Annotated in this window: 79 protein-coding genes, 3 tRNA genes, 1 rRNA gene, 1 other RNA gene, 1 pseudogene and 1 other annotated feature (1 of these 86 cut by a window edge); of the genes and pseudogenes, 64 read left to right on the forward strand and 21 right to left on the reverse strand. The window is 49.5% G+C overall.

Translation table 11 applies throughout. The annotated features are described in order from the left end of the window. Together I8U18_RS08575 and noc are read right to left on the reverse strand one after the other, a co-directional pair. A protein-coding gene (locus I8U18_RS08575) for a ParA family protein (protein WP_198064687.1) crosses the window boundary here: on the reverse strand, nt 1–737 show its 5' portion. The gene continues 28 nt to the left of window position 1, outside the view; only the first 737 of its 765 coding nucleotides appear in the window; its start codon is at nt 735–737; its stop codon lies off the left edge, out of view. A 436-nt stretch (nt 738–1,173) separates the two neighbouring features. After that, the gene (gene noc / locus I8U18_RS08580; protein WP_033100482.1) at nt 1,174–1,998 is read right to left on the reverse strand and encodes a nucleoid occlusion protein; all 825 of its coding nucleotides are present in this window, start codon (nt 1,996–1,998) and stop codon (nt 1,174–1,176) included. A gap of 571 nt (nt 1,999–2,569) precedes the next feature. On the opposite strand from noc, the gene I8U18_RS08585 reads away from it, so the two are divergent. Next, nucleotides 2,570–3,751, forward strand: a complete 1,182-nt coding sequence (locus tag I8U18_RS08585; RefSeq protein WP_033100483.1) for a ParM/StbA family protein — start codon at nt 2,570–2,572, stop codon at nt 3,749–3,751. A 143-nt stretch (nt 3,752–3,894) separates the two neighbouring features. After that, nucleotides 3,895–5,340, forward strand: a complete 1,446-nt coding sequence (locus I8U18_RS08590) for a hypothetical protein (protein WP_198064688.1) — start codon at nt 3,895–3,897, stop codon at nt 5,338–5,340. Between the two features lie 65 nt (nt 5,341–5,405). Here the strand turns inward: I8U18_RS08590 and rsmG are convergent, their stop codons facing one another. The 8 genes from rsmG to rpmH all read right to left on the reverse strand — a co-directional run bounded on the left by rsmG (nt 5,406) and on the right by rpmH (nt 11,874). Beyond that, nucleotides 5,406–6,128 (reverse strand): 16S rRNA (guanine(527)-N(7))-methyltransferase RsmG, encoded by a 723-nt coding sequence (rsmG, locus tag I8U18_RS08595; protein WP_181735396.1) that lies wholly within the window; start codon nt 6,126–6,128, stop codon nt 5,406–5,408. 17 nt (nt 6,129–6,145) lie between these two features. After that, complete coding sequence (mnmG, locus tag I8U18_RS08600; protein WP_033100485.1) at nt 6,146–8,029, reverse strand: tRNA uridine-5-carboxymethylaminomethyl(34) synthesis enzyme MnmG; 1,884 nt, start codon at nt 8,027–8,029, stop codon at nt 6,146–6,148. A gap of 15 nt (nt 8,030–8,044) precedes the next feature. Beyond that, nucleotides 8,045–9,421: a tRNA uridine-5-carboxymethylaminomethyl(34) synthesis GTPase MnmE gene (mnmE, locus tag I8U18_RS08605; protein WP_033100486.1), complete on the reverse strand. Its 1,377-nt coding sequence runs from the start codon at nt 9,419–9,421 to the stop codon at nt 8,045–8,047. A gap of 160 nt (nt 9,422–9,581) precedes the next feature. After that, on the reverse strand, nt 9,582–10,208 hold the full coding sequence (gene jag / locus I8U18_RS08610) for an RNA-binding cell elongation regulator Jag/EloR (RefSeq protein WP_033100487.1): 627 nt from the start codon (nt 10,206–10,208) through the stop codon (nt 9,582–9,584). Further along, on the reverse strand, nt 10,205–10,909 hold the full coding sequence (locus I8U18_RS08615) for a YidC/Oxa1 family membrane protein insertase (RefSeq protein WP_052154118.1): 705 nt from the start codon (nt 10,907–10,909) through the stop codon (nt 10,205–10,207). The genes jag and I8U18_RS08615 overlap by 4 nt, the downstream gene beginning before the upstream one ends. Before the next feature lie 70 nt (nt 10,910–10,979). Further along, on the reverse strand, nt 10,980–11,240 hold the full coding sequence (gene yidD / locus I8U18_RS08620; protein WP_181735397.1) for a membrane protein insertion efficiency factor YidD: 261 nt from the start codon (nt 11,238–11,240) through the stop codon (nt 10,980–10,982). 22 nt (nt 11,241–11,262) lie between these two features. After that, nucleotides 11,263–11,616 carry a ribonuclease P protein component gene (gene rnpA, locus I8U18_RS08625; RefSeq protein ID WP_033100489.1) on the reverse strand — a complete coding sequence of 118 codons (354 nt, stop codon included), beginning with the start codon at nt 11,614–11,616 and terminating at the stop codon, nt 11,263–11,265. A gap of 123 nt (nt 11,617–11,739) precedes the next feature. Then, nucleotides 11,740–11,874: a 50S ribosomal protein L34 gene (rpmH, locus tag I8U18_RS08630; RefSeq protein WP_081943776.1), complete on the reverse strand. Its 135-nt coding sequence runs from the start codon at nt 11,872–11,874 to the stop codon at nt 11,740–11,742. A gap of 576 nt (nt 11,875–12,450) precedes the next feature. On the opposite strand from rpmH, the gene dnaA reads away from it, so the two are divergent. From dnaA to gyrA, 7 genes are all read left to right on the forward strand, one after another. Then, nucleotides 12,451–13,800: a chromosomal replication initiator protein DnaA gene (gene dnaA, locus I8U18_RS08635; RefSeq protein ID WP_198055585.1), complete on the forward strand. Its 1,350-nt coding sequence runs from the start codon at nt 12,451–12,453 to the stop codon at nt 13,798–13,800. Nucleotides 13,801–14,027: 227 nt separating this feature from the next. Then, nucleotides 14,028–15,161 (forward strand): DNA polymerase III subunit beta, encoded by a 1,134-nt coding sequence (gene dnaN, locus I8U18_RS08640; RefSeq protein WP_033100491.1) that lies wholly within the window; start codon nt 14,028–14,030, stop codon nt 15,159–15,161. Nucleotides 15,162–15,181: 20 nt separating this feature from the next. Continuing rightward, nucleotides 15,182–15,397: a S4 domain-containing protein YaaA gene (gene yaaA / locus I8U18_RS08645; RefSeq protein WP_033100492.1), complete on the forward strand. Its 216-nt coding sequence runs from the start codon at nt 15,182–15,184 to the stop codon at nt 15,395–15,397. Between the two features lie 22 nt (nt 15,398–15,419). Next, nucleotides 15,420–16,532 carry a DNA replication/repair protein RecF gene (gene recF, locus I8U18_RS08650; protein WP_309485161.1) on the forward strand — a complete coding sequence of 371 codons (1,113 nt, stop codon included), beginning with the start codon at nt 15,420–15,422 and terminating at the stop codon, nt 16,530–16,532. Between the two features lie 4 nt (nt 16,533–16,536). After that, complete coding sequence (remB, locus tag I8U18_RS08655; RefSeq protein ID WP_033100494.1) at nt 16,537–16,788, forward strand: extracellular matrix regulator RemB; 252 nt, start codon at nt 16,537–16,539, stop codon at nt 16,786–16,788. Nucleotides 16,789–16,873: 85 nt separating this feature from the next. Continuing rightward, complete coding sequence (gene gyrB, locus I8U18_RS08660) at nt 16,874–18,784, forward strand: DNA topoisomerase (ATP-hydrolyzing) subunit B (protein WP_081943785.1); 1,911 nt, start codon at nt 16,874–16,876, stop codon at nt 18,782–18,784. A gap of 33 nt (nt 18,785–18,817) precedes the next feature. After that, nucleotides 18,818–21,265 carry a DNA gyrase subunit A gene (gene gyrA / locus I8U18_RS08665; RefSeq protein ID WP_033100496.1) on the forward strand — a complete coding sequence of 816 codons (2,448 nt, stop codon included), beginning with the start codon at nt 18,818–18,820 and terminating at the stop codon, nt 21,263–21,265. Here the strand turns inward: gyrA and I8U18_RS08670 are convergent. After that, nucleotides 21,259–22,326: a YaaC family protein gene (locus I8U18_RS08670; RefSeq protein ID WP_198064689.1), complete on the reverse strand. Its 1,068-nt coding sequence runs from the start codon at nt 22,324–22,326 to the stop codon at nt 21,259–21,261. The two genes, gyrA and I8U18_RS08670, sit on opposite strands and share 7 nt — an antisense overlap. A 97-nt stretch (nt 22,327–22,423) precedes the next feature. Here I8U18_RS08670 and I8U18_RS08675 point away from each other — a divergent pair, with 97 nt between their 5' ends. The 10 genes from I8U18_RS08675 to I8U18_RS08720 all read left to right on the forward strand — a co-directional run bounded on the left by I8U18_RS08675 (nt 22,424) and on the right by I8U18_RS08720 (nt 31,916). Continuing rightward, on the forward strand, nt 22,424–23,275 hold the full coding sequence (locus tag I8U18_RS08675; RefSeq protein ID WP_198064690.1) for an alpha/beta fold hydrolase: 852 nt from the start codon (nt 22,424–22,426) through the stop codon (nt 23,273–23,275). 162 nt (nt 23,276–23,437) lie between these two features. After that, a complete protein-coding gene (gene guaB / locus I8U18_RS08680; protein ID WP_033100499.1) occupies nt 23,438–24,895 on the forward strand; it encodes an IMP dehydrogenase in 1,458 nt (485 codons plus the stop codon). Between the two features lie 195 nt (nt 24,896–25,090). After that, the gene (locus I8U18_RS08685) at nt 25,091–26,326 is read left to right on the forward strand and encodes a D-alanyl-D-alanine carboxypeptidase family protein (RefSeq protein ID WP_198059300.1); all 1,236 of its coding nucleotides are present in this window, start codon (nt 25,091–25,093) and stop codon (nt 26,324–26,326) included. 109 nt (nt 26,327–26,435) lie between these two features. Then, nucleotides 26,436–27,329 carry a pyridoxal 5'-phosphate synthase lyase subunit PdxS gene (gene pdxS, locus I8U18_RS08690; protein ID WP_033100500.1) on the forward strand — a complete coding sequence of 298 codons (894 nt, stop codon included), beginning with the start codon at nt 26,436–26,438 and terminating at the stop codon, nt 27,327–27,329. A gap of 12 nt (nt 27,330–27,341) precedes the next feature. Next, nucleotides 27,342–27,932 (forward strand): pyridoxal 5'-phosphate synthase glutaminase subunit PdxT, encoded by a 591-nt coding sequence (pdxT, locus tag I8U18_RS08695; RefSeq protein ID WP_198064691.1) that lies wholly within the window; start codon nt 27,342–27,344, stop codon nt 27,930–27,932. Between the two features lie 26 nt (nt 27,933–27,958). Further along, nucleotides 27,959–28,185, forward strand: a binding site (T-box leader). Between the two features lie 41 nt (nt 28,186–28,226). Continuing rightward, nucleotides 28,227–29,513 (forward strand): serine--tRNA ligase, encoded by a 1,287-nt coding sequence (gene serS / locus I8U18_RS08700; RefSeq protein ID WP_198055590.1) that lies wholly within the window; start codon nt 28,227–28,229, stop codon nt 29,511–29,513. Between the two features lie 100 nt (nt 29,514–29,613). Beyond that, a tRNA-Ser gene (locus tag I8U18_RS08705) sits at nt 29,614–29,703 on the forward strand. 185 nt (nt 29,704–29,888) lie between these two features. Beyond that, nucleotides 29,889–30,266, forward strand: a complete 378-nt coding sequence (locus I8U18_RS08710) for a hypothetical protein (protein WP_198064692.1) — start codon at nt 29,889–29,891, stop codon at nt 30,264–30,266. Nucleotides 30,267–30,284: 18 nt separating this feature from the next. Continuing rightward, nucleotides 30,285–30,935 carry an ATP-binding cassette domain-containing protein gene (locus tag I8U18_RS08715; protein WP_198055591.1) on the forward strand — a complete coding sequence of 217 codons (651 nt, stop codon included), beginning with the start codon at nt 30,285–30,287 and terminating at the stop codon, nt 30,933–30,935. Between the two features lie 318 nt (nt 30,936–31,253). Further along, nucleotides 31,254–31,916: a class I SAM-dependent methyltransferase gene (locus tag I8U18_RS08720; protein WP_033101615.1), complete on the forward strand. Its 663-nt coding sequence runs from the start codon at nt 31,254–31,256 to the stop codon at nt 31,914–31,916. Between the two features lie 546 nt (nt 31,917–32,462). On the opposite strand, the gene I8U18_RS08725 is transcribed toward I8U18_RS08720, so the two are convergent. After that, the gene (locus tag I8U18_RS08725; protein ID WP_033101613.1) at nt 32,463–33,140 is read right to left on the reverse strand and encodes a Crp/Fnr family transcriptional regulator; all 678 of its coding nucleotides are present in this window, start codon (nt 33,138–33,140) and stop codon (nt 32,463–32,465) included. Nucleotides 33,141–33,336: 196 nt separating this feature from the next. Between I8U18_RS08725 and I8U18_RS08730 the strand changes: the two genes are divergently transcribed. The 12 genes from I8U18_RS08730 (at nt 33,337) to I8U18_RS08785 (ending at nt 43,236) form a co-directional block, all read left to right on the forward strand. Continuing rightward, nucleotides 33,337–33,750, forward strand: coding sequence for a hypothetical protein (locus I8U18_RS08730; RefSeq protein ID WP_052154318.1), 414 nt, complete (start codon nt 33,337–33,339; stop codon nt 33,748–33,750). A gap of 613 nt (nt 33,751–34,363) precedes the next feature. After that, on the forward strand, nt 34,364–34,891 hold the full coding sequence (locus I8U18_RS08735) for an Hsp20/alpha crystallin family protein (RefSeq protein WP_198055592.1): 528 nt from the start codon (nt 34,364–34,366) through the stop codon (nt 34,889–34,891). A gap of 173 nt (nt 34,892–35,064) precedes the next feature. After that, nucleotides 35,065–35,355, forward strand: a complete 291-nt coding sequence (locus I8U18_RS08740; protein ID WP_033101610.1) for an MTH1187 family thiamine-binding protein — start codon at nt 35,065–35,067, stop codon at nt 35,353–35,355. Nucleotides 35,356–35,566: 211 nt separating this feature from the next. Continuing rightward, on the forward strand, nt 35,567–36,001 hold the full coding sequence (locus I8U18_RS08745; RefSeq protein WP_198055593.1) for a hypothetical protein: 435 nt from the start codon (nt 35,567–35,569) through the stop codon (nt 35,999–36,001). Between the two features lie 15 nt (nt 36,002–36,016). Beyond that, entirely contained in the window at nt 36,017–36,700 is a 684-nt protein-coding gene (locus tag I8U18_RS08750; RefSeq protein ID WP_198055594.1) for a PspA/IM30 family protein, read from the forward strand. Nucleotides 36,701–36,788: 88 nt separating this feature from the next. Next, nucleotides 36,789–37,082 (forward strand): protein liaI, encoded by a 294-nt coding sequence (locus I8U18_RS08755; protein WP_198064693.1) that lies wholly within the window; start codon nt 36,789–36,791, stop codon nt 37,080–37,082. 228 nt (nt 37,083–37,310) lie between these two features. Beyond that, nucleotides 37,311–38,198: a DUF4097 family beta strand repeat-containing protein gene (locus I8U18_RS08760; RefSeq protein ID WP_198055596.1), complete on the forward strand. Its 888-nt coding sequence runs from the start codon at nt 37,311–37,313 to the stop codon at nt 38,196–38,198. Between the two features lie 34 nt (nt 38,199–38,232). After that, entirely contained in the window at nt 38,233–38,964 is a 732-nt protein-coding gene (liaF, locus tag I8U18_RS08765; protein ID WP_198055597.1) for a cell wall-active antibiotics response protein LiaF, read from the forward strand. Further along, a complete protein-coding gene (locus tag I8U18_RS08770) occupies nt 38,961–40,025 on the forward strand; it encodes a sensor histidine kinase (protein ID WP_198055598.1) in 1,065 nt (354 codons plus the stop codon). The genes liaF and I8U18_RS08770 overlap by 4 nt, the downstream gene beginning before the upstream one ends. Continuing rightward, nucleotides 40,022–40,654: a response regulator transcription factor gene (locus tag I8U18_RS08775; protein ID WP_198055599.1), complete on the forward strand. Its 633-nt coding sequence runs from the start codon at nt 40,022–40,024 to the stop codon at nt 40,652–40,654. The genes I8U18_RS08770 and I8U18_RS08775 overlap by 4 nt, the downstream gene beginning before the upstream one ends. A gap of 225 nt (nt 40,655–40,879) precedes the next feature. After that, the gene (locus I8U18_RS08780) at nt 40,880–41,752 is read left to right on the forward strand and encodes a YitT family protein (RefSeq protein ID WP_198055600.1); all 873 of its coding nucleotides are present in this window, start codon (nt 40,880–40,882) and stop codon (nt 41,750–41,752) included. A 164-nt stretch (nt 41,753–41,916) separates the two neighbouring features. Beyond that, a complete protein-coding gene (locus I8U18_RS08785) occupies nt 41,917–43,236 on the forward strand; it encodes a hemolysin family protein (RefSeq protein ID WP_033101608.1) in 1,320 nt (439 codons plus the stop codon). A gap of 31 nt (nt 43,237–43,267) precedes the next feature. On the opposite strand, the gene I8U18_RS08790 is transcribed toward I8U18_RS08785, so the two are convergent. Further along, the gene (locus I8U18_RS08790; RefSeq protein ID WP_198055601.1) at nt 43,268–44,011 is read right to left on the reverse strand and encodes a sporulation protein; all 744 of its coding nucleotides are present in this window, start codon (nt 44,009–44,011) and stop codon (nt 43,268–43,270) included. Between the two features lie 254 nt (nt 44,012–44,265). Here I8U18_RS08790 and asnB point away from each other — a divergent pair, with 254 nt between their 5' ends. The 20 genes from asnB (at nt 44,266) to I8U18_RS08885 (ending at nt 62,341) form a co-directional block, all read left to right on the forward strand. Continuing rightward, nucleotides 44,266–46,110, forward strand: coding sequence for an asparagine synthase (glutamine-hydrolyzing) (asnB, locus tag I8U18_RS08795; protein ID WP_198055602.1), 1,845 nt, complete (start codon nt 44,266–44,268; stop codon nt 46,108–46,110). 121 nt (nt 46,111–46,231) lie between these two features. Further along, nucleotides 46,232–46,308: transfer RNA gene (locus tag I8U18_RS08800), tRNA-Arg, on the forward strand. 353 nt (nt 46,309–46,661) lie between these two features. Further along, nucleotides 46,662–46,793, forward strand: coding sequence for a hypothetical protein (locus I8U18_RS17990; protein WP_255517819.1), 132 nt, complete (start codon nt 46,662–46,664; stop codon nt 46,791–46,793). A gap of 104 nt (nt 46,794–46,897) precedes the next feature. Next, nucleotides 46,898–47,476, forward strand: a complete 579-nt coding sequence (locus I8U18_RS08805) for a hypothetical protein (protein ID WP_033101606.1) — start codon at nt 46,898–46,900, stop codon at nt 47,474–47,476. A 436-nt stretch (nt 47,477–47,912) separates the two neighbouring features. Next, on the forward strand, nt 47,913–48,515 hold the full coding sequence (locus I8U18_RS08810; RefSeq protein WP_033101605.1) for a TetR/AcrR family transcriptional regulator: 603 nt from the start codon (nt 47,913–47,915) through the stop codon (nt 48,513–48,515). An 89-nt stretch (nt 48,516–48,604) separates the two neighbouring features. Further along, nucleotides 48,605–50,668 carry a YhgE/Pip family protein gene (locus I8U18_RS08815; RefSeq protein ID WP_052154315.1) on the forward strand — a complete coding sequence of 688 codons (2,064 nt, stop codon included), beginning with the start codon at nt 48,605–48,607 and terminating at the stop codon, nt 50,666–50,668. Between the two features lie 425 nt (nt 50,669–51,093). Continuing rightward, nucleotides 51,094–52,035 carry a metal ABC transporter substrate-binding protein gene (locus tag I8U18_RS08820; RefSeq protein ID WP_033101626.1) on the forward strand — a complete coding sequence of 314 codons (942 nt, stop codon included), beginning with the start codon at nt 51,094–51,096 and terminating at the stop codon, nt 52,033–52,035. Continuing rightward, on the forward strand, nt 52,032–52,787 hold the full coding sequence (locus tag I8U18_RS08825; RefSeq protein ID WP_198055603.1) for a metal ABC transporter ATP-binding protein: 756 nt from the start codon (nt 52,032–52,034) through the stop codon (nt 52,785–52,787). The genes I8U18_RS08820 and I8U18_RS08825 overlap by 4 nt, the downstream gene beginning before the upstream one ends. A gap of 59 nt (nt 52,788–52,846) precedes the next feature. Beyond that, nucleotides 52,847–53,701, forward strand: a complete 855-nt coding sequence (locus I8U18_RS08830) for a metal ABC transporter permease (protein ID WP_198055604.1) — start codon at nt 52,847–52,849, stop codon at nt 53,699–53,701. 46 nt (nt 53,702–53,747) lie between these two features. Next, complete coding sequence (locus I8U18_RS08835; RefSeq protein WP_033101602.1) at nt 53,748–54,182, forward strand: Fur family transcriptional regulator; 435 nt, start codon at nt 53,748–53,750, stop codon at nt 54,180–54,182. 63 nt (nt 54,183–54,245) lie between these two features. Then, nucleotides 54,246–54,740, forward strand: a complete 495-nt coding sequence (gene tadA, locus I8U18_RS08840; protein ID WP_052154313.1) for a tRNA adenosine(34) deaminase TadA — start codon at nt 54,246–54,248, stop codon at nt 54,738–54,740. A 40-nt stretch (nt 54,741–54,780) separates the two neighbouring features. Next, the gene (locus I8U18_RS08845) at nt 54,781–56,073 is read left to right on the forward strand and encodes an ATP-binding protein (protein WP_198055605.1); all 1,293 of its coding nucleotides are present in this window, start codon (nt 54,781–54,783) and stop codon (nt 56,071–56,073) included. 4 nt (nt 56,074–56,077) lie between these two features. Continuing rightward, nucleotides 56,078–57,004 (forward strand): DNA-binding domain-containing protein, encoded by a 927-nt coding sequence (locus I8U18_RS08850; protein WP_198055606.1) that lies wholly within the window; start codon nt 56,078–56,080, stop codon nt 57,002–57,004. A 147-nt stretch (nt 57,005–57,151) separates the two neighbouring features. Then, nucleotides 57,152–57,349 carry a hypothetical protein gene (locus I8U18_RS08855; protein ID WP_198055607.1) on the forward strand — a complete coding sequence of 66 codons (198 nt, stop codon included), beginning with the start codon at nt 57,152–57,154 and terminating at the stop codon, nt 57,347–57,349. Between the two features lie 43 nt (nt 57,350–57,392). Next, on the forward strand, nt 57,393–58,661 hold the full coding sequence (locus tag I8U18_RS08860; protein WP_198055608.1) for a cation:dicarboxylate symporter family transporter: 1,269 nt from the start codon (nt 57,393–57,395) through the stop codon (nt 58,659–58,661). Nucleotides 58,662–58,800: 139 nt separating this feature from the next. After that, nucleotides 58,801–58,892 (forward strand) — tRNA-Ser (locus tag I8U18_RS08865). Between the two features lie 582 nt (nt 58,893–59,474). Continuing rightward, a complete protein-coding gene (locus I8U18_RS08870; RefSeq protein ID WP_198055609.1) occupies nt 59,475–59,903 on the forward strand; it encodes an NUDIX domain-containing protein in 429 nt (142 codons plus the stop codon). Between the two features lie 132 nt (nt 59,904–60,035). Continuing rightward, on the forward strand, nt 60,036–60,497 hold the full coding sequence (locus I8U18_RS08875) for a MarR family transcriptional regulator (protein WP_033102202.1): 462 nt from the start codon (nt 60,036–60,038) through the stop codon (nt 60,495–60,497). Between the two features lie 173 nt (nt 60,498–60,670). Then, nucleotides 60,671–62,140: an MDR family MFS transporter gene (locus tag I8U18_RS08880; protein WP_052154425.1), complete on the forward strand. Its 1,470-nt coding sequence runs from the start codon at nt 60,671–60,673 to the stop codon at nt 62,138–62,140. Between the two features lie 39 nt (nt 62,141–62,179). Then, a complete protein-coding gene (locus tag I8U18_RS08885; RefSeq protein WP_198064694.1) occupies nt 62,180–62,341 on the forward strand; it encodes a hypothetical protein in 162 nt (53 codons plus the stop codon). Nucleotides 62,342–62,381: 40 nt separating this feature from the next. Here I8U18_RS08885 and I8U18_RS08890 read toward each other — a convergent pair whose 3' ends face one another. Together I8U18_RS08890 and I8U18_RS08895 are read right to left on the reverse strand one after the other, a co-directional pair. Then, complete coding sequence (locus tag I8U18_RS08890) at nt 62,382–62,843, reverse strand: DinB family protein (RefSeq protein WP_052154424.1); 462 nt, start codon at nt 62,841–62,843, stop codon at nt 62,382–62,384. Between the two features lie 227 nt (nt 62,844–63,070). Further along, complete coding sequence (locus I8U18_RS08895; RefSeq protein WP_052154423.1) at nt 63,071–63,763, reverse strand: lytic polysaccharide monooxygenase; 693 nt, start codon at nt 63,761–63,763, stop codon at nt 63,071–63,073. Between the two features lie 345 nt (nt 63,764–64,108). On the opposite strand from I8U18_RS08895, the gene I8U18_RS08900 reads away from it, so the two are divergent. Further along, nucleotides 64,109–65,215, forward strand: coding sequence for a chitinase (locus tag I8U18_RS08900; RefSeq protein WP_198064700.1), 1,107 nt, complete (start codon nt 64,109–64,111; stop codon nt 65,213–65,215). Between the two features lie 251 nt (nt 65,216–65,466). Further along, nucleotides 65,467–66,255 carry a GNAT family N-acetyltransferase gene (locus tag I8U18_RS08905; RefSeq protein WP_033102199.1) on the forward strand — a complete coding sequence of 263 codons (789 nt, stop codon included), beginning with the start codon at nt 65,467–65,469 and terminating at the stop codon, nt 66,253–66,255. 61 nt (nt 66,256–66,316) lie between these two features. Here I8U18_RS08905 and I8U18_RS08910 read toward each other — a convergent pair whose 3' ends face one another. Together I8U18_RS08910 and ald are read right to left on the reverse strand one after the other, a co-directional pair. Next, entirely contained in the window at nt 66,317–67,621 is a 1,305-nt protein-coding gene (locus tag I8U18_RS08910; RefSeq protein WP_033102210.1) for an ArsB/NhaD family transporter, read from the reverse strand. Between the two features lie 195 nt (nt 67,622–67,816). Next, nucleotides 67,817–68,950, reverse strand: coding sequence for an alanine dehydrogenase (gene ald, locus I8U18_RS08915; RefSeq protein ID WP_033102198.1), 1,134 nt, complete (start codon nt 68,948–68,950; stop codon nt 67,817–67,819). Between the two features lie 135 nt (nt 68,951–69,085). Between ald and I8U18_RS08920 the strand changes: the two genes are divergently transcribed. Beyond that, a complete protein-coding gene (locus I8U18_RS08920) occupies nt 69,086–70,777 on the forward strand; it encodes a PucR family transcriptional regulator (protein WP_232330999.1) in 1,692 nt (563 codons plus the stop codon). Nucleotides 70,778–71,020: 243 nt separating this feature from the next. Here the strand turns inward: I8U18_RS08920 and I8U18_RS08925 are convergent. Then, nucleotides 71,021–71,524, reverse strand: a pseudogene (locus tag I8U18_RS08925) (PadR family transcriptional regulator); the annotation flags it as partial. Nucleotides 71,525–71,627: 103 nt separating this feature from the next. Between I8U18_RS08925 and I8U18_RS08930 the strand changes: the two are divergent. Then, on the forward strand, nt 71,628–72,848 hold the full coding sequence (locus tag I8U18_RS08930) for a cytochrome P450 (RefSeq protein ID WP_033102195.1): 1,221 nt from the start codon (nt 71,628–71,630) through the stop codon (nt 72,846–72,848). A gap of 685 nt (nt 72,849–73,533) precedes the next feature. After that, nucleotides 73,534–74,076, forward strand: coding sequence for an undecaprenyl-diphosphatase (locus I8U18_RS08935; protein WP_052154422.1), 543 nt, complete (start codon nt 73,534–73,536; stop codon nt 74,074–74,076). A 501-nt stretch (nt 74,077–74,577) separates the two neighbouring features. Here the strand turns inward: I8U18_RS08935 and I8U18_RS08940 are convergent. Continuing rightward, nucleotides 74,578–74,979, reverse strand: a complete 402-nt coding sequence (locus I8U18_RS08940) for a hypothetical protein (RefSeq protein WP_198064695.1) — start codon at nt 74,977–74,979, stop codon at nt 74,578–74,580. Nucleotides 74,980–75,327: 348 nt separating this feature from the next. Continuing rightward, entirely contained in the window at nt 75,328–76,347 is a 1,020-nt protein-coding gene (gene holB / locus I8U18_RS08945; protein WP_198064696.1) for a DNA polymerase III subunit delta', read from the reverse strand. A 131-nt stretch (nt 76,348–76,478) separates the two neighbouring features. On the opposite strand from holB, the gene ffs reads away from it, so the two are divergent. Both ffs and I8U18_RS08955 read left to right on the forward strand, forming a co-directional pair. Continuing rightward, nucleotides 76,479–76,745: signal recognition particle sRNA large type (gene ffs / locus I8U18_RS08950), an RNA gene on the forward strand. Nucleotides 76,746–77,147: 402 nt separating this feature from the next. After that, nucleotides 77,148–78,311 (forward strand): two-component system sensor histidine kinase NtrB, encoded by a 1,164-nt coding sequence (locus I8U18_RS08955; RefSeq protein ID WP_198055616.1) that lies wholly within the window; start codon nt 77,148–77,150, stop codon nt 78,309–78,311. Nucleotides 78,312–78,527: 216 nt separating this feature from the next. Here the strand turns inward: I8U18_RS08955 and I8U18_RS08960 are convergent, their stop codons facing one another. Continuing rightward, nucleotides 78,528–79,133, reverse strand: a complete 606-nt coding sequence (locus I8U18_RS08960; protein WP_198055617.1) for a YczE/YyaS/YitT family protein — start codon at nt 79,131–79,133, stop codon at nt 78,528–78,530. Nucleotides 79,134–79,439: 306 nt separating this feature from the next. Here I8U18_RS08960 and dnaX point away from each other — a divergent pair, with 306 nt between their 5' ends. The 6 genes from dnaX to I8U18_RS08990 all read left to right on the forward strand — a co-directional run. Further along, on the forward strand, nt 79,440–81,125 hold the full coding sequence (gene dnaX / locus I8U18_RS08965) for a DNA polymerase III subunit gamma/tau (RefSeq protein WP_198064697.1): 1,686 nt from the start codon (nt 79,440–79,442) through the stop codon (nt 81,123–81,125). 24 nt (nt 81,126–81,149) lie between these two features. Continuing rightward, entirely contained in the window at nt 81,150–81,461 is a 312-nt protein-coding gene (locus I8U18_RS08970) for a YbaB/EbfC family nucleoid-associated protein (RefSeq protein WP_033102205.1), read from the forward strand. A gap of 24 nt (nt 81,462–81,485) precedes the next feature. Continuing rightward, on the forward strand, nt 81,486–82,082 hold the full coding sequence (recR, locus tag I8U18_RS08975; protein WP_198055619.1) for a recombination mediator RecR: 597 nt from the start codon (nt 81,486–81,488) through the stop codon (nt 82,080–82,082). A 156-nt stretch (nt 82,083–82,238) separates the two neighbouring features. After that, nucleotides 82,239–83,129 (forward strand): CPBP family intramembrane glutamic endopeptidase, encoded by an 891-nt coding sequence (locus I8U18_RS08980; RefSeq protein ID WP_198055620.1) that lies wholly within the window; start codon nt 82,239–82,241, stop codon nt 83,127–83,129. Nucleotides 83,130–83,200: 71 nt separating this feature from the next. Then, entirely contained in the window at nt 83,201–83,470 is a 270-nt protein-coding gene (locus tag I8U18_RS08985) for a pro-sigmaK processing inhibitor BofA family protein (protein WP_198055621.1), read from the forward strand. 152 nt (nt 83,471–83,622) lie between these two features. Beyond that, a 16S ribosomal RNA gene (locus tag I8U18_RS08990) occupies nt 83,623–83,813 on the forward strand; the annotation flags it as partial.

The raw sequence follows: 83,813 nt of genomic DNA on the forward strand, positions 1-83,813 counted from the left end.
GCCAGTTCGTTATAGCATAAAGCACCACGCGATTTCGGATCATATGTGATGATCGGCTTCCCGTGGCTTGGTGCCTCACTGAGCCGAACGTTTCGCGGGATCACTGTCCGGTAAACCTTTTGCTGAAAGTACTTTTTCACTTCGTCCATCACCTGAACGGACAAATTGGTTCTGCTATCGAACATGGTCAGCACAACGCCTTCCACTCCCAGGTTTTTGTTTAAGTGTTTTTGCACAATGCGAATCGTATTCAACAGCTGTCCCAATCCTTCCAGAGCATAAAACTCACACTGAATCGGAATGAGGACAGATTCGGCTGCGGTTAACGCATTTAATGTAATAATCCCCAGTGATGGAGGACAATCGATAAAAATATAATCAAAATCCTGTTTCACTGATTGCAATGCCCGTTTCAGCCGCAGTTCCCGTGAGATGGCCTGCGATAATTCAATTTCAACCCCCGCCAGTTGAATAGTCGCCGGAATCACATAGAGATTTTCGACGATCGATGGAATCAGCACTTCCTCGACCGGTGCCTCGTTCATCAAAACATCATAGACACAGCGTTCGACATCGCCCTTATTGATGCCAAGTCCACTGGTCGTATTTCCCTGCGGATCAATATCAACAATTAAAACCCGTTTTCCGAGAGAGGCGATGCCGGCAGACAAATTGATCGACGTCGTCGTTTTTCCGACGCCCCCTTTCTGATTCGCAATCGCAATCACTTTTCCCATTTTTCCACCTCTTTTCCTTTAACCAGACCCCAAACCGCTCTTGCATTCCATCTCCGAGGCGACATCGGAACTGCGGCCTCTTCCTTTTCTGAAAGTTTTTGCAGTCGAGGGCGCAGGGTTCCCCCCCTGACCTTCCCGCGTTTCAAATGGTCATCAGCGAAGCACCAATCCCCTCCTGGTTTTGTCCCATCCAAATCCCGGGGGTGGTGTTTGACAAATGATGCCCTTTTCCCGAACGGATTCATTCAGACACCTGACTCAACAAGAAGAAAAAGATCCGCTGAACGGCTCCTCCCCTTCTCCCGAAACAAGCAGGGAGCAGCGCAAAAATAAAGAAAAAGAGGCGTTTTTGCCTCAATATTACATTTCGATCCTTTCTTTATTTTAATGAACGTTTTTCTCCAACGGAAGGAAAAAATCAGACAAGTGAACCAAATTATTTGGGAATACGGATGACAAGTTCCACATAATCCTGATGATCCTTCTCATCAGTCAACACATCCATCCCCGTCTGCTTTACCATATCGATCGATTGGCGAATGGTATTGATGGCAATCCGGAAATCGCGAGAGACGGACTTTCGTTTCCCTTTCTTTTTCGGTGCGGCCGGCTCCTTCTCCAGCAACCGCCGAACCCGTTCCTCGGTCTGTTTCACATTTAAGTCCCGTTCCAAAATCTCTTTCAGCACTTCCAATTGCCGGCTCGGTTCTTTCAAGGCCAACAGGGAGCGGGCATGCCGTTCGGTTATGGTCCGTTTCAGCAATTCCTCCTGAACGGCTTGGGGAAGTTGCAACAAGCGCAACTTGTTCGCAATCGTGGACTGTCCTTTGCCGAGGCGTTGCGCCAGGCTCTCCTGCGTCAATTGGTGCAGCTCAATCAGTTTTTGATAGGCATGAGCCTCTTCAATCGCAGTCAACCCTTCCCGCTGAAGATTTTCAATCAGTGCGGCAGAAGCCGCCTGGCTGTCGGACATATCCCGGATCACTGCGGGCACGGTCGTCATCCCCAACTTTTTAACCGCCCGCAGCCGCCTTTCTCCCGCAATCAATTCATATCCCTGACCCTTGCGGCGAACGACAATCGGCTGAATCACACCATGGACACGAATCGTTTGACAGAGCTCATCTATCCGTTCTTCGTGAAACAATGTGCGAGGCTGATAAGGGCTAGGGACAATTGCCTCCACAGAAATTTGTTTAATCTGGTCGGTTTCCTTCTCAACCAGACCAAACAGTCGCGAAAACGACTCTTTCATCAACACAGCCACCACCTTAGTCTGGAAACCTATTTCAAAACGGGCGTAAATGGATGGCGTAAAACGATGGACGCACGTATTTTCCAGGATTCAAAGACCCAACCTTACCGCCGATGATTTGAATTCCGCACCTTTCTGACGCCGGGCCACTTATTATTACCATTTCGCTGCCGATTACCATCTACCTCCTAATCTCCTGATCAAGATCGAAAATCAAGATATGAACTGTCATCGTTTTGTAAGAATATGCCCATCCGGCTCCCGTTCCTGCATTTGGACTGATCCGCACAACAGAGTTCTTTGTTCCACGTGGAACATTAACCATTCATCTGCGTTCCCCGGCTGAAACGCGTCAAATTTTCGAGGATTGTCACAGACCGGAAACTCGGCAGTTTAAGGGGGATCGCGCCCGGTCTGCAAATACTTTCACAGCCCAAACTCCTTCTCTGATCCGAAAATCGACGATATTTGAAGAACTTTGTCGTTATTGGTCATTCTATGTTGACCCTTGGGCTTCACAATTGATAGAATCGTGGGAAGAAGGGGATTTCATTCACTTGAGGAGGATATCTGAAAAATGAGTGCACCTGTATACATAGGGAATGACCAGGGTTATTACGGAACAAAAGTGGTTACCCGTGCCAACGGAAAGTTTTATAAAATGTTTATCCGTAACATGGTCGTACCAAACCGTGTCGGTGAAATCACTTATAATAATGACCCTCACAATATTATGTACCGCGAGCGCGAAGGGGATCGCGAATGGTTCTGCGGCAAGCTGGCCATCGAGCAAGCCGGCGATGACGAATTGTTCGACTCCCACAAGCGTCGTCTGTTCAGCCCAACCTGGTTCCGTGAACAAGAATATCTGATCATGTTCCGCGTCAGCACCGGCCTCATGCTGCAAGGAAGCACCGAACCGGTTGTATCCGTCGCATTGCCAACCGACAGCTACATCGACTACAAAGATGAGTTGAAACGCCGTCTGGTGGGCAAACACAGTTTTGAAGTGAAACAAGGAAACCTCCCCTGGCGCAAAATCGAATTTGAAATTAAGCGGGAAAATCTCTTCGTAATCAGCCAGCCGATGGCCACCTTGTTCCATATCGCCCTCGACCGTGAAGGCAAACTGTTAAACGAAGATTTGTTCATTCAAAAAGTAAGCATCAACGACCTTGGCTTTGGCACATCCGATATCGAAACATTGCACGGAGAAACGATCATTAAACGCCAAAGCTTCACGTCGCGTCACGCGATGCTGAATGTTTATCACACCCTGGCAAAACGCCTGCTCGATTTTACACGCAATGCAGACCCGGACGGTCACGGGAAGGAATATCCGATCTGGAGCCTGCCGCGCATTGTTCGTTCAGGTGAAATCAGCTTCAAAGGAAAAACGCACGACGTCAGCCCCATCGTCCAGGAATGCATCAGGGAAGTCGGGGAAGCTTTGGTGGAAGAAGTTTGGAACCGGCTCGACTACGGCGATGACATTACCTATATCATCCTGACCGGCGGTGCTTCGATTCCGTTTAAACCTTTCTACCGCGAACGCTTCGGCGACAAGCTCATCTTTGCTGAAGATTATGGCATTGAAGCACAATTTGCCAATGGTTTCGGACTTTGCAAGTTCGCCCAATCCAAAGCGCGAACCGTTCCGACTAAAGAAATGCTTGAAGCAGCTGCTTCGATTCAACAAGAATTCTCCGTCCCAGATGCCCTGGGTGAAAGCAAAAAAGAGGCGAAAGCGAAAAAGTAATCCCTGTTCCCCCCATGGGTGACCCTGGGGGGCTCACTTCTTATCAACCATTTGGGAAAAATTTTGACAAATGAGTGCTGTGCCCCTTCCAATGCAAATGGAACAACAGGCACAGCCGGAGTCAGCAAAAGGAGGGGGAGTGTATGTCACAGTTTGAATCCCGGTATGATTGTATTGTGATCGGTACGGGAAAATCAGGCCAGGCATCAGTCGAAGCCTTGAAGGAAAAGGGGTTGAACCCCCTTTATATTCATTTGACAGCAGAGATGCTGACGACGATGGTCAGCCAGCAAATAGGCCAGCAAACCAGTCCGGACGGCGATTCCTCCTCACAGACCGGCAGCTTTATGCACGCGAATGCGGACGGATGCATTTATTCCCAAAAGCAGACTTTGCAAACGCCTTTTGGTGAAACGACCACTTATACGTTCCAAGTGCAGCAACCCGCCTTAGGAGAATCGGTACAGGAGAGCAAAACCTCCACCCCTGAACCTTTCTCCCCGATCGGTTCACTGTCCGACGGAGAAGATCCGGAAGTGCTGGAAGCACAACAGGTGGAGTATGTATCCCCTTACCCGTTTCTTAATGAACGATCCCGGAGAAAAAAAGCATTCAGACGCCACAAAAACAGATTCTCTTTTCAAGAGCAACCGGAGATGGAAGAAGAATATCCCATCTATCATCTTGAGCGAATCAAGTTAGAGGATGAGGAGAGCAAGGATGAACCCGTTTCCGGTTGGCAAGAAACCCCTTATTACGACGGGAGAAATGGCCTCCAGGAAGATTTTGAACAAAAAGACGAAGTGGTTGATTCAGAGACTCCCCCGGTTTATCGGGAACGGGAATTGAAATTGCGCAAACGGTTGACTGAAAACCATCGCATGCAAGGAGTCAGTGAATCCGACCACGAGGAAGAAGAAGCGGAAGACTCCATTTCCAAAAGCTTCGACAATGATTTCTTCCAAGACTCCGGCTTTTTTCAGGACCCGATGTTCAAGCCGTTTGCCTATCCGGGCGAAAGAAACCAGCCAAACCAAACGGGGCAGCAACCATTTGAATCGCAGCAATATGAACAAAATGGTTATGATCCATCCTTTGAGCCACGCCCGTTTTCAAGCCGGACATCCTTTGATTCCGACTCATACGAATCGGACAAAAATGAACAAGCCAACCAGGAACAAGATGTTTTCCCGCTGGAACCGTTCTCTCCCAGACGGCGTTCCCGCAACCAAAAAAAAGCGCGTCTGCAATCTTTGACTGAGCAAAGGGAAAAAAAAGAACTTAACCGTCCCGCCAGCATTTTTTGGGAAGAGACACCCCAGGAAGAAGATCACAGCCTGTTCCCCAACGGACAGCCTACGATTCAGCCGTTTGGCCGCGAGCCCGAAGATGAACCCGAGAAAGAGGGGGATTCCAGTTTAAAAAGGGACGATATTGAATTCGAGGATGCTTATGGCGGCTATAATTCCTGGGAGGAATTCATGACCCCTTTCTCGCAAAACAGCCGCAAACGGCAGGAGATCGACAAGGTCGAAAAAAGGAAAATCGCTTTGCGCGGACTGCACAATCTGATCAATAACCTCGGATAAAAAAGGAAGCCGTCGTCTCTGAACAAAGGGAGATCCGGCTTCCTTTTTTAAAAGCGAATGTGAACTTAAACCAGCGGTTGCTTTGCGGGCGTTCCTGCTTTACGCGGATACGCCTTGGGCGTCTGATCCCGCTTTTTCATGATCAGAATATTCCTCGTTCCCATTCCCTCCGGCAACTGAAACTCTTCTCTCTCCACCGTTGTCTTGCCCAAGATAAACAGCGCCCGTTTGGCCTCCGTTATCTCCTCGCCCACGGAAGGCCCTTTCATCGATACGAAATATCCTCCGACTTTGACAAATGGCAAACAGTACTCCGCCAGGACATTTAATCTGGCCACGGCCCTCGCCGTCACCAAATCAAAAGACTGGCGATACCCCTTCTGTTTTGCCAGGTCTTCCGCACGGCCATGAACGCATTCCACTTCTTTCAGGCCGAGTGCGTCGGCCGTTTCCCGCAAAAACTGAACGCGCTTTTTGAGCGAATCCAACAGCACCAGCCGGAGATGGGGAAATGCGATTTTCAGCGGAATCCCCGGAAAGCCTGCACCGGTCCCCACATCGATCAGCGAATCAACCTCTTTTATATCCAAACTCTTCGCCAACAGCAAAGAATCATAAAAATGCTTGACATAAACCTCCCGCGGTTCAGTGATCGCCGTCAGATTCATCACTTTGTTGGTCTCCACGAGTCGCTCGAAATACTGCGCAAACTGCCTGAGCTGTTGATCCGAAAGGATAAGCCCCCATTCCGAGACCGCCTGCTGCAACCACTCTCCATGTTCCTGCACCGTGTTCCCTCCAAGTTTCACTTCGCATAAGCCTTTCCATTTTGCTCGATATGCACCATCAAAATGGAGATATCCGCAGGGTTGACTCCGGAAATGCGCGACGCTTGCCCCAGCGAGATCGGACGCACTTGTTCCAGCTTTTCCCGCGCCTCAGAGGAAATGCCGGCAATTTTCCCGTAATCCACCCAATCCGGAATCCGCTTTTCCTCCATGCGGCGCATTTTCTCTACCTGTTGCAACGCCTTTTTGATGTAACCTTCGTATTTCAGCTGGATTTCCACCTGTTCCGCCACATCCGGCGCAACCGGTTCCGGTGGCGGAGACATCCGGGCGATTTCCTTGTAGCCGAGCTCCGGCCGTTTGATCAGCATGGCCAGCGGCACGGCATTGTTGATTCTCGAGGTTCCCATCTCTTCCAAAATCGATTGAACCTCTTCGGTCGGACGTACCTTCGTTTCGCGTAAACGGGCAATTTCTTTTTCGATCGCTTCACATTTGGCGGTAAAGCGGCGATACCGTTCCTCAGAAATCAAACCGAGCTCATAGCCGAGATCGGTGAGGCGAAGATCAGCGTTATCATGCCTCAAGAGCAGACGGTACTCCGCCCTTGATGTCAAAAGGCGATAAGGCTCATTGGTCCCTTTGGTGACCAGGTCATCGATCAGGACGCCGATATAGGCCTGGGACCGGTCGAGAATCACCGGATCTTTCCCCTGAACTTTTCTGGCTGCATTGATTCCAGCCATAATGCCTTGCGCAGCTGCCTCTTCATATCCGGACGTGCCGTTGAGCTGCCCGGCGGTAAACAGTCCTTCCACCCGCTTGGTTTCCAGCGATGGCCAAAGCTGCGTGGGAACGATGGCGTCATATTCAATCGCATAACCGGTACGCATCATTTCCGCTTTTTCCAATCCCTTGATGGTGTGGAGCATCTTCAGCTGGACATCTTCCGGCAGACTGGTGGATAAGCCCTGCACATACATCTCTTCGGTCTCCCGGCCCTCCGGTTCGATAAAGATCTGATGGCGGCCCTTGTCGGCGAAGCGCACGATTTTGTCCTCAATCGAAGGGCAGTAGCGGGGGCCGCGACCCTCGATCGTTCCGGAGTACATCGGGGCACGATGGAGATTCTCCTGGATGAGACGATGGGTTTTTTCATTGGTATAGGTCAGCCAACAAGGCAGTTGGTCTGTGATAAACCGGGTCGTCTCATAAGAGAAAGCACGCGGCTCTTCATCGCCGGGCTGAATTTCCATCTGGCTGGTGTCAATCGATTTCCGGTTTACCCGGGGCGGTGTTCCCGTTTTAAACCGCACCATTTCAAATCCCAGCTCTATGAGATGATGGGCCAGATTAACCGACGGCTGCTGGTTATTGGGCCCGCTCTCATACGAGAGATCCCCGATAATCACCTTTCCGCGCAGATAGGTTCCGGTTGTGAGCACCACTGCCTTGGAGGTATAATGGGCGCCGGTGCGCGTCACCACCCCTTTGCAGACCCCGTTTTCCACGATCAGCCTCTCCACCATGCCCTGGATCAGCTCAAGATTTGGCGTGGTTTCCAGCGTTTTTTTCATCTCCCGCTGGTACAAAACTTTATCTGCCTGCGCCCGCAGTGCATAAACGGCCGGTCCTTTTCCCGTATTCAACATGCGCATTTGAATATGGGTTTTATCGATATTTTTCCCCATTTCACCGCCCAGCGCATCGATTTCCCTGACGACATGCCCCTTGGCCGGGCCGCCGATCGACGGATTGCATGGCATATAGGCGATCATGTCGAGGCTGATCGTCAACAGCAAGGTGGAGCACCCCATTCGCGCGGCTGCCAATGCCGCTTCACATCCCGCATGTCCGGCTCCGACCACAATCACATCATAACTCCCCGCATGGTAGGACATCCTTGATTCACCTCTTTATTTACCCAAGCAAAACTGGGAGAAAATCTGATCAATCAAATCTTCGGCCACCGCATCGCCAATCACTTCACCCAGAAACTGCCAGGCGTTTTTCAAGTCTATTTCCACCATATCCAACGGCATGCCGGCATCAATTCCATTCAAAACTTCCCGCACGCTCTCCAGCGCTTTTTTGAGGAGATGGATATGGCGGGCATTGCTGACATAAGTTCCATCCGCCATGTCGACTTTTCCCAACTTAAACAGCCGTGAAATCGCTTCTTCCAAATCTTCGATTCCGCGTTCTTCCTTTAATGAGGTCGTAATGATCGGCAGATCCCCGGACAGCTCCCTTACCTGATCAAGATCCAATTTCCGCGGCAGGTCCGTTTTATTGACAATAACCAGTGCCGTATGATTCCGCACCCATTGGAGCAGCCGGCGATCCTCTTCGTTCAACGGTTCCGCGTAATTGAGAACCAACAGGATCAGGTCGGCCTGTTCCAGCGCCTGCCGGGAACGCTCCACACCGATCCGTTCAACCACATCCTCGGTTTCGCGAATTCCGGCAGTATCCAATAAACGCAGCGGAATTCCCCTGACATTGACATATTCTTCGATCACGTCCCGGGTGGTCCCGGGGATATCGGTTACAATCGCCTTGTTCTCCTGCGTCAGGGCGTTCATGAGCGAAGATTTGCCGACATTGGGTCTGCCCACGATCGCAGTGTGGATTCCTTCACGAATGATTTTGCCCTGGCGCGCGGTACTCAACAGGCGCTCGATCTCCCGTTCGATCTCTTGCGCCCGTTCGCGCAACAGCTTCGCCGTCATTTCCTCGGCATCATATTCGGGATAATCCACATTGACCGCCAGATGAGCCAGCACTTCCAAAATTTCGTTGCGCAGCCGGTTGATCATCCGCGACAGCCTGCCTTCATGCTGGCCCAACGCCATTTTGGCAGCGCGATCCGTTTTGGCCCGAATCAGATCCATCACTGCTTCTGCCTGTGAAAGATCGATTCTCCCGTTTAAAAAGGCCCTTTTTGTAAATTCGCCCGGTTCGGCCAGGCGGGCCCCTGTCGCCAGCAGCGCCTCAAGAGTCCGCTCGACGGGAATCATTCCGCCATGGCAGCTGATTTCCACCACATCTTCCCGGGTAAATGTACGCGGGGCTCTCATCACGGTTACCAAAACCTCATCAATTCTCTCTTTCGATTCCGGGTCAATGATAAAACCGTAATTTACCGTATGGCTCGGCACACTGGCCAAACTCTTCTTTCCCTTATATATTTTATCCGCGATCGACACCGCCTCCGGTCCGCTGACACGGATGACCGCGATGCCCCCTTCGCCCATCGGGGTTGAGATCGCAGCAATCGTATCGGTATCCATAGTGTCACCTCGAATCTAATCTTAGCACACCGCCAACTGCCAGGCAAAAACAGGGTATGAAAAAACTCCCCTGAAACAGGGGAGATACCGGGCCGGATTTACCCGACGTTTGTATCCTGAAGTAAGTGGCAGTCCAGAGACAACCAATTCCTTCATCAGGTTAGTCCTGCCAATAGATCACCACCGAGCGGTTGGGTTCTTCTCCACGGCTCACCGTTTTCAGATTCGGTTCTTTCTTGATCGTCTGGTGAACCCACTTCCGTTCATTGGCCGGCATCGGGGATAACCGGACCTCCTGGCGTGTCTGCCTTGCCTTGGCCGCCATCTTCATCACATACTCAGCCAACGCTTTGCGTCTCCGCTCCCGATAGCCGTCGATATCCAATTCAAATCGCACCGGCTTCTCCTCACGGCGATTGGCTGCGAGGTTGACGAGGAGTTCCATTGCTTCCAGTGTCTGTCCATGCCGGCCGATGAGCGCACCTGTCTGCTCCTCCCGAGCCGTGATGGTGACAAACCCCTTTTTCGCTGAAGTCGTGATTTCCACCGTTGCGTCCGCCCCCATCCGTTGCAGCAACCCCTGCAAAAAGGCACGGGCTTTTTCCGCCGGATCTTCCATCACTTCCACTTCAACTTTAGCCGGGCGACGGCCAAACAACCCCAAAAAACCCCTGCTCGCCTCTTCCACCACCCGAACGCGAAGACGCTCACGAGAAACGCCTAACTGTTTGAGCGCCTGGGCGACGGCTTCTTCAACCGTTCCCGCCTCGACGATCAGTTTGTTCAACGGACGGTTCCTTCCTGGGTCACGTTGCTTTTCTTCATCTTATTGAAAAACAGCAGGTACGTCAGAATCGTAAAGATGTTTCCGCCCACCCAGTACAGGGAAAGCGCTGCAGGGAACTGATAAGCGAGGAAGAAAATCATTACCGGCATCACCCAGACCATTACTTTCATCTGCGGATTGGCACCGGCGCCGGTCGAAATAAATTGCAAATATGTCGTCACGGCGGCGAGCAGCGGCAAAATATAAAAAGGATCCGCTTTGCCCAGCTGCAGATACAAAAAGCTGGAATGGGCGATATGTGCGTTTCCGATGATGGCACGATAAAAAGCCAGCAATACGGGAATCTGGATCAGCAACGGCAAACAACCGGCCATCGGATTCACATTGTGCTTCTGGAACAGCTTCATCGTCTCTTCTTGCAGTTTCTGCTGGTTGTTTTTATATTTCTCCCGCAGTTTGGTCAGCTGCGGCTGCAATTCCTGCATGGCCTTGGCGCTTTTCTGCTGCTTCCACGTCAGCGGGAGAATCACCAGGCGAACCAGAAAGGTTACAACCAGAATGGATAATCCGTAGTTCCCGAGCCAGTCTTTAAACAAATCTAACAAGTCGGATAACGGAATGACCAAGATCTGTTCAAACCAAGATGGATGCGCGCGGTCAATTTTGTATTGTCCCGGGTTCGTCGAACACCCCGACAGCATCACCACAGAAAGCACGAGCAGCAGTACTGCGGCGATCCAACGCCTGCGTTTTAACAAGGGAATTCCCTCCTCATTTTGAGCTTCGATCACTGTGGAATCTATCTGGCCGTTTCTGTCGTTTTTCCGGCACATAATCAAATCCCCCCGGGTGAAAGGGATGACATTTGAGAAGCCGCCTCAGCGTCAACCAACCTCCGTAAACAAAACCATGCCTTTGAATGGCGATCAGCGCATACTCCGAACAAGTGGGCACAAACCGGCATACGGGCGGTTTCAGCGGTGAAAGAAAGCGTCGGTAAAAATGGATGAGACCGAGGGCAATCCATTTCATTGCCATTCCCCCTTGATGCGGTTTACTTCGGGGGTTTCGTGACAAAGCACTTCCCCTTCTGGAAAACGTGAAGGAGGCTCGCTTTCACTTGCTTATAATCCATTTGCGCCGCCGGAATGCGGGCGATAATCACATAATCCGTTTTCGGATGGAGATAAGGGATAAAATGCCGGGTTACTTCCTTGACCAAACGCTTAATGCGATTGCGCACAACCGCTTTCCCCACTTTTTTGCTGACAGAGATCCCGATCCGCGGCGGCCCCTCCGCCTTGCGGCCGAGCATCACAACGACAAACTGCCGATTGGCGACGGATTGCCCCGCTTGAAATACCTTTCTGAAATCGTTTCGTCTTTTCAGACGATATTCCTTTTGCAAAGATCGGCTCCTTCCCTACTAAAAAATACAAGTCCATCAACAATTATAGAGCAAAACCCGGGAGAATAAACTACCAAAATTGCGTATAGGAAAAAAGGCCACATCAAAAGTGGCCTCGACAAATTAAGCGGATAATACTTTTCTTCCTTTTCTTCTGCGTCTAGCCAGCACTTTACGGCCATTCTTGCTGCTCATGCGAGCGCGGAAACCGTGAACATTTTTGCGTCTGCGGTTGCTGGGTTGATAAGTTCTCTTCATATCGCCACCTGGCCGCCAAATCACCCTGAGAACCATCTGACTCTTCCGGTCCTTTGCAAAGCCGGTCGAACACAGGGGAACGCGTCCAGGAGAAACCTCCCTTCTTGCGTTGAATTTCCGTACGTAAACCCCGACGGACAATCTCTATCATTATATCCGGGATGTTTCCATCATGTCAAGAAAGAGGAAATCCACAGACCTGTTTATCCACATGTGGATATTTTTTTCGTTATCCACCGGTTATCCCGACATTATCCTCCGTTTTTCCACAATATCCACACCTGTGGATAACTGTTTTTCATCTTCCTGTGGATTGTGGATAACTAACTATTTTTCATTGTAAATACTGGTTTGTTTTGATATTCTATTGGTGTTTTCTTGTGGATAAATTTTACGGTTTCATCCGGTTATCCACAGATTGTGGATAACTCCCTCATAAAGAATCCACAGGCTGTGAATAAAAGATATCCACAGGCTGTGGAAATTGTAGATATATGCCTTCATCTGTCAAAGGGCAAGGGAATTCCCTGTGGATAACAATGTTCAAGAATTAGTCAAGGGAAAGGAGGTTCTTTGATGATCCACATCCAAGAATTATGGGCGAAAACGCTGGATTCCATTCAGGACAAAATCAGCAAACCCAGCTTCGAGACATGGCTGAAAACGACGGAAGCCATCCAACTTCGCGAGGACATTCTCGTCGTTTCCACCCCCAACGATTTTGCCCGCGACTGGCTGGAATCGCGTTACGCCGATCTCGTTCGCGATGCCTTGAAGGAAATAACCGGTTCCCCTCTCGGCGTGAAATTTGTCAGCCAAAGTTCTGAAAAAAACCAGGTGGATTCCGAAAAGAAAGCAGACACCGCGGAGGCTGAAGAGGAAACGGAGGAGGAGCCGCCGCGCACACAGCTCAATCCGCGTTACACCTTTGATACATTTGTGATCGGCTCCGGCAACCGCTTTGCCCACGCCGCATCGCTCGCAGTGGCGGAAGCACCGGCCAAAGCCTATAATCCGCTGTTTATCTATGGCGGCGTCGGACTGGGCAAAACGCACCTGATGCATGCGATCGGGCATTATGTCCTCGATCACACGCCCTCCAGCCGCGTGGTCTACATCTCATCGGAAAAATTCACGAATGAATTTATCAATTCGATCCGCGACAACAAGACGATCCAGTTTCGGAACAAGTACCGGTCCGTGGATATCCTGTTAATTGACGATATTCAGTTTCTGGCGGGAAAAGAACAAACCCAGGAAGAATTCTTCCATACATTTAATGCCCTTCATGAGGCCAATAAGCAAATCATCATCTCCAGCGATCGTCCGCCCAAGGAAATCCCGACGCTGGAAGACCGGTTGCGTTCACGATTTGAATGGGGACTGATCACCGATGTGCAACCCCCCGATTTGGAGACGAGGATCGCTATCTTGCGCAAGAAATCAATCGCTGATAACTTAGATGTTCCGAGTGAAGTATTGGCTTTCATCGCCGATCGTGTCGATACCAACATTCGCGAACTGGAAGGGGCGCTGATCCGCGTGGTCGCCTTTTCGGCTCTGATGAATCAGCCCGTCACGCCGGAACTGGCCGCAGAAGCGCTAAAGGACATCATGCCGCAATCGCGCCCCCGGGTGATCAGCATCCATGATATCCAGCAGGCTGTCGCCAATTACTATCGCTTGCGGGTGGAAGATTTAAAAAGCAAGAAACGGACGAAGTCTGTCGCCTTTCCCCGTCAAATCGCCATGTACCTTTGCCGGGAACTCACAGATTTCTCCCTTCCGAAAATCGGGGAAGACTTCGGCGGAAGAGACCACACCACTGTCATCCACGCTCACGAGAAAATCAGCCGCAATCTGAAGCAAGATCCTCAGCTGGAACAAGCAATCAGCCAATTGAAGCAGAGAATCAACCGCGGCTGATTTCATGTTCCTGTGGGTATTGTGGATAACCGGATACAGTTTATGCACATCTTTTCCACAGGCCGGATTGCCCGGCTTGTCCGGGCTCGGACCACTTTTCCACATTATCCACAGCCCTTACTACTACTACTGCTGTCTTCTTTAAAAAAATATATATATATGCAAAGCCGTTCCGGTTTATGTCTACTTTTTCATTTGTTTTTTGACTCATACTAAGGAGGATGAATATGAAGTTTCGCGTGATCAAATCAGCGCTGGTGGATGCCGTTTCCCAAGTGTCCAAAGCAGTTTCCTCCAAGACGACCATTCCGATTCTGACCGGAATCAAAGTGACGGCGGATGAAAACGGACTTTTGCTCACCGGCAGCAATTCCGACATCACGATTCAGGTGCGGGTTCCGAAACGGAAAGACGACTTGGAGCAGGTATTTGTGGAAAAGCTGGGAAGTGTCGTTCTCCCCGGACGCATCTTCGGCGATCTGGTAAGAAAACTCCCAGGAAAAGAAGTGGAATGGTTTGCCAATGAGAAGTTTCAAACCACGATCCGCTCGGAAACATCCGAATTTCATCTGAACGGATTTGACCCTGTGGAATATCCGCGTTTGCCGATGTTATCCACAGAACAGCTCTTCAGCGTGTCAGCCGATACCCTGAAAACTTTGATTCGGCAAACCGGATTTGCCGTTGCCACCAATGAGGCGCGCGGCGTTCTGACGGGTGTCCTGATGCAGCTGGAAGGCGGTGTGCTCACATGCGTGGCGACGGACAGCCATCGTCTGTCCAGGCAACAGGCCCATGTGGAAGGATCGGAAGAACTCACTTTGAAAAACGTGATCATTCCCGGCAAAAGTTTGACCGAACTCGCCAAAACGCTGGCAGATTATACGGGAATTGTGGATATTATCGTGGCGGAAAACCAAATACTGGTAAAAACGGATGAGTGGGAATTTTATTCCCGCCTGCTCGAAGGAACGTATCCCGACACCAACCGGGTTATTCCGGACGGCGGGGAAACGGAACTCATCTCTTCGACCAAGGAATTGTTACAATCCGTTGATCGTGCATCACTCATCAGTCGGGATGGACGGGATAATGTGATAAAATGGACTTTGAAAGACGGGAAGGTAGAGGTGAATTCTGCCGCACAGGATATCGGAAGCGTGACGGAGGAAGTCATCGCGAAGGTAAATGGGCCGGAACTCGGCATTTCCTTTAATGCCCGGTATATGATGGAAGCCCTCCGCTCCATTGAAAGCGATGAGATTCGCATTCAATTTACCGGTCCGATGCGGCCTTTTTTGATTCAACCGACCGATCGAGAGGATTCCCTGCACTTAATCGTCCCGATCCGCACCCGCTAATCCCGAAGGAGGGAGCTTTGTTGCAGCAGGTTAAAATCGACGGCCCGTACATCACGCTCGGGCAGTTGCTGAAAAAACTCGATCTCGCTCACAGCGGGGGCTTTGTGAAAATCTTTTTGCAGGAAGTGGAAGTAAGGGTAAATCGGGAGCCGGAATCGAGAAGGGGACGAAAGCTTTATCCACAGGATATTGTGGATATCGCCGGATACGGTTCGGTACAAGTGATCGGGGAGTAAGGGAGGGCCCTCAATCTTGAGAGTGGAAAATTTAAACCTGAAGCAATTCCGCAATATTGCGGAACTCGACCTCCATTGCCCCGAGGAACTCCATCTGTTTGTCGGACCGAATGCCCAGGGAAAAACCAATATTCTCGAATCCCTCTATCTCCTGGCGCTGGGGAAATCCCATCGCACGCGAACGCACAGGGAATTGATCCGCTTCGGCGAGAAAAGGGCTGTTGCCAAAGCCAGCGTCAGAAAAGGGGAACAAAAGCTCCGGCTGGAAGTGCAAATGACGGAAAAAGGGAAAAAGGTGAGTCGAAACGGAATTGAGCAGCCACGGCTCAGCCAGTATATCGGCTCCCTTCCCGCCGTTTTATTCGCTCCGGAAGACCTGGCGCTCGTCAAAGGAAGTCCGCAGATTCGCAGGCGCTTTTTGGATATGGAGATCGGACAGGTCAGCCCCGCTTATGTTCATCATCTTACGCAATTGAACAAGTTATTGACGCAGCGCAACAGTTTGCTAAAACAGTTAGGCCAGAAAGGGACATTCCAGTCCGCACTCTTAAATGTGCTGGATGAGCAGTTCATCCAGTTTTCCATAGATCTGTGGAAGAAACGGCTCGCTTTTCTTTCTTCTCTCAAGAAATGGGCAAGAGGGATTCACCAGGCAATCACGCGCGGCCTGGAAGAGCTGGAGATCGAATACCTCCCGTCTCTGCCGTCGCTGCTCGACACGGATCCGGGGGAATGGCCCCTGCTTTTGCAGAGGGAATTGGAAAAAAAACGCGAAAAAGAGATTAGACGCGGAACCACCCTGATTGGCCCGCAGCGGGACGACTTGCGTTTGACAGCCAACGGACTTGATCTGCACCTGTACGGTTCACAGGGGCAGCAGCGAACGGCCGCTTTATCTCTGAAATTGGCTGAAATTGAACTGATTTATCAGGAGACCGGCTATTATCCTGTTCTATTATTGGATGATGTTTTATCTGAACTTGATGATTCCCGAAAAACGCACCTACTGGAGGCGATTCGCGGCCGTGTGCAAACCTTTGTCACCACGACCAATCTGGAGGGGATTGATCAGGAAACACTGGCGAAGGCGCGGATTTACCAGGTGCGGCAAGGGCGTATAACGGAACTGGGGTGATCAGGTGTTTATTCACCTAGGGGGAAGCCGCACGCTCCGCATTCGCGAGGTGATCGCCATCCTGGATGCGGATGTGCTGGAAGAATCCGGAGACTGCACTTTCCTCGAAATGGCCAGACGAAAGGGGAAGGTGGAACGGATTTCGCCTGAAGCAGTAAAATCTTACGTGATCACAAAGAATGGCGTGTTCGCTTCGCCGATCTCGTCAACCACATTAAAAAAAAGGGCGGATGACAGCCAGATTCCGGGGAAATAAGCGGTTGACCAACCCTGATTGGCCTTGAAGTCAATCGGTTGTTTTTGTTTTACGTTAGTTTTGGATAAGGAAGCAGGTGACCGAATTGTCCGTACAAAATACCAATTACGATGAAACTCAGATTCAGGTACTGGAAGGATTAGAGGCTGTTCGTAAACGCCCGGGAATGTATATCGGGTCCACATCGAGCCGCGGTTTGCACCACCTCGTATGGGAAGTGGTGGATAACAGCATCGATGAAGCATTGGCCGGGCGGTGTGACACGATTGAGGTGATCGTCAACCCGGATAACAGCGTAACGGTCACTGACAACGGAAGCGGGATTCCGGTCGGAATTCATCCGAAAATGGGGCGGCCGGCCGTTGAAGTCGTGATGACGGTTCTCCATGCCGGCGGAAAATTCGGCGGTGATGGCTACAAATTTTCCGGCGGCTTGCACGGAGTGGGCGTGTCGGTGGTGAATGCCCTGTCGGAATGGCTGGAAGTGGAAGTGAGACGGGAAGGAAAAATTCACCGCCAACGTTACACCCGGGGCGTGCCCGATTATGACCTGCAAGTGATCGGGGAAACGGATGAAACAGGAACGAAGGTTACGTTCAAACCCGACCCGGAAATCTTTACCGAAACGACGGAATACGATTATGACATTTTGCAAAACCGCCTGCGTGAGCTCGCTTTCCTGAACAAGGGGATCAAAATCATATTGGAGGATCGGCGCGAAAAAGAGAGAAAGGCGGAATTCCAATATGACGGCGGCATTCGATCCTTTGTGGAATATCTGAACCGCAACCGCGAAGTGCTGCATGAGCCCCCGATCTATATCGAAGGCGAACGGGATTCCATCCCGATTGAAATTTCGCTTCAGTATAATGATTCTTTCTCATCGAACATTTATTCGTATGCCAACAATATTCACACGCATGAGGGCGGAACGCATGAAGCCGGCTTCAAATCGGCGCTTACCCGGGTGATCAACGATTATGCCCGGCGGAACAACCTGTTGAAAGAAAACCAAAGCAACCTGACCGGCGATGATGTGCGGGAAGGGTTGACGGCCATTATCAGTGTGAAAATCGGTGATCCGCAGTTTGAAGGGCAAACGAAAACCAAGCTGGGAAACAGTGAAGCCCGCTCGGCCACGGAACAATTATTTGCCGAGGAGTTCCAGATCTTTCTGGAGGAAAACCCGGCGGTGGCCAAAAAGATCATCGGAAAAGCGGTAATGGCTGCACGCGCAAGGGAGGCTGCCCGCAAAGCCCGGGAATTGACGCGTCGGAAAAATGCACTGGAAGTCAGTTCATTGCCCGGGAAATTGGCGGATTGCACCTCCAAAAACGCTGCCGACAGCGAACTGTTCATCGTTGAAGGGGATTCCGCGGGCGGTACTGCCAAGCAGGGGCGTGACCGCATGTTCCAGGCGATCCTCCCCCTCAAGGGAAAAATTATCAACGTAGAGAAAGCGCGGTTGGACAAGGCACTTTCCAACGATGAAATCCGGACGATCATCACTGCGCTCGGCACGGGGATCGGCGGTGACTTCAATCTCGACAAGGCGCGGTACCACAAGATCATCATCATGACCGATGCCGATGTGGACGGCGCGCATATCCGCACGTTATTGCTGACCTTCTTCTACCGCTATATGCGGCCGCTGATTGAAAACGGCTATGTTTATATCGCGCAGCCTCCGCTTTATAAAGTGACGCAAGGGAAAACGGTTCGCTATGCCTACAATGACCGCATGAAAGAGGAAATTCTCAAGGAACTGGAAGGAAAGGGCAAAGTGGAGATCCAGCGGTACAAAGGGCTGGGAGAAATGAACGCGACCCAGCTCTGGGAAACGACGATGGACCCTGAAAGCCGCACATTGCTGCAAGTTTCCCTTGCCGATGCGATGGATGCTGACGAGGTATTTGAGATGCTGATGGGCGACCGGGTTGAGCCGCGGCGCGTATTCATCCAGGAATATGCGAACCAGGCTACCTTGGATGTGTAACCGGCAGGCAGTAGGAAGCAGGGAGATGAAACGATGCCAGATATGCAAAGAATTCAAGAAGTGAATATCAGTAAGGAAATGAAGTCTTCGTTTCTGGACTATGCGATGAGCGTAATTGTCAGCCGCGCCCTCCCGGACGTGCGCGACGGCCTGAAACCCGTTCATCGCCGGATTTTGTACACTTTGTATGAACTGGGGATGACTCCGGACAAACCGTACAAAAAATCGTCCCGCGTCGTCGGAAACGTTACGGCGAACTATCATCCGCACGGGGATGTGGCGGTATACGATGCGATGGTTCGGATGGCGCAGGATTTCTCTTATCGGTATCCGCTGGTGGACGGACACGGAAACTTCGGGTCAATCGACGGCGATTCGCCCGCGGCCATGCGGTATACCGAAGCGCGGATGGCTCCGATCACGATGGAGTTGTTGCGCGATATCCAGAAGGATACGATCGACTTTGGCCCCAACTATGACGGACAGCAGGAAGAGCCGTTGGTGCTGCCTTCCCGCTTTCCCAATCTGATCGTTAACGGGGCATCCGGGATTGCCGTCGGCATGGCGACCAATATCCCGCCGCATAACCTGTCTGAAGTGATCGACGGAATCCTTCTCCTCCTGGATAATCCAGAGGCGACGATTGAAGATTTGATGCGGATCATCAAGGGTCCTGATTTTCCCACGGGGGGAATCATCCTCGGGCATGACGGGATTCGCAAATCGTACCGCACCGGGCGGGGCAGCATCCGGATCCGGGCGAAAACGCGGATCGAAGAAGCGGGCAGCGGAAAGATGCGCATCGTCGTGGAAGAATTGCCGTACCAAGTGAACAAAGCCAAGCTGGTGGAAAAGATCGCCGAGCTCGTACGCGACAAAAAAATCGACGGAATCACCGACCTGCGCGACGAATCAGACCGGAACGGAATGCGTGTGGTCATTGAACTGCGTCGGGATGTAAACCCAAGGGTCATCCTTAACAATTTGTACAAGCATACCAGCCTGCAATCGAGCTTTGGCGTTAACATGCTGGCGTTGGTTGACGGCCAGCCGCAGGTACTCAACATTAAATCCATTCTTTCCCACTATATCGACCACCAGGTGGAAGTGATCCGCCGGCGCACCCAGTATGATTTGAACAAAGCGGAAGAACGGGCTCACATCCTGGAAGGCTTGCGCATTGCCCTTGACCAGATCGACGAAGTGATCGCCCTCATCCGCGCTTCCGCCACCACTGCCGAAGCTCGTACCGGTTTGATGGAAAAGTTCGGTCTCAGTGAAAAACAAGCCCAGGCGATTCTCGATATGCGTTTGCATCGCCTGACCGGACTGGAACGCGAAAAAATCGAGGCGGAATACGGAGAACTTCAGAAATTGATCGCCAAATTGAAAGACATTCTCGCCGATGAGGCCAAAATCCGCGGCGTCGTGCGGGATGAGCTGAAGGAGATCAAAGAACGGTATGGCGATGAACGCCGCACGATGATTAAAGCCGATGAGGACGAAATTGAGGACGAGGATTTGATCCCCGAAGATGAGGTCGCCATTTTGTTGACCCAGCGTGGATATATCAAGCGGATGCCTTTGTCCACCTACCGGGCGCAACGAAGAGGCGGCAAGGGAATCACGGGGATGGGAACCCGGGAAGACGACTTGGTGCAGCATATGTTTGTCACCCATTCCCATAATCATTTGCTCTTCTTCTCAAACAAGGGGAAAGTGTACCGCCTGAAGGCGTACGAAGTGCCGGAGCTCGGCAGAACCGCGCGCGGGACTCCCGTGATCAACCTGATTCAGATCGACCAGGGCGAGCGCATCGAGGCGGTTATCCCGGTGAAAGAATTCCTGGATAATCAGTTCCTTTTCTTTGCCACGGCTGAAGGCATTGTGAAGAAGACCGCACTCAGCGAATTTGAAAACATTCGCCGCAACGGCCTGTTTGCCATCAATCTTCGTGACGGGGATGAACTGGTTGGCGTCCGCCTGACCGATGGAAATCAGGAAGTCCTGATGGGAACGCGCCAGGGAATGTCGATTCGCTTCCACGAAATGGACGTCAGAGAAATGGGACGTTCGGCCACAGGCGTGAAAGGCATCACGTTAGGTGAAGATGACCGCGTAATCGATATGGATATCGTGATCCCGGACAAATATGTCCTGATCGTCACTCGCAACGGATATGGCAAACGGACGCCGATGGAGGAATACCGCATTCAATCACGCGGCGGTAAAGGGATCAAGACCTTAAGCCTCACAGAGAAAAAAGGAGATGTGGTCGCCCACAAAGTGGTGTCCGAAGATGAAGATCTGATGATCGTGACTCAATCCGGCATAGTCATTCGCCTGAAGATCGCCGAGATTTCCGTGATGGGCCGGTATGCGCAAGGAGTGAAACTGATTTCGCTCGACGAGGACGAAGTATCGGCCGTCGCCCGCGTCCACCGCGAAGAGGAGGAAGACGGAGAAGACGGTAATCAATAAAGGCGAATGATCGATTTTTGACCGTGGAGAAGGTTTAAGACCAGATGGGGGACCTTTCGCGGGATGAGACGGAGCAGTCCGCATACCAGGATTTGCTCTTCTCCGGTGTGATCCAGCATTATCTCCCCCCATAGCGGTGGTTCATAGCGACACAGCATACTCAGCGCAAACAGCAACATGAAATGAACCAGCAATTCATCAACAGGGGTTCCAAGGCAATCATTACCGAACCACAGGTAATGGTTGCCTTTTTTATCTTCATAAAACCAAGGATGGTGAAATCCTTTCTCCCAGTCATTCACATGCCGGACATCGGGATGGCTCCAACGAAGTTGCAGGAGACCGGACCGGATCACCGGAGTGCCAAGGGAGAAGAGTGCCCCTTTGCTGTAATGATTCAGACGGGAAACAAAAGCTTCGGGGGTGAGATGGATCCGGTCGAGAACAGTTTCGGCGATTTCCAGCGGCATCGCCTCGTCTGCATAAAGCGAGGTCTGCCGGCCAACCGTAACCGGAATCAGCGGCGTTTCACCCAAAAAGCGCTCATAACTGGCGGACAAGTCAGATAGGAAGGAAAACAATGTCTTGAGCCGATATGAGTCTCCCGCATCGGGAGGATTCCCCAATAACCCGGCGACCAGTGGATAAAGCCCTTCTTTTTGTATCCGGACTTCATCCTCGAGCAAACGATAGGATTCACGCTTTCGTTTTCGGGTGGATAACCCATGGCGCAAGACTGAAGTATTTTGCGGATAGTCCGGCACCCGGGTCAGAATCCATGCTTTAATCAAGCTCATCATTCCATAGTAGTCGAGGACAGGCTGCATCCAGATATTTTCTTCCCGTCCCGGCCGGAAAATGGAAAGAGCCTGCCGGATGTAGGCGGAAAACGCTGCCGCATTACGAAAGGCCATCTTTTCCGGTTGCGGGGTTCCGCTTTTTTGGTAAGCGTTCAACAGAAATCTTTGTGCCGACTTTTCGTTGGCAAGCAGGAAATATTGGTCACGGATCCATTCCTCCGGCGATTCGCAATAGATGATGTTTACCGGTTTTGCTTCCAACCCGTTCCCTCCCGTTTTAATCTTCTGCCCTTTATTGTGCTGAAAAGGCGGGAATGATATAACAGAGGTGATTTTTCAGGAGGATCGTAAGGCAGATATGAAAAAGAGATGGATTTGGTGTTTATGCATTCTCCTGTTGTTCGTCTGGGGGACGATTCCTCCGAAGAAGCAAGCACTTCCCGAGAAAAACTCGGATTTGGTTCTGATCCATGGTTTTAACAACCGCCATCAGTGGGGAGAAGCATTTTTAAACACATTGGTCGCTCATTGGAAGTCCGGGCATATTTATGTCCTGTATACCAATCGGTCAGACCGGGTCTGGACGATGCGGATCAATGGAAAGATCGTGACGTTTGCGGGAGAAAATGATCATCAAGCCGGAAACGGCTCAATCGACGCCCAGGCGAAAATTGCCGCGCATAAAATTGATCTCCTGCAAGAAAAATATGGACTTGATCCCCGTTTTGCGGTGATCGCTCACAGCATGGGCGGTCTGGTTGCCCGGGAATTGGTCTACTTGCGGCCGGGACGGGTGGCGGACCTGGTGACGATTGCTTCACCGCACCATGGAACTCCGCTTGCCAGGGAATACAGTTGGCTGGGGATGTTTGTGCATGGACAAGCGGCTATGGCAGATCTTACTCCTGAGGCGATGGCGCGGTTTAACCAAAAATATCCCGTACAGGGAAGTCCGTTTGCAAAAGGCGGACACCTTTATACCATAGCCGGGGATGCGGATGGATGGGGAAACCGCGGATGGCATGGGGAATTGGCGGTCGGATGGACGCTTCTGGCCCTGAAGTACGGTTCGGACAGCGATGGTGTTGTACGTGACGGAGAAGCGACGATCAAAGGGGCCATTCATGTTAAAACGTTCCCGGATGATGACCATCTGCAGCTGATTCAGAAACCAGAGGTAGCGGAAACCATTAGCAGCATCCTTCCCTAAACCGTTGGTTATCCACAGAAAAGTTTAGTTATGCACAAGATCCTGTGGATAACTTGTGAATGATTGTGGACAACTTTTTGGCAAAAAATGAAAAATCTTGACGACTTGGCAAGGATACTGTTACACTTGCTAGAAAAAATTTGGGCCAAAGGGGAAAGCGATATGTGGGATCAGAAGTTTGCCAAGGAAGGTTTTACCTTTGACGATGTTTTATTGGTCCCGGCGAAATCGGAAATTTTGCCGCGAGACGTCGAGACCGGCACCACGCTGACGGATCGGGTGAAACTCAATATTCCGCTGATCAGTGCGGGGATGGATACCGTGACCGAATCAGCCTTGGCCATTGCGATTGCCCGGCAGGGAGGCATCGGTGTCATTCACAAAAACATGAAAGTGGAAGAGCAGGCTGAAGAAGTAGACCGGGTCAAGCGCTCTGAGAGCGGAGTCATCACCAATCCGTTTTACTTGACACCTGAGCACAAAGTTCATGATGCGGAAGAACTGATGGCGAAATACCGGATTTCCGGTGTGCCGATTGTCGATGAAAACCGCCGCCTGATGGGGATTATCACCAACCGTGACCTGCGTTTTGTCCGTGATTATTCCACCCCGATCGCCGAAGTGATGACCAAGGAAAAATTGGTGACGGCACCGGTGGGAACGACCCTGAAAGAGGCGGAAGCGATTCTGCAACAACATAAGATCGAGAAACTGCCTTTGGTCGACGAAGAAGGCATTTTAAAAGGACTCATTACCATCAAGGATATTGAAAAAGCGGAGCTGTTCCCGCAAGCGGCCAAAGATGCCCACGGAAGGTTACTCGTCGGGGCGGCTGTCGGGGTGACCAAGGATACGATGCGCCGGGTGGCGGCATTGGTGGAAGCAGAAGCGGATATGATCGTCGTTGATACTGCTCACGGCCACTCCCAGGGTGTGTTGGACATGGTGCGGGAGATCAGAAGACAGTATCCCGACCTGGTGATCGTTGCCGGTAACGTCGCCACGGGAGAAGGCACCCGCGATTTGATTGAAGCCGGGGCCAGTGTGGTCAAAGTGGGAATCGGTCCGGGCTCAATTTGTACAACCCGTGTCGTTGCAGGAATCGGTGTGCCGCAGATTACAGCCATCTACGACTGTGCCACCGTTGCGCGCCAATATGGCGTTCCGATTATCGCCGATGGCGGCATCCGTTTCTCCGGGGATATTGTCAAAGCGATCGCGGCCGGGGCAGATGCAGTCATGCTGGGCAGCCTTTTCGCCGGAACGGAAGAAGCTCCGGGAGAATCGGAGATTTATCAGGGCCGCCGCTTCAAGGTGTACCGCGGGATGGGATCAATCGGTGCGATGCAGGCAGGCAGCAAGGACCGCTATTTCCAAGAAAATGTGCAAAAGTTGGTTCCGGAAGGCATTGAGGGACGCGTTCCGTACAAAGGGCCGCTTGCCGATACCATTTACCAATTGATCGGAGGCCTGCGCGCAGGCATGGGCTATTGCGGAACCAGAACATTGGCCGAATTAAAAGAGAAATCCCGTTTTATTCGCATTTCCAGCGCTTCGCTCAGGGAAAGCCATCCTCATGATGTTCAGATTACCAAAGAAGCTCCAAACTACCATATGTGACCAATTTCTTTCACCGAACAAGCAGAAAAACGCTTCTGCTTGTTCATTTCTTTTTTCCCGTTCCTCTTCTATACTGGATTAAGGGGGCGGGAAATTTCCGACATTTGGCCGGCCGTGGCCCGAACCGGATTTACATAAATATGTCAGTCTTGTGCAATGTTTTGCGGCAAATGAGGGAGAATGGAGAATGACCTGATGAAAAACAAAATAAACATCTGCTGTTGTCTTTGTTTGCTTGTCTTCATGAGTTGGATTACGAATCCGGCAATGGCAGCTGCCGCGGGGATGAAACCGGATGTTCAGGCAAAGTCCTATATCCTGATCGATTTTCAGTCCGGGGAGATTCTTGATGAGAAAAATGCCGAAGTGCCGTACCCGCCTGCCAGCATGACCAAAATGATGACCGTGTTCGTTGTGCTGGACCAGATTAAAAGCGGGAAGATTCACTGGGATGATCTCGTCACCATAAGCCCGCGGGTGGCTGCGATCAATGAAGCGCAGATCAACCTTACACCCGGAGAAAAAATCACTGTGCGTGAGCTGTTTATCGCCGCTCTGGTCGAATCGGCCAATGATGCGGCTGTGGCCTTGGCAGAATATGTGGGGGGGACGGAAGAAAACTTTGTCGCCATGATGAATCAAAAGGCGAAGGAACTGGGAATGAACCATACACATTTCAATTGCGCGTCCGGCCTTGATTTCCGCCTTTATCCCGACCCGCCGAAAGTTTCCGGGCCAAACGTGATGTCCGCTCATGATACGGCCATCCTGGCGACCAAGCTGATTCAAACGTATCCCGAAATCCTGAAAACGACGTCCATCCCTTACTATACATTTTTTATAGGAACGAAGAAGCAACTGAAGGTGACCAACTGGGATTTGATGCTGCCCGGGCTCAAGTATTCCTACCCGGGAGTGGATGGACTGAAAACGGGGCATACCAACACGGCGGGTTATTGTTTTACGGGGACCGCCCAGCGTGGTGATCTTCGTCTGATTTCCGTTGTCATGGGAACCCGTTCCGACGATCACCGGTTTTTGGAGACGAAAAAGTTGTTTGACTACGGTTTTCAGGAATTCGTCCCGCAAGTGCTGGTGAAAAAGGGAGGTCAGATCCCGGGAACAAAAGAGCTGGCCTTGCCTGACGGAGTGGAACGCACCGTTCCGGTAACCGTGGACAAGGCGATTAAACTTCCCGTGCATAAAGGGGAGAGTGCCCGTTACCAGGTGAAGGTAACATTCAAGCCCCGATTGAATGCTCCGCTCAAGCAAGGGGAAGTGGTCGGCACAGCTCAAGTGCTCTATAACGGAAAACCGGTCCAAGGGGTGGAACCGACTCCGGTCGTGACGGCCAAAGCGGTGGAAAAAGCGAGCTGGATTCGCCTGTTTTTCCGGGAAATAGGGGATACCGTAAAGAATTGGTTTAATTAAATTTATTTTTCAAATGGATTTTTTCAACTATAATAAAATGGGGAGGAGAGCAAGGAAATTCCGATTGCTCTCCCGGTTTTTAGCTGGTACATCAAGGGGGTTATCCGAAATGAGTGAAGTGCGTAAAGTCGGAACAGATCGCGTCAAACGCGGGATGGCCGAAATGCAAAAAGGCGGCGTCATCATGGACGTTGTCAATGCTGAACAAGCGAAAATTGCGGAACAAGCCGGAGCAGTGGCCGTTATGGCACTGGAACGCGTTCCGTCCGATATTCGTGCAGCCGGCGGTGTCGCCCGCATGGCAGACCCGCGTGTGATCGAGGAAGTGATGGGAGCCGTATCGATTCCGGTTATGGCCAAAGCACGGATCGGTCATTTTGTGGAAGCGCGCCTGCTTGAAGCGATGGGCGTCGATTACATCGATGAAAGTGAAGTTTTGACACCGGCAGATGATCTGTACCATATCGATAAATCGCAATTTACCGTTCCGTTTGTTTGCGGTGCGCGTGACCTCGGGGAAGCATTGCGCCGGATCGGGGAAGGGGCGTCCATGATCCGCACCAAAGGGGAACCGGGCACCGGAAACATCGTTGAAGCGGTTCGCCATATGCGCATGATGCAAAGCCAGATTCGCAAGGTGCAAAGCATGTCCCGCGATGAGCTGATGGCTGAGGCGAAAAAACTGGGGGCTCCGTACGACTTGCTCTTGCAAGTGCATGAAACGGGCAAACTGCCTGTGGTCAACTTTGCCGCCGGCGGTGTGGCAACGCCTGCCGACGCTGCTCTGATGATGCATCTTGGTGCAGACGGTGTCTTTGTCGGCTCCGGGATCTTCAAATCGGAAAATCCGGAGAAATATGCACGCGCCATCGTTCAGGCCACCACGCACTATGAAGATTTCGGCCTGATTGCCGAAGTGTCCAAAGATCTTGGCACACCGATGACCGGAATTGAAATTTCCAAACTGCGTGCGGAAGAACGGATGCAGGAGCGCGGCTGGTAGGAGGTTGGAGCGATGAAAATTGGCGTACTGGCTTTACAAGGAGCGGTGCGCGAACATGTGCGCTTGCTGGAACAGGCTGGAGCCGAGGCAGTAGCGGTGAAACGGGTCGAGCAGCTGAGCGATTTGGATGGCCTGGTGATTCCGGGCGGCGAGTCGACCACCATCAGCAAATTGATGAATGAGTATCAGATGACTGAGCCGATCCGCCAGATGTACCAGAGCGGCAAACCGATCTTTGGCACTTGCGCCGGAATGATCCTGATTGCCTGCCGCATAGAAGGCCGGGACGAGCCACATCTCGGCCTGATGGATATCACGGTGAAGCGAAACGCCTTTGGCCGGCAACGGGAGAGCTTTGAGGCGAGCCTTGATGTCAAAGGGATCGGCGATCAGTTTCAAGCGGTTTTTATCCGTGCACCATACATTGAAGAAGTGGGGCCGGGTGTGGAAATCCTGGCCGAAGTGGATGGGAAAATTGTCGCTGCCCGGCAAGGTCATCTTCTGGCGGCCGCTTTCCATCCTGAACTGACAGATGATGTGCGTTTCCATGCCTATTTTATCGAAATGGTTCGCGAATCGATGGTTACAAATGCAGAAGTTTAGGATATAATATGTAGTAAACTTTTGATATCGACGCGAAGAAGAGGCTAGTAGCTGCCGGCAGTTCGGTTCAGAGAGGCGATGGCTGGTGCGAATCGCTCCGGACGGGCGGCGAATCCACCTCGGAGCGAGGCGTGAAGGGAACAAACCCGAAGCGCATTCGGTTACGAGCCGTTATTTCGGAAGAGCGGGTTTATCCTGTCACAGCGACAGGCAGACCAATAAGGGTGGCAACGCGGAACCTTCCGTCCCTTTGGGGAGTGGGAGGTTTTTATTATGGTTAGGAGGTGCAGACCCGTGTTGGACAACAAGTTGTTGCGCAGCAATATGGATGAGGTGAAACAACGGCTTTCCACCAGACAGGGAGAATGGCCGGGGCTCGATACCTTCCTGCAGCTGGATGAGCGCCGCCGCGAAGGGATCAGGAGGGCGGAACAGCTCAAGAATAAGCGCAATGTCGTTTCCAAAGAAATTGCCCAAAAGAAAAAGAACAAAGAAGATGCCGAAGCGGATATACTGGAAATGCGCCGGGTCGGGGATGAGATCAAGCAATTGGATGAGGAATTGAGACAATTGGATGCACAGTTGGAAGAAATATTGCTCAGCCTTCCCAATTTGCCGCATGAGAGCGTGCCCGTCGGGGCTTCCGAAGAGGAAAATGTCCCTGTGCGCAAATGGGGCGAGCCGCCGCAACCCGATTTTGTCATCAAACCGCACTGGGAGATTGCCGAAGAACTCGACATCCTCGATTTTGAACGGGCGGCGAAAGTGACCGGCTCCCGTTTCGTCTTTTACAAAGGTTTGGGAGCGCGTCTCGAACGGGCCTTGATCAACTTCATGCTCGACCTGCATATCCAGGAACACGGCTATACGGAAATGATGCCCCCTTACATCGTCAACCGGCAGGCCATGACCGGAACCGGACAACTGCCCAAGTTTGAAGAAGACGCTTTCAAGCTGGCGGATAATGAGGATTACTTCCTCATCCCGACCGCGGAAGTGCCTGTAACCAATTATCATGCGGGTGAGATTCTGGCAGCTGAGGAACTCCCCAAATATTACACCGCCTTCAGCAGTTGTTTCCGTTCCGAAGCCGGTTCGGCCGGACGGGATACACGCGGACTGATTCGTGTGCATCAATTTAACAAAGTCGAAATGATCAAATTGGTGAGACCGGAAGATTCTTATGACGAGCTCGAACTGATGGTGCAAAATGCCGAAGAAGTGTTGAAGCGCCTTGAACTTCCCTATCGCGTCGTCGCTCTCTGTACAGGAGACCTCGGTTTCAGTGCGGCCAAAACATACGATCTTGAGGTTTGGATGCCGAGCTACAATACTTACCGGGAAATCTCGTCCTGCAGCAACTGCGAGGATTTCCAAGCCCGCCGCGCCAACATCCGCTTTCGCCGCGATGCCAAGGCAAAACCGGAGTTTGTGCACACGCTCAACGGGTCCGGCCTTGCCGTCGGCCGCACCGTCGCCGCCATCCTGGAAAACGGCCAGGAAGCCGACGGGAGCGTCCGCATTCCCAAAGCTCTGCAACCTTACATGGGCGGACTTGAACGGATCAGCAAACAGGGATGAGAAGCAGTTGCGGGTTCCGGGTAATTGCCGGACCCGCTCTCTCCTCATTGACAAAAGGAAAAAAATCAGTATAATTAGATTCTGTAACGAAATAGATCGTGGAGAGGTGGTCGAGTGGTTTAAGGCAGCGGTCTTGAAAACCGCCGAGGGTTCACGCCCTCCGTGGGTTCGAATCCCACCCTCTCCGCCAGAAACAGGAAGTCGCCGGGTTGATCGGCGGCTTTTTTCATATGGAGCATAACATAGGGGACAGATAGGTTATCGTTGAATCCAGGGTAACGGGCTTTGTTACCAGACGGAGGACAAAATGAAGAAAGAAGAAGTCAGTACATATATAATAGTGGATCATATTCACAATTATGATGATTTACCGGGTTGAAAGGGATTGAGCCGTTCCCGGCAATGTTATGGCTTTTGCTGCTCAATTGGAGCACAAGCTTTTCAATGTCTGTCTTGGTACTGGGGCTGGCCGTCAAGTGGGAGCGTGTTTTCAAACCATATGTTCTTGTGGTTTTTCTGTATGTCGTTTCTTGTTTCAGCAGTCTCATGCCTGAAAGTCTGGTCAGGTGGTTTCCCGGCAATCAGGGGATTTATCTGAGACATTCTGAAGTGGATGGGCACATCCATCATTTTTCGGTTTGGTGGTCTTTGATATATAACGCGATGATCATCGTTTGTGTTTTTTTATGGGGGATGCATTATATCAAAAAGGCCGATGTTTCGGGGCAGAAAAATTCAAATGAATTACAGTGAAAGACAGGAGGATTTATCATGGCACATCCGGCGCCGGCGGTAAAACTGGAAAATGTCTCAAAAGTGATTGACGGAAAGCCGATCCTGAACAAGATTGATCTTGAAGTTCCGGCGGGTCAAATATATGGGTTGATCGGGCGCAATGGATCAGGAAAAACGATGCTTTTGCGTTTGATCAGCGGATTTGTATTTCCGACGGAAGGGCGTGTCTTGGTTTTCAATCAGGAAGTTGGAAAAAACGGAACCTTTCCGCAGGATGTCGGGATTATTATTGAGACGCCCGGTTTTTTGGGGGAATACAGCGGGTTCAAAAACCTGAAGCTGCTGGCTTCAATGAGAGGAATAATCAATGATGATGAAATCCGGCAAACGCTGAAAGAAGTCAGCCTTGATCCGGCGGATAAAAAACCGGTGCGGAAATATTCCCTTGGAATGAGACAATGCTTGGGGATCGCTCAGTCAATCATGGAAAGGCCGAAACTCCTGTTGCTGGATGAACCGATAAACGGGTTGGATACGGAAGGAGTTGAAATGCTTCATCGTTTATTGTCCGATCTGCGGGAAAATGGAGTGGTCATTCTGTTAGCCAGTCATTATATGGAAGAAATAGCGAAATTGTGCGACAGAGTATTCAGAGTCGAGAAAGGACAGTTGACAGAGGTTGGATAAATGTCATCTTCCGCTTAACCCCTCGTTGCGGTGAAGGAACAGGGAAACCGGATGACAATCATACGCCGGGATCTGACGGAGACGCTTCAGCCGGTTTTAAAGAAGAACCAGCCCGGCGTTTTTTTGTCTTTGCTTCAGGTGTTCATCAACAATATGAAAATAACCTCTTGGCACTGAAATGGAATTGTTAGTATAATAGTATAAATTAAAAATACATTTTAATAATTGTGATTAATCGGTATTTTTCATTTGTTTTTCGTCTGACCCTTACGGTCGACCAATTTCACAAAATAAATTGGGAGAAGGAGTGGATTTGTCATGTCTGAAAATCCCACCAAGGGTCCGGAAATGAGCGGTTTTATTGCAACCTGGTATGCCAAAAATACCGAAAAGCAAATCGAAAAATACAGAAATGATGCCAAGAAGGTGTTTTCATCCGTATCAGAGGGGGATGCTGTTCTTGAACTTGCTCCCGGTCCGGGGTATTTATCCATTGAACTTGCCAAGATGGGCCGTTTTCATATTACCGGATTGGATATCAGCAAGAAGTTTGTGCAAATGGCACAAGCAAATGCAACAAGAGCAGGAGTGGATATCGACTTTCGTCACGGAGATGCAGCACAGATGCCCTTTGATGATCATGCATTCGATTTTATCATCTGTCGGGCGGCCTTCAAGAATTTTTCCAAACCGGTCGCGGCACTCGATGAGATGAATCGCGTATTGAAACCCGGGGGCAAGGCATTGATCATCGATTTTAAAAAGGATGTTTCCAAAGATAAACTGGATCAATTTGTTTCCGGTGATCTGGGTTTTACCGGCATTAATTCTCTTGTTACCAAATGGATGTTTCGATTCGTGGTGATCAAGCAAGCCTACACTAAAGATGAAGTCAAGGAAATGATAGCGAAGAGCAAATTTCAAACAGGCAGGATTCACGAGGGGTTGATCGGATTGGAAGTATGGCTGGAGAAGAAATAACAGATGGCTCGGACGATAGTTTGAATTTTTGTGATACAATGGACTGGTTATGGATTTTCGGAGAGGTAGGGGGCTCCATAACCCGATGGCAAAACATTTTCACGGAAAACAGTGATAAGGATCACACTGAGATGGAGAAAAATAATGTATAATAAAAATGTTACGCAAAAACGGACTCAGAAGACGATGTTTTGGGAGAGAACAGTCGCGTCCATCCCTTAATTTGAAGGATTGGGAAAAATCCCTGAAATCCGTTGACTTTTCATCTTCCTGGTATGAATACCCGCAAAGGAGTTTGCCGTGATGCTGTATAAAGGTGCGTTTTTATTTTGCATTCTGCTGTGCCTTTTTGCCTTCTTCATAACTTTTCGCCTGGGTTCAACTCAATCCCAAACTTCGAATGAACATTACGAAAAAAGTCGAAAGAAAACTGTTATCCTTCTTTCCCTGATTTATGTCCTTGTCACGGTCTGTGGTCTCTTGTTTGTCTGTTTGCTTTAGGAAAATCGGACAGGACAGGCGTCCGGGCTTTTGCCAATGGGAATCTTACTTCCAGCCTCTCAGTGCATCCTTGTCCAGGATGATGATCTGCGAGCGTTGTTTGTCAATGATTTGTTCCTTTTTTAATTGATTCAACAGGCGGCTGACGGTTTCTCTGGATGTACCGACCACATTGGCCAGTTCCTGATTGGTTATGGGCAAATCGATGTAAATCCGGGAGCCTTTTGTCTCCCCTTGCTTGTCTGCCAGGTCGAGCAAAAAGGAGAGAATGCGCCGGTTCACGTCGGTTCCGGTAAACTGCTGGAGTTTTTGCTGAAGATCCCGGATCTTGGAGCTGAGCACATCAATCACTTTGCAGGCAATCGTCGGCATGGCCAGGATCAGTTGCTCAAAGGCGCGAACGGGAATCGCCAACAGGTCGGTATCGACAAGCGTTTCCGTGGTGGCTGGATAAGGAGCATGTTTAAAAAAACCGGTATGCGGAAACATGTCACCGGTTTGCAGAAGCGAGACAATCTGTTCATGGCCTGTCTCGTCTGTCTTGTAGGCTTTGACAAGGCCGTTCTGTATAAAAAAGACCGCTTCTTTTTCACTTCCTTCCGTGAAGATGACCGTTTTTTTCGTGAATGTACGATGAATGACGATTTCTCCGATTCGTGCCAGTTCTTGTTCGTTGAGATCTTGGAATAACGGAACCTGTTGCAGTACACTCTGTTTTTCCATTGAAAAAAATTCCTTTCGTGTATTTATGTTTATTATATCAGATGGCGTGCAGACTTATTAGGCGGATCAAGCCGTTGTGATCGTTCACGGCTGTTTTTGTCATGAGAAGGCTTTTGCCCGTTTCAAATCGTTTGTACCTTTTATGGACACAGTGAAAATCGAAGAAGAGATCAATCTGTTTTGAGAAGGGGAAACGATGTTGCTGAAGATCATGTTATTTTTTCATGTTCTCGGGGCGATCGGCATGGGATTCTATCTGGTCTTGCCCTTTTTGCTGCAAAAAAGGTTTTTGCAATCGCGTTCCGTTCTCCAGGTATTGTATCGGCTGAACTTTCTCACGCAATGGATTCTCGTCGTTCAATTGTTGACCGGCGGTTACTTGTACAGTCAAGCGGTGTATAGCACCTTGTGGATTTCTTTGGTGGTGGCTGCTTATTTCGGTGTTGGCGCTTTTGGTGGATTGTTTGGTTATTACATCCGCCATTTTCTCAAGTCGCCCGATCGCTTTGAAGTGAAATCGTGGATGCAAACCGTCCGTTTTCATGCACTCTTTACGACGGCCTTCATATTTCTGGTCATCCTCTTGATGATGTTTCCCGCCGGAATTTGATGCTGTTCCTTGGAACTCTTGTCGACACCTGTGGAAAGTGTGAATAATTTGTGGAAAAATATCAGATTTGCAGAAAACAGGGATTGGAAAAACAAACGGTCATGGTTCGTTTCAGCCGGACGATGGCCGTTTTGACTGAAGAACATGATGTTTGCTGATTCAAACCTCTGAAACTGCCAGAAAGGGGATCCGAGGGTCATCACCTCAATGCGACCAATCGGAACCTGAATCTCCCCTGATTTTCCCACCTTTCAATTTCTCCTTCCCCGCATTTTATCGTTCCATCCTCACCAAAAAATGTCCTGAGAATAACATACAGTATAAGTGTGGAGAGTTGTCATGCCTTCTTTTCACCGGATACTTGACCGGCGACATCGGGGTCGTTGATGACATAGCAATTTTCGGACACTGTATTATGATCGCCGCTGATCATGCCGTGTCCTTCGTTGGATTTATCACGGGGTTTCCAATCTTTATGAACGTTATCACCTGAAAATACTAAGGAAGTTTTTGTCATCTGTCCAATCTTGAGGTTTTTTAAAAATGCGGATCATTTGGCATCGCTTCTTTTTTTGGCTTTACATTGCGAATCGCAATGAAGGGGGAATGGACCATGTCCGATTCACGGGATCAGTTTAAGCCGTTCGAGTTTAATTGGAATGATGTTGTAAACCGGGTTACCAAACATCAGGATTTTTCTTGGCTGGATAAATTTGTGGAAGGGACGATTTCGAAAGCTCTTCCCAATCACCAGTTTCCTTTCAACATGGCAAAAGGCGGGCTTAAGTCCCTGGATAAGTATATGGATCAAATTTTTTCACAAGCAATGCCGAATGCAAACGGGCAACCTCTTTTTAACTCAGGTCAGGACAGTGTAAAGTCGGAGGTTTTTGAAACACATCACTGGATGTTTGTGCGTATAAAAGTCCCGAACCGGGCCATCGCCAGCAAATTGCGCATCTCCCTCGGCGTCAATCAAGTCCGTGTCTCCGGTTTGACTAAAGAGATTGAAACGATTGGCTTGCCTGCAACCGCACGCTCGGAAGGGGCAAGAGCCATCTATAAAGACGGAATCCTGGAAATACGGATTCCCAAAGATTTAAATGAACAGTTTCATGAGGTCAACATTCAGTTTCTGTGATGATCGCATGGCAGGAGATGGGGGGCACGATCCGCACCAAGATATTTGGCCCGTGGGTTGATAACAAATGCAACGCCAAAAACCTTTCGCGGCGATACGGTTCTGCTAGGGAATTATAAAACTCCTCTTTTTGGGCACTTTACTGGATAGCAATTACCGAAGGAGTGAGTATGATGGCATTTTTGGAAATCAGTGTTGCCCCGGTCGGAACTAATACGCCCAGCTTCAGTTCTTATGTGAGCCAAGCGGTGGAAGTGGTACAACAAAGCGGGCTGCAGTATCAGGTCACGCCGACGGCAACCGTCATTGAAGGGGATCTGAATCAATTGATGGATGTGGCCAAGCAAATTCACCAAAAAGCCATGTCAGCCGGTGCGAATCGGGTGATCACCCATATCAGCATCGACGAACGCAATGACAAATCGACAAATATGCAACAGCAAGTGCAATCCGTTCAGCAGTGACCCGACCGAAACTTTTATCCGTCCGGACTGAACCCCATATGCGGAAAATCAAGGCTCCCGCCTGTGTTTGTCAAGCACGGTGCGGGAGCTTTTTTTCAAGTCTCGTCCAGTCTACGACCAAAGTCGTAACGAAAAATAAATCCGTGGTTCGTGTTGGAAAATTCCATACTCCTGTATGCTGGAATCAGCAAAGGAACGGAGGAGGGTGAGCATGAAACGATGGGGCAAAAAACTGGCCGGGTTCCTTTTGCTGCTGGTGGGCGTTGCCATGTTTCTGGGTAACCTCGGCAGCCTGATCGGCTTTCTCATCGCCGCCGTGCTTTTCTGGTATGGCGTGAAGAAGCTGAAAACGGCAGAAACGAAGGGCTCAAAAATATTTGCCTTCATGGTTCTCGGTCTTTCCCTGCTGGTGTTATTCGGCATGCTTCCGGGAGTGATCCCCCTGATTTTCGGTGGAATCTGCTTTTACTTCGGCTTTAAGTTGATGAAAACAGAAGTTGCCGGACTGGCATGGGAAACGGGAGTGGCGGTACGCGGGATTCCGAAGGGGAAACGGACCTCAATGGCCGACCATTCATTTGAAGCAGACTGGCAGGAGTTTGTAAAACGGCAAAAACGAACGGATTGGGATATAGAACAATTTTAGAGGAGGAATGGGAAAATGGCTTTTAAACGGTTACGCGATTTTCTCCTGGCGACCTACCATGAAGTGATGGATGATCTGGAAAAGCCGGAGGCGATGCTGAAGCAATATTTGCGCGACGTGGAGAAGGAGATCTCCAGGGCGAGGGATACCATCGTAAAGCAAGAGATTATGATCAAAAAATTCCAACTCCAGAAGGAAGAAGCGGAAAAATTGGCCGCCCGTCGCAAAAAGCAGGCGCAAATTGCTTTTGATGCGGGAGAAGAGGCGCTGTCGCGCAAAGCGTTGGCTGAGATGAAGCATTATGAAGCCAAAGCGGAAGAGTACCGGGAGTATGTGGCGCAAGCGAGCAAACAGGTGAAAGAGCTGAGAGAGCAAATGGGCAAACTGGTGAAAAAGTACCAGGATTTGCAAGACAAAAAGAACGAACTGATTGCCCGGGCAGCGGTTGCCAAAGCGAAGCAAAGCATCAATACCACGCTCAACTTTTTCGATTCCGAAAGCGCGTTAAAAGAGTTTAAGCGGATTGAGAACCGGATCGCCGAGATGGAAGTCAAGGCCAATTCTTATGCGAATGCTGACCGTGACGGAGATCTCAGCTTTGCCAGAGTGGAGTATGCTGAGGAAATTGAAAAAGAAATAGAAAGATTGCGCAGTGCCAAAATCGAAGAGGAAAGCGAAGCAAGCAGTTCCCGTCAATAACATGCTTGCTGAAGCGTGGCCCCCGTTTTCCGCGACTGACAGGAATCCGGGGGCACTTTGCTCGAACAGGTAAAGGAGGGAGAGTATGGTGATAAGCGGCAAAAAGGCCGCCGGCATTCTCTTGATTTTTCTCGGAATATGGCTCTTCTTCAGGGGAGGGGATCTGTGGGGGTTCATCACCTTTTTGGTTGCGACGGCATTGCTCGTCTACGGGCTGGTGAGTTTCGTCCGGGCCAAAACAGGCGGGCACAAGGCATGGGCTCTGTTTGTGCTCGTCATCGGCGGCTTGTTGATGCTGCGCTGGATTCCCTTTCTGGCAGGGGTGGCGCTGGGGCTTTTTTGTGTCTATTATGGTTTGAAATTGCTCACAAACAGCCATTAGTCAGATCAAAAAACTTCCCGGAAGCCGGAAGGAAAAAAGGAAATGCCGGAAGCGGAATCTCTTTTTGAAGCGGAATGGAGTGAATTTCTCAACAATCGGGAGCAGGATAAATGAAGGAAACGAGGGGGACCCGCCTGGGGGCCCTCTTTTTGAAAAGGTGGTTTATAATCAGACGGGGGGTGAAGTCGCATTTTCCCCAAACGTGGCTGAATTGGGGGCCCTGCGGCAATGTTTATGAAGAAGCTGATCGGAATTTTATTGATTCTCTGCGGGTTTGTCATTCTCATCGGATCAGTGGCAAGCAGCGGAATCGGCAGTGGATGGTATGCCGGCAAACATCCGGCCCGCGACGTTACGATCGAGAATGTTCGGCAAATCCGGATTGACGCCACGTCCTCCGTAACGGTGATTCCGGAAAAACGGCTTGACGTAAAAGCGGTTTTGCAGGGAAAAGGGATGAATGATGTCGATATGAGCATACAAAAGAAGGGCAATGAATTGACGATATTGGTAAAACCCAAGTGGTATTTATGGATGCGGCAGGATCAGATCGTCAGGTTGAATGTCTATGTTCCGAAAAGTTATGATCAAAACATGACCATTCACTCTCTCGGAGGCAATTTGGATTTTGCCGGCCAGGAGGGGAGCCAATTGATGAAACTGAATGAGCTGAAGGTAGATATGGTGGAGGGGAATATCAATTTAAAAAACTTGCGGGTGAACCGCCTTGATACCAACAGCATGTCCGGAAACACGAAACTGGACTTGGTAACAGCGGAGTCGGCCAACTTCCATTCCAGTTCAGGCAATGTGACGCTGAATCATTTTTCCGGTTCTTTCTGTGCCAATCTGTCTCTGGGTAACCTGAAGGCGCAGATTGATCAGGTATCCGGCCCGATCCAGGCTGATCAGGTATCGGGGGACATGGAGGTCAACTTGCCCCGGGATGCGGATTTCGCTTTGAGGGCACAAGTTGACAGCGGGAATGTGAAGTGCGATTTTATTCCATGCCAGAGGAGACGGAAAAACTGGGCGGTGACGGCGACAGCAATGGTCAAGAGCGGAAAAAACAAGATTCAGCTTCATAATATCAGCGGCAATGTCCATATCTACTGAATCGCTCTCTCCTTGTGATGAAGGGGGTCAACAAATGCGGCTATTTCAAAACCGACTGGTGGGAATCGTTGTTTTGGCGGTCGGGTTGCTCATTTTGTTAAGCCTGAGCGACACTTTTTTGCCCGGCTTTCTGATTCTCTTCATCATCGGTGTCTTGTTGCTCAAAAAGCATCATCGCAAGATGGGATATTTGTTCCTGGTTCTTGCGGCTCTTTTTTTGCTGGATCAATTTATCGATTTTAACCTGTTTTGGACTTTTCTTTCCGTGTTCTTGATTTACTGTGGCTACCGCATGTTTAAAGAGGAGGATAAAACGCTTGGGCAGCCGGGGAAGTGGAACCGCCCCTCTTCTGATTACGCGGGGCAGGAAAAGACAGAGCATGCCCGGTATCAAACCCCGTCTTTCCGCAGCGCTGTCATCGGCCATCTGTACCTGATCGACTGCCGTTACCAGTTTAACGACATCAACCTGTCCTACGGATTCTGTGATGTAAAAATCGATTTGTCCAAAGCGATCATCCCGGAAGGAGTCAACTCCATTGTGATCAGCGGCCTGGCCGGTAATGTGAATATCTATGTTCCCGATGATCTCGATGTTTCCATCGCGGCAACGGTCGGTGCGGGGTATTTGGATGTTCCGGGAGTGAAACAGGGCGGAGCTGCCCGGCAGGTGCAACTGACCACAAAAGGGTACGAGCAGTCGAGGCGGAAGATGAATATCTCAGTCTCGCTGCTGTTTGGCGATATTGGTGTGAGGGTTTTATGAGCAAGCGGAGAACGGCAAGCATCTATTGGCGGCTGACGAAGTTTACGGTTTGGATTTGTTCGGGTGTCTCCGCGGCCTTGCTGACCGTCATCCTGATCTCCTATCGCCTTGACTGGCAAACACTGGTGACAGCCCGGATTTACGGGATTCCTCTTCCGGTTCTCATTCCGGTTTTTGTGGTCAGCATCGGAACGGTCTTCGGTTTTGCTTTCGGCTATTCGATGAAGAGAAAAATCGAAGTGATTGTCGAATCAATCATGCGATATGAACGGGGCAATTTCGCCCATCGGGTGCCGGTGCTGGGTGAAGATGAATTCGACCTGATCGCCGGACATCTGAACCGAATGGCCGAGCGGGCGCAACAACAAGTAGCTTCTTTGCAAAAGCTGACGACGGAGAAAGCGAAGTGGGAAGAACGGATGAAAGAGGCCGTGATCTCCGAAGAGCGGCAACGCCTGGCCAGAGAGTTGCATGATGCAGTCAGCCAGCAGCTGTTTGCCATCTCGATGATGTCGTCCGCAGTAAAGGAAACCCTGACCGGGGATGACCGGCCGATTTACAGGCAAATCGCCATGATCGAAAAGATGGCGGGAATTGCGCAAAATGAGATGCGGGCGCTGCTTCTGCATTTGCGTCCCGTCACCTTGGAAGGCAAGAGATTGAAAGAGGGTCTGGAAGAGCTGTTGGAAGAATTTAAGGCCAAACAGTTGGCCGAGGTGCATTGGGAAGTGGAGGATTTGCCCGATCTGCCAAAGGGGATCGAGGATCATCTGTTTCGCATTGTCCAGGAAGGACTCTCCAATGTGTTCCGCCATTCGCAAGCCACTTCGGTCACGATTCGCCTTGCTGTCCGCAACCGGCAAATTTACTTGCGGATCATCGATAATGGTATCGGTTTTGACATGAATAAACCGAAGTCTTCTTCTTACGGTTTGCAGTTGATTCAGGAACGGGCCAGCGAAATCGGCGGAATTGCCGAAGTGATCTCTTTTCCCGGCAAAGGGACACAGATTGAGGTGAAAGTGCCGATTATCGAGGAAGAAAAGGGGAGAGATGCATGATTCGTGTGATGATCGTGGATGACCACGAAATGGTCAGGATGGGACTTGCCGCCTACCTCGAATCGCAGCCGGATATGGAGATTGTCGCCGAAGCGGCCAGTGGGCGGGAAGCAGTCAGATTGGCGCTGGAAACTAGGCCCGATGTGATCCTGATGGATCTGGTCATGGAACCGATGGACGGCATTGAAGCGACTAAAGAGATTGTCCGTGTGCTGGATGATCCCAAAATTATCGTCCTGACAAGCTTTATCGATGATGACAAGGTTTATCCGGTTATTGAGGCAGGGGCACTGAGTTATCTGCTGAAAACATCGAAGGCGAAGGATATCGCCGCGGCCATTCGCGCTGCGATGAAGGGAGAGCCCGTGCTGGAAGCGCAGGTTACGGGCAAAATGCTTTCCAGAATGCGGCGGACCCATCATCCCAAACCCCATGAAAAGCTGACTGCGCGCGAGATGGAGATTTTGCGTCTGATCGCCGAAGGGAAGAACAACCAGGAAATTGCTGAAGTGCTTTATATCACGGTAAAAACCGTGAAAACGCATATTACCAATATCCTTTCCAAACTGCAGGTGGACGACCGCACCCAGGCGGCGATTTACGCTCACCGGAACAAGCTGGTGGAGTAGCAAGGCCGGATCGCTCTTCCTGCTTCCGATCCCATGGACGGATGTCTATGGGATTTTATGCTGTTATGGTGTCTGTTTGTGAACTGATTAAATATTTGTAATAAGCTTATTTCAATAGAGTAAAGCATTACATGGATGCTGTTTACATCTTTTTAATCCTGGTGTTATACTTCCTTTGATCTATACATGATTGCCGCTGCAATTTTCGAAAAAGAGGTGAAAAAGATGGGAGCCGCTGTATATCGCCGCATCATGTCCTTGCCTCCAAGAATCATTCTTTTATTGGAATATATCGAAATTCTCGTCGGTACGGCGATTGTTGCGGTCGCCTTCAATCTGTTTCTGCTGCCCAACCAGATCGCTGCCGGCGGCGTCAGTGGACTCAGTACCATCCTGTATGGAGTATTTGGCTGGAAACCTTCTTACGTGCAATGGGCGGTTAACATTCCGCTGTTTTTTCTGGGCATGCTCTTGCTGGGGAAACAGTTCAGCCTGAAGACACTGGTGGGAACGTCGTTTTTGCCGCTGGTTGTTTACCTGACAGAGGGAATCAAGCCGGTCACCATGAATCCCCTGTTGGCCGCATTATTCGGCGGGATCATGGTCGGACTCGGTCTGGGGATCGTGTTTCGCGGGAAGGGTTCCACCGGCGGAACGGCCTTGATCGGGCAGATGCTTCATAAGTTTACCGGCATTTCCCTGGGAGTTTGCATGATGTTTATCGACGGGATGATCGTTTTGTCCTCTGCCCTTGTGTTCAGTCTGGAACGGGCATTATACGCGATCATCAGTATCTATCTCACCGGAAAAGTGATCGATGTCGTCCAGCTCGGCTTCAGCAATTATGCCAAGATGGCGTTTATTATTTCCGAGAAAGAAGAAGAGATCAAAAACGTGATCCTTCATAAAATCAATCGCGGGGTGACGCGGCTGTCCGGGACTGGCGGCTACACCAATGACAAGCGCCCGGTATTGATGTGTGTACTCGATCAGAGCGAACTGTCCCAATTGAAACAAATCGTTGAAGAAGTGGACCCTTCAGCTTTTGTCATTGTTTCCAATTCGATTGAAGTGCTGGGAGAAGGGCTCCATGCCTGAGACGATGCAACCGAACACCCATTTTGCGGGTGTTTTTTATTTTGATTTGTTAATGAACCCCAAACAGGGAAACATTAACATCAGGCAGGTCGTTTGCTGTGAACGGAAAGGCGGCCCGCCGGAAAAATTTGCAGGAATCGTGATGAGCCCGGGAGGAATCACCCTTGACTGGCTTTACTCATACATTCTTTTATCTACTGCTGGTGTTTGCTTTTGTCTTGATGAACGGATTTTTTGTCGCGGCGGAGTTTGCCATCGTCAAAGTGCGATCGACCCGGATTGCCCAAATCCATAGCCAGCGCGGAAAAATGGCGCAAAATGTGCTGGCTCATCTCGATGCCTATCTGTCGGCGACACAGCTGGGAATCACTTTGGCCTCTCTCGGATTGGGCTGGGTCGGGGAACCGGCAGTCGCCCGTTTGTTGGGAGTGGTTTTCCGCTTTTTTCATCTGCCCGAATGGCTGGTTCACCCTGTTTCTTTTGCCGTTGCTTTTACCATTATCACGTTTTTGCATATTGTGCTGGGGGAAATGGCCCCAAAATCGATTGCCATTCGCAAGGCGGAAGAGGTTACCCTGCGGACGGCCACCTCTCTTCACTGGTTTTACCGAATCTTTAAACCGTTTATCTACATTCTGAACCAGGCGGCCAATCTCGTTTTGCGCCTGATGGGCATCGAGATGACAGAACCGCAGCAAGCTCATACCGAAGAGGAGATCCGCATGCTGATCGCACAAAGCCATCAGAGTGGTGTCATCGACCAAACCGAACTCACCCTCTTTGACAATGTATTTGACTTTACCGACCGGGTGGTTCGCGAAGTGATGGTGCCGCGTGTCAAAATGGTTTGCTTGTACGTGTATGATTCGTTTGCCGAAAACATGGAAACGATCAAAAATGCCCATTTTACACGTTTTCCCCTCTGCGGCGAGGATAAGGATGACGTGCGCGGCATTGTTCATATCCGGGATGTGTACGAACATCTGCTGGCCGGGGAAACTCCCGATCTGGAAAAACTGGTTCGCCCGATGATTGTGGTGCCGGAAACGATGGAGTTGAAAGACCTGCTCAGGGAATTGCAGCGAAACAAGATCGGCATGGCCATTGTCGTCGATGAATACGGCGGAACCTCCGGGCTGGTAACAACAGAGGATATCATTGAAGAGATCTTTGGGGAGATCCAGGATGAATTTGACGATGAACGCCCTTTCTTTCAGAAGGGAAAAGAGGGGGTATCCATCGAGGCCGGTTTGTTAATTGACAATGTCAACGACTACTTTCAGATTCATATCGAGGATGAGGATAACGACACGATCGGCGGATGGCTTTTCTCGCAGTTGGATAAAGTGCCGAAGACGGGAGACGAGGTGAAGTTTGGGGATTTTGTCTTTAAGGTTGAGGAGATGGATCAATTGCGCATTTCCCGGATTTTGGTCAGCAAAAATCCCTCCCCTGTGCCGGTGGAAGAAGAACAGAGGCGATAGCCGCCCTCATGCGACGATCGCCTCCTTATGGTTAAAACGCTTTTCGGTTGAGGATTTCCTTGATCTTGTTCAAAGGATCGCTCATGGTTTGCTGATCATTGATATAAAGGACACTGTCCGGATTATTGTATTCCCACTTCAACGAGGTGAAGAAGGATTGCGAAGAGCGGATCATCTCCAGATCCATCTGGATATGCGTCTGGGTCATGTTAAAGGAAACATTGAGTTCATCGATATACCCGTGGTAACGTCCGGTCGGGCGGAAACAATAGACCTGGGCAAAGGAATGAGGTTTTTGTTCCTTGTCGTAAACATTATAGATTTGGTAGAGAATAAACTCCGCATCTTCAATCTGCTTCAACAGCTTTTGCACTAGCGGGTGCGGGAACACTTCGATTTTGTCTTCATCCGTCGGGTCGACCGCCATTTTGATTTCCACATCGGTTTTCAGATGGATCGGGTATCCGCCCGTGGACATGGGGGTATAGAGAGGTAATTGGATTTGAAACGGGATTTCCTTCACTTCCCCCGGCTGAATGAGGAAAGCGTGAGAAAGCTTAAACTTGCTTAACACATGTTTGTTTTTTTTATTCTGTTTAAGCAAAGTGATGACAAGATAAAGATAAATATCTTCAATTTGCTGTGTAGTCTGACCACCGCGAATCCAGACAGTTCCCCTCACGGTGTCTCCGGCTTGAAACTGATTTTCGGCCAGATTTGTATCGACCCGGGCTGACCCAATTCCCAAGCTTGCCAATGGTTTGAATAAATTCAATGTCTGTAACACTCCTTCGAGTTCACCCTGTTCAAAAAAAGACAAATCCTTTTTAGGTAATGAAATATTTGCCAAATTTAATCATATTATAACCTAAAATCATAGAATGCCAAAACTACTAAATAGACTCAGTTTCTGATGATCATAAAAAAAGTGATCCGAATCAAAAATGACAAGACACCTTTTTCCGACGGTCACATAGGATGAAGAGTAGACATTTGCCTGGATCTTTTGGCAGAAAGGGTGGATGATCCGTGTGCGGAATTACCGGTTGGATCGATTTTGAACGGGATTTAAGCGGGCAATCGGCAATTTTAAACAAGATGAACCAAACCCATGAGAAACGGGGCCCTGACGCCGAAGGGACCTGGATTTCCAAGCATGTTGCCTTGGGGCACCGCCGCTTGATCGTGATTGATCCGGAGGGGGGCACCCAGCCGATGATCAAAAGATTCGGCGATAATCAACTGGTGATCGTTTACAATGGTGAATTGTACAATATGCAGGAACTGAGACTCAAGTTGCTCTCGCTGGGTCATCATTTGCGAACCCGCTCCGACACCGAGTTGGTTTTGACGGCCTATGCCGAATGGGGGATGGATTGTCCGAAGTACTTAAACGGCATTTTTGCTTTTGCCGTTTGGGATGAACGGGAACAGCAACTGTTTATGGCGCGGGACCGCATCGGAGTAAAGCCGCTTTTTTATGCGCGTGTCGGCAGTTCTTTCCTGTTCGGTTCCGAGGTGAAGTCTTTACTTGCCCATCCGCTGGTGCGTCCGGTGATCGGTGATGAGGGGATCGCCGAGGTACTGGCAATCGGCCCGGCCCGCACTCCGGGGTCAGGCATTTTTAAGGATGTAGAGGAACTTCGCCCCGGTTTCGCGATGAAGGTGGGACGCGACGGGGTTTTTGCCCGGCCCTATTGGGAACTGGTCAGCAAGCATCATGAAGATGACTTTGATACCACCGTTGACCGGGTGCGCGAGCTTTTTGCCGATGCGGTCAAACGGCAATTGGTATCGGATGTGCCGATTGGGACCATGTTGTCCGGGGGATTGGATTCCAGCGCGATTTCCGCCTGTGCCGCGCGTGTATTTGCAGAGGAAAACCGTGGTGTTCTCTCCACCTTTTCTGTCGACTATATCGATAATGACAAACATTTCAGCGTCAATGAATTTCAGCCGAATGCGGATGGCCCGTGGGCGCGACTGATGGCAGAACATATCGGTTCCGATCACCATATTGTGATGATTGACAATCATGAACTGTTCAGCCATATGAAAGAGGCCATGATCGCGCGGGATTTTCCGGGAATGGCTGATGTGGATGCTTCTCTTTTGCTCTTTTCCCGGGAAATAAAGAAGAAAATGACGGTGGTTTTGTCTGGAGAGTGCGCAGATGAGGTATTTGGCGGTTATCCCTGGTTCCATCGCGAGGAAATGGTGAATGCGGATACCTTCCCGTGGGCGCGGCTGGTGGAAAAGCGAATTCCCTTTATTTCCCCCGACATCGTCAGGCGAATCCGTCCGCTCGAATATGTGCAAACTCGCTATGAAGAAGCATTGGCGGAAGTTCCGCGCCTGTCGGAAGATAACGCCACGGAGGCACGGATGCGCGAACTGTTTTATTTAAATCTCACGCGCTGGATGCCGACCCTCCTTGATCGAAAAGACCGCATGAGCATGGCCTTTGGTCTGGAAGTGCGTGTGCCGTTTTGCGATCATCATTTGGTGGAATACGTCTGGAATGTACCTTGGGCGATGAAAGCGCACAATGGCAGGGAGAAAGGACTCCTCCGCCATGCGATGAAAGGCATCCTGCCGGATGAAGTGATCGAGCGCAAGAAGAGTCCCTACCCCAAAACGCATCATCCGGACTATTTGCGCATAATGCGGGAAAAGGTAAAACGTCTGGCTGAAGATCCGGCTTCCCCGCTCTTCCACCTGCTCGATCGGAAAGCAGTCCAAGAGTTTATCGAGCAAGATCTGACCAAGATTCACCTGCCGTGGTTCGGTCAACTGATGAACGTCCCTGCCTTGCTGGCTTATTGGTTACAGCTAAACGACTGGTTGACCGATTACCAGGTGGAAGTGCAGTAAAACCATCAAAACAAAAGAAGCGGGTCCTTCCGGCAGGAATCCTGCTTCTTTTGTCATCATCGCAGGGGAAGAGGTTGCGGACGGAACGCTCTTCATGTATAATTTTATAAAGAAATTTTATGCGCCCGTAGCTCAGCAGGATAGAGCAGCGGTTTCCTAAACCGCGTGTCGGAGGTTCGAGTCCTCTCGGGTGCGCCAACCTGGTAATGACGCGGATTTAACCGCTGATTTAAACCGCGTGGTTCCCTGCCGCCTAAACCGTGTGACACACGGGAAGAAAGGCGGTTATTTTTATGGGTGAAAACGGAAGCAAAAATGCGGATTGAAATTCGTTTATGCAAGCGTCCTGCCGGATTGGCTTTGTGTAAGTATATAGCAGATCAGGCGACCTTGCCAGATGACCGAGAATAGAAATGAAGTTAATTATAAAAAAATTCTGTATAAATCCGTTGACTTCCGTTGTCTAATTCATAAAAATAAGAATATACGGAAAATATAACCTCGACCACGTCACCGAATACAGCAGATCAAATCTTCAGGAGGCATCCGGTATGCTTAACATATTTGAGTGGTTGGCGATCTCTTATGAAAGGTGCCCGCGTTGCGGTGAAGGGGAGTTGCAGAAAACGAAGGACGGCTACGTAGTTTGTAGCGAATGTGGTTACGAAGAGTATGACGGCTAAGCTCAGGCGCCCGCGCTTTTTGCGGGTGTTTTCTTTTTTGACACAAGGAATAGTCGTTATGATATGGAATAGGTATTGGCATCCATGCACAAGGAGTCGAGCCAATGAAAACGGTAGACGCTTTTTTGAAAGGGTACAAACCCGCATTTTTGGAGGTTCCGAACCACAAGTACACCACGGAAAAATTGGATACGTTGTTGGCAAAATATCCGTATGTTGACGACAAGGCGTATGATTTGCTTGACGGAAAGGCATTTTATTTATTCTTTCAGGATGAAGCGTTGCGTACCCGTTTCCGAGCGGACATGGAGCGGACCGGGTTTACAAAAGGCGAGATTGACCGCGTCCTTGGGATTACACTGGGATTTCCGCCGAAATCAGTTGACTTCTACGTACGGATGATGACGGAAAAACGCAACGGGAACATTGAAGCGTATCAGCGGATGAAAAAACAAAAAGTCGGTATGGGTTATTGCGGCTGTTATTTTGGTTCGGGCGTGGCCGATTTTTTGGAAAATGCGCTTTGGTTGCTTGAACAATACCCCTTCCAGGAAGCGAAAGACGAGGGGATGTTTGTGCGCATAGGCTTGGAAGACCGGCTGCGGGTTCCCGTGAACAGTTACCGTCAACTGACGGAGTTTCACCAATACATATTGCAAAAAAGCAGTGCTATGCCTGTATAAGTTTCAATACAAAACGTACGGTGAACTGTCTGTATGGCAGTTATTTTTTTTTGCCTTGCAGACATTGGCAAGTTCCCCAAATTCATGCTTAATATACGAATATAAGATTAGATACTTCATATGAGGAATAAGTTACAACTGCGTTATTACGATTAGCGGGGGCAGGGGGCGGGACAGAGAAAAAAAGCAATTGGTAGGCATCCCATCGGAAGGGTTATGAGAATGACCACAATATATTGTGGATACTGTGGATAAAGTTGTGGATATGTGGATATGTCTGTGGAAAAGTCCTGATACCATTGATAAAATAAGAACTTTTCTGTTGCATTGCATTTGAAAACTGGAAAATGTCTTTTGAAAGCTTCATAAAAACCCTTACATCCTTTATACTGAATGTAGTCTCTCTGTAAAGACAGGATATTTTTGGAGGATCGGAATGCGTCACGAAAAAGTGGATATGATTTTTCAAGCAGCTGTTGAGGTTTTTGCCGAAAGTGGATTTGACCAGGCCAAGATGGATGATATCGCGCAGGTGGCGGGGGTTGCGAAAGGTACGATCTATTACCATTTTAAGAGCAAGGAAGAAATGTTTATCGGGCTGATGAATGAGGGAATGCAGAAGCTGATCGACTGTGCGCGGAGAAATGTGGATTTGCACGAGTCACCGACGGAACAGCTAAAAGCATTGATCGCCAGCCATGTTCAGTTTTTCGTGCAAAACAGCAAGCTGGCCAAACTCTTGATCAATGAAGCATTTGGAACGAAGGAACGGCAGCGGCAGTTTCGTTTGAAAGTCCGCGACTATCTCGGGTTAATCGAAGCGGTGTTGATCAGAGGAATGGAGTGCGGGGAGTTTTTCATCAGTCAGCCGCAGGAAGTGGCGAACAGCATTTTTGGGTCGGCCAGTTTTGTCGTATTGCAAAAGATCTACAGTTTGGATGAGTTGACAGAGCAGGAGATTGAGGAAGCATCACCCGTCATGATTTCCACCCTGCATCAGATTCTGCTCGGAAGTATAACAAAATCGTCGCAATATTAGGCTGCTCTTCTCTTGCAATTTTGCAGGGGGAGAGTTATTATTTTTGTACTGACCAGTCAGTTCATAATGCGATGGGAGGGGTGCGGCCGATGAGGGCGAAACCTCATACCTTCGGCTTCAACGCCACCGACGATTTGCGGCGTCTTTGGGCAAACAAGCCGATGCGTCTGGCGCTGATCGGAATTTTGTTGATTCCGCTCGTCTACAGTTTTATTTATTTATCAGCCTTTTATGACCCTTACGCCAATTTGAATAAGCTGCCGGTGGCGGTGGTGAATGAGGACCGGGGGGCGGTGCAAGATGGTGAACCGGTTCATGCCGGTGCTGACCTGGTCGATGAACTGCGAAAAGATCACACAGTGAAATGGGAATTTGTCTCCCGTGAAAGAATGAATCAAGGATTGGCGAACGGGGAGTATTACCTCGGAATCGTGATTCCCCGTCAATTTTCAGCCAAGGCCGTATCCGTAAGCAGTCCCGAGCCGCTCAAAGGGGAACTGGAGTATGTCCATGATGAGAGCAATAACTACCTGACCGAAAAAATCGGCGATTCGATTCAAAAAACGCTGGTCAAAAACCTCGATGAAAAACTGACCCATGTCTACGTCAAGGCGATATTTGATTCGCTGGCCAATTCCACCCGGGATTTGGCCAAAGCTGCCGACGGGGCCGGCCAGTTGGCGGAAAAAACGGGTGAGGCGGCAGCTGGAGCGGGGAGAATGACCGATGGACTGAGAAAGCTTCAGGCGGCGGCTGTGGAAATGGAAAAGGGACAGCTTCGCATGCTGGCCGGGCTGAACGAATTGCATCAGCATGTGGCTCAAGCGAAGGAGCAAATCAATCAGTTGCCTTGGAAGAAGATCGATGAAGCACAATCCTTTGTTCACCAAGTCAATACGGTGATTCAGCAACTGGCGGAACAGCCGCTTCCAGATCCGGGTACAACCACGGCAATGCTGAAACAAAATGCAGAGCAAGCTTCCTTTTCTTCGCAAAAAGAAAAACAGGGGCTGGAAGCATCGCAAGCTTATCTTGACCAATTGGTGCGCCAGCATCCCGATTTGGCGGCAGACCGCGATTTTGCCAAATTGAAGGAATCGCTCGCGCAAGCTGGCCATTATCAGGCGGAAACCAGCGGAAAGTTGAATTCCGTTCAGGCCAAACTGCCCGAGATCGAAAAGGATTGGTCCCGAATTGTAAGCCTGCGCCGGCAAATCGCCGATCGTTCGCAAAAAATGACCGATCAATTTGATCGTGAAGTGGCGAAAATCAAGCAAATGCGAAGCGATGCGAACCGACTGGTTGACGGCGTGAACGCATTGGCTGCGGGAGCCGGCAAGTTGGCGGACGGTCAAAACCAGATGCTGGCAGGAGTGAAAAAGTTAAAAGCGGGCTCGGAGCAGTTGGCCGGCGGGCTGGAGAAAATCGGGCAAGGGCAAGCGCAGTTGGCGGACGGTTTGAATGAGGGTGTGCAGAAAGCGAAAAACGAGCTGCAAGGCGCTGGCAAAAAGGAAGAAGTGATTTCCGATCCGGTGCGGGTGAAAGAAACTTCCCTTCATCCGGTTCCGAACTATGCGACAGGATTTGCACCTTATTTCATCTCGCTTTCTCTCTGGGTCGGGGCCATGCTCTTGTTTACCATTGTCGACCTGTACCGCGTCCTGAAGGACAAAGGGGAACCGTTATCGCTGACAGCGGGAGGACTGATCGGACTGGGGCAGGCGGCCATCCTCACTTCCGTACTGATGTTTGCGCTTGATCTCAAACCGGTGCGGCCGGGGTGGTTTATCCTGTTTGCGCTGGTGATGTCCGTCACCTTTATCGGCATCAACCAGATGTTGGTCGCGCTCCTGGGAAACGTGGGACGTTTTCTGTCGATTATCATTTTGATGTTGCAGTTGGCGTCCAGCGGAGGAACCTATCCGGTCGAGCTGTTGCCATCCTTCTTTAAAAGCATTCATCCCTACTTGCCGATGACCTACACGGTTCAGGGTTTGCGGATGGCGCTAACTAACGGGAATGTACAGGTGATCGTCCATGACCTCATTCTGTTGCTGATTGTGCTGGCCTTCTCCCTGGCGGTGACGCAAATTCATCTCCGCCTGGGCAAACCGATGATGAAAAAGGCGATTCTCAAATTGAAAAATGCATAAGCAAAAAAATCAGGCTTTCCTTTTTATCTTGGGGAGCCTGATTTTTTTTGGCACTCAATCATACGATAATAGCCGACGTGAATCTGTAAAAGTGGGAATTCATTTTGCGATTCTGCGTTTTGTCTGACATACCTTTCTTTATTCTGACATCGTGAGTTTCATCTCCGGTTTGTGAGGAGAAAGACGGAATGCTTTCTTTTATATTTTCAGTCTTTCACGCCGAAACTAATGAAGAATAAGGGAGCGGATTATCTATCAATGATAAATAACCTTATCACCTTTCTAAATCGTAATATTTACGATTTACAATTACCAGGCATCGGTATATAATGAGTAGGAAGTTTGACAGGGTGGGGAGCCCTTCTGACCGGAAATGGCTACAGATCACCGGAATCGGAATTAATCTGTTTAAAGGTGGAGTTTTTATGCGAAAAAAATGGTTGTCGATTTTGATGCTTGGGTCGGTATTCACCCTCATATTGTCCGGTTGCGGCAAGAGTGGAAACGTTGGGGCTCCGTCAGGAAAAATGCAAGTGGTCACAAGTATTTATCCATTGGAGGATTTTACCGAGAAGATCGGGGGCTCCCACGTACAAGTGACCAATCTGGTTCCGCCGGGAGTGGAGCCGCACGATTACGATCTCAAGCCCCGGGATTTGATGCTGCTTAGCCAGTCTGATCTCTTCATCTATAACGGGGCGGGTCTTGACCCTTACGCGGAGAAGGTGAAACAGTCCCTGGATCCGGAGAAGACGGAAGTGGTCAATGCAACCCGGCACATTCGTTTATTATCCCCGGAGGAGGAAGGGAAGCAAGGAGATGGCCACTCGGGAAGTTCACGTGACCCGCATGTATGGCTGGATCCGGTGCTTGCCAAACAGGAAGCCTTGGCGATCCGCGACGCTCTGATTGCCAAAGATCCCAAACACCGTGCTGATTATGAGAAAAATTACGAGCAGCTGGCCCGGCGCTTTGACCGGTTGAATCAGGAATTCAAAGAGTTGGCCGATAAGGCGCCGCAGAAGGAGTTTGCCGTTTCCCACGCCGCTTTCGGTTATCTGGCCAAACGGTACGGACTCCATCAGCTGGCGGTTTCCGGACTTTCTCCGGAGGATGAACCGAGTCCGCGGGAGTTGGAACAAATTATTCAGCAGCTGCGGGCACACCATATTCATGTCATCCTGTTTGAGACGCTGGTGAGCGGGAAGATTGCGGAAGTGGTGAAGCGGGATGTAAAAGCAGAAGCGGGTGTGCTCAATCCGATCGAAGGACTGACAAAGGAGGAAAAAGCCCAGGGGAAAGATTATTTCTCCCTCATGGAGGAGAATAAGATAAATTTGGCCAAAGCTCTGGGCGTATCCCGATGAGAGAAAATGTGGTTGAAATCAAAAATCTCCATTATTCTTATGAGGAACAGGCAGTGTTGGACGGAATTGATTTGACGGTGAAACAAGGGGAGTTCCTTGGGATTGTCGGACCGAACGGTTCGGGAAAATCCACTCTGGTCAAATGCATTCTCGGTTTGTTGAAGCCGCAGGCAGGTGAGGTGCTCCTCTTCGGCCAGCCGGTTCGCACGCTCGGGGAACGTAGCCGAATCGGATACGTTTCGCAAAAATCGAACAGCTTTAACAGCGGATTCCCCGCGACGGTAAGAGAAGTGGTTGCTTCCGGGCTGTATGGTTCACTCGGATTATTTCGCCGCATGAAAAAGCAGGACTGGGAAAAGGTGGAGGAAGTGATTGCCCAAGTAGGGTTATCGGCGTTTCGGGATCAGAACATCGGCAAACTGTCCGGCGGGCAGCAGCAACGCGCCTTTATTGCCCGGGCATTGGTATCCGATCCCCGGCTGTTGGTGCTGGATGAGCCGACAGTGGGAATCGATGCCAAATCGACGGCACAGTTTTATGACCTGCTGGCCGTCTTGCACCGGGAGGAAGGATTGACTTTGCTCATGGTGACGCACGATCTCAGTGTCCTCTCTTCTCATGTCGACCGGGTGGCGTGCCTGAATAAACGGCTTACCTTCCACGGTCGGCCGGACGAATTTGAGCGCAAGCAAACAGAGATCTTGTCTGCCACTTACGGGCATGAGATCCAATTGGTCAGCCACGGACACTAAAAAGGTAAATTCAAAATTGGATAGGAGGGTAGTGCCGGGATCCGGGCACTCTTTTCGCTATGATTGAGATGCTGTTTCAGTTTGAATGGATGCGCAATGCATGGCTGGCGGGTGTTATGATCGGCTTGATTTCCCCGCTTGTCGGTGTTTACCTCGTGGTGAGGCGAATGTCCCTCATCGCCGATGCCTTGTCTCATGTCACTCTCTCGGGTGTGGCAGCCGGGCTGTTGCTGCAAAAGGATTTTGCCTGGGCCGGGTGGCTCAATCCGATTTATCTGGGCATGGTCTTTTCGGTGATCGGTTCCGTCTTTGTGGAACAACTGCGCCGTCTGTACCGCACCTTTCAGGAGATCGCCATTCCGATCATCCTCTCCGGCGGCGTCGGTTTGGGCGTTGTTCTGATCAGTGCGGCGAACGGGTTTAATGTTGACATCGCCGGTTACCTGTTCGGGAGCATTCTGGCGGTCGGCCGGCAGGAATTGCTGTTGATGGCGGTGGTCAGCGGCATTGTTCTTCTTTTTCTTCTTATCTTTTACAAGGAATTATTCGCACTTTCTTTTGATGAAGAACATGCATTCCTGACAGGGATTCCCCGCCGGTTGCTTAATTTCTTGTTTATCGTGGTGGTTGCCCTGGTGATCGCCGCTTCGATCCGCGTGGTCGGCATCCTGCTCGTTTCCGCTTTGATGACCATTCCGGTTGCTGCCAGTTTGCAGTTTACGAACAGTTTCCGCCAGACTTGTATTTGGTCGGTGATCTTTGCACAAATCGCTGTATTATGCGGCCTGTTTGCGGCTTACTATCTCAATTGGGCTTCGGGCGGAACAATCGTCCTTGTCTCCATCGTCATCTTTTTGCTCATTTTGCTCATCAAGAAATCGCTTTTTCTATTTCGACGCCGAAAAATAGGTTAAAATAGTAGCGAGAACCCAAGAGAGGATTAACACAGGGGCGAGATACATGAATTTGCAAAAAGCGCTGGACCTGCTGAAGGAAAAAGGATATAAGAACACCGGGAAACGGGAGACGATTTTAAATATCTTTGCCGAGCAGCAGCGGTATTTGACCGCCAAAGAAGTGCTCGACCTGATGCAAGCCGATTTTCCGGGACTCAGCTTTGATACGGTTTACCGCAATCTGGCCTTGTTTGAAGAGCTGGGCATTGTCGAAGCAACGGAATGGAACGGGGAGCGCCGCTACCGGTTTCATTGCGGCGGAGAGCATCATCATCACCATATTATCTGCACGGAATGCGGCAGAACGCGTACGATCCACCTCTGTCCGATGAATGCCATTCTCGGTAACCCGGAAAATTTTGCGATTACCGGTCACAAGTTTGAAATCTATGGAGTTTGTTCCGATTGCGCACCCGGAACATCCTCCGCCCGACACTAGCAGATGCAGCAGATGGCTGGCCGGAGAGGTCAGCTTTTTTATGGAGAAGGAGCGAACGACATCATGGATTATCAAACCTTTATGCGCGAAGCATTGGCAGAAGCAAAAAAAGCGGAAGAGATCGGGGAGGTGCCGATCGGTGCGGTCGTTGTCAGAAATGGTGAAGTGATCGGTCGCGGGCACAATTTGCGTGAGACGACCCATGATCCGACAGCGCATGCGGAGATCATCGCCATTCGTGAAGCGGCAGGGGCGGTCGGCGGATGGCGGTTGAATGACTGCGACTTGTACGTTACTTTGGAACCTTGCCCCATGTGTGCCGGGGCGATTCTCCAGGCGCGGATCGCCAACGTCATCTACGGGACAGCCGATCCGAAGGCGGGGTGTGCAGGAACTTTGATGAATCTGCTTGACGACGGGCGTTTTAATCACCAGACGGCGGTGGTTACCGATGTATTGCAGGAGGAGTGTGCTGCTCTCTTGTCCGATTTTTTCCGCAGGCTGCGGCAAAAACGAAAACTGGAGAAAGAAGCGGCACGGAATCGGACAAATGAGTAAAAATGGAACGGCCAATCCGGTATAATAAAAGAACCAGCACATGATGGAAGGGGGAAGAATCATTCGGCTGTTAAAGGATAACCGCATCCTGGTTTTGCTGATGGCGATTTTGGTCCCGCTGGCCGGGGAATTTAACATCCGGCCGTTCCATGACGACTACCGGGTCAGCTTCGGAATCCCCATCTTTTTCTTCTTTTTGTTCGTCATCCGCAAAATCCATCCGGTCATCTCCGGAGTGATTGTCGGGTTTGCCGTTCTCGTTCTGCGCATCTCCCTTGATTTTTTCAATTCGGTGCCGTTTGACTTTTTATTATCCGTACGAACTCATATTCCAGCCAGCATCTTTTATATCATTTATGGTCTTTTTTTTCATTTGGCGAAAATAAACCGTTTTCAACAGGAAGCCGAAGTGATCGGGTTTTTGGGGATGGGCGTGGAGATTGTCGCAAGTTTGAGCGAATTGGCATTGCGCCACTTTTTATCTGACGAACCGTTTTCCGTACCGATGGTCGGGAAGATTGTCCTGATTGCCTTTGTGCGCAACTTCTTTGTCCTCGGGGTGATCTTTAGCGTTTTTAAAGACAAAAAAGTGCAGGAAGATCAGAAAATCATGTTGGAATCCCATTTGTATGAAGTGAATATTCACCTGGAAAAGACGTTGCAATATGCTGATGAAATCACCAAGGACGGACAGGAGCTGTACCGGCGTCTGATGAGAATCGGGTCGGCTAGCGGTCATCCCGAAGTGATCCGCCATGCCCAGGATGTGCTGGGAATGGCCAAGAAAGTGCATGATATTAAACAGGATAATAAGCGGATCATCTCCATTCTGTCCAAGCTGCTGTCCAAAAAGAGCTCCCCGGACCGGATTCGGCTGGATGAACTCGGTTATATCGTCGTACGCGCCAATCAATACTATGCCGAAAAATTGAACAAAGAGATCCACATCTCTCTTGATACTGAAAATTGCGAACTATATATTGATGCGTTTACGGTTTTGTCCCTGATCAACAATTTGGTATCCAACAGCGTGGAAGCGATCGAAAAGAAAGGCATGATCCGCATTTCCCTTCGCCGCCGCAAGAACTGGCTGACCTTCACCATTGCGGACAATGGACCGGGCATCCAGGCCAAGCGGCTGCAACGCATATTTGAAGCGGGCTACACGACGAAACTCCTCGAGCGAAAAGATCCCTTTTCCGGACTGGGTTTATCTTACGTAAAAGAAGAAGTGCAAAAGCTGGGTGGGCGCATTGAAGTGAAAAGCTCCCCGGACCGGCGCGAAACGATTTTTACCATTCACTTGCCGGTTGAGCGGTTGTTAAGGGGGTGAGACGATGCGTTTTTATATCGTCGATGATGATAAAACCACCCGATGGATTTTGGCGGAAATTATTGAAGAAGGCGGTCTCGGAGAAGTGGTGGGTGAAGCGGAGAACGGTGCGCAGATCGACAGCAATCTGCTCAGGATGAAGCGGGTTGATATTCTTCTGATCGATCAGATGATGCCGGAGCGGGACGGCCTGGAAACGATACGGCAACTGCAGGATTTTCAAGGCAAAATCGTGATGATCTCCCAGTTCAGCAGCGAGGAGATCAAAGAAGAAGCGTATGCGCTCAAGATCGAATACTATATCACCAAACCGATTGTCCGAAATGAGGTAAACCGCATCCTGACCAATATTTGCGAGATGATCCGCAAAGAGGCTCTGATCCACAGCATTACCCAGGGGGTTCTGGGGTATCAGTCGGGCCGCCTGATGGAAGGGCAAAAAGGAAAACAGCCTGGACGAAGTCTGGCCGACGCGGGAAAAGCCATCTTGAAGGAACTGTCGATCAACAGCGAGAGCGGAAGTGCCGATCTGCTGGATATTCTGCGCATTCTTGAGCGGAATCAAGAACGGGCAGGGACGGAGTTTCCGATATTGAAGGCCCTGTTTCAGCAAGTGGCCGAGGAGCGGCTGGGCACCGCGAAAAAGGAGACCGAGATTGCCAAAGAAGTGAAGGCGATGGAGGCGCGCATCCGCCGGGCGATCATTCGGGCCATGCACTATATGGCCTATCTCGGCTCGGATGATTTTCACAATATTAACTTTGAGAACTATGCGCACCGCTACTTTGATCTGGAAGAGATTCATCGCCTGATCAAGGAAATGAAAAAGAGCAAAGGTGCGGTGAAAAGCAGCGAGATGAATCCACGGGTGCAGATGCGCAAATTTATCAGCAATCTGTATGAAGATGCCAGGATGATGGCGATGGAGTAAGCCTTTTCCCCGAGTGGGGAGAGGGCTGTTTTAATTTCATTTTCATTACTCGAAAAAGTGTGTCAAATTTTTGTACGTTTTTATAGGTTTTTGTAGGTTCATTTCTATAATAAAATTACCTTCTTCACCCCCGAAGAAGAAATGAGGGTGTTTTACACGAAGGGATGCCCCGTGAAACGGGAAGGTCTTTGGCGTGTACTTTTTATCGGCTTGGTCTTGGGAATGGCGGCGGAGCAGTATCTGAATCAACACCCTTCGGCTCAAGGCTGTATCATCACTTTGTGGGATTTTTCGTTTGAAATGTTGAAAACCATGGTATTGTCTGTTGTCGGCGTATTATATTGACCATTTTTTAACCTGATAAATACGAATATTCGGAGGTGCGCGTGTGAAACGGATTAGTCTGGCGTGGCAGATCCTGATCGGTTTGGTGCTTGGGATTGCAGTAGGAGCCGTCTTTTACGGGAATCCGGCTGTAGAAACCTATCTGCAGCCGGTGGGCGATATCTTTTTGCATCTGATTAAAATGATCGTCGTCCCGATTGTCTTCTCCACTTTGGTCGTCGGTGTTGCCGGGGTGGGGGATGTGAAGAAGCTGGGCAAGCTGGGCGGAAAAACGATTCTCTACTTTGAGATCATTACCACGATTGCGATCATCGTCGGCCTTCTCGTGGCCAATATCGTTCAGCCGGGTGACGGCGTGAATATGAAACAGCTGACGAAAACGGATATTCAGTCGTATGTGGATACGGCGAATCAGCAAAACACTCACAGCTTTGTCGACACCGTTGTCGGAATTGTACCGACAAATCCGTTTGCCGCCTTTGCCAATGGCGACATGCTGGCCGTCATCTTTTTCTCCGTCATGTTCGGTTTGGCCGTTGCCGCCATCGGGGAAAGAGGAAAGCCGGTGCTGGCCTTTTTCAAAGGGGCGTCGGATGCGATGTTCTGGGTGACCAACAAGGTGATGCGGTTTGCCCCGTTCGGCGTGTTTGCCCTGATCGGGGTGACCATTTCCAAGTTCGGCATTCACTCCCTGGTTCCGCTGCTGAAACTGGTGTTGTCCGTTTACGGAGCCATGATCTTGTTTGTCATCCTGATCCTTGGGCTCGTTGCCAAATTCGTCTGCAAGGTCAATCTGTGGACAATGATCAAAATCCTGAAAGACGAATTGATCCTGGCCTATTCCACCGCCAGTTCTGAAACCGTTCTCCCGCGCATCATGGAGAAAATGGAGAAATTCGGCTGTCCCAAATCGATCACTTCCTTTGTCATTCCGACCGGGTATTCGTTCAACCTGGACGGCTCCACCCTGTATCAGGCGCTGGCGGCTTTGTTTATCGCGCAGATGTACAATATCCATATGCCGATCGAAAAACAGATCATGCTCGTACTTGTCCTGATGCTAACCTCAAAAGGCATAGCCGGAGTTCCGGGCGTTTCCTTTGTCGTCTTGCTGGCAACCCTCGGTTCCGTGGGGATTCCCCTAGAAGGGCTCGCCTTTATCGCCGGTATCGACCGCATCCTTGATATGGGACGCACCGCCGTCAACGTTGTCGGCAACTCCCTTGCTGCAGTTGTCATCTCCACCTGGGAAAAACAATACGACCGGGAAAAGGGGAATGCCTACGCCCGAGGAGAAGGGGAAGCGGCGTAAGGAGCAAAGTGAAACCATTTCCCGCCACATTCTTCACCAAGGGAAAAAGGGCAAAAACTGTTTCTCCCCTGCCCTTTTTTCCTTGACTTTTTTTTATTTATCCTATAAAATGTTTTAGTGTCTGGTACTTCATATATATGGAGAGGTGTCCGAGTGGTCGAAGGAGGCGGTCTCGAAAACCGTTGTGCGGGGCAACTCGTACCGTGGGTTCGAATCCCACCCTCTCCGCCAAAACACAAGGGTTTCGCAAATGCGGAGCCCTTTTTGTTTTTCCGGAATCGGGGAACCTTCCGATGAACTTCTAATGTTAGTCAGCTAAAGTGTTTTGATTCGGAATATTGAAAAACCAAAATAAATGTTTATGCTTGGAGTAAAAACAAAGGAGTTGTTTTGATATGGCGTCCGTCTGTCACAAGACTATACCATCAGGTGAGATCTACTGACAGCGGACATTCTCGAACGTTGATTGTAGGGGCCTTGATATATCGCAATTTTCAATACAGATTACCGAACCTTCCTTCTCTGGAGAAATGGAGTTTTAAAGAGAAGGAACTTTTCGGAGAGGAGTCTGTGTTTAGAGAAAGGAGACAAAGGAGAGCTGGGAACCGCGTGAACGGGGCAGATGGGGCTGATGACCGGATCTGCCCCTTTTATCATCTTTAATCGGGAGCAGGAGAAGAAGTAAAGTCTGTGTAATCGTTTAAAAATGCAGTTGTGAAAAATAATTGAGCGTTTCACATCGCTCAATACCGGATCAGGCAGATTCGGAGTTTTTGTACGGGGGAATCAAATAGGATGAAATGAGGGATTGGAGTGTATCAGAAAATTGTTTGTACAGGATTTATTTATCATCAGGGAAAGACGCTTATTGTGGAGCGGTCTTCACGAGAAACTTTTTTGCCCGGATATTATGAGTTGCCCGGAGGACAGGTTAATTTTGGTGAAGACCCGGGTGATGCGCTGAAACGGGAATTTCGCGAAGAAGTGGATTTAAATGTTGAAGTCGTCAAGCCGTACAAAGTCTTTTCTTATCTTTCGGAGAACGGAAACAGACATACAGTGGAAGTCGTTTTTTTGGTTAGGCTTGCAGATGACCCGGCAAATATCCGATTAAGTGAAGATCATTCTGCATATCAGTGGATTTCCGAAAATGAGGTTCGGAATTATCTCATTAGCGAAGAGACCAAAGATTCAATTTTTCGGGGATTTAAAGCTGTGCCGCCTGAAATGGTCAGTCGCTGAATACCCAATCCCCTCCTGCATGGGGATTGGTATAATGGGAGGGAAAAGGGATAAACTGTAAATCTCTTAAAGCCAAGGGAGTTGAAACAAAAAATATAATAGAGTTAACGGATCGAAAGCGGGGGACTGGAGATGAACAAAAAAGACCAGCTTATTATGGGTTTCCGGGACTTGTTCAACAAGTATGTCTCGCTTAATAAGCCTAAGATGGAAGAAAGGCTTAAGGGTTATAAGCCTTCTGAAGTGCATTGCATCGAATACATCGGAAATCATGTGCATCCCAACGTGACCAAACTTGCGGAATCCCTTTATATGACCAGAGGTGCGATAAGCAAAATAACCAGGAAGCTTATTGAAAAAGGACTGATCGAGAGTTACCAGAGGCCGAATAACAAGAAGGAAATCTATTTCAGGCTTACTGAGCAGGGGAAGGAAATATATAAAATTCATAAAGAGCTTCACAAAGAGTTTCAAGAGCGGGATAAAGCTGTATTCGAGCAGATCACCGAGGAAGAATATGACAGTATGCTTCGCTTTGTGGAAAAATACAGAAGGCATTTAGATGAAGAAATAAAGAAACAGGGTGGCAGATAGTAGACAGGAATCAATTTCAATAATGAAAATGTAATCCAATCCCGGGCAGCCCAAGTCCATTAAGGAGCAGGCTGCCTTTTTATTGTTGTTTGATTGTTGACAAGGAAACAAAAACACGATAACCTGATTATGTTTCCTAGGAAATAATAATGCCTCGTTTAAGGAGGGGTTTTATGACGAAAGATCAGACAAAAGATAGAGGATTGCCAAAAGAAATTCTCATGGCCGCCTGGGCTATTGCATTGGGAGCAATTGCGCCAATGCTTGACTCAACCATGGTGAACATCGCCGTCGACCAACTGAGTAAGGAGTTCAACACAACTTTGGACACGATTCAGTGGGCCATTACAGGTTATGTGTTAGCCCTTGCGATGGCAGTTCCGCTATCTGGATGGCTTATGAACAAATTTAATGGAAAGAAGATCTACATCGGCACGGTTATCGCTTTTGGTGTCACTTCCGTTCTTGCCGGAATCAGTTGGGACATTTCCAGTTTCATTTTCCTCCGGATCCTCCAAGGATTCAGTGCCGGGATTATCACCCCGCTCATGTCCACACTCTTGGTTAAAACAGCGGGTCCGGAAAATCTGGGGAAGGTGATGGCGATTGTCAGCACGCCCATGATCTTCGGGCCGATTTTGGGACCTGTCATCGGGGGGCTCATCGTCCAGGGGGCATCATGGCAGTGGATTTTCTTCATCAACGTATTTATCGTTTTGATTGCTGCACCACTGATGATGAGAACGATTCCGGAATTTGAACCATTCAACAGAGACAGTAAACTCGATGTTTTTGGGATGATCAATTTGTCCTTGATGAGTGCGGCATTGATCTACGGGATTACGAAAGCGGCCGACCATGCATCATTTAACAATGGCGAAACAATCCGATGGATGGGTATTGGCCTTGTTTTGGCAGCAATTTACCTTGGATATAACCGAATCAGAAAGAATCAAACCGTGCTGCCGATGAATTTGTTTGCGCACAAGAGCTTCCTGGCATCAAGCATCGGTTTGTTCTTGGCGAATATTGCCGTCATGGGTCCCATGTTAATCCTTCCGTTGTTCTTCCAAAACTTCCGTCACTTCACGGCCATCGAAGCAGCGCTTGCGTTAATCCCTCAGGGACTCGGGATGCTCGTTACCAGGCCGTTCATCGGAAAAATGATTGATAAGGTCGGAGCCAAATATGTGGTTATGGTTAGCCTGGTTCTTTCGCTGATCGGATCTGTTCCGCTTATCTTTATCACTGATCAAACAAGCATGATTTGGATTTCTGTTGTACTGTTCATCCGTGGCACCAGTTTTGGGGGAATTATGCTCCCGTTGACGAGTGACGCTTATACTGGACTTGACAGCAGACAACTTCCGGAAGCAGGTGTGGGTATCAATATTATTGAAAATCTCGGTTCAAGCTTTGGTTCGGCTGTGATTGCAACTGTTGTCGCAACTGTCGTACAGGGATCACAACCGACGATTGCGAATGGATTGAAGGGTTATCATGCCGGATTCCTGGTTTCTGCAATGATCCTTGCCATCATCTTCATTCCGGGTCTGTTCCTCACAAATAAAAAGCGAAGTGAACAAAGGGTGACAAGTGGTGGGGATTCGGGCATAAAAAAAGATTGCCGGATCCAATCCTGATCAAATGGGGTGGTTCTTTGTGGGGGAGGTCTTGACCATTTGAATTCCCTCTATGTCATCGGGCGATTTCCCGCTTTTACATTGGCCCGAACGGGGATGGTGCTGCCGATTTCTGACAGATGTGAATTGTCGGACGCACGGGTGGGGAGCCAGCCTGCCGGCAGCAGGAGTTCCGCCCGTGCGGGACAGGAACGGGGATGAGACATCCCGTGTTGAATGTCATGAATCAAGCTTGCGGAGATTAGATTTGCCCTTGAATAGTCCGCTTCAAAGCATTCATATAGCCCAGATGAAGGCTTTCGTGCGAGTTTGTGAAACTAAAGAGCGCACCAACTGTTTCGATGTTGAGGTTGTTTGGGAAGTTCAGGGGTTTTTCCAGCTTTTCCTCCAACCGGTTGGAAAAGGCCTCTTTCAATTGTGCCGTTTGTTCCCGCAATTGGGAAGTTAATGTCTCCAGCGTCGGGACTTCCCCTGTCCAGTCAGACGGTTTGGTTCCGGGCCAGAAAAGTTCTTTATAGTTTGCGGGGAGACTTTCCAAACCGAAAAACACATCAGAGACGATCAGGATATGACCTGCATTCCAGCGAATGGTATTGTTGAATCCTTGCGGCATTTGGTCGGCGACTTCTTCTGAAGTTTCCTCCAGGAATTTCAGGATACGACCCCGTAACACGTCGAAATACCCAGTCACAAAGTGTTCCATCTTCATCCCACCTATAAGAGTTGTACTCATAATCAATAACAATTATAAAATATGAAAACGAGAACGGAAATAGAAGCTTGCTGTCGGCACCGCAGGGGATGATCGCCGGAAAAAACGCTGTTCCGAACGGAAAAAGAGACACCGTGGTCACAGTGTCTCATATTGTTGCAAAGGTTTTGATTTAAAGAACAACTGGCGTTTTCAGAACCCTTTCGGTGGCGCTCACTTCAATTACCGGGCCAAAGAGATTTTAACCAATTGATCATACTGGGGATCGGGGCATCGGTGTTTTGGGGTGTCGATTTTTGTGCAGCTAAATTATTGTTCACCAAATTCACATCGACCGCCTGATAAAAGGCGTTTCCGGTATCGGCGATTTCCCAGACTCCCAAGATCACGTGATAGCCGCTGCGGTCCGTCGGAACATTGCACGTATGCGTGACTGTATTTGGGGGACGTTTTCCGTCACCAGGGTAATAACAGAAAAGCTCAAGTTCATCACGGCTCAGGGGTTTGTTCGGATTCCATCCTTTCTTGGTGATGTAATATTTCCACTCTTTTGTGGCATGCGGCGCGGTCAGGTACCATTGGAAGGTGTTTTCACCCCCGTGGATGGTGACTTTCTGCCAGCGGCTCTCTGTTTGTACGTTCAGTTCCGGAAAGCGGCCGGTTCCGGCGAGTTGCCCGTCCGGCGGGCCGGATTGCGGAAATGATCCCGGTCCTTCGACGCTCTGGGGCTCCCACTGAATTTGTCCGCAGTTTGTGTTTACCCCCTGTTTGCACAAATAAGCCCGGCTTGCCGGCGACTCGATGTAACCGTGTGCGGAGGCACTGGCGGCAAATGTCATTGTGCCGGCACCAACCAACAACATCATGATGCAGGCAGTTAGCATTTTGGACCAGAAAACTGATTTTGCCATGGAAACAACCCTCCTGGTTTAAAATACAAAATATTCTATATATAATTATTCTAATTTATATTTGTAGAGTTGTCTATACAATTGAGCGGAAAGAACGGTGGAATGGGTTTTTGATGATTTAATTCATTTTTTGTAGATAAAAATACATCAGATAAGTTGAAATATTTGATTTTTATAAAAATTACCCCTATAATAAATCATGAGTCTGATAGGTTGTCTATACCAATACTTGATGTTTTTCTTCCGCATTTTCCGTAATTTCTCATTTTGTTTTACAGGGGTGGTTCTTGCGTGATTCGATTTAAACGGCTCCGTTTTGCTGCAGTTTGGAGGGCATTGCCGAAGATGTTTCCTGTTGCGGTGATCCTGACGCTTCTGCTCAGCATTTTGCCCGCAGGTGTTTTTGCCGCAGGTAATGCGGTCACGGTTACCACCAATCCTTCCCCCGTAAGCGGCGACGGTGTCGGGAATAAGCTTCTTATCGGTTACTGGCACAATTTTGACAATGGATCGGCAAATATTCGACTGCGAAATGTATCAACCAAATATGATGTCATCAATGTCGCTTTTGCCGAGCCGACGGGTGCAGCGCCCGGTGAGGTCGGATTTACGCCATACAATGCAACTCCGGAAGAGTTTAAGGCAGATATCGCCTACCTGAACAGCATCGGGAAAAAGGTGGTCATCTCGTTCGGAGGGGCCAATGGCCATATTCAGCTTAATGATGAGACGGCAAAACAAAACTTCATCAACTCGATGTCCAATCTGATTCAAACCTATGGCTTTAATGGAATTGATATTGATCTTGAGGGCGGTTCCTTATCCTTGGCCAGCGGCGATACGGATTTCCGCAATCCGAAAACACCGGCGATTGTCAATCTGATTTCGGCAGTCCGTACGCTTTGTGATCGTTTCGGATCCGATTTTATCCTGTCGATGGCACCGGAAACGGCTTATGTCCAGGGGGGATATACCGCCTACGGAGGGCCGTGGGGCGCCTACCTGCCTGTTATTTACGGGCTTCGGGACAAATTGACCTATATCAATGTTCAGCACTACAATTCAGGATCGATGACCGGTCTTGACGGACGGACTTATACACAGGGAACAGCTGATTTCCAGGTTGCGATGGCGGAGATGTTGTTGCACGGATTTCCTGTTGCCAACAATCCCAATAACATGTTTCCGGCCTTGAGGGAAGATCAGGTTGCGATCGGTCTCCCGGCGACGCAGGCAGCAGCGCCTTCGGGAGGTTATACGTCTCCGGCTGAGATCGAGAAAGCGCTAAATTATCTGGTCAAAGGCATTTCCTACGGCGGCAGCTACAAACTCAGGAAGCCGGAAGGATACCCCGGATTCAGAGGGGTCATGACCTGGTCGGTCAACTGGGATGCAGCCTCCGGGTCCGTTTTTTCCACCAGTGTACGCAATATTCTCGATTCCCTGAAGTGAGCGCCTCTTAAAAAAATGGGTCAAGGCAAAAGTTTTGCCCCAGCAGGCACCGGCATACCGTCGGTGTCTGTTTTTCATATGGATTTAGACAGTTTGAATCTGCTAAAATAATCGGAAATGGGGAGAAACTGTTTAAAGTAAACGAAATGTGATCACTAAGGGGATAAATCGCGAGTCATCATACAGAAATTTCTTTCTGTGCAGACGCAGACAGATGCATTGATTGATCGCGATATTCCAGGGGGAGTTACATGATCAGAAGATTATCCGAACGCGACCATGATAAGTGCCTTGAATTGCTTCGGCCCAAGTCCGCAGAAAATCTCTTTATCCTTGGCGATTTGGAGGCCTTTGGTTATGAACAGGAGTTTCAGAAGGTATGGGGCGATTTTGATGAAAATGGCCGTCTGCGTGCCGTTCTGCTTAAGTACAAAAGAAATTTCATTCCTTATGCCGCTTCCGGAAATTTTGATGCCGAAGGCTTTGCTTCCATTATCTCGGAAGATGGTGATTTTGGGTTATTGAGCGGCCTGAAATCAGTAACCAGCCGGGTTTATCCTTACATAAGCAGAAGATTGGTGAAGGAGCGGGAGTTGCATTATGCGAAATTGACAGGCGACACCGCCATGTTGAAAGATGATTATCGCGAAGTGAAACGCGCCGGTTTGCAGGACATCGGCAGAATCGGGGAACTGTACAGGCAAATCCCGGAATTCGTCGACGTGGGAACGGAGAAGGATCGGGAAACAAATATGAAGAAAGGGGTTTCGCGGACTTATTATATAGAGCGAAATGGAAAAATGGTATCGATTGCCTCAACTGCGGCGGAAAATTCGTTGTCGGCGATGGTAGTCGGAGTCGCCACATTGGACGGATATAAACGGCAAGGGCTGGCCTCCAAATGCATCGGTAAATTATGTCTCGATGTTTTGGCGGAAGGAAAAGAACTCTGCCTCTTTTACGATAACCCGGAGGCGGGGCGAATTTACCAAAGGATCGGGTTTAAGGAGATCGACCGTTGGATGATCTATCTATACTAGATGAACGGTCATGGGAAAATCAACGCTGGGAAACCTCTGCCGGCGTTGATTTTCCCGTTTTTTAAAAATGGATGAGGTAGCGGAAGTACAGATACAACTGCGCGATCAGCAGCGACAGCAGGGTCAGCGGAGCGCCGATTTTCAGGAAATCCCAATAACTGAATGCTTTTCCTTCCCGTTCGGCGATATTGGCGACGACGACGTTGGCTGAAGCTCCGATCAGCGTACCGTTGCCGCCAAGACAAGCTCCCAGGGCGAGCGACCACCATAAGGCGTTGATGGCAGGGGAATCGATGGACAGACCGAGGCTGTCCGCAATATCCCGGATCAGCGGGATCATGGTGGCGACAAAGGGAATATTGTCGATGGTAGCCGAAGCAAAGCCGGATCCCCATAGAATCAGCGCCGAGGTGAGAGGGATATCGCCATGGGTGAGATCGAGTGATTTGACGGCCAAATATTTGATCACCCCTACTTCCTGCAAGCCTCCAACCAGAGTGAACAGTCCGATGAAAAAGAAGATCGTGACCCAGTCGACTGAGTCCAGAGCTTCTTCCGCTTCTTCTTTGTTCAAGCCCACGATCATTAGGAGAGTGGCCCCGGTGATGGCGATGATCGAGGCTTCCAGGTGGATGACAGAATGCAGAAGAAAGGCGAGAATGGTCAGCCCCAGAATGATGAGCGATTTTCTCATCAGAGCCGGGTTTTTAATATAGTCGCTTTCATCCAGTTCCATCAGTTTTTGCACGTTTTTCCCCGGGATGGTCAGCTGTCGCCGATAGATCAGGTAAAGAACCAGGAGAGTGGCGATCATGATGATCAGTACGACGGGGGAGAGATGGAGCAGGAAGTCATTAAACGACAGATGTTTATTGGCCGACCCGATCATGATATTGGGCGGATCGCCGATCAGTGTGGCCGTACCGCCGATATTGGAAGCGAGAATTTCCGAGATTAAAAACGGGGTCGGGTTCAATTCGAGAATATTGGTGATGGCCAAGGTGACGGGAACCAGTAACAAAACGGTGGTCACATTGTCCAAAAAGGCCGAAGCGACCGCGGTGAAAACGGAAAGGATAATCAGGATGCGTACCGGATTTCCCTTGGCCGCCTTGGCCGATTTGATGGCAACATATTGGAAGATGCCGGTTTTGTTGACGATCCCTACGAGAATCATCATGCCGATCAATAGCGTAATGGTATTCCATTCAATATATTTTTCAAAAACCTGATCGAGGTTAAGGATTCCGAATACGATCAGCAGTGCACCGCCGAAGACGGCGATGGCCGACCGGCTGGCTTTTTCCGTGATAATAATGGCGTAGGTGATGAGGAAAATGGCAACGGCAAGTATGGTAGGATTCATTGCATCAATCATCCTTTCGCCCTGAAAAAGGGTCCTTTTTAGTTTTGCCAAAAACTCCCAATAAACATGCAAAAGGAGCCTGCTGGTGACAGGCTCCTCCAAAACATCGATCTTATTAAATTTAAAATAATTATATGCGAAAGATGAAAAGGTGTAAACAAAAAAGGGGATTCCGGTACAAAAGATGTTAAAATCCTAGGATAAGACTGCTTTGTTTTCCAATACTTCATTCACGTCTTTATAAGAGAGACCGTGTGCTTCGGCTACAGCTTTGCAAGTGAGTTCGCCGTTCACGGTGTTGAGTCCTTTGGCGATGGCGCGATTTTCCAGCGCAGCCCGTTTAAATCCTTTATTGGCGATTTGCAGTCCGTATGGTACGGTTACGTTGGACAAAGCCAATGTCGATGTACGGGCGACGGAGCCGGGGATGTTGGCCACGGCATAATGGACGACACCGTGTTTTTCGTATGTCGGATTACTGTGGGTGGTGATGCGGTCAATCGTTTCAATCGATCCGCCCTGGTCGATGGCTACGTCAACAATGACCGAGCCGGGTTTCATCGATTTTACCATATCTTCCGTTACCAGGCGTGGTGCACGGGCTCCGGGGATCAACACAGCGCCGATGAGCAGGTCTGCGCGTTTCACCGCTTCGGCCAGGTTGAAAGAGTTGGACATTAAGGTTTTCACTTGTCCGTGGAAGAGATCATCCAACTGGCGCAGACGGTCGGCGTTGATATCGAGGATGGTTACGCTTGCTCCCAAGCCCAAGGCCATTTTGGCGGCGTTTGTGCCTACGACGCCCCCGCCGACGATCACAACTTCTGCCGGCAGTACACCGGGTACACCGCCGAGGAGAACCCCTTTTCCGCCATTTGGTTTTTCAAGGAAGCGGGCGCCGATTTGAATCGACATGCGGCCGGCCACTTCGCTCATCGGGGTGAGGAGCGGAAGAGAACCGTTTTCCAACTGAATGGTTTCATAAGCGATCGCGTTTACTTTATTTTCGAGCAGGGCTTTGGTCAGCTCCGGTTCAGCGGCAAGATGGAGATACGTATACAAGGTTAATCCTTCGCGGAAATAGCCGTATTCTTCCGGAAGCGGTTCTTTTACTTTGATTACCATGTCGCCGGCCCAGGCTTCACGGGCGGTGGAGACGATTTTGGCACCGACGGCGATATAATCCTGGTCAGTAAAGCCGCTGCCGAGACCGGCTCCGGTTTCGATGTGAACCTCATGACCGTTGTTTATATAGGATGCGGCCCCGGCCGGTGTGAGTCCGACCCGGTTTTCGTTGTTTTTGATTTCTTTTGGTACTCCGATAATCACGGGTGTACCCCCCTTTACGGTGAATTTGGTTTTTAACCCCGAGTCAAGTGTAAAGGAAATTTGAAGCGATTCCATTAGACACAATGTCAAAAATAGAGGCGATTTATTGGACAATTCGCATGGGGGTGGTTAGCGTTGCACCTGGAACCGGTTCTGACGGTAAGGGATGTTTTAAACCGGCCTGTTTTTAAAAATGCGGAGGTGATCGCGGGAAAAAAAGGATTAAACCGCCGGATTCGCTGGGTACATATACTGGAGGTATCGGAGTTCGGCTCGTTGATCAACGGGGAAGAGATGATCTTGTCCACTGGGATAACCTTTCAATCCTCCGCGGCTTCTCCCGCGTCCTATTTAAAACGGTTGATTGATCAGAATGCTTCCTGCCTCTGTCTGGAATTCGGGTATTACTTTCACTCGGTTCCCCCGGACTTAATCGAGATTGCCGACCGGCATGATTTCCCGCTGATCATTTTTCGCGAGGAAATCCGCTTCGTCGATATCACGCAGGATTTGCATTCCATTATCATCAACCGGCATTATCACATGCTGCAAAACCTGGAAGCCCTTTCCCGCGAATTTCATCGCCTGACGCTGAAGCCGAACGGAACGTATAACATTTTGCACATGCTTTACGAAAAAACAAAGTCACCCATCATCTTTCTGCCCGTCAAGGGGAAACCTTTGCTCGTTCCGGAAAAAAATTCGCGGGAGCAGGAGGAGTTGTTTTGCTTTTTGCGTGAGCGGCTCAACATGAATGGGGGACCGGGCGAGCCGGAATCCCGTCCGCGCCGCTTTTCCTTCAGGGAGAAAAAAATCCTGGTGCAGCCGGTCAAGGCAATGGGGCAAATCTGGGCCCATATCGGCATGATCTGCAACCGCGAACCGCATCGTTATGATGATCTGATATTGGATTGGTCTTCCCTGGCGATTGCCCAGGATTTGCTGAGAAAGCGGTATATCGAGGAAAGGCGGCTGCACTTTGAACACGTGTGGGTGGATGATCTGTTGCAGCGGAGAATTGAAGAGGAGCAACTGCACAGCCATCTCGGCATGGAATATAACAAACTGAAGGGGCTTAACAGCATCGTCTGCCTGATTGAGTTCGGCCTTTCGCAAGAGCCGGAACCGCTCTGGGACTTGCACGAATTTATCCGCTACGATTTTTCGCTCATGACCCGCTCTGTTTTTGAACAGTACCATTTTCGCGTTTTCATCACTATGAACAACGGCTTGATCACCGTCATCGCCTTCGATCTTCGCCCGGATAAACCATGGAAAACAAGATTGCAGCAAGCAGTGAAACAGATCCAAAAAGCCGATTTGGACCGGAAGCAGGACCTTCAACTGAATATAGGGGTGGGAAGGCCCTATCCGGGCTTTACCGGCGTCCATCACAGCTATAAGGAAGCCAATCAGGTTTTGATGCTGAATTCGGAACATCGTGCCGGATTCCTTTTTCATGAAGAACTGGGCATCTTTCAACTGCTCCTGAATTTAAAAGACAGCGAAAATGTGCTGCCGGCCTTTGTCGAGAGGTATTTGGGGCCATTGATCGCCTATGACCGGGATAAGGGAAGCGATCTTCTCCATACGCTGAAAGTTTATCTCGATTATGATTGCTCCAAAAAGCTGGCGGCCGAGCATCTTTTTATCGCGCGACAGTCGCTTTACTACCGCCTGGAGAAGATCAAGGAACTGCTGGGAGAAGATGTGATGTCACCGGAAAATAAATTGGTCCTCAATGTTGCGTTGCGGGCCTGCAAGCTGCTGTATCCCGACCGCTTCAACAAAGACCGGGCGCATCTCCGGCAAACGGGGGAACACTGAAAGCAACAAGCAGGTGCGGATGAGATCGTCCGGTTTGTGAAGAAGCACACGTTTGCTGTTTTTACCGCGGTTTGCCAAAACACCGGAGATGCGGTTTCATCTGCTTTTTGTCTTGACGATTTGGACGCGTTGATCAGCCGTGTGGCCGGATCCGGCCTTCGTTCAATCGTTACAGGGAGATTGATGCTGATCCGGCCTTTGTTTTCCAATCCTGACTGAGGGATCGCTGGCCGCCTGATCGAGCACCCGTTGTTTTAAGTGCATGATCCAGTCCAATTCGTGTTCGATCTGCTTTTTTTGGAAGCGAACCACTTCCATAACGAACGGATTTTGTGAATGAGCGCTTTCGATTTGGTGAAAATGATTTCGTTCTTCTTTCAGCACATCCTCCCTCTTTTGCAGAATTTCAAATTGCATGTCGCGATCAAGCCGGTTGAACAAAGCCACTCTCACCATAAATTCGGCTTGGCTTGCGGCTAACTTATCAGGAAAATCGCGAATCATCTCACAAAAAATTTCTTCCCCGACATCGGTCAGGAGATAGATATGGCGTTTTGGTTTGCCCTCGGGCTTAACCACTTCCTTGGAGATCGCCCCCATTTCCAGGAAGCGGCGCAAAGCCGGGTACAACAAATTGTTATTGATTTCAAAAGACTCTCCTAACGCTTCTTGAATGTTTTTCTTTATTTCATATCCGTGCTTGGGGCCTGACAGAAGCTGTTCCAAAATGAGAAGCTCAACATACATTTGGGATCACCTTTTTATGAATTTTTTGCAATGGGGTTCCCCTTGCCTTGTATATATGTTAATTTAACATATGTAAGAGGTTGATCACAGGGGAGGGATTTTTGTGAACACGATGGATGAAACCATTCTCTTACATGAAATATCAAAGCTGAAATCAAAGCAGGAGCAATGGGAACCTTTTTCGTGGTATAAGGAGATGCGGGAGAAGCAGCCCGTTTATTACGATGCCGAGCAAGATGTCTGGAATGTGTTCTTATATGATCATGCCAAGCGCGTTTTGTTTGACCACCACCTTTTTTCCAACCGGAAAGAACGAAGTTTGATTCCTGTTCCCAGAAACAACAGCCGCACCAATCTCAACTTTTCAGATCCTCCGGAACATCGGAAACGACGTGCGCTCGTTGCCAAAGCGTTTACTCCCCGCAGTTTGCAAACATGGGCCCCCCGCATTCAGGCCATTGCCGATGAACTGATCGCTGAGATGGAAGGGCAAACGATTGTCGATATCGTTCAAAAGCTGGCAATTCCTCTTCCGGTGATTGTCATCGCCGATCTGCTGGGCGTCCCTTCCAAAGACCGTCAGTTGTTTAAAGCCTGGTCGGATATTCTCTTCCTCCCGTATGCAGCCGAAACCTATGATCACCTCATTGAACAAAAAGCCCGGGCCATGAAGGAGTTTCATGAATATCTGCATCCGATCGTGCAGGAAAAAAGGAAGAATCCGGCAGACGACATTATTTCGGATTTGATCCGTGTTGATTATGAGGATGAACCGTTGACTGATGAAGAGGTGGTCATGATCAGCAGGGGCCTGTTGGCCGCCGGGAATGAAACAACGACCACGCTGATCTCCAATGTGTTTTATTCCCTGTTGGTGGATTGTCCGGGCCTGTATCAGGAGCTGCGCAGCGACTTGTCTTTGGTTCCCAGGACGATTGAGGAAGTGTTGCGCTTCCGCTTTCCGATCGCCATGGATCGCAAGGTGGCACAGGATACCGATGTGTTTGGACACAAGATGAAGAAAGGGCAAATGGTTGTGGCCTGGATTGCTGCCGCCAACCGGGATGAATCCCAATTTGCCCGCGCGGAACAGTTTGACATCCATCGTGCAAACAATCAACAGCATCTCACATTTGGGGCAGGCCCGCATTTTTGTTTGGGTGCCCCGCTGGCCCGGATGGAAGCAAACATCGCTTTGACTACGTTTGTGAAGAAGTTTGCTGATATTCAACTGGTCGACGGATTTGAGGTCACGGAACATTTGGTTGAATCGGCCACAGGTCAATCTCTTAAAAGTTTCCCGATCCATTTGGTAACGCAATGAGGAAAGCGCACAAGGAATGTCCCCTCAAAACCCCGGATATGTGACTTCATTTCCAGTTCAGTATAAAAGATCATCTGCTTGCAGAAAAGAGACCCCCGGCCCTCTTGATCGGCCGGGTTTTCTTTTTATGCCCGTTAACCCTTTTATTTCCAAACAACCCTTTATTTTGCTCCTTTCTCCCTCTTTTTTCAGTTAATCCATCATAATAATCTAAAAATACAGACGGATGATACATAGGATTTTTGTTTATAATTTTAAAGAGTATTTTATTATATAAGATAAAAATAGATAGAATTGATTGTCGATGGCCAGAAGGGCACTGGTTCTTTGGCAGGGAGAAGGAGATGAAAACGAAGGGGGATTGTGTATATTCTTTTGTTTTTCAGTTTTGATCAATTGGCGAAATCAGTTTTGCGAAGCCGGGGAGAAATGGTGTCCAAAAATGTTCATAAGTTATTCGATTTTTATATTATAATTTTAATCGTAAAAATTTATAGTTTGATTCGATTGGTCATTCAGAGGGTCCGGAGCGGTGCAACTCATGTTTTACATTTCTGTGAAGTCGGTGGGGAGTTGCTGGTGGTTTGCTGAATTGGTCTAAAGTTCTCCATATGATTTCCTTTACAGTTTCTTTATAATGGTGTTAATTTATACAGGCATACGCGGGGCTAAAGGAGGTACTTCTGTGGCTTGGGACTTTCAGTTGTTTAAAGCGATTAACGGTTTGGCAGGACAGAATGCTCTTCTTGATTATCTGTTTATGGGATTGACAGAATTTGGTCCTTATCTGTATGTGCTTATTTTGGTCATCCTGCTTCTGCGTTCGTCCACCCGGATGACCGCGATTAACGGTTTTGCCACGGTTGCAGTTGCGATGGGGCTCAACTTCGTGATCGGGCTGATTTATAATCGCCAGCGCCCGTTTGTGGCTCATCCCCACGATGTACATTTGTTGCTCCAACATGATCCCAACGCATCGTTTCCAAGCGACCATACGACCGGAGCGATCTCGATTGCCGTTGCGCTTTGGGGTTATAACCGGAAGCTCGGCATTTCTCTGTTCATATTGGGGATTTTGATCGGATTCTCCCGCATTTGGGTGGGGCATCATTATCCGACGGATGTGCTGTCCGGAATCGTGGTCGGGACCTTGGTCGCTCTCTTTATCCGCTGGCTAGATCATAAGCTGTTCGGGCCGATTCCGGTGAAACGGAAAAAAACGGCATAATTTGGCACTGGTGAAATGTTCAGCTTCCATTTTGGAAAGCATGGGCAAAATGCGGGAGTGGCGTCCCGCGGCTGACGTTTGAAACGTTGGTGACAAGGGGACATCACAAGCCGCTCGGCCATGCACTCCAAAGAAAAGGATTCTTGCTTCAATTTCGCAAGAATCCTTTTTTCTTTCATCAGCAATTCCGATGTAATCTTCGCTTGAACCATTGTGAATGACTAACACATTTTGATGTCCTGATCTTTTCGCTCATGAGGTCATAAAATGGCTTGATCTTTCGAATAAATAAATGATGCCAACCAAATTCTGTTTCCCCAGGAATAAATAAAGTTGCCCGATTTACACCGGGCAGCTCTTTTTTTGTATCAAAACAAGGGCTTGGAAGCCGCGCAGATACACGAAAAATAGTACCGGATATTCCGCGGTTTGAAATGGGGCATGCAAATCGAAGAATCTAAAAGAGTTATCGTTTCTTCGGACATTAAAAAATAATGCCTGTTAATAGATAATTTTATGTATGATCCAGGAAAGAGGCAGCAAGATCCCCCAAACCAAACAAACCTTCTTAGAGAAGCTCCTGACACCGGGAACTGCTACATCCTTGAACGGGGTCGGCGATCTGCGCACCAGCGTGGGGTAGGCGTGATAAAGATGACCAAGCAACATAATGAAGATAGTGGCCAGAATATATGATGAATCATCTTCGGTTAAGAAGTAACCCAAGAGCAGAAAAGCAGCAACGATGCTGACGATGGCACAGTTTATTTTTAATATCTTAAAGCCCTTCTGTCTTTTCTCTTCAGTATCACCACGGATAAGCTGATACTCAATATAACCAGATACTGCAAAAGGCTGGGAGAAAACAAATAGAATAAAAACACAGGCAACTATCACATCCATATTTATGATTAACACTCCTCCATATACCATCGAACCCGGCGATTTCAACGTTCTGCTATATTTCCATTCATTCCCGATTGGCATTGAATGGATCAGCTGATTTTCCTGTGATTTTCAAAAATTTGTCCATGAGAGGGCCCCGTAACTCTCTTGCAAACTTAATGGAAACGACAACGGCAGTATTAATATTACAGTTGCCGTTCATACTTGGCTACACTGGAAAGCAAGCGGGTGATTCCGGCGGGTTGAGATCATTGTGTTTGTTGATAATCATGAGTTCCGGATAAATGACAACTGTATGCGCGCTTAAAAAGATATAAAAAAGAACCGGAGATCGGAACCGGTTCGTCATAACGGAATCAATTGCCATCCGTTTTCGGTGCTCACTTTTTCTGCTTGGGTGGATAACACCATCTGCTCCAGGGCTGTCAGGGGCTGAACGCTGCTCTTCAGCAGAAGGCGTCTGGCGATCAGAACGTTATCCATTGCGGTGATCAAGGAAGAAGCGGGTTTCAGATAAGTTTGTTCCTGCACCTTTTTCTGCCAGGGGACGAAGACGGGATCCGTTTGCCCGATCTGATTGTTCAACAATTCGCGCAGCCACAGGAGCAGCAGGTCAAGTACCAGCGGCAACCGGTTGTTTGCCAGTTCATCCGTCAGCCATGGTTGCGACAGGGTGAGATACGCGTCGGATTTTCCGGACAGAATGGATTGGCTCCACTGGATTACCTTCTGGCAGAGAGCAGGGAATGTATCTGGTTCCGCTTCATAAAGCCGGGCGGATTCCTCCGGCAGATAAGACAGAATGCGGGCCGCGTCCGGGGCGATTCCCTTGTCCAAAAGTTCGCTTTCCTTTTCTTTCGGGGGAAGCTCCGCAAACCGTACATGCTGGCAACGGGATAAAATCGTCGGCAATATGGCTTGCATATTTTCTGTCACCAGGATTGCCGCCATCGGGGAGACCGGTTCTTCCAAAAATTTGAGCAGGCTGTTTGCTGCTTCCTGCCGCATCCGGTCAGCCTGCTCCAGGATCACCACCCGTGTTGTCCCGGGCGGGGCGCTGTAGCGGAAACGCTTTTGCAGCGCGCGCAATTGATCGATTTTGATTAAGGATCCTTCCGGTTTTAAGGTGACGACATCGGGGTGATTCCCGTGCTCCACCTTCAGGCAGGAGGGACAGCGGCCGCAGGCATCGTATTCCTCCGGCTGTTCGCAGTTGAGTGCCTTGGCGAACTGGAGTGCCATCGCCCTTTTGCCCGTCCCGCTCGGACCGAAAAAACAATAGGCATGGGCCACGCGGCCTTTGGCGATCGCCTGCAATAAAAAACGGGCTGCCTGGGGTTGTTTTTTGAGTTGCCTCAGAGACAATCCGATCACCTTCTGTGAAATTTCCTTTTAAGCTTTATTATAAAGAAGGGTGCGGCCTGATTCAAAAAATGGGCCGGAGAACTTTTTCCTTCCCGTTGTGCAAACATCTGTTTTGTGTTATGATGGAGTCACCGCGCTAGATGGGGAGCTGGCGGTGCCCTGTTACCCGTAATCCGCCTTAACGGGGTTGAATTCCTATCCGAGGCGCATTTTGTGCGAGGTTTGGCCTGAATCGCCGGTGTTGACGATTGGGTCCTGCGCAACGAGAGCTTCTGAACCGTGTCAGGTCCTGACGGAAGCAGCACTAAGGAAGAATTCCCGTGTGCCGCAGGGGTGCCTGATCCGAGTCGTAGGTTCAGGGTCCGCTCGGGCAAAATGCGTCGGAGATAGGTGCGCGGTTACATAGGTGAGATAAAGAAACCGATGCTTGTATTCCGCAGGCGTCGGTTTTTTGTTTTGAGGGCCGAAACGGTTGTTTTTTCACCCTGGCACTCTGTTTGGATGTTTTTGGAAAATTTTCTTGTCGGAGAAGGAAGAAAAAGGAGAAAGGCGAATAAAGAATTAGAAATATTTGTGAAGATTGGTTTGGTAGGTATGTGGTTTTTGATTTGAGGAGGTGAATAAGTGCCCGCACGTTTCGTTCCCGCGAAAGGAACGTGATTTGTCGAGAGTTTGGATGATCGCGGGTCAGCACTGTAGATTGGCAGCCATTCTTCCGGCGTATTGTCCGACCCCAAACTCGTTGCTGCGATTTGAAGCGAGAGGATGGAAAAGGGAAGCTACGATGTGGCGGTGCGATTATGATTAATATGAACATAAAGCAAATAGCAGGGAATGAGGATCACCAGTCTTGCCATTTGTATACATTTTATCCTGTAACACCATTTGAACGGTTGGCCGCCCAACTATTTGGACACATCCATCTGGGAGTGGTATTGCTTGACGACGGTTTAAACGTGATGGAGATGAATTTGGCGGCAAGCGAGCTGTTGAGTTGTGACCGGGCAAAGGTATTGTACCGTTCTTTCCAGGAAGTGATTACCCGGTCGGAGATCAGCCACCGGCAACGGGAACGTTTGCTTTCAATGTTGCTGGCCAAGGGGGATGAACCGCGTCAGGCGGAAGTGGAGTGGAACGGAAATGAAGAAATTCGCTATCTGTTCCTGAGAATTCAAGGCTTTGATGATGGTGAGAGTGGATTAAAAGGGAAAATGGTGGTTATAGAGGATGTGACGGAAAAACGTTCCTTGTCACTGCAGGTAAGGCGCAACAATCGTTTAGCGACCGTTGGACAAATCGCAGCTGGAACCGCACATGAGATTCGCAATCCGTTAACAGCGATCAAGGGGTTTTTGCAAGTGATAGGGCACAAATTAAAGGAAAACGGGCAGCAGAAGGAACATGGCTATATCGATATCATGTTGAAAGAGATCAGCCGCATCAGCAATCTGGTCGGGGAATTTCTGATGCTCAGCAAGCCCCGTCCCGCAGATTTGCGTGCCATCAGCGTATCCAAGGTGTTGAAAGAAATTTTGCCCATCATCAAAAATGAGGCTCTCCTCCATAACGTCGATGTAGTGATTGAACGACGCCTGTCATCGATTCCGCTGGTGATTGCCGATGGAGAAATGTTGAAACAGGTTTTCCTCAATCTGTGCAAAAACGCAATCGAAGCGATGAACAAAGGAGGACGGCTGACGATCAGCATGTATACTGATGAGGCGGAACAGACGATGGCAGTGGAGATTGCCGATGAGGGCCCGGGAATTCCCGGACATATTTTGGAGAAGGTGTTTCAACCCTTTTTTACGACAAAAGAAAACGGAACCGGACTTGGGCTCCCGATCTGCAGACAGATTCTCCATGAGATCGGAGGGGAGATCGAAGTCGATTCCGATGAAAAAGGGACGGTAGCAAAAGTCACCCTTCCCCTGGTGAGTTCGAGAGTTTACGCTGATAGCTGATGATTTAGGGAAGGGAGAGCGAGAGCGTGAATGGAAAACATGACGAAAGGGCATGAAGAGAAAGGGAAGAAGCGGGAATATCGCTTTTTTTCCTTCACTTCATGCCCGGTTTCTTTTTCTGTAACGTTTGTTGTAGCCGGGTTGTGTTTCTTCCCTTTCCGGTTTTGAAAAATGTTGCATCCACGGGTTATGCCGAACACGGGAATGTTCCCGGGCTTATCCGAACATCAGCCGTTCGATCATCGGGATGAAAAATTGAATCAGCGGTCCGCACAGGAACGTGAAAATCACTGTTCCGAGCCCGACCGGCCCTTCAAGGACGATGGCGAAGGCGAGTGCGATCACTTCCCCGATCGTCTTGGAAACCATCAGGCTGAAGCCAAAGCGCTGATGCAGGGCATACATGAACTGGTCAACCGGGGTGAGGGCAAATCGGGCCTGGACATAAGTGGACATTCCGAAGGTGGTAAACAGGAGACCTGCCCAAAAGACCAGCACCTGCTGCACCGGATTGTCCGGATTTACCCCCCAGTGATTGAGCAGACCGAGCCAAAAATCGATGCAAAATCCGAGGATGAAAACAGTAATCAAGGAAAAAAAATCAGGTTTGCTGCTTGTGAGGAATGAATTGAGCAGGATCAGGAAAATGCCGATGACGATCAGCCACGAACCCACTGTCAAACCAAAGCGGTTGGACATTCCCACATAAAAGCCATCCCACGACCCCGTCCCCAGATGGGAGCGAATCATCAGCGAGATGCCGAATGATTTGATGACCAGTCCGCTCAAATAGGCTATCAATCTCAAATTTTTATTATCCATAGCAGCATGACCAACCTTAACCAGACTCTTCTAGAAATGGATATGTACAAGTTCTTCAAGATAGAAGCCCTTTTTCTCTTGTTCGTGAAAGTGTGAAATGGAGTTGCATGCCGGGGGTGTGCCTTTTTTCCCCGATTTCCCGATGACCGGACAGTTTGCTCCTCTCCCGCCTGACTTTTATCGACAGGTCATGACGAGCATCCGCTTGCGTGATGGGTTTGTTTCTTTTGGAAAAAAGAATTTCAGTGTAGTATGATAATAAAGACCATTAATCAACCCCGAATGGGGAAGGCTGGAGTGTTGGGTGTGTCCTATCGAGCCTTATACCGAGTATGGAGACCGCAACGCTTTGAGGATCTGGTCGGTCAGGAGCATGTGACCAAAACGCTGATGAACGCATTGAGGGAACAGCATTTATCCCATGCTTATCTCTTTCACGGGCCGCGCGGCACCGGAAAAACGAGTGCGGCCAAGATTCTGGCGAAAGCGGTGAACTGTGAACACGGGCCGGCTCCTGAACCCTGCAATGAATGCGAGGCATGCAGGCGGATAACTGAAGGAGCCATCATGGATGTTGTTGAAATCGATGCCGCATCCAATCGCGGTGTTGATGAAATAAGGGATTTGCGGGACAAGGTAAAATTTGCTCCCACAGAAGTACGATATAAAGTGTATATTATTGATGAAGTTCACATGTTGACGACCGAGGCGTTTAATGCCCTTCTGAAAACCCTGGAAGAACCTCCGCCCCATGTGATCTTCATTCTCGCAACCACGGAGCCGCATAAACTCCCTCCGACCATCATTTCCCGCTGCCAGCGTTTTTCTTTTCGGCGTTTTTCCTTTGAACAGATTGTCAGCCGCATGAAATTCATTTGTGAATCGATGGGGATTCCGTATGAAAACGGTGCGCTGTTGGCAATCGCGCGTGCGGCGGATGGCGGGATGAGGGATGCGCTGAGCCTTCTGGATCAAGTTTTGGCATTCAGCGGGGAACGTCTGGATGAGCAAGCGGTGATTCAGGTGACCGGAGCGGCCCCGAAAGAAATAATGTTTCGCATCCTGGAAGATCTGGAGCAGGAAAATCCGGCATCAGCCCTGAAACGCCTGGAAAAAGCGATTGCCTCGGGAATGGAGCCGGAAAAACTGATACAGGATCTCATTCATACTTGTCGTGATATGCTGTTGTACCTTACTGCTCCTGATCTGGATGAAATCAGTTACTTCGCCGCTGACCCGCATGCATCGGATCTGGCTAAGCGCCTGGGTTCTGACCGCATTTCCGAAATGATGGACCAATTGATTCATTATCAGCAGCAGATCAAATGGGTGGCCCATCCGCGGATCTTGTTGGAAATGGCGTTTGTCCGTTTGAGTGCGCGCCGGAAAAAGCAAGAGCTGGCAGAAGTGCCTGCAGTGGAAAAATTGGAGCAGCGGATGAAGCAGCTGGAGGCCATGTTGGAGAGATTGAAAAACGCACCTCCTGAGCCGGTGCCAAAGGGAAACAGGGAAAGCGGCAAGGGGGCCGATGCCGGCGAAAAATCCCGTTCCCAGGCTGCGTCGGTTCCTTTGGGCGGAAATTGGGCGGAACAGCTTTCCGATGCGTCTTTTGCCCAGATCAAAAAGGTGTGGCCGGAGCTCCTGCATCGCGTCAAAAAAGAAAAAATCACGGTTCATGCCTGGCTGATCAACGGCGATCCGGTTGCTGCGACGCGGGATACGGTGATTCTCGCCTTCAAAAGCAAAATACATCGCGAAGCAATAGAGAAAGAGAGCAACAGGGAACTGATCGAAACCATTCTGTCGCAGATGACGGGAACCGCATACCGCCTCAAACCGGTGATGCTGGCTGATTGGAAAGCGATGAAAGCGCATGTGAAAAATGCTCCGGAAGGAGAACAGGCTTCGGCCTTGGAAGTTCCACAGGATGAAGATGTCGTTCGCAAAGCGATCGCGTTGTTTGGGGAAGATGTAGTGAAAATTATCAAATGAATGTATGGGAGGCGAATCATGATGATGCGCAACATGAATCAGATGATGAAACAAGTGAAAAAAATGCAGCAAGAAATGGCCAAGGCACAGCAGGAACTGGAGCAGAAAGAAGTGGAGGGGACAGCCGGCGGCGGTGTGGTCAAAGTGAAAATGAACGGACATAAACAGCTCATGGCTGTGGAAATCGCTCCGGATGTTGTCGACCCGGATGATGTGGAGATGCTGCAAGACCTGATTACAGCTGCCTTTAATGAAGCTATGAAAAAAGTTGATGAGCTGGTTGCCAAAGATCTTGGCAAATTTGCCGGCGGTTTGAACATACCCGGTTTATTCTGACGGTCATGCTAGGGGTGGCGAATCTTGTATGTGCCTGAACCGATATCGAAGCTGATTGAGGGATTTATGCGCTTGCCCGGGATCGGGCCCAAAACCGCACAGCGATTGGCTTTCTATGTGCTAACCATGGAAGAGGATGACGTATTGGATCTGTCAAAGGCGCTGATGCGGGCGAAACGGGATTTGCACCAGTGTTCCCTCTGCGGCAATATCACAGACCAGGATCCCTGCTATATCTGTTCCGATAAGGGACGGGACCGTTCCGTCATCTGTGTGGTGCAGGATACGAAAGATCTGATGGCGATGGAACGGACGAGGGAATATAACGGTTTGTACCATGTTTTGCATGGAGCCATTTCCCCGATTGAAGGGGTCGGCCCGGAAGATCTGAGGATTCCCGATCTGTTAAAACGCCTGGAGGATGAAACGGTACAGGAATTGATCCTGGCGACCAATCCCAATATTGAGGGAGAAGCGACGGCCATGTATCTCTCCCGCCTGATTAAACCGTTTGGGTTAAAAGTAACGCGAATTGCCCATGGTCTCCCGGTCGGCGGAGATTTGGAGTATGCTGATGAGGTGACTCTGACCAAAGCGCTGGAAGGAAGACGGGAGGTTTAATTTGTCCTTCTGCCGCATATGTATGAAAGCGACACTCTTTAAATCGAGATGTGTCGCTTTTTTACTTTTGTTTAAGCGGGTGGAAATATGGGATTTCGCTATTGGACGGGTCGGTTTCGGAACGGGCTGGCATGGGTGTTGTGCGGATGTTTTTTCATGATGATTCCTTTGCAATTTGCCACGATGGATTGGGTGCATACGGAAAAAGGGACGTGGATGATTTTGCCGGGGCAACCGGACACCCCTTTTTTGCTGTTAATGTATTTTTTCTATTCGGTGACTTCGTTCTTTGGAGTCATTCTCTTTCTCCTTTTGGGATTTTTGACGCGTTTTGAACGGGAACGACGCGCCGGACAAAGCGCGATCAGCGCGATGGATATCGCTTATTTTACCGCCTGGATTGAAGTCTCCTCGCTGATTTCTTCAGTATCGGTCTCCCTCTGGCCGGTTTCCTGGCAGCAGCATTTAAACGAACTCCTCTTTCCATATCTTCCGTTTGTTTTCATGCTGATGGGCACGTGTCTCCTTTTTCGGGGATGGTATGCGGAGATTGGCTTAACCCGCCCTCATCCGGGATTTTGGCGGACGATGCCATTGGTTTTGGCGGGCATTTATCTGCTGGTGTTTTTCGTAATGGATCAATGGATCACGGAACCAGTCGCTCATTTTTTTTCGCTGGAATTATCATCATGGCGGGAGGACAGCATCAGTCAGGGAATTCATCACGCAGGGCAAATGGGATGGTACGGACTGGCCCTGCAATGGGGGATGGTTGGCTTGATCGGGCCGTTGGCGGAGGAAATTTTCTTTCGCGGCCTCCTGCAGAGCTGTATTGGAAAAGCGATCGGAGCTTGGGGAGGTCTTTTTCTTTCGGCCGGAATCTTTGCCTTGTTTCACCTGGATGTGACGCTGTTTGTGCCGCTCTTTTTGCTGGGGCTCATTTTGGGAGGGCTCCGGCAGTGGACCGGTCAGCTGTGGGCTCCGATTTTGTTCCATATCTTAAATAACACGGTCTCTGTCATGTTTGATTATTTCACCCATGCTTAGCATAAATTCTCTCTTGGGCTCGTACAGATAAAAGTAGCTTGTACCCTTTTTGATACCGGGGAGGGAGCGAGATGCTGGAAGCGAAGTGGTGGATTTTATTGGCCGCCGCAGGACTTGTTTTTTTTATGGCGGTAAGCCGTTCGGTAAAAGAACCGCTCAAATGGATTTGGCTGGGTCTGTTATACACCGTGATGGGTGGAATTGTTCTGTTTGTGGTTAATTTTTTTGGACAAACATTTCATTTCCATTTGGCGATTAATCCGGTTACCGCCTTTATTACGGGTTTTCTTGGCATTCCCGGCCTGCTCTATCTCGCGGCCGTAAAAATGATTTTGCTTTAGATAAAAATAATAAAAAAGGTGTTGACTCTGATTTTGGTTTATGCTAGTATAAACCTTGTCGCTGATGAGCGGCGCAAATGAAAAAACAACAATGTGTTCCTTGAAAACTAAAGAGTGAAGCATGACCTGTTGATTCTTTTTGAGCTAGATCTTTATCGGAGAGTTTGATCCTGGCTCAGGATGAACGCTGGCGGCGTGCCTAATACATGCAAGTCGTGCGGGGGAAGATCCTTCGGGATCGGACCCAGCGGCGAACGGGTGAGTAACACGTGGGCAACCTGCCCGCAAGACGGGGATAACTCCGGGAAACCGGTGCTAATACCCGATAATCCCGGCTCCCGCA

The organism is Thermoactinomyces sp. CICC 10522 (genome assembly GCF_016055075.1).
Lineage (GTDB): Bacteria > Bacillota > Bacilli > Thermoactinomycetales > Thermoactinomycetaceae > Thermoactinomyces_A > Thermoactinomyces_A daqus.

Bases quoted from the DNA above. Each gene is read 5' to 3' on its own strand.
- I8U18_RS08875 (WP_033102202.1), top strand. From the start codon at position 60,036: ATGAACAAAAAAGACCAGCTTATTATGGGTTTCCGGGACTTGTTCAAC.
- tadA (WP_052154313.1), top strand. From the start codon at position 54,246: ATGGATTATCAAACCTTTATGCGCGAAGCATTGGCAGAAGCAAAAAAA.
- I8U18_RS08780 (WP_198055600.1), top strand. From the start codon at position 40,880: ATGGGAGCCGCTGTATATCGCCGCATCATGTCCTTGCCTCCAAGAATC.
- I8U18_RS08905 (WP_033102199.1), top strand. From the start codon at position 65,467: ATGATCAGAAGATTATCCGAACGCGACCATGATAAGTGCCTTGAATTG.
- I8U18_RS08900 (WP_198064700.1), top strand. From the start codon at position 64,109: ATGTTTCCTGTTGCGGTGATCCTGACGCTTCTGCTCAGCATTTTGCCC.
- I8U18_RS08890 (WP_052154424.1), bottom strand. From the start codon at position 62,843: ATGGAACACTTTGTGACTGGGTATTTCGACGTGTTACGGGGTCGTATC.
- I8U18_RS17990 (WP_255517819.1), top strand. From the start codon at position 46,662: ATGCTTAACATATTTGAGTGGTTGGCGATCTCTTATGAAAGGTGCCCG.
- I8U18_RS08590 (WP_198064688.1), top strand. From the start codon at position 3,895: ATGTCACAGTTTGAATCCCGGTATGATTGTATTGTGATCGGTACGGGA.
- I8U18_RS08715 (WP_198055591.1), top strand. From the start codon at position 30,285: ATGGCACATCCGGCGCCGGCGGTAAAACTGGAAAATGTCTCAAAAGTG.
- I8U18_RS08730 (WP_052154318.1), top strand. From the start codon at position 33,337: ATGTTGCTGAAGATCATGTTATTTTTTCATGTTCTCGGGGCGATCGGC.
- dnaN (WP_033100491.1), top strand. From the start codon at position 14,028: ATGAAGTTTCGCGTGATCAAATCAGCGCTGGTGGATGCCGTTTCCCAA.
- guaB (WP_033100499.1), top strand. From the start codon at position 23,438: ATGTGGGATCAGAAGTTTGCCAAGGAAGGTTTTACCTTTGACGATGTT.
- I8U18_RS08675 (WP_198064690.1), top strand. From the start codon at position 22,424: ATGAAAAAGAGATGGATTTGGTGTTTATGCATTCTCCTGTTGTTCGTC.
- I8U18_RS08850 (WP_198055606.1), top strand. From the start codon at position 56,078: ATGCGTTTTTATATCGTCGATGATGATAAAACCACCCGATGGATTTTG.
- yidD (WP_181735397.1), bottom strand. From the start codon at position 11,240: ATGAAATGGATTGCCCTCGGTCTCATCCATTTTTACCGACGCTTTCTT.
- I8U18_RS08910 (WP_033102210.1), bottom strand. From the start codon at position 67,621: ATGAATCCTACCATACTTGCCGTTGCCATTTTCCTCATCACCTACGCC.
- pdxS (WP_033100500.1), top strand. From the start codon at position 26,436: ATGAGTGAAGTGCGTAAAGTCGGAACAGATCGCGTCAAACGCGGGATG.
- I8U18_RS08760 (WP_198055596.1), top strand. From the start codon at position 37,311: ATGTTTATGAAGAAGCTGATCGGAATTTTATTGATTCTCTGCGGGTTT.
- I8U18_RS08895 (WP_052154423.1), bottom strand. From the start codon at position 63,763: ATGGCAAAATCAGTTTTCTGGTCCAAAATGCTAACTGCCTGCATCATG.
- I8U18_RS08835 (WP_033101602.1), top strand. From the start codon at position 53,748: ATGAATTTGCAAAAAGCGCTGGACCTGCTGAAGGAAAAAGGATATAAG.
- gyrA (WP_033100496.1), top strand. From the start codon at position 18,818: ATGCCAGATATGCAAAGAATTCAAGAAGTGAATATCAGTAAGGAAATG.
- I8U18_RS08740 (WP_033101610.1), top strand. From the start codon at position 35,065: ATGGCATTTTTGGAAATCAGTGTTGCCCCGGTCGGAACTAATACGCCC.
- I8U18_RS08940 (WP_198064695.1), bottom strand. From the start codon at position 74,979: ATGGATGTGATAGTTGCCTGTGTTTTTATTCTATTTGTTTTCTCCCAG.
- I8U18_RS08960 (WP_198055617.1), bottom strand. From the start codon at position 79,133: ATGGATAATAAAAATTTGAGATTGATAGCCTATTTGAGCGGACTGGTC.
- I8U18_RS08750 (WP_198055594.1), top strand. From the start codon at position 36,017: ATGGCTTTTAAACGGTTACGCGATTTTCTCCTGGCGACCTACCATGAA.
- I8U18_RS08735 (WP_198055592.1), top strand. From the start codon at position 34,364: ATGTCCGATTCACGGGATCAGTTTAAGCCGTTCGAGTTTAATTGGAAT.
- I8U18_RS08775 (WP_198055599.1), top strand. From the start codon at position 40,022: ATGATTCGTGTGATGATCGTGGATGACCACGAAATGGTCAGGATGGGA.
- rpmH (WP_081943776.1), bottom strand. From the start codon at position 11,874: ATGAAGAGAACTTATCAACCCAGCAACCGCAGACGCAAAAATGTTCAC.
- I8U18_RS08685 (WP_198059300.1), top strand. From the start codon at position 25,091: ATGAAAAACAAAATAAACATCTGCTGTTGTCTTTGTTTGCTTGTCTTC.
- I8U18_RS08955 (WP_198055616.1), top strand. From the start codon at position 77,148: ATGATTAATATGAACATAAAGCAAATAGCAGGGAATGAGGATCACCAG.
- I8U18_RS08725 (WP_033101613.1), bottom strand. From the start codon at position 33,140: ATGGAAAAACAGAGTGTACTGCAACAGGTTCCGTTATTCCAAGATCTC.
- I8U18_RS08770 (WP_198055598.1), top strand. From the start codon at position 38,961: ATGAGCAAGCGGAGAACGGCAAGCATCTATTGGCGGCTGACGAAGTTT.
- I8U18_RS08585 (WP_033100483.1), top strand. From the start codon at position 2,570: ATGAGTGCACCTGTATACATAGGGAATGACCAGGGTTATTACGGAACA.
- I8U18_RS08845 (WP_198055605.1), top strand. From the start codon at position 54,781: ATGATGGAAGGGGGAAGAATCATTCGGCTGTTAAAGGATAACCGCATC.
- liaF (WP_198055597.1), top strand. From the start codon at position 38,233: ATGCGGCTATTTCAAAACCGACTGGTGGGAATCGTTGTTTTGGCGGTC.
- I8U18_RS08615 (WP_052154118.1), bottom strand. From the start codon at position 10,909: ATGCTGTCGGGGTGTTCGACGAACCCGGGACAATACAAAATTGACCGC.
- I8U18_RS08810 (WP_033101605.1), top strand. From the start codon at position 47,913: ATGCGTCACGAAAAAGTGGATATGATTTTTCAAGCAGCTGTTGAGGTT.
- mnmE (WP_033100486.1), bottom strand. From the start codon at position 9,421: ATGGATACCGATACGATTGCTGCGATCTCAACCCCGATGGGCGAAGGG.
- I8U18_RS08805 (WP_033101606.1), top strand. From the start codon at position 46,898: ATGAAAACGGTAGACGCTTTTTTGAAAGGGTACAAACCCGCATTTTTG.
- I8U18_RS08880 (WP_052154425.1), top strand. From the start codon at position 60,671: ATGACGAAAGATCAGACAAAAGATAGAGGATTGCCAAAAGAAATTCTC.
- I8U18_RS08820 (WP_033101626.1), top strand. From the start codon at position 51,094: ATGCGAAAAAAATGGTTGTCGATTTTGATGCTTGGGTCGGTATTCACC.
- I8U18_RS08985 (WP_198055621.1), top strand. From the start codon at position 83,201: ATGCTGGAAGCGAAGTGGTGGATTTTATTGGCCGCCGCAGGACTTGTT.
- dnaA (WP_198055585.1), top strand. From the start codon at position 12,451: ATGATCCACATCCAAGAATTATGGGCGAAAACGCTGGATTCCATTCAG.
- mnmG (WP_033100485.1), bottom strand. From the start codon at position 8,029: ATGTCCTACCATGCGGGGAGTTATGATGTGATTGTGGTCGGAGCCGGA.
- I8U18_RS08980 (WP_198055620.1), top strand. From the start codon at position 82,239: ATGATGATTCCTTTGCAATTTGCCACGATGGATTGGGTGCATACGGAA.
- I8U18_RS08825 (WP_198055603.1), top strand. From the start codon at position 52,032: ATGAGAGAAAATGTGGTTGAAATCAAAAATCTCCATTATTCTTATGAG.
- I8U18_RS08745 (WP_198055593.1), top strand. From the start codon at position 35,567: ATGAAACGATGGGGCAAAAAACTGGCCGGGTTCCTTTTGCTGCTGGTG.
- I8U18_RS08970 (WP_033102205.1), top strand. From the start codon at position 81,150: ATGCGCAACATGAATCAGATGATGAAACAAGTGAAAAAAATGCAGCAA.
- I8U18_RS08830 (WP_198055604.1), top strand. From the start codon at position 52,847: ATGATTGAGATGCTGTTTCAGTTTGAATGGATGCGCAATGCATGGCTG.
- I8U18_RS08720 (WP_033101615.1), top strand. From the start codon at position 31,254: ATGTCTGAAAATCCCACCAAGGGTCCGGAAATGAGCGGTTTTATTGCA.
- pdxT (WP_198064691.1), top strand. From the start codon at position 27,342: ATGAAAATTGGCGTACTGGCTTTACAAGGAGCGGTGCGCGAACATGTG.
- I8U18_RS08815 (WP_052154315.1), top strand. From the start codon at position 48,605: ATGAGGGCGAAACCTCATACCTTCGGCTTCAACGCCACCGACGATTTG.